This is a genomic window from Acidovorax sp. DMC1 (genome assembly GCF_056314325.1).
In genome coordinates this window covers 1-93,795 of record NZ_JBQUYO010000002.1, presented here as the reverse complement: position 1 = coordinate 93,795, position 93,795 = coordinate 1, and the positions used below count along the sequence as shown (strand labels likewise).

Sequence of the window (93,795 nt, the reverse complement as noted above, 5' to 3'; positions counted from 1 at the left end):
CTTCCAACGTGTCGTTGCCCGTCCCGCCGATCAGAGTGTCGTTGCCGTCGAGACCGATAACCCAGTCGTTTCCCGCCAGTGCATTGATGGCATCGGCATCGGGCGTACCGGTGATTTGATCTGGACCGGGGGTCGGCACGTTACCGAGGAGTTCGTTCAATGTTTTGGTGCCGTCTGTGAACTGGAAAAGTTCAGCATCGCGTGCAGTCACCGTCTGCCCGTTGCCGGTGAGAACAACTTCTGTAGCGGCAGGCAGGGAGACTGCGTAAGCGCTACCGGCGCCAGCCAGCACGATGGTGTCAGTGCCAGCACCGCCAATGACCGTGTCATTGCCAGCACCACCTTCTAAAGTGTCGTTCCCAGCACCTCCAGTTAACACATTGGCTACCGCATTTCCATAAATAACATCGGAGTAACCTGTACCGGTGGCGTTCTCGATTACCACACCGTAGGCAATGCCAAGCGTATCCCGCAAATTAAAGCTGCCATTCCAGATGGAAGCACCAATGGAAGACAAAGTGCCGGGGCGCAAATTGATGATGGCGCCTTGTGTCTGATTGGATGCGTCGATGTGGTCTATTCCACCAGCATCCCAGATGGTTTCGAATATCTGGGCACCCGCGCTCCATGAGTAGACGGTATTCGTTGCCTTGTAGGCCATATTGGCGCCGTACATGGCCTGCAACGCAGCAACGTCGTCGATCATCGGCGTTGTCGGGAAGTAGCTCAGGTTGTAACCAGAACCTAACGATTGCCCCACGTAGCCACGGTAGCTCATGATGGAGTACTGCAGCACATCGTGCCCCGGAACGGGAGTGTTCGTCGTAGAAGTATGGGGGTGATTCAGGCCCATGGCGTGGCCGAGCTCATGAATGAACGTGTGGTATCCATAACCACCCACCACAGGATTCTGATAGTCGCTATAGGCCGTACCAAACCATACGTTCCCCCCGCTACCCAATGTCGATGGAAAGTACGCGAGCGCCGTCGAAGGTAAATCCGAGTTGCCCCAGCGAATGTCGCCAGCAGAGGTAGCTGTGTCAGTTACTTGCGAAAAGTTGAGGTTGGCCACATTGGCATATTTCTGCATGGCCGACTGCGCGGCCGTTTTCTGTGCGGGATCAAAGGACGAGGTGACACCGCTGTTCCCCTCGTTCTCGTTATAGATTGAGGTACCCTGCACAAGGAAGCTGTAAGTCAGGGACACGCCGTTGCCAACCCCTTCGATACCCCACTTCTGACCCCCAGCTAGATTGCGAACTGAGAGCCCCTCAATCGAGAAGTCGCCGATTTCTGTTGACGGATCGAACTGATACACCCCCAAGACGCTGGCCCCGATACCGTTGCCGCCCCCTGAATAGCTTTGGCCAAACGCAGCTCCATCAGGCTGTGCAGCTATCAATGCATCGTTGCTGTCAGTGGGATACAGCGGAACGTAAAAAAGCGAAGGAGACGGGCTGCTCATGTCTGCACCAAAAATTCAGAATTGCTCAGATTATCGAATAGCGCCAGTGCGCTTAACTGCATTCGCCCGATTGAGCAAGAAATATCTGCGCATCCGCCAAAGGGCTTGCTGGTCCTATCGAGACAGTCTACGACCGATATTTTTGGAAGCGCATCCTCAGAGGCTGCATTCGAAACGCCGTAAGCGCCCCGCGCAGAAAAAGCCCACTCGCGGTAGAAAAATTGGCGTCAACGTGTCTGATGACGAGCAAACTCGAAAGCCTCGTGTGTACTTAGGAAAACCCGACCTTGTAGGGTTTTACCCAGTACCGTTCCGTTTAGCCGGTCCAGGACAGGGCCCTTGATTTCAGAGAAGAAAAGCAAGACACCGTGTCGCATCAGGCTTATGTTGAGATCGGTCAGTATGCCAAGCGCAGTGGTGTCGATCTGGTTGATGGCAGAGCACACTAGAAGCACATGACGCGTGCCGGGCAGTGAGGCAACAAGACTTTCTATCCTGTCCTGCAGTGCTTCGGCGTTTGCGAAATGAAGGCTTTCATCCACCCGTACAGCAATCAGGCCGGGCTCTGTTTCCACCGTGTGACGGGTCACGTTGCGAAAGTGCTCCGTGCCTGGCACGCGCCCCACCACCGCAATGTGCGGATGGCTGCTGCGCCACACCAATGTGCCGAGCGACAACGCCACTCCCATCAAAATGCCGACTTCCACGCCAAAAGCGACCACACCTCCTGCAGTGGCCAGCAAGGCCATGGCGTCGGCCTTGTCGTAGTGCCAAGCCTCGCGCAGTGTCTCGACGTCGATCAGGGACACCACTGCCACGATGATGGTGGCTGCCAGCACCGCGTGGGGCAAATAGTGAAACACCCCTGTCAACGCGGCAATCACCGCACCCATCAGCACTGCAGAAATGACACCTGCCAAGGGCGTGTTGGCCCCGGCCGCAAAATTGACGACCGAGCGCGCAAAGCCGCCCGTGACGGGAAACCCACCCGACAGCGCGCTGGCAACGTTGGCAGCCCCCAGGCCCAGGAGTTCCCGGTTGGGCTGAATGCGCTGCTGACGCTTGAGCGCCAGCGATTGCGCCACCGACACGCTTTCGACAAAGCCCACCAGTGAGATCAACAGCGCAGGCAACCACAGCGAGCCCACAGACGCCATCGAAACCGCCGGCAACCCGAGTTGCGGCAGGCCTTGGGGCACCGTGCCCACAATGCTGACCCCCGCCGTCTGGTCCCAGCGCATGGCGGCGACCAAGGCGGTGGACACCATCACGGCCAACATGGGCGCCAGCTTGGATGCGATATCCGCCAGGCGCGGACTGGCACCCAGGCGAACCAGCCATGGGGAAAAGGACTTGCGCGCCAGCACCAGAAACAACACGCTGCCCGCACCAATTCCCAGCGTGACGAGGTTGGTGCCAGGCGCCGCGTGGACCAGTTGAACCACGGTGTCAAAGACATCGGTGCCGCCAGCCTTCACGCCCAGCAGGTGCTTAATCTGCCCCACAGCAATGAGCACAGCCGAGCCAGAGATAAAACCGCTGATCACCGGATGGCTCAAAAAATGGGCCAGAAAACCCAGTCGCAACACCCCGAACAGCAGCAACATGCCCCCGGACAGCAGCGACAGCAACATGGCCAGCGCCACGTAGTCGGGCGATCCAGCGGCGGCCAGGGGCTGCAGGGCGCTCGCCGTCATGAGCGAAGCGACTGCCACCGGGCCCACGGCCAGCGTCATGCTGGACCCCAGCGCGGCATAGGCAATGATCGGCAGGATGCTGGCGTACAAGCCCACTTCGGGGGGCAAGCCCGCCAACAGCGCGTAGGCCAGGCTCTGCGGGATCAGCATCACAGTCACGATCACGCCGGCAACCATGTCGCCGGAGAGCCAGGCCTTCTGGTAGTTGCGGACCCAACCAGGAATGAAGTTCATGAGGGTTCCTGGGTGATCAGGACGCGTCGGCGTCTAGGTCCTGCGCCAGCCCGAACAACTGTGCAGACCGAGCACCTGAACGGCAAAACGCCAACAGGGGCTTGGGGGCAGCGATCAGGACCTTGTGCATGGCCTGCACCTGTTCCGGCGTGATGGAGCCACTGACCACGGGCAGATACACATAGTGCAGCCCGGCCACCGTGGCAGCGCGCTCCATTTCAGGGCTGGTGGGCTGTGCGCCACCGCCCTCCCCGTCGGGCCGGTTGTTGATGATGGTCTTGAAGCCCTGCTGGGCCAAAGCGGCAAAGTCCGTGGTGGCCAGCTGCGGCGACACAGCGAAGTCAGGGGTCAAGGCAATGATTTGCAGCGGCATATCAGCGGGCTCCGGTATGGGTGGATGGGGTGCGGTGGGACATGCGTTCGGCCAGTTCGAACAGCCACATGCCCGCCAGCATGGCGATCACAAACACGATGGCTTTGGGCTGGCCCGCACCCGCCGAAACAATGGCTGGGCCCGGGCAAAAGCCGGCGATGCCCCAGCCCGCGCCAAAGATGAGGCTTCCGACGACCAGACGGCGATCAATGTCGCGCGACGTGGGCAAGTGCATGGCGCCGCCCAGGAAACTGGTGGTCCGCTTCTTGGCCACGGCGAAGGCAAAGACGCCCACCGCAATGGCTCCGCCCATCACAAACGCCAGCGATGGGTCCCACAAGCCAGCCAGGTCCAGAAAACCCAGCACCTTGGCCGGGTCGGTCATGCCCGAGACGATCAGGCCCAATCCGAAAATCAGGCCCACCACAAACTCCGAAATACGATTTTTCATAGCGATCAATGCTCCGATGAATGGGGGTGCGTTCAAGCCAGCGCGTGCCGGATGAGGAAGACTGTGACGAACCCGGCACCCATGAAGGCCAGGGTGGCCACCAGAGACCGGGGCGACATGCGCGAGAGTCCGCACACGCCGTGGCCGCTGGTGCAGCCCGATCCGTAACGGGTGCCAACCCCCACCAGCAGGCCGGCGATCACCACCATGCTCCAGGTCGCATCAATGCGCGGCTGCGTGGGGCCAAACACCAACCAGTAAAGGCCAGGCGCCACCAACATGCCCAGCACAAAAGCCAGGCGCCAGCCCATGTCGCCCGCGCGGGGACGCAGCAGCCCGCCCACAATGCCGCTGATGCCCAGGATGCGCCCGTTGAGGAGCACAAAAAGCGCCGAGGCAAGGCCCAGCAAAACGCCACCGGCTAGGGCAGCCCAAGGGGTGAAATGGGTCCAATCGATCAGCATGGTTTGCTCTCCTGGGCAGGGCCACAAAATTGTTCAAACAGAACGTTCATCACCGCCAGGGCCTGGGGGCTGGCGATCTCGTAATAGATGTTTTTGCCTTCGCGGCGGGTGTTGACGAGGCCCTCCTCGCGCAATACGCCCAGCTGTTGGGACAAGGTGGGCTGGGAGATGCCCACCAACTCCTCCAGTTCGCCCACCCGCTTTTCGCCCTGCGTCAGCTGGCACAGCAGCAGGAGGCGGTCGGGGTTGGACAAAACCTTCATCAAGCGGCAAGCGCTGTCGGCTGACCTGCGCAAGGCTTCCAGGTCCATTTGTGCTTCTGCGTGCATGGTGGCGCGCTCCTTTTCAAATTCGATGTTGATATTCTATTGACTAACAATCTATATGTCAATAAACTATAAATATCGAAATTAAATACGGAGCCCTTCGATGAAACCCCAGATAGAAGCCTTCTTTGATGACGCCACCTGGACGGTGAGCTATGTGGTGTTCGATCAGCCTGGTGGCCACTGCGCGGTGGTGGATTCGGTGCTGGACTACGACCCGAAGTCCGGCCGCACCCGCACACGGTCTGCCGACAAGATCATCGCGTTTGTGCAAGGTCAGGGATTGACGGTGCAATGGATTCTGGAAACCCATGCCCATGCAGACCATTTGTCGGCCGCGCACTACCTTCGCGACAAGCTGGGCGGAAAAATCGCCATTGGCGCGTCCATCACGCAGGTGCAGGACGTGTTCAAGAGAGTCTTTCATCTGGAGCCCGAGTTCCGTCCGGACGGCAGCCAGTTCGACCAGCTGCTGCACGACAACGAGGTGTTCCACATCGGCCAGCTGGAGGCCCAGGCGCTGGCAGTGCCCGGCCATACCCCCGCCTGCATGGCCTACCAGGTCGGTGACGCCGTGTTTGTGGGCGACACCCTGTTCATGCCCGACGTGGGCACAGCGCGCTGCGACTTCCCCGGCGGCAATGCCCACACGCTTTACCAATCGGTGCGCAAACTGCTCAGCCTGCCGGATGAAACCCGCCTATTCATGTGCCACGACTACCCCCCTGCAGGGCGCGCCGTGGCGTGGCAAACCACCGTTGCCGACCAGCGGGCCAAGAACATCCATGTGCACGACGGGGTGAGTGAAGAGGCCTTTGTGGCGCTGCGCACCCAGCGCGACGCGACGCTGGAGATACCCGTGCTGATCCTGCCCTCGGTGCAGGTCAACATCCGTGCGGGGGAAATGCCGCCGCCGGAAGCCAATGGCGTGACCTATCTCAAGATTCCCGTCAACGCGCTGTGACACGCTGCCGCATCCGCACCACCCTACCCACCGCAGGAACGCTGACATGAAAACAGCCCACGATCTCGTCACCGCCGCCAAGGCCCTGGTACAGGAGGCCCCACTGGACCAAGCAGACGAAGCCATCCGCACCGCCGACGTGCTGATCGATGTGCGAGAGGCGGACGAATACCAGGCAGGACACATCCCGGGCGCGATTCACGCATCGCGCGGGGTGCTGGAGTTCCGCCTCAGCAGCACACCCGAACTCAGCGCGCGTGACCTCAAGGTGGTGCTGTACTGCAAGACCAGCGGCCGTGCCGCACTGGCCGCGCGCGCCATGCACGACATGGGCTATCTGCAGGTGCAATCCATCGCTGGCGGCTTTGACGCCTGGGTGGCTGCAGGCAAGCCTGTCGCGGCGCCTGCGTCCCCCTCATTCGACTGACCGGGCAGAGAGCGCATTCCGCGTTCGCTGCGCTTGTGCAAGCAGGGCCCATCCCGGGCCATAACCTCAGAGCAAGGAAATCATCATGAACATCAACGTTGGAACCGTGGACCGCGTGCTGCGCGTCTTGGCAGGCCTGGTCCTGATCGCACTGGCCGCCACCGGCACGGTGGGCTGGTGGGGATGGCTGGGCGTGGTGCCACTGGCCACCGGCCTGTTCCGCTTCTGCCCGGCTTACACGCTGCTTGGCATCAACACCTGTCCCATGAAGAAATAAACCGCCGGCAGGCGCCGGCACGCGCAGAGGCCGGTGCCCGCAAGGCCCCAGCAAGGAACCATTCCATGAGTACGTTCGACCACACCAGCCTGATCCAGGGCATCAACGAAAGCCTGGCCACCTTCCGCAAGGCTCAGCCTGACGCCATGCGGGGCTTTGCGCAGCTTGCGCAGGCCTCCATGGCGGAAGGGGCGTTGACCAGCAAGCACAAGGAGCTGATTGCCCTGGCCATCGGCGTCACCCAGCGCTGCTCCGGGTGCATCGGTTTTCATGTCAAAGCACTGCAAAAGCTCGGTGCCACCCGCGCAGAGCTGGAAGAAATGTTGGCCGTGTGCGTCTACATGGGCGGCGGCCCTGCACTCATGTACACGGCCGAGGCCCTGAAGGCCTGGGACACCATGGCCGCAGCCAGCGCACCCGCCGCAGCCTGACGCAGCGGCCCTGCCATCCGTCCGCTGCCGTCGCACGCTCGACACCCCGGCGGGTCATCCGCCAAACCGATGGTGATAAATCGGTTTACATTTTGGGCATCTATCCGCGAGACTGTTACCAAAACAGGAGGGGGTGTCCATGCAATCTCATCGTCGTTATGGGTTGGAACGGGTGTTGTCCAAGGCATGGGCCGCAGGGGTCATCTGCGCGGCATTGCTGGCCGCGAGCAACGTGCAGGCACTGGAGCCACCCACCGGCCCTGTCATCCTCACCATCGACGGCGCCATCACGCAGACCAACCGGGGCCCGCAGGCGCAGTTCGACATGAAGATGCTGGAGAAGCTGCCGCAGCATAGCTTCTCCACCCAGACCCCCTGGTACCCCAGCGCCGTCACTTTCACAGGCCCCCTGCTCCGCGATGTGCTGGCAGTGGTGGGTGCCAAGGGCACCAAGATCACCGCAGTGGCCCTCAATGACTACAAGACCGAGATCCCGGCCGACGACGCCACCAAACACGACGTGATCGTGGCGCGCCTGATGAACAACCGGCCCATGCCCATCCGCGAAAAAGGCCCGCTGTTCATCGTGTACCCGTTTGATACCAAGGCCGAGTTGCGCAGCGAGCTGTACTACAACCGAGCGGCCTGGCAGCTCAACGCACTGCACATCCGGTAGTCGCCCTCCCCGCCCCGGCCCACCCGTATGCTGCGCAGCCAACACATCCTGCGGCTCATCATTGCGGGGCTGGTGCTGGCCTATGTAGCCATTGCGGCGGTGCAATACGGCCAGTACCGCAGTGTGGAAGCCGTCATGCGGCGCGGTGATGTGAATGCGCTGTGGTCGTTCTTGCAGCTCAATGTGGAGTATGAAAAGCTGGACCACGCGCTGCACCAGTTCGAGCTGGACCCCACCAGCATCACGATGGACAAGCTGGAGCTGCGCTACGACCTGTTCCTGAGCCGGTTCAGCGCGCTGGAAAGCGGCACCTCGCGCACGCTGATGCAGGACGAGCCCATCTACAGCACTGCGCTGGCCGCCCTGCAGCGGTTTGTGGCAGCAGGCGACAGCTACTTTGGCGCCAGTGTGGACGCCACCTCCAGCCAGACCAACATGCGGCGCCTGCGCATCGAGCTGGATGGGCTGCGCGAGACGGTGCAAGAGCTGTCGCTCAGCGCTTCGCGCGTTTCGGCCCTGCTGGGCGACTCGCGCAACGCCGAGGTCAAGCACCAGACCTTGTTGACCACCGGGCTCACCGCCTTCCAGGCGCTGCTCACCTTTTTGCTCGCTTTTGCCATGGCGCGGCAGTTCTTGCAGCGCGAAAAGGCCACGGCCCAGGCCATGGCAGCGCAGAGCGAGCTGGTCGAGGCCCTCAAGCGCAATGAAGAGGTGCTGGAGGCGCGTGTGGCGGAGCGCACGGTGGAGCTGCAAAAGGTCAACGCGGCCCTGCGCGAACACGAGGACGAGCTGGAGATTGCCCGCGCCCGCGCCGAGGATGCCTCCCAGATGAAGTCGGACTTCCTGGCCAACATGAGCCACGAGATCCGCACCCCCATGAACGCGGTGATCGGGATGAGCCACCTGGCCCTGGGCACCGACCTCACGCCGCGCCAGCGCGACTATGTGGAAAAGATCCAGCGCTCTGGCCAGCACTTGCTGGGCCTGATCAACGACATCCTGGACTTCAGCAAGATCGAAGCCGGCAAGCTCGAAGTGGAGGTCGTGGACTTTGACCTGCGCGGCGTGCTGGACAACGTGGCCAACCTGGTCAGCGACAAATGCGCCCACAAGGGCCTGGAGCTGCTGTTCGATGTAGACCCTGCACTGCCCGACGACCTGCGCGGCGATCCGCTGCGCCTGGGGCAGATCCTGGTGAACTATGCCAACAACGCGGTCAAGTTCACCGACACCGGGGAAATCATCGTGCGCGTCACCGAAACAGAGCGCGACGACACCGGCGTGTTGCTGCGATTTGAGGTGCAGGACACCGGCATCGGCCTGACGACCGAGCAGCAGTCGCGGCTGTTCCGGTCGTTCGAGCAGGCCGACACCTCCACCACGCGCAAATACGGCGGTACCGGGCTGGGGTTGGCCATCTCCAAGAAGCTGGCCGGGCTGATGGGGGGCGAAGTGGGGGTACAAAGCCAGCCGGGGGCCGGCAGCACCTTCTGGTTTACCGCCCGTCTGGGGCTGGGCAACCCAAGCCATGCGCCTCTGCTACCCACGCCCGACCTGCGCGGGCGTCATGTCTTGGTGGTGGACGACAGCGAACAGGCCCGGCACATCCTGGGCGAGATGCTGGCCCGCATGAGCTTTACGGTCACCACGGCCTCTTCCGGAGAGGAGGCCGTGGCCCAGGCCCGCGCTGCCGAACAGGCCGGTCGCCCTTGTGAGATTGCATTCGTGGACTGGAAGATGCCCGGCATGGACGGGTTTGACACCCACCGCGCACTCGCCCAGCTGCCGCACCCACCCCACACGGTCATCGTGACCGCTGCTGGCCGCGACGACGTGCAAAGCGAGCTAGAACGCGCCGGGCTGCAACTGATGCTGTCCAAGCCCGTCAGCCCCTCGCAACTGTTTGACGCCGCCATGCAGGCACTGGGCGGACAGGCCTGGTCGTCCGACGGGCGTGCCGCACAGGCACCTCGGCGCGCTGCACACCTTTCTGCCATTGCGGGCGCACGGGTGCTGCTGGTGGACGACAACGACCTGAACCAGCAGGTGGGTGCCGAGCTGCTGAGCGGCGCGGGCTTGGTCGTGGATGTGGCCCAGAACGGGCAGGTGGCGCTGGACATGCTCGCCCAAACCCCTTACGACCTGGTGCTGATGGACATGCAAATGCCCGTGATGGACGGCCTGACCGCCACCCGGCACCTGCGCCAAAACCCCGCCTGGGCCCAGTTGCCCGTGCTGGCCATGACAGCCAACGCCATGAGCCGCGACCGCGACCTGTGCCTGGAGGCGGGCATGAACGGCCACTTGGCCAAACCCATCGACCCGGACGAACTGTTTGCCGCGCTGCTGCAATGGATTGCCCCAAGGGCCACCGGCGCGGCTGCGGCAGACCGCCTCAACGCCGAACTTCAAGGGCAGCCAGCGGGTGACGCAGATAACCCGCAAGCACCGCCCCACACCGCCCCCGCGCCTTCTGCCGATGACGCATTGCGCCACATCCCAGGGCTGGACGTGACCGCCGGCCTGCGGCGCGTGCTGGACAAACGCCCCGCGTACGAGGGCCTGCTGCGCAAGTTCGTGGCGGGGCAAGCACATGCCGTACAGGCCACGCGCACGGCCCTGGCCGCCGGGCAGCACGACGAAGCCCAGCGCGCCATGCACACACTCAAAGGCACAGCCGGCACCATCGGCGCCAGTGCACTCGCTGCCCTGGCGCAACGGGCGGAAGAAGCCATCGCCCAGAAGACCTCACCCGAACTGACAGAGCCATTGCTGGAGCCCGTGGAAGCAGCATGCCGGGCACTGGTCACAGCGCTGCAGCAAGCCCTGCCCGCAGAGGAAGTTGCGGACGCGGACACTGGTCCTGGCCTACAGATCGACGCACCGGCTGCGCGTGCGCTGGTGGCGCAGCTCGACGCCCTGCTGTCCGACGACGATTCCGACGCCATCGAAATCTTCAAGGACTCCGCGCCCGCCCTGCAAACCCTGCTCGGGCCCGCGTATGGCCAGATGAAACGGTCGCTGGACAGCTATGACTTTGTGGAGGCACTGGCCATACTGCGGCAGGCCCCCATCGCACACCATGATTACAAGGAGGACCCGGTTCATGAATAGCCCATTCGCACCCAGCGGCAAATGCACGGTGCTGGTCGTAGACGATACGCCCGACAACCTCTCGCTGATGAGCGACCTCCTGCGCACCGACTACAAGGTCAAACTCGCGCCCAGTGGTGAGCGTGCGCTGCAGATCGTGGCAGGCGACAGCAAGCCCGATCTGATCCTGCTGGACATCATGATGCCGGACATGGACGGCTACGAGGTACTGCGCCGCCTGCAGTTCAACCCCGACACTGAAGACATCCCCGTGATCTTCCTCACCGCCATGAGCGCGGCCGAGGACGAGAGCATTGGCCTGGAGCTGGGTGCGGTGGACTACATCACCAAGCCCATCAACCCCGCCATCGTGATGGCACGGGTGCGCAACCACCTGCAGCTCAAGCGCGCGCGCGACTTTCTGGCCCAGCACAACCATTTTCTGGAGCAAGAGGTGGCCAACCGCACGCGCGCCATGGCCGAGCTGCAGGACGCCACCATCCGCGCCATGGCCTCGCTGGCCGAAACGCGCGACAACGAAACCGGCAACCACATCCGGCGCACGCAGCATTACATGGAGACGCTGGCCCGCCACCTGCAAAACCACCCGCGCTTCAAGGATGAGCTGACCGACGCCGCCATCGAGACTATCTTCAAGTCCGCCCCGCTGCACGACATTGGCAAGGTGGGAATCCCGGACCGCATCCTGCTGAAGCCCGGCAAGCTCACGCCCGAAGAGTTCGAGATCATGAAGACGCACACCACCCTGGGGCGCGACGCCATCATCGCGGCCGAGACGGGCACCACACAGGACAACCCGTTCTTCCGGTACGCCAAGGAGATCGCCTACAGCCACCAGGAGAAATGGGACGGCTCAGGCTACCCCGAGGGCCTGGTGGGCAACACCATCCCGCTGTCTGCGCGGCTGATGGCCGTGGCCGATGTGTATGACGCACTGATCTCCGAACGCGTCTACAAGCCCGCCTACTCCCACGAGCAGGCAGTAGAGATCATCCGCGATGGCCGGGGCAGCCACTTCGACCCCGACATGGTCGATGCCTTCCTGACCTTGTCCGAGGAGTTCCGGCGCATCGCCCAGCAGTTTGCCGACGCCGAACCCGCGCGGCTGGCCGAGGTGGACCGGCTGGCCGCCGATCTGCCCATGGAACGCATCGAACTGACTTCGCGCGAAGAGCCGCTTTGAGTGGCTGTGCCCTGCGCGGGGGGCCTCAAGCGCTGTGGCTGTGCCCGTCCAGGGTGGTGGTCGTTGTGCGGTGCCCGTTCAGCCCCAGCTTGGCCAGCAGTTGCACATCGGCATCCACATCGGGGTTGCCCGTCACCAGCAGCTTGTCGCCATAAAAGATGGAATTGGCCCCGGCCATGAAGCACAGCGCCTGCACCGCTTCACCCATCTGCTGGCGCCCGGCCGACAGGCGCACGCGCGCCTTGGGCATGGTGATGCGGGCCACCGCAATCACGCGCACGAAGTCCAACGGGTCGATAGGTTCGCTGTCGGCCAACGGCGTGCCGGGCACGCGCACCAGGCTGTTGATGGGCACCGACTCGGGGTACGGCTGCAGGTTGGCCAGCTGCGCAATCAGGCCCGCACGGTGCACCGGCGCCTCGCCCATGCCCACAATGCCACCGCAGCACACGCTGATGCCCGCGTTGCGCACGTTCTGCAGCGTGTCCAGCCGGTCCTGGTAAGCGCGGGTGCTCACCACGTCGGTGTAGTACTCGGGCGCGGTGTCCAGGTTGTGGTTGTAGTAGTCCAGCCCGGCGTCTTTGAGCGCCTGCGCCTGGTGCGATTCGAGCATGCCCAGCGTGGCGCAGGTCTGCAAGCCCAGGCCTTTTACGGCACCGATCAGGGCGCTGACTTTTTCAATGTCGCGGTCCTTGGGCGCACGCCAAGCGGCGCCCATGCAAAAGCGCGTGGCGCCAGCGTCCTTGGCGGCCTGGGCGGCACGCACCACCTCCTCCACTTCCATGAGTTTTTCGGCTTTCACGCCCGTGTCGAACTCGGCCGCCTGCGGGCAGTAGCCGCAGTTTTCAGGGCAGCCACCGGTTTTCACCGACAGCAGTGTGGCTAACTCGATGTCGCCTGCCGGCCAGTGCTGGCGGTGCACGGTTTGCGCCTCAAACAGCAGGTCCATCAACGGCTTGTCGAGCAGCGCCTGGATGGCCTCGACCGACCACTCACCCTGCACGGCCGGCGCAGGGACGGGGCGATGGATCTGGATGGGCTGGGGGGCGGAGAGGGTTGCATTGGCCATGGGTGGATTCCTTTCGAGAGCCTGCTGCTGCAAGCACCAGGGATTGCATCAGTGATCACACAAAGCGCCACATCACGGTGTTCCAAAGAGCCACCCTGCGTCGCTATCGCCATGATTTTGAAGGAGATTTTGGTGCAATTGCCCTCAACATGGTCACAAAAGGTGCCACTGTTTTTAGGCCCACAACTGCCCCGATCTTTCCGGACAAAACGCAGAAAAAGGCGGCCGTTGGCCGCTGTAGAGAGCACGTTAAAACAGCGGCAAAACCCGCCCTCACAACATGCTCCCAACGGGCGGCTTTGGCTTGCATCTTGCAGCCGGGGCCCGCTTGCGCGGCCCGAAGTTAGACCAAGTTAGATGCAGGCCGGGTCCCGCTCGGACCGCAGTCTGGCCACAGCGCCTGCAACCAGGCACGCCAATGCCAGCCCGTCAGCCACCACAACGCGCTGCAAATGCAGGTTGAAGCCGCCGGTGGACCACGCCAGCAGCAGGAACGAGAGAACACTGACCGCGCCCACAGTCAGCCCCAGCCACTGGTAGGCAGGCTTGAACGCCGCCCCCATGCAGATACCACCCACAATGCCAAACAGCACGGCACGGTGGCGCAACAGGATGAGGGTGTTCGGATCAGAAGGGGTCGTGCCGTAGAGGCTGGCCAGTGGCGCAGCGCCGAATACGCCGAGCAACGGAATCAGGTGGATGGCACCTGCGAGCATCAGGGCCAGAGAAGCAATTTTTTGCATGGGCAGGCGACACCAAAGACAAGGTGCCGCTGTTGTAGCCCCCGTCGGGGCCGACGACCATGACGTGCCCGGTCATGGACACCGCGCGGTTCAGCGCCCCAGCATCTGCTCCAGCGCCTCGCGGATGGCGCGGGGCTTGTTGACCCCATCGTCGATTGCAGAGCATGTGGGGCTGCGCTCCACCTCCGGACCGCTGGTGCCGACCCGAGCGAACAAGCGTTCGCAGTCGCAACGCAGCGTGGCCAGCGTCTTGCGAGACCGCTGGTGTTTCACTTCCGCCACCCAGCAGCGGTCTGCGCAGCCGCAGGACCGGTACTGCAAGGTTTCCCCCGCCCTGCCCCAATCGAGCGGATAGGCGCCAGTGCCGCCTGCGGCTTCGGCCCCTTGCCCTGCCAGCGCCAACACGAGCGCGGCACACACCCTGGTGCCGACCCGAAGCGCACGCTGCAGTGAAAACACGGAATGCACGGGAGTTGGTGATCGCGCCGTTCAGCCCAGTGCCGCAATCACATCCGCCGGGGCCTGCACCAGCTCGATCAGCACGCCCTCACCGGCAATCGGAAACTCGTCATTGCTCTTGGGGTGCAAGAACGTGATGTCGTAGCCCGCAGCGCCCTTGCGGATGCCACCGGGGGCAAAGCGCACGCCCTTGGCAGTGAGCCATTCCACAGCCTTGGGCAGGTCGTCGATCCACAGGCCGATGTGGTTGAGCGGCGTGGTGTGCACGGCTGGCTTTTTCTCGATGTCCAGCGGCTGCATGATGTCCACCTCCACCTTGAAGGCGCCCTTGCCCATGGCCAGGATGTCTTCGTCCACGTTCTCGCGCTCGCTCTGGAAGGTGCCGGTCTGCTCCAGGCCCAGCATGTCCACCCACAGCGTCTTCATCCGCTGTTTGTCGGTGCCGCCAATGGCGACTTGCTGGATGCCCAGGACCTTGAAGGGGCGTGGGGTCGTGCTCATGATTACTCCTGATTTGATAGCTGCCAGCGCATATTCCTCTAGCGCTAGCGGCCAAAAAGACTAAAAAAGGGGCGCAAGGCCCCTCCAGATGGACTGTCGGGCCCTTGGGATCACTGGAATTCCAGGATCACCTGATCGACCGCCAGCGACTCGCCCTTGCCCGCCACGATCTTGCCCACCACGCCGTCCTGCGCGGCGAAGAGGATGTTCTCCATCTTCATGGCTTCGATCACAGCCAGCTTCTCACCCGCCTGCACCTTCTGGCCGGGCTGCACCGCCACATCCACCAGCAAACCGGGCATGGGCGAGAGCAGGAACTTGGACAGGTCTGGCGGCGCCTTGAAGGGCATCAGCTTGTGCAGGCGGGCGCCCAGCGGCGACAGCACCAGCGCGTCGATCTGCGTGCCGTTGTGCGCAATGCGCAGCGCCAGCGGGTTCTTGCCCACACCGCGCTCCACCTGGGCAGTGAAGCCCTGACCATTGCACGCGCCCTGCACGCGGATCTGGCCCAGCGTGGCATTGCTACTGATCTGATAGCTGTTGCCGCCTACAGATACTGAGCTAGAGCCCGATTTGTCTTCAAAGTCAGAGACCGTGACTTCGTGGTGCTGGTTCTGCCCTTCGGCGCCCAGCGTCACCACGACAAACTGCTCGCCCACCTTCACCTCATGCCCAGCCAATTGCCCGCTGATGCCCGAAGCGCGAGCGCGGTAGCGGCGGTTCATGTAGGCAGCCAGCGCCACCAAAAACAGCGGGTCGCTGTGCGGCACGTCTTCGGCGTGGAAGCCCTTGCCGTAGTTCTCGGCGATAAAGCCGGTGTTGAAGTCGCCCGTCACAAACTTGGGGTGCGCCAGCAGCGCGGCCTGGAACGGGATGTTGCTGCTGATGCCGCGAATCACAAAGCCGTTGAGCGCTGCGCGCATCTTGGCAATCGCGTCATTGCGGTCCGTGCCGTGCACGATGAGCTTGGCGATCATCGAGTCGTAGTACATCGGGATCTCGCCGCCCTCGTACACGCCCGTGTCCACCCGCACGCCCAGCTTCTTGCTGGTGTCGGACTGAAACATGGTTTCCTCCGGCGGCTGAAAGCGCACCAGGCGACCGGTGGATGGCAGGAAGTTGCGGAACGGGTCTTCGGCGTTGATGCGGCACTCGATGGCCCAGCCGTCGCGTTTCACATCCGCTTGGCTCAAAGGCAGCTTCTCGCCTGCGGCCACGCGGATCATCAGCTCCACCAAGTCCAGTCCGGTGATGCATTCCGTCACCGGGTGCTCCACCTGCAGGCGGGTGTTCATTTCGAGGAAGTAGAAATCCTGGTCCTTGCCGACCACAAATTCCACAGTACCTGCGGATTGGTACTTGACGGCCTTGGCCAGCGCCACCGCCTGCTCGCCCATGGCCTTGCGGGTGGCGTCGCTGATGAAGGGCGACGGCGCCTCTTCGATCACCTTCTGGTGGCGGCGCTGGATGGAGCACTCGCGCTCATTCAGATAGATCACATTGCCGTGGCTGTCGCCCAGCACCTGAATCTCGATGTGGCGCGGCTCCTGCACAAACTTCTCGATGAAGATGCGGTCGTCGCCAAAGCTGTTGCGGGCTTCGTTCTGGCAGCTGGCAAAGCCTTCAAACGCTTCCTTGTCGTTGAACGCCACACGCAGGCCCTTGCCGCCGCCGCCGGCCGAGGCCTTGATCATCACGGGGTAGCCGATGCCCTTGGCGATTTCCACCGCCTGCTCGGGGCCTGCAATCGCATCGTTGTAGCCAGGGATGGTGTTGACCTTGGCCTCGTTGGCGAGCTTCTTGGACGCGATCTTGTCGCCCATGGCCGCAATCGAATGCGCCTTGGGGCCGATGAAGGCAATGCCCTCGTCTTCGCAGCGCTTGGCGAAGGCTTCGTTCTCAGAGAGGAAGCCATAGCCGGGGTGCACCGCTTGCGCGCCGGTCTGCTTGCAGGCCGCAATGATCTTGTCGGCCAGCAGGTAGGACTCGCGCGAGGGCGCGGCGCCAATGTGCACAGCCTCGTCGGCCAGCTTGACGTGGCGGGCTTCCTTGTCGGCGTCGGAGTAGACGGCGACGGTTTTGATGCCCATCTTGCGGGCGGTGGCGATGACACGGCAGGCGATTTCGCCACGGTTGGCGATCAGGATTTTCGTAAACATAAAGAACTCCTCCATCTACGGCTTAGATGCCGCAGGCATTCAATAACGACTGAGAAGACACGGCTCTCTCCTCGACCGACGGGATGCGCTTGTGTAGCGCTTTTGGTCCACCTCGCCAGGTAGTCATGGTTTTCAATGGCTGCGCAAGCCAGCCAATGTTGAAACACACCTCATTGGAATGCTCTGGTGTTGCAAAGAATTCCAAATGACTCCATTCGGGCAGGTTGTCGTGAATCCACCAAGCGATTGCTTCGTAGGGACAGATTTCGGCAAGAACTGCTCTTGAAATACTAGGAACGCTGATGCACGCGGTCGCACCGATTCCATTGCTTTCGCTTGGATGGTCCCAAGTGTGAAATCCACGGTTGTCCGCCGCGCAGTTGTGTTTTTCAACACCTGCAGCATTCACTTCCAAGCTTCGATAGCCAGACCGAACATGAATTCGCCCAAATCGTTTTTGAAGCGGCTCGAGCAGCTGACTACAAAGCTTGGAGCCGGCTTCGACTGCAACGTCGATTCGAGCCTTTTCCGGAACATTTCGCAGGTGGTACTGCACAGCGATTTCGCTGTACAGGAATTCGCGCATGTGAAAGCTCTCGGAAAGTGCAATACGCCCAAGCCGGTCAAGGCCCGAGTAGCTTTGTGGATCAAAACGCGCGGTAACCATTGGGAGTCCTACAGCGGAATGTTGCCGTGCTTGCGCCATGGGTTTTCGAGCTTCTTGTCCCGCAGCATCACCAGACTGCGGCAGATGCGCTTGCGCGTCTCGTGCGGCAGGATCACATCGTCGATAAAGCCGCGCGCCCCGGCCACAAACGGGTTGGCAAAACGCTGCTTGTATTCGGCCTCACGCGCGGCCAGCTTCACGGGGTCGTTCTTGTCTTCGCGGAAGATGATTTCCACCGCACCCTTGGCGCCCATCACCGCGATTTCTGCGTTGGGCCAAGCCAGGTTCACGTCGCCGCGCAGGTGTTTGCTGCTCATCACGTCGTACGCACCGCCGTAGGCCTTGCGTGTGATGACGGTGATCTTGGGCACGGTGCACTCGGCATAGGCGTACAGCAGCTTGGCGCCGTGTTTGATGATGCCGCCGTATTCCTGGCTGGTGCCGGGCATGAAGCCGGGCACGTCCACAAACGTGACCACAGGGATGTTGAACGCGTCGCAAAAGCGCACAAAACGTGCGGCCTTGATGCTCGACTTGATGTCCAGGCAGCCCGCCAGCACCAGCGGCTGGTTGGCCACGATGCCCACGGTCTGGCCTTCCATGCGGGCAAAGCCGATGATGATGTTCTTGGCGTACTCGGGCTGCAACTCGAAGAAGTCGCCATCGTCCACAGTCTTGAGGATCAGCTCCTTCATGTCGTAGGGCTTGTTGGGGTTCTCGGGCACCAGGGTGTCCAGGCTCAAGTCCATGCGGTCGGCCGGGTCGTTGCTGGGGCGCACCGGTGCCTTCTCGCGGTTGTTGAGCGGCAGGTAGTTGTACAGGCGGCGCAGCATCATCAGCGCCTCCACGTCGTTCTCGAACGCCATGTCGGCCACGCCGCTCTTGGTGGTGTGCGTCACGGCGCCGCCCAGTTCCTCGGCCGTCACTTCTTCGTGCGTCACGGTCTTGACGACTTCGGGGCCTGTCACGAACATGTAGCTCGAATCCTTGACCATGAAGATGAAGTCCGTCATGGCGGGCGAGTACACGGCGCCACCGGCGCTGGGGCCCATGATCATGCTGATCTGCGGGATCACGCCGCTGGCCAGCACGTTCTTCTGAAACACGTCGGCATAGCCGCCGAGGGACGCGACACCTTCCTGGATGCGGGCGCCGCCCGAGTCGTTCAGGCCGATGACCGGAGCGCCGACCTTCATGGCCTGGTCCATCACCTTGCAGATCTTTTCGGCGTGGGTTTCGCTGAGCGCACCGCCAAACACCGTGAAGTCTTGGCTGAACACGAACACCAGGCGGCCATTGATCATGCCGTAGCCTGTCACCACACCGTCGCCGGGGATCTTGTTGTCCTCCATGCCAAAGTCGGTGCAGCGGTGTTCGACGAACATGTCCCATTCTTCGAACGTGCCGTCGTCCAGCAGCAGCTCAATGCGCTCGCGCGCCGTGAGCTTGCCCTTGGCGTGCTGCGCATCAATGCGCTTTTGCCCGCCGCCCAGGCGTGCCAGGGCACGCTTTTTCTCCAGTTGCTCCAGGATGTCTTGCATGGTCGTCCTTTGGTGAATGGGTTGGTGTCTACTATTTATTTGATAGCTGCCAGCGCATGATTGGATTGCGCTAGCAGCAGATTTCGTGCTGCAGTCGATGCCGCAATGCGTCCTGCGGCCACATCGGCCTGCATCTGGGGCAGTAGCTCACGCACCTGCGGGTGCTGGCGAAACGCGAGCTTGAGGCCTGCGTCGATGCGCTCCCACATCCAGGACAGCGCCTGCTTTTCGCGCCGCGTGGCCAGGCGTCCGTTGGCGGTTTGCAGCTGGCGGAACTGCGTGACGGCGGCCCAGAAGCTGTCTACGCCCTGCCCCAGCAGCGCGCTGATTTGCACTACCTTCGGGTGCCACAGCGTTTCGTCGTGGTGCGCGTTTTCCGGGTTGCCGTGCTGGCTCAAGAGGCGCAGGCTGGAGGTGATTTGTGCCTCGGCCCGTGTGGCGGCGTTCTTGTCGATGTCGGCCTTGTTGATGACCACCAGGTCGGCAATCTCCATCACGCCCTTCTTGATGGCCTGCAGGTCGTCGCCCGCGTTGGGCAGCTGCATCAGCACAAACATGTCCGTCATGCCCGCCACCGCGATCTCGCTCTGGCCCACGCCCACGGTTTCGACGATCACCACGTCGTAGCCTGCGGCCTCGCAGACCAGCATGGCCTCGCGCGTCTTCTCAGCCACGCCGCCCAGCGTGCCGCTGCTGGGGCTGGGGCGGATGTAGGCCTTTTCGTGCACCGACAGGTGCTCCATGCGCGTCTTGTCGCCCAGGATGGAGCCGCCCGAGACGGTGCTGGAGGGGTCGATGGTGAGCACGGCCACGCGGTGACCTTGGCCGATCAGGTAGAGGCCCAGGGCTTCGATGAAGGTGGACTTGCCCACGCCGGGCACGCCGCTGATGCCCAGGCGGAAGGCCTTTCCCGTGTGCGGGAGCAGCTGGGTCAGCAGCTCGTCGGCTTGGGCGCGGTGGTCCACCCGCGTCGATTCGAGCAGCGTGATGGCCTTGGACATAGCGCGGCGTTGAAGGGGGCCGGGTTGGCCCACGACTCCTTGGTAGAGGTTCATGGTGCAACCTCCGCCGTGCGTGCATCGAACTCCGGGCTCCACCGGTACTCCAGATCGAACTCCTGCTCTTCCACCAGCCGGAAGCCATGGCGCAAGTAGAAGCGGTTGGCGTCGCTGCCGCGCAGCGCACCCAGCGTGATGTCCTGACCCGCAGCCCGACCCTGTGCCTTGACCCATTCCAGCGCCCAGGTCCCCACACCGCGCCCCTGAGAAGCCGGGTGGATGTAGAGGTGATGCAAGCGCAGGCTGTTTGATCCTGCGTGCGGAATGAGCGTGAGGTAGCCCACACGCTCGCCGCTGATGAGGATGTGCCGCATGCACGCAGGCTCGAACGCGCTGCGCAAGCGCTCCCGCACGCGCACCGGGTCAAAACGGCCCAGGCGCTCCAGGCTTTCGCGCAGGGCTTCGGCGCGAAGATCGGCCATGGGCTCGAAGTCCCCGGCGGCGACGCTGCCCAAGCTCAACATGGACGACTCCACCAAACTCACGCAGCCACAGCCTTGCGAATCTGTTCCAGCACATCCTTGGCGCTGGCCGGAATCGGTGTTCCAGGGCCGTAGATGCCCTTCACGCCCGCTTCGTACAGGTGCTCATAGTCCTGCGCCGGGATCACGCCACCGACAAACACGATGATGTCGTCGGCGCCCTGGTCCTTGAGCGACTGGATGATGGCGGGCACCAGCGTCTTGTGGCCTGCGGCCAGCGTGCTCACGCCCACGGCGTGCACGTCGTTTTCAATCGCCTGGCGCGCGCACTCCTCGGGGGTCTGGAACAGCGGGCCCATGTCCACGTCAAAGCCCAGGTCGGCAAACGCGGTGGCCACCACCTTGGCGCCCCGGTCGTGCCCATCCTGGCCCAGCTTGGCGATCATCACCCGCGGGCGGCGGCCTTGTTCTTCGGCAAAGGCGTTGATTTCGGTCTTGAGTTTGTCCCAGCCTTCGGCCGAGTCATAGGCTGCTGCGTACACACCGGTCACCTTTTGTGTATCGGCGCGATGGCGCCCAAAAACCTTCTCCAGCGCATCGCTGATCTCGCCCACGGTGGCACGCAGACGTACAGCCTGGATGGACAAATCGAGCAGGTTGCCCTCGCCACTCTCTGCGGCGGCGGTCAACGCATCCAGCGCTGCCTGCACCTTGGCGGCATCGCGCGTTGCACGGATCTTTTGCAGGCGAGCGATCTGGCCGTCACGCACCTTCATGTTGTCGATCTGCAGGATGTCGACCGGGTCTTCCTTGGTCAGCTTGTACTTGTTGACGCCCACGATCACGTCCTTGCCACTGTCGATGCGCGCCTGCTTCTCGGCCGCGGCAGCTTCGATCTTGAGCTTGGCCCAGCCGCTGTCCACGGCCTGGGTCATGCCACCCATGGCCTCGACCTCTTCGATGATCTTCCAGGCCGCGTCGGCCATGTCCTGGGTCAGCTTCTCCATCATGTAGCTGCCGGCCCAGGGGTCGATCACGTTGGTGATGTGGGTCTCTTCCTGGATGATGAGCTGCGTGTTGCGCGCAATGCGGGCGCTGAACTCGGTGGGCAGCGCAATGGCTTCGTCAAAGCTGTTGGTGTGCAGACTCTGCGTTCCGCCAAACACGGCCGCCATGGCCTCGATGGTGGTGCGCACCACGTTGTTGTAGGGGTCCTGCTCGGTGAGGCTCCAGCCCGAGGTCTGGCAGTGCGTGCGCAGCATGAGGCTCTTGGGGTTCTTGGCCCCCGTGGCCTTCATGATGCGGCACCACAGCAGGCGCGCGGCGCGCATCTTGGCGACTTCGAGGTAAAAGTTCATGCCGATGGCCCAGAAGAAACTCAGGCGCCCGGCGAATTCGTCCACGTCCATGCCCTTGGCGATGGCGGTCTTCACATATTCTTTGCCGTCGGCCAGGGTGAAGGCCAGCTCCAGTGCCTGGTTGGCCCCGGCTTCCTGCATGTGGTAACCGCTGATCGAGATCGAGTTGAACTTCGGCATGTTCTTGGCCGTGTACTCGATGATGTCGCCAATGATCTTCATCGACGGCTTGGGCGGGTAGATGTAGGTGTTGCGCACCATGAACTCTTTCAGAATGTCGTTCTGAATGGTTCCGCTGAGCTTGTCTTGCGAGACGCCCTGCTCTTCTGCCGCCACCACATAGCCCGCCAGCACGGGCAGCACCGCGCCGTTCATGGTCATCGATACGCTGACCTTGTCCAGCGGGATCTGGTCGAACAGGATCTTCATGTCCTCGACCGAATCAATCGCCACACCGGCCTTGCCCACATCGCCCGTCACGCGGGGGTGATCGCTGTCGTAGCCCCGGTGGGTGGCCAGGTCAAACGCCACCGACACGCCCTGCCCGCCTGCGGCCAGCGCCTTGCGGTAGAAGGCGTTGGACTCTTCAGCGGTCGAAAAGCCTGCGTATTGGCGAATGGTCCACGGCCGCACCGCATACATGGTGGCCTGGGGGCCGCGCAGGTAGGGTTCAAAACCCGGCAGCGTGTTGGCATAAGGCAGGCTGGCCGTGTCTTCGGCGGTGTACAGCGGCTTGACGGTGATGCCATCGGGCGTGACCCAGTTGAGGGCGCTGACATCGCCCCCCGGTGCCGACTTGGCTGCGGCCTTGGCCCAGGCTTCCAGCGAAGACGCGGCGAACTCTGGGGCGTTGTTGGTGGGTTTGTCACTCATGGCAAAAGCTACTCCGAAGATGGCATGGGGGCGTCCAACACGGCGCACAGGCGGTGACCGCACAGGTACTGTGGTGTGGCGGCGAGTTTACATCATTCATAATTATTGATTCAAAATATTCCGTGCAGCTTACAATCCGCCCCATGTCTGCCCTCACCCTCACTCCCCGCGCGCTCTATGAAGAAGTGGCCGAGCAATTGCGCCAGCGCATCTTCCGCCGCGAGCTGGAGCCCGGCAGCTGGATCGACGAGCTCAAGATTGCCGAGGAATTCGGCATCAGCCGCACGCCACTGCGCGAAGCGCTGAAGGTGCTGGCCGCCGAAGGCCTGGTCACGATGAAGGTGCGCCGTGGCGCCTATGTGACGGAGATGAGCGAAAAAGACCTGCGCGACGTGTACCACCTGCTCAGCCTGCTGGAGAGCGACGCCGCAGGCGTGGTGGCCGAGCGCGCCACCGACGCCCAGTTAAAGACCCTGCAGGACCTGCACGCCGAGCTGGAAGCCGCCGTGGCCGACCGCGAGCAATTCTTTGCCATCAACGAGCGCTTTCACATGCACCTGCTGGAGATGGCCGACAACCGCTGGCGCAGCCAGATGGTGGCCGACCTGCGCAAGGTGATGAAGCTCAACCGCCACAACTCGCTTTTCAAACAAGGGCGCATCGAAGATTCGCTGGGCGAGCACCGCGCCATCCTGGCCGCCATGGTGGCGCGCGACGCCAAGGCCACGGTCAAGGCCATGCAGGCGCACTTTGCGCAGGGGCTGGAAGCGGCGACCTGAGGTGCTGCGGGCCGTGCAGGCATGCACCCACGCGGCCACGATCATTCCGCAAACAGGAACGCACCATTTGCAACACATGGGGTGATCGCACACGGCCCGGCCCAGGTTGCGCTCGTTATCATCCCCCGGGTTTCCACCGAGGCAGTGGCGCCGCACGCCACAGCAGCCTCCACCGCCGAGTTTGATGACCTCTACCCCCGCCGATATTGCCAGCGTGCAAACGCTGCCCCAGCTCCTGGCCTACCGCGCCGCCCGCACCCCCCAGGCCGAGGCCTACCGGGCGTTTGATTCCTCCCGCCAAGCCTGGGCCAGCCTGACCTGGGCGCAGACCGCAGAGCGCGTGAACACCTGGGCCCAAGCCCTCGCCGCCATGCAGCTGCCACCGGCCGCGCGCGTGGCCATCTTGCTGCCCAACGGCCTGCATGCCATGTGCGCCGACCAGGCCACGCTGGCCACTGGTGGCGTGCCCGTGCCGCTGCACGCCATCGACAACCCGGGCAGCATCGCCTACATCCTGGCCGACTGCGAGGCCTCGATGCTCATCGTGAGCCAGGCCGAGCAGTGGGAAAAGATCCGCGCCGTGGGCACGCCGCTCCCAGCCCTGCGCGCCGTGGTCATTACCGATGACGACGACGCCTTCAAGCCCACCCCGGCGTCTATCGACAGCCCGGCCGTGGGCTCGCTCGCGCAGTGGCTGACGGGGGCGGGGCAAACGGGCGCTCCTACAACCGGCATGGGCCCGCAGGCCGATGACCTGGCCGCCATCGTCTACACCTCTGGCACCACCGGCAAACCCAAGGGCGTGATGCTGACGCACCGCAACGTGGTGAGCGACGTGAAAGCCGTGCTGGAGCGCATTGCTCCCACGGTGGACGACGTGTTCCTGTCGTTCCTGCCGCTGTCGCACACCTTTGAACGCACGGGCGGCTACTACCTGCCGATTGCCGCAGGCAGTTGTGTGGCCTATGCGCGCTCTGTGGCCCAGCTGGCGGAAGATCTGAAAACCATACGCCCCACTGTGCTGGTGTCGGTGCCGCGCATTTACGAGCGCATCCACGCCAAGCTGATCGAAAAGCTCTCGCCCACCCCGTGGAAGATGCAGCTCTACGAAGCCGCGCAGAACAAGGGCTGGGCCCGGTTTTGTGCCGCACAGCGCCTACCGGCCCCCACGCCCGATGCCAGCAGCCAGGCTGCAGGTTGGATGGCGGCCCTGCCCTGGCCGGTGCTGCAGGCCCTGGTGGCCAAACCCTTGCTGGCCCAGTTTGGCGGCCGTGTGCGCGTGGCGGTGAGTGGCGGCGCCCCGCTGTCGCCCACCATTGCCAAGTGTTTTCTGGGCCTGGGGCTGCCGCTGATTCAGGGCTACGGCATGACCGAGACCGCACCGGTGGTGTCGGTCAACGCACTGGACGACAACGACCCCACCTGCGTGGGCAAGGCCTTGCCCGGTGTGGAGGTGCGCATTGGCGACAACCACGAGCTGCAGGTGCGCGGCCCCATTGTGATGAAGGGCTACTGGAAGCGGCCGGAAGACACCGCGCGCATCCTGAGCCCCGACGGCTGGCTAGGCACGGGCGACCAGGCCGACATCGTGAACGGCCGCATTTACATCAAGGGCCGCATCAAGGAAATCATCGTCACCTCGACAGGCGAGAAGATCCCCCCCGGCGACCTGGAACTGGCCCTGCTGGCTGACCCGTTGCTGGAACAAGCCTTTGTAGTGGGCGAAAACCGCCCATTCATTGCCTGTGTGGCTGTGCTGAACGCGGGCGAATGGCAGCGCCTGGCGGCCGACCTGGGCCTGAACCCCCAGGCGGCGGACAGCCTGAACCACCCCAGCGTGCACCGCGCCGTGCTGGCGCGCATCGAAAAGAACACCGCCAGCTTTGCCCGCTATGCCGTGCCGCGCACGGTGCACCTGACGCTGGAGCCGTGGACGATTGAAAACACCTTCATGACCCCCACGCTCAAGCTCAAGCGCAACAACCTGATGGCGCACTTTGCCGAGGCGATTGAGGGCATGTACCAAAAGCCGGGGCGCTGAGCCAGTCAAGACGGGCTCAGTGCACCAGCTCGCCCTCCCGGGCGTAGGCGGAGCCAAAACGGTTGGCCAGGAAGTCCGCAAGCGCCACGGACTCCTGCCCCACAAAGCCCTGCTGCGGCAACTTGCCTTGCGCCACCAGGTCCAGCGCCGTGCAGATGCCTGCCGCCGTGGTGAGCTGGATGGCGCTGAGCCGATGCCCCGCCACCTCGGTGCCCACGATGTGGGCGGAATACGAGTCCTGCACCAGCCGCCCGCCCTTGAGGCCTGAGGCGGTGGCAAACACCACGATCACATCCTGGTCGGTGGTGGGGATGGCGGTTTCGAGAATGTCCTTGAGCAGATCGCGCCGGTCGCGCAAGCGCAGGTCATTCAGCAGCAGCTTGAGGATGGCGTTGTGGCCCGGGTAGCGGATGGACTGGTAGTCCACCTGCCGCGCCTTGCCCGCCAAGGTTTCCGTCAGCGTGCCCAGCCCGCCCGAGGTATTGAAGGCCTCGTACTCCACACCGTCCAGCGCAAAGGTCTCCAGCCCCTCCAGCGCGGGCACCGTGGTGCGCACACCGTCAACAATGGCTTCGCAGGGGTTGCAGTATTCGTTGATGAGGCCTTCGGTGCTCCAGGTCAGGTTGTAGCGCAGGGCGCCCTGCGGATAGCGGGGCAGCGCACCCACGCGCATGCGCAGCGTGTGCAGGGTGTCAAAACGCCGGGCCAGATCGTTGCCCACGATGCCGATGAAGCCCGGCGCCAGGCCGCACTGGGGCATGAGCACGCTGCGGGCGTTGGCGGCCAGGGCGCGGATTGCCTGGGTGCTGGCCACGTCTTCGGTCAGGTCAAAGTAATGCACGCCTGCGCTGGCGCACAACGTGGCTACGGGCACAGCGCGGTGGAAGGGCAATGCGTTCAGCACGGCAAAGCGGCCATCGATGGCGGCTTGCAGACTGGCGTCGTCCACGGTCAAACGGGTGGAGATCCCCAGCGCCGCCACTTCGGCCAGGCGGGCCGGATCACGGTCCGCCACCAGGATGTCGTAGTCGCCGGACTGCTGCAGCAAGAGCGCCATCGCAAAGCCGATGTGGCCCGCCCCCAGGATGGTGATGGCGCGGCGGGCGGCGGAGTTCGAGGTAGTGGCAAAGGTGGTCATGGCAGCGCTCCCGGTAGTGCTCGCCACATGCAGCGGCGAGGTGTTGGTGATGCCTTGATGCTAGGCAGCAGCACTGTCAATGTGTAGCTCTCAAAACGTCGAAAGCAGCAGTTTGTTTTGCCATAACGGCGAATATGATGGGCGTTATGACTTTTTGGACGGAGCACCCATGACCCAGCCCCTGGATGACACCGACCGGCAACTGCTCAGCCTGTTGCAGGCCAACGCGCGCGAGGGCACGGCCCAGCTCGCCCGCAAGCTGGGGCTGGCCCGCACCACCGTGGTGGCGCGCATTGCGCGGCTGGAGCGTTCCGGGGTGGTCGCGGGCTATGGGGTGCGGCTGGGTCAGCGGCTAGACGCCACCACCGTGCGCGCCTGGTGCAGCATCAGCGTGCTGCCCAAGACAGCGCCCGCCGTGTTGCGCGCGCTGGAGGCGATGGTAGAGGTCGAAGAGGTGTCGGCCGTGAGCGGGCCGTTTGACTACCTGGTGTTCTTGCGTTGCACCAGCCACGAGCAGCTCGATACCCTGCTCGACAAGGTGGGCCAACTGGACGGCGTGCACCAGACGCAGACCAGCATCGTGCTCAGCCGCAAGATCGACAGGCGAAGCGTGGGGGCCTGAATACCGCCCACCGCTTTTACTACTTTTTTGATAGCTGCCAGCGCTTTCTAAATAAGCGCCAGCAGCCGATTTCATTCAAAAAGCCAACTAACTCAGGCCTCGAATTGCATCGGGTTCTTACCCCGGATGGGCGCATAAAACGCCTTGATGCTCGCCATGTCCCGCTCCACATCGCCCGTGGGCTCAAACACCGGGCCCAGGCCGCCGACCTTGCGGCCGTAGTCCACAAACGCCAGCACGATGGGAACACCCGCCTGCTGGGCAATGAAGTAGAAACCCGTCTTCCAGTGCCGCGTCTTGCCCCGCGTGCCTTCGGGCGGCACGATGAGCTGCATGGGGCCGTCGGCATCGCGCATGGCCTGGGCCGAGCTGGCGACGAGGTTGTTGGCCTGGCTGCGGTCCACCGGGATGCCGCCCAGCCAGCGCATCACCCCGCCAAACGGCGCCTTGAACAGGCTGTGTTTGCCCATCCAGTACACCCGCAGCCGCAGCGAAAACGCGAGCATCAGCGTGTAGGGCAGGTCCCAGTTGCTGGTGTGCGGTGCGGCAATGAGCACGCTTTTGGCGGCGTGGACAGGCAAGGCGCCTTCGACCTTCCAGCCGGTGATGCGCAGGGTGAAGCGGGAAAAAGCGCGCAGGAGCGTGTTGACAACCGGCGTGTCAAAAATGGTGTGGTGCATGGGAAACGGGTGACAGAACGGGGCCTGGAGCGCTGGAGCGGGTGAAAAACCCGGGCTGTGCAGGCATCGAAAGCGCCGCGAGTATCGCTGATCAGGGCAATGCCCCGCCTTGACGCAAGGCAAATGACCGTCGCCATCACATCCTTTCGCCCCATGCCAGGCGCTATTGTTGTGATAGCTGTTAGGGCAATAAAAATAGGCGCTAACGGGTGTTAGCGCCAAGTTTTCGGTCGCAGCGACTGCCATGCCAAATAAAGCTGGCGTTTGCACCCCACAGGTCCAGAATTCGCCTCCAGCAGGCCCGTGTTCTCACTGCCGCCCCATGCTGCAAGCCCAGCGCCCCACCACCCCGCACTACCGCGACCGCAAGCGGTATGCATGGCTGCTGTCGCTGGTGGTGCCCTGCACCGTGGGCGTAGGCCCGGCGTTGATGGCCTGGACGGGCAATCCGCTGTCGCTGTGGGCGCCGGTGGCGTTTTTCTACCTCGTCGCCCCGTTGCTGGACTGGGTGCTGGGCGTGGACCAGAGCAACCCGCCCGAATCCGCCGTGCCTGCATTGGAAAACGACCGGTACTACCGCCGCATCACCTTTTTGCTGGTGCCGGTGCTGTGGGCGGCCTTCCTCTTCCGCGCTTGGTGGGTGGCCACGCAGCCCCTGCCCTGGCACGGCGTGCTGGCGATGGTCTTGACCACCGGCACAGTGGGCGGGTTCTGCATCAACCTGGGGCATGAGCTGGGCCACAAGAACACGGCGCTGGAGCGCTGGCTGGCCAAGCTGGTGCTGGCGCCCACGGCCTATGGACACTTCTTTATCGAACACAACCGGGGCCACCACCGCGACGTGGCCACCCCGGCCGACCCGGCTTCGTCGCGCATGGGCGAGTCCATCTACCGCTTTGTGCTGCGCGAGATGCCCGGCGCCGCACGCCGCGCCTGGGCGCTGGAGAAAGACCGCCTGGCCCGCCAGCACCTGCCGCTGCTTACATGGCACAACGAGATCCTGCAGCCCGCGCTCGTCACGGCGCTGCTGTGGGCCGGGCTGGCGCTGTGGCTGGGTGTGGCGATCCTGCCGTTTTTGCTCGCGGCGTCGTTCTGGGCCAACTTTCAGCTGACCTCGGCCAACTACGTCGAGCACTACGGGCTGCTGCGCCGCAAGGACGCCAGCGGCCGCTACGAACCTTGCCGCCCCCAGCATTCGTGGAACAGCAACCATGTGTTCTCCAACTGGGCCCTGTTCCATCTGCAGCGACACTCCGACCACCATGCCCACCCGCTGCGCCGCTACCAGTCGCTGCGCCACTTTGACGATGTGCCGCAACTGCCCATCGGCTACTTCGGCATGTTCACGCTGGCCTATGTGCCGCCCCTATGGCGCCGCGTGATGGATCCGCGCCTGCTGGCCCAAGTGGGCCGCGATGCCGCCCACATCAACATCGACCCGCGCCAGCGGGCCGCGATCGCGCGGAAATACGGGTTGCGCGACCTGGGTTAGGACGGCTGGACGGGGTGGCGACCGTTCACAGGACGTCGGCTGGGCCAAACACCTCGGCCCTTGCACTTCATTATTGATAGCACGCAGCGCAATCAGCACTAGCACCTGCATCTGTTTTGACTCAAAAACCTCCTGCGACACCTATAGCGCAGCCAGTGGGATAATCCTGGGCTCGCACCTGCAGCCCCGCAGCGCCCCCGACCAGAGGGGCCGCTCTGCTGCAGAACCTTCCCTCCCCGCCTTTGCTGTTTGCCCGTGGAAACCACCCTGAGCCCCTGGCGCATGTCCGTCGCCCCCATGATGGACTGGACTGACCGCCACTGCCGTTACTTTCACCGGCTGCTGACCCGCCAGACCCTGCTGTACACCGAGATGGTGAACGCAGGCGGCATTCTGTATGGCGGCACCGAGCGCCACCTGCGCTACAACGCCGAAGAGCACCCCGTGGCCCTGCAGCTGGGCGGCAACGAGCCCGACAAACTGGCCCAGGCCGCCAGGCTGGGTGAGGAATGGGGCTACGACGAAATCAACCTGAACTGCGGTTGCCCCAGCGACCGCGTGCAGCGCGGCGCCTTTGGAGCCAGCCTGATGAAGGCCCCCCAGCTGGTGGCCGACTGCGTGAAGGCCATGAAGGACGTGGTGAGCGTGCCCGTCACCGTCAAGCACCGCATCGGTATCGACAAGGTGGAGGACTACGGCTTTGTGCGCGACTTCATCGGCACCGTGGCCGAGGCAGGCTGCACCGTGTTCATCGTGCATGCGCGCAACGCCTGGCTGCAGGGCCTGAGCCCGAAGGAAAACCGCGACATTCCGCCCTTGCGCTACGAGGTGGTGCACCGCCTGAAGGCCGAGTTTCCGCGGTTCACCATTGCCATCAACGGCGGCATCACCACCGATGACGTGGTGCAGGAGCAGTTGCAACATCTGGACGGCGTGATGATCGGCCGCGAGGCGTACCATAACCCCTGGTGGCTGGCGCGCTGGGACCAGCTTTACTACGGCGGCGCCCCATGCCCCCTGACCCGCGAGGAAGTGGAGCTGGCCATGGTCGAGTACATGGAGCGCGAAGCCGCGCAGCATGGCACCCCCTGGCCCCACATCGCCCGCCACATGCTGGGCCTGCGCCACAGCCTGCCCGGCGCCCGAATCTGGCGCCAGGTGTGGAGCAACCACCTGCTCAAGGACCGCCCCGCGCGGGAGGTGCATGCGTTAGCGATGCAGGCCTATGTAAGTGGAACGGCCGAGTCAGAAGCCGCTCACGCGCAACCGGCGTTGTCGGTCTGAACTGAATCATCGACTGGTCGGAGCTGTAACGCAGGCGGTGATGAGCAAACGTGCGAATAGTCCGTCCACAGTGCGGGTGTGTTTGCGCCCGCCCGTCGCGGCTGATGGCGCACGGTTTGTTGCACTGGCCCAGCACAGCAGCACGCTGCACGCGCCCTGGACTTCAGCCCCTTCAACCCCGGAAGCGTTTGCCAGCTATCTCGCCCAAATGAATCTGCCCACGCACCGGGCGTTGTTGGTGTGTACGCCGGAACAGCATGATGGCAGTGAGCAAATCGCAGGGGTCTTCAACCTTTCCCAGATCGTGATGGGCGACTTTTGCAGCGCCTACCTGGGCTATTACATCTTTGCAGGGTTTGAGCGCCGGGGGCTGATGAGCGTGGGTTTGCGGCATCTGTTGCGCTATGCCTTTGGCACACTGAAGTTGCACCGGCTGGAAGCCAACATCCAGCCCGGTAATGAAGCGTCCATCGCACTGGTGCGCAGCTGCGGATTTCAGCAAGAAGGGTTTTCGCCCGGCTACCTCAAGATCAATGGCCGCTGGCGCGACCACGAGCGCTGGGCCCTCGTGGCCGATTGAGTCAGAGAAGTTGTCTGCACTCTCCAGAACGCTTGTGCACGGAGTCCACGATCAAGATGACCGGGACTCCAACCGCCCCACCCACGCCGCCAGCGGCTCAGGCCGACCGAACAGGTAGCCCTGTAGGCACTCGCACTGGCTCTCAACGAGAAAATCGGCCTGGGCGCGTGTCTCCACCCCCTCGGCCACTACACGCAAGTTGAGGTGGCGGGCCACCGAGATGATGGACTGCACGATGGCTGTGTCGTTGGGGTCGTCGGGTGTGTCGTCCACAAAGCTCTTGTCGATCTTCAGCTCGTACAGCGGGAGCCGCTTGAGGTAGGCCAGGCTCGAATAGCCGGTGCCAAAGTCGTCGATGGAAAAGCGCACACCCAGCTGCACGATCTCGGTCATGCGGGCAATGGTGTCGTCCAGGTCTTCGATCAACAGGCTTTCGGTCACCTCCAGGATCAGCAGGGCCGGGTTGGCGCCGGTGTGGGCCAGGATGTGGCGCACGCGCTCGACAAAGTCGTCCTGGCGAAACTGCCGCTCGCTCACGTTGACCGAGAGCGACAGCGCATGCCCTGCCCCCTGCAGGCGAGCCAGGGTTTCGCAGGCCTGCTGGATCATCCAGTCACCCATGCGCAGGATCAGGCCCGAGGCCTCGGCAATGGGGATGAAGCGGCTGGGCGGGACGTTGCCGCGCACGGGGTGGTCCCAGCGCATCAGCAACTCGCCGCCCACCACGTTGCCGGCCGCATCCACCTGGTTTTGCACAAAGGCCGCCAGTTGGCCCAGCGCCTGCGCTTTTTTCAGGTCTTGCTCCAGCGCCAGGCGCTCCTGCACGTCGGCCTGCATGGCGGCCTCATAAAAGCGGATGCGGTTGCGCCCCAGGTCCTTGGCGCGGTACATGGCCGTGTCGGCCTCTCGCAGCAGGTCTTCCACACCCTCGCCCCGCTTGGGGAAGAGCGTGATGCCGATGCTGCCGGTGGTGCTGTAGAGGTGGGTGTCGATGGTGTACGGCGCCTCCAGCGCGGTACGCATTTCTTCGGCCACCAGCAGCGCGGCGCGCCCGGCGGACTCCATGTCCGACGCCACGTTGTGCACCAGCACCACAAACTCGTCCCCACCCAGGCGCGCCACGGTGTCGCCCGGGCGTTGCAACTGCGTGAGCCGCTGCGCCACCTGCATCAGCAGCATGTCGCCCACCGTGTGCCCCCGCGCGTCGTTGATCTGCTTGAAATTGTCCAGGTCGATGTAGAGCACGGCCCCCACCTGGGCGGCCTTTTGCGCATTGGCCAAAGCGTGTTCCATGCGGTCCAGCAGCATGCGCCGGTTGGGCAGGCCGGTAAGCGCATCAAAGTACGCTAGCTGGTGTGAGCGCGCCTCGGCCTGCTTGCGCTCGGTGATGTCGCGCGACAGCGCGATGAACCGGGGTTCGTCGCCAGGCGCAGCACTCTCCTTGCGCGCAATCGACAACTCAAACCAGTGGGTCACGCCGCCCAGCTCCAGCCGGAACTGGTGGCCTGACGAATACCCGGTGTGGTGCGCCGCTTGCAGGGCCACATGGCAGCCAGCAACGGCCTCCGGCGGCACTACATCGCGCAGCAGGCGGCCCAGAAACATCTCGGGCGGCACCGCCAGCTCTCCCGATCGGGCCGAACGGTAGTGGTGGATGCAGCCGTCCAGCCCCAGCTCAAACAACAGGTCAGGAATGGCGCTGAGCGTGCTTTCGAGGTCGTCGCGGGTGGCGCGCAGCTCGGCCGTCATGTCCCGTGCCAGGGCCACGGCACGCTCGCGCCCCGTGGCCAGCAGCCAGGTGAACCAGGCCAGGATCAGGCTCAGCACCGTGCCCAGCAGCGCCACCGGGTGGTGCCCATCGTCCTGAAAGCGCTGTACAAAGCCCGGCTGGGGCGCCATCTGCAAGGTCCAGCGCCGCCCTCCCAGCTCCAGCTCGCGCTGCGCCTGCAAAGGCTGCCCACCCGCCCCCAGGGCCGGCGCCTTGAGGTTGCTGAACAGCTGCACACCTGCGGCGGCACCGGCGTCTCCAGCGATGGCAACGGGGGACACGGCCCCCGCGCCCGGGGTGCTGTCGATGATCTGCAGGCCGATGTCGGCGTCAAATTCACGGGACATGCCGTGGATCACATCCTCCATGCGAAACGGCGCCGACACCCAGCCCGCCAGCCCTCGCCGCCTGCCCTCCACGGTGCCGTTGTCGGCATCAGCGCGGTACAGGGGCATGTACATCACCAGCCCCGGAGCCGCGTTTTGCATCAGGGTCAGCCGCCCGGACAGCGCCAGCGCTCCGGTGTCGCGGGCCCGGTCCAGCGCCTCCTTGGCGGGTGGAAGGGTCAGTACATCAAAGCCCAGGGCCTTGAGATTGGGGCCCTCCAGCGGTTCGATGTGCGTGATGGGGGCCATCAGTGCGCGCTCGCCGGGCGGGCGCACCGCATATTGGTCGAAGCCCCGCTGGCGCATGTCCTCCAGGTGGGCGGTCAGCGCATTGCCGGGGAACTGCAGGATCAGCGAGACCCCCTGCAGCCCGGGCCGGGTGGCCTGCAACTGCAGCGCACTTACATAGGCCTGGAACTCAGCGCGGTCGATGCGCTCCGAGCCTTCAAAGTAGCCTTTGACCCCGCGCAGCACCACCTCGTAGGTCGCCATGCGGTCCTTGAGGTTGTAGGCGATCTGGTCGGCCGCCACCTCAAAGTTCTGCTCGCGCTTGGCCCGCGTGTTCTTCTCTTCGCTCTGCCAGTACAGAAAGGTCAGGCCCAAGGTCAGCAGCGCAATCAGCGGGGGCAGCACCACGGGCAACCAACGGTGGTAGCTCGTGCCAGCCACCCCGTCGGGCGCCCACGCCACCGGCCCCTGCGGTGCAGGCGCATCGGTGTGCGGAGCGGGTTCTGGTGTCATGGCATCCTGGGTGGTGGAGGCGCGTCGGCGGTACACAGGCTGTGGACCCGAGGGGCTGCACCATTATCAGCATCTGTCCTGCGCCGAAAAGGGGCATTTGCGCGCAAACTGCACACTGCTTGCGAACGCTGCACGGCTATGCTCGCACCCGCTGTGCGGCAGTCCCGTGCCTGCGCACCAGCTCTCACCAATCAACCCGGCAACACTCAACCCAAAGGCCTGGCATGGCATCGCTTGATTTCGATCTGGAGGAATCCCAATTTCGCAGCTGGTATGCGGCGCAAGCCGTAGCGCTGGAAGACGCCTGCGCAGCGCTCACGGCGCGCGTGGCGACCGTGGTGACCCAGGCGGGCGGCGTGGACATCACCAAGGTCGAGGGCCGGGTGAAGGATGTGGATGAATGCGTGCGCAAGTTCGTGCGCAAGTACCGGCCTGCGCTGGAAGAAAGCAACACGCCCTACGACATTCAGGCCTACATCACCGACCTGATCGGCGTGCGCGTGGTGTGCCTGTATGAAGACGAGCTGGAAAAGATCGCCCAGATCGTGCGTGCCCATTTCGCGGTCATTGATGTGACCGACAAGGTGTCGGCGGTGGAGAGCACCGAGGCGTCGTTTGGCTACAAGGGGCTGCACCTGGACCTGCGGCTGAGTGTGGCCGAACGCGACCTGCCGGAGCATGCGGCGTATGCCCAGTGGCCCTTCGAGCTGCAGGTGCGCACCATCATCCAGGACTCGTGGAGCGTGCTGGACCACAAGATCAAGTACAAAAAATCCATCCCGGGGCAGCTCAAGCGGCGCATCAACGTGCTGTCGGCCCTGTTCGAACTGGCCGACCGGGAGTTCCGCCAGATCCGCGATGCCACAGCGGCAGAACTGCTGCAGGCCCCGGACGAAACTGCCGAACCCGCACCCGACGCGGCCGCGGATTTGCAGGCCCCAGCCCGCGCTGCAGCCCCCAGCAGCGAGCTCAACGCCTTCACCTTCCTGAAAATCGCCACGCATTTCTTCAAGGACTTCGAGTTTGAACCGTCCAAGGTGGATGGTTTTGTGGACGACATCCAGGCCTGGTCGGCGGGCATGACGCGCGCCCGATTCAACAGCCTGATGCGGGAGACGATTGGCGTGGTCAAGCGCTACAAGCAGCACTTTGAAGACCAGAACCCCCAGGCCAGCTTCAACCCCTACACGGTGATCCGGCACTGTCTGTACCTGAGTAACAAGACCGCTTTCCGCCCCGCGCTGCGCAATTCGGCCCGCGAGTCGTTCGAGGCGTGGCTGAACGACAACGCAGAGTCCAAGCTGCAGGGATAAAGCCAAAATGGGCGCAAGCGCTAGTGTGTATTGCGCTAGCTGCTATCAATTTTGATGGCTATGGAGTGAGGTATGGCAGGTCCCTGAGGCACCACTGCACTGAAACGGGGCCCAGGATGGTTTGTCGCAAAGGCGACTAGACATTGGTGGTTTTACTCCATGCGCTTGTTACCAAGTGCTGCTATATTGCACTGCAACAAAACGGAGTTTCGCCCCATGCTGTACCACCTCTACGAAACGCAGCGCTCCTTGATGGAGCCCTTCACAGATTTTGCGCAGGCGGCTTCCAAGTTATTCAGCAACCCGGTCTCGCCGCTGAGCCAGACCTCGGTGGCCCAGCGCATGGCCGCCGGCTACGACCTGCTCTACCGCCTGGGCAAGGATTACGAAAAGCCTGCTTTCGACATCCACACGGTCGATGTGGACGGCATTGGCGTCGCTATCCATGAGCGGATCGAGGTGGACAAGCCGTTTTGCGAACTGCGCCGCTTCAAGCGCTTTTCGGACGACCCCGCCACGCTGACCAAGCTCAAGGGCCAGCCCGTGGTGCTCATCGTGGCGCCGCTGTCGGGCCACTACGCCACGCTGCTGCGCGACACCGTACGCACCATGCTCAAGGACCACAAGGTCTACATCACCGACTGGAAAAACGCTCGCCTGGTGCCGCTGTCGGAGGGTGAGTTCCACCTCGACGACTACGTCAACTATGTGCAGGACTTCATCCGCCATCTGCAAGGCATCTACGGCAACTGCCACGTGATCAGCGTCTGCCAGCCCACGGTGCCGGTGCTGGCTGCTGTGTCGCTGATGGCCAGCCGCGGCGAGAAGACGCCCCTGACCATGACCATGATGGGTGGCCCCATCGACGCCCGCAAGTCGCCCACGGCGGTGAACAACCTGGCCACCAACCGCAGCTACGAATGGTTTGAGAACAACGTGATCTACCGCGTGCCGGAGAAATTCCCTGGCGCCGGCCGCCGCGTTTACCCCGGCTTTTTGCAGTACACCGGCTTTGTGGCCATGAACCCGGACCGCCATGCGTCCAGCCACTACGATTACTTCAAGAACCTGATCAAGGGCGACGACGCCAGCGCAGAGGCCCACCGCAAGTTCTACGACGAGTACAACGCCGTACTGGACATGGATGCGCACTATTACCTCGAAACCATCCAGACCGTGTTCCAGGACTACAAGCTGGTGAATGGCACTTGGGACGTGCGCTCCCCCGCCGGCAAGCTGGAACGCGTGCGCCCCCAGGACATCAAGACCACCGCCCTGTTCACGGTGGAAGGCGAGTTGGACGATATCTCCGGCTCGGGCCAGACCGAAGCCGCCCACGACCTGTGCAGCGGCATCGTGCGCAAGGAGCAGCGCCACCTGGAGGCCAAGGGCGCAGGCCATTACGGCATCTTCAGCGGCCGCCGCTGGCGTGACATCGTGTACCCCAAAGTGCGCGCTTTCATCCTGGAACACGAACTCCCCGCCAAGCCAGCGGCTTCGGCTGCAGCCCCGGCAGCGCCCAAGCTCGCTAGCCCCTCGCCCGCCCCTGCCAAGGCGGCACCGGTAGCCAAAACCACCACGGCCAAAGCACCCAAGGCAGCCGCCAAGCCTGCGCCAGCCCGCGCTGCGGCCAAGCCCGCTGGTACCGCGGCGGTGGCCACACGCTGGGTACAACCGGCCGCCACCCCCACGGGTGCCGCCCAGGAGCCCACTGCCGACCTGACCACGGCCCAGACCAACGCCACGGCGGCGCCGTCAACCCGCAGCAGCGGCAAGAGCAAGGCGCGCAAGGCTTGAGCCACCCCGCTTCCGCCAGCACCGCCCCAGCCCACGCTGCCTTCACGGACCTCGCAGCGCGGATCGATGCCGCCCTGCCCCAGACGCAGTGCACGCGCTGCGGCTACCCCGACTGTGCAAGCTATGCGCAGGCCATCGCCCAGGGCGAGGCTGCCATCAACCAGTGCCCCCCCGGGGGCGCTGAAGGTGTCGCGCGCCTCGCCGCCATCACGGGCCACGCCGTGGTGCCTTTGAGTGCTGACCACGGCGTGGAGGGACCCCGCACGGTGGCTTTCATTGACGAAGCGTGGTGCATCGGCTGCACCTTGTGCATCAAGGCCTGCCCCACCGATGCCATCGTGGGCTCCCACAAGAAAATGCACACCGTCATCGAGCCCTACTGCACAGGGTGCGAGCTGTGCATCCCCGTTTGCCCCGTGGACTGCATCCAGCTCGACAACGCTAGCGGTGGCGCGACCGGGTGGGCCGCATGGTCTGATGCATTGGCACTTCAAGCCAAGCAGCGCTACCAACAGCACCGCCAGCGGGTGCCGCTGGAAGATGCAGAGGACGATGGATTCGGTGCGCAGGCCGATTCCACAACAACCGCCTTGTCATCAACCGCCTTATCGCGCCCGGCGGCCACTGCAGTGGCTGCTGAGGGCATAGAAGCACGCAAGGCGGCCATTGCCGCCGCCATGGAGCGCGCGCGCCAGCTGCGTGAAAAAGGGTCGCGCTGAGAGCGACACCCTGAAAGCGGCACCCAGGTCGCTGGACGAGAAACTGCTTGTCTGCGGATTACCGCGCGGCCAGTGACTTGTACACGCCGCAGCCCACGTACCAATCGCCCACGCGGCTCACGTAGGACATTTTGGTTTGCACCGCGCCGGTGGCCGGGTTGGTGATGTCGTACTCCACCCACCCTGGAGCGCGATCGGCCTGGGTCACGATATCGCTCACCAGCCGGTCGCCGGCAATGCCGGGGATGTCCTGCACGCGGGTACCCACCTTGGCCTGGTTGCCGCCAAAGGCCAGGTAGGTGCCGCCAGCATCCAGCACAAACACGTACATGTCGCGGTCATGGTAGGGCTGCGTCTTGTCGGTGATGCTGCGCAGAAACTGGTCGCGCGAGGTGGTCTTGTGCAGCGCCACGGCCTTGTTCACCAGCGCAACAGCCTCATCGGCCGTGCCCTGCTGCAGCCGGAACGCCGCCACTGCCTGGGACAGGGTGGAGGCGCGGTGCTCCAGCGCCTCAGCCTGCGAAACGGCGTGGCCCACCATCTGGGCGTTGTGCTGCGTGATCTGGTCGAGCTGCTGCACGGCAGAACTGACCTCGCTCAAGCCCGTGCTTTGCTCGGCGCTGGAGCCGGAGATCTCGGTCATGCTGGCCGCCACGCTGCGAATGCCGCTGGCCATGTTGGCAATGCCCTCGCCAGCCGACCGGATCAGCCCCGCGCTGGCCTCCACCTGGTTGACCGAGGCGCCGATCAGTTCACGAATCTCGCGCGCCGCGTCGCCCGAGCGCTTGGCCAGCGTACGCACCTCACCCGCCACCACGGCAAAGCCTCGGCCCTGCTCACCGGCGCGGGCGGCCTCCACCGCAGCATTCAGGGCCAGGATGTTGGTCTGAAACGCAATGCTGTCGATGACACCGATGATTTCGGTCATGCGGCGCGCGCTTTGCTGGATGGCCTCCACCGACTGCACGGCACGCGCCATGGCCTCGGCCCCGCTGTCGGCGGCCTTGCGCACCTCGGCGGCACGGGCATCGGCGCTGCGCGCGGTCTGTGCGTTGTTCTGCACGGCCGACGAAAGCTGCTCCACGCTGGCAGCCGTCTGTTCCAGGTTGGCGGCTTGCTGTTCGGTGCGTTCAGCCAGGGAGCGGTTGCCTTGCGCCAGGCTCTGCCCCGCATGGGCCACCAGTGCCGCGTTGCTGCGAATGTCCGCCACCATGGATGAGAGCGTGAGCACCATCCGGTCGAGCGATTGGGCCATGGACCCGACCTCGTCCCGTCCGTTGGCGCCCGCACGGGCCGACAAGTCGCCCCGAGTGGTCTGCTCCATCGCATGCGCCACGCTCTGCAGGTCGGAGGCCAGCCCCATATACAAAGCGCACAGGGCATAGAGAACCACGGCACCCGCCAGCGCCACAGCCCACCACGGGGCATCCATGGCGGCCATCGCCAGGGCGCCCGCCATCAACACACCCAGCGTGATCAGTTTGCCCGGCAGGTGCCACCTGCGCATCCACCAGAGTCCGGGGCGCAGCGGTAGGAATCCAGACATCTTGTCTCCGTTATCGTTTTTGAAAGGGAGCCATGCTAGGTGTCCGCTCTTACGTCGGATTGACAACCCCATCCGGCGCGCGGGGCCCGCCTCAGCGCATTGCCCCGCCCATTGCCATGGCGTGGACGACACCTGGCACCACGCCTTGGGCGCACGCCCTTCGCCCATAATGTCGCTCCATGAATCCCCTGCTCTCCCATCTCCAGCCCTACCCCTTCGAGCGGCTGCGGCAACTCTTTGCGGGAGTCACCCCCCCGGCGGCCTACAGCCCCATCAGCCTGGGCATGGGTGAGCCACGCCATCCTACACCGCAGTTCATCAAAGATGCACTCAGTAACAACCTGGGCGGACTGGCCAGTTACCCAGCCACCGCAGGCGAACCCAAGCTGCGCGAGGCCTTCACACAATGGATACAACAGCGCTATGCGCTGACCCTGGACCCGGGCAGCCAGGTGCTGCCGGTCAACGGTTCGCGCGAGGCACTGTTTGCGTTCGCGCAGACCATCATTGATCCCTCCCAAGGCCAGCCGCTGGTCGTCTGCCCCAATCCGTTTTATCAAATCTACGAAGGCGCCGCCCTGCTGGCGGGCGCCCAGCCGTACTACGCGGCCAGCGACCCCAGCCGCAACTTTGCGGTGAACTGGGACGCCGTGCCCGAGGCAGTGTGGCAACGCACCCAGTTGCTCTTCGTCTGCTCCCCAGGCAACCCCACGGGCGCCGTGATGCCGCTCAGCGAGTGGAAGAAACTGTTTGAGCTGAGCGACCGCTACGGCTTCGTGATTGCCTCAGACGAGTGCTACAGCGAAATCTATTTCCGCGATGAGCCGCCGCTGGGTGGCCTGCAGGCTGCGGCGCAACTGGGGCGTGGCCACTTCAAGAACCTGATCTCTTTCACCAGCCTCTCCAAGCGCAGCAACGTGCCCGGCATGCGCAGCGGCTTTGTGGCTGGCGACGCCGCGCTGATCAAGTCCTTTTTGCTCTACCGCACCTACCACGGCAGTGCCATGAGCCCCATCGTGCAGGCCGCCAGCATCGCCGCCTGGAGCGATGAAAAGCATGTGGTGGAAAACCGGACGCTGTACCGCAAAAAGTTTGCCCAGGTCACGCCGCTGCTGGCTGGCGTGATGGAAGTCGCCCTGCCCGACGCCGGTTTCTACCTGTGGGCCAAGGTGCCGGAAGCTCTGGGCATGGACGATGCCGAGTTCGCGCGTGCCCTGCTGGCTCAATACAATGTGACGGTGCTGCCCGGCAGCTACCTGGCCCGCGAGGCCCAGGGGAGCAACCCCGGCGCCCAGCGCGTGCGCATGGCCCTGGTGGCCGAAGCCGAAGAATGCGTGGAAGCCGCGCTGCGCATCGTGCAATTCATCCAATCCCGTACTGCCTGATCTGATCGACAACAACATGACCCAACAACTTCAAACCCTCATCGACAACGCCTGGGAAAACCGCGCCAGTCTCTCGCCAGCCGCCGCCCCCAAGGAGATCCAGGACGCTGTCGAGCACGTGATTGCCGAGCTGAACAACGGCAAGCTGCGTGTGGCCACCCGCGAAGGCGTGGGCCAGTGGACCGTGCACCAGTGGATCAAGAAGGCCGTGCTGCTGTCCTTCCGCCTGAAGGACAACGAAGTCGTCAAGGCCGGCGACCTGGGCTTTTACGACAAGGTGCAGACCAAGTTTGCCCACCTGTCCGAAGAAGAAATGAAGGCCACCGGCGTGCGCGTGGTGCCACCTGCTGTGGCCCGCCGTGGCAGCTTCATCGCCAAGGGTGCGATCCTGATGCCCTCGTACGTGAACATCGGCGCCTACGTGGGCGAAGGCACCATGGTCGACACCTGGGCCACGGTGGGCTCGTGCGCACAGATCGGCGCGGGCGTGCATCTGTCCGGCGGCGTGGGCATTGGCGGCGTGCTGGAGCCTCTGCAGGCTGGCCCCACCATCATTGAAGACAACTGCTTCATCGGTGCCCGTTCCGAGGTCGTCGAAGGTGTGGTGGTGGAAGAGAATTCCGTGCTGGGCATGGGCGTGTACCTGGGCCAGAGTACCCCGATCTTCAACCGTGCCACCGGCGAAATCAGCTACGGCCGCGTGCCCTCGGGCTCGGTGGTGGTGAGCGGCAACCTGCCCAAGACCGCCGCCAACGGCGCACCTTACAGCATGTACGCTGCCATCATCGTCAAGCAGGTGGACGCGCAAACCCGCTCCAAGACCAGCATCAACGACCTGCTGCGCGACTGATTGCGCTGCATGAGCGCGGCCTGATGGGCCGCCTTGCCGACAGAGACTGACAACAAGAGGGAAACACCATGAGCACGATGGAACGAATTCTTCGCCTGATGGCAGAGAAAAAGGCCTCCGACGTCTATCTGTCGGCCAACGCCCCCGCGCTGATCAAGATCAACGGCGAGTGCGTGCCCATCAACAACCAGATCCTGCCGCCCGACGCGCCGCGCAACCTGCTGTCTGAAGTGGTCCCCCCGGACCGCATCGAAGAGCTGGAGGAAACCGGCGAACTCAACATGGGCGTGCCGCTCAGCGGCGTAGGGCGCTTCCGGGTCAGCGCCATGCGCCAGCGTGGCAGCTACGCGGTGGTGATCCGCTTCATCTCGCAGCAGATCCCGGAGTTCGACACTCTTGGCCTGCCGCCGGTGATGCGCGAGCTCATCATGGAAAAGCGCGGCCTCATCCTGATGGTGGGCGCCACGGGCTCGGGCAAGAGCACCTCGCTGGCGTCGATGATCGACACCCGCAACGAGGCGCTGACAGGCCACATCCTCACCATCGAGGACCCGGTCGAGTACCAGTTCAAGAACAAGAAGTCCATCGTCAACCAGCGCGAAATCGGCAGCGACACCCAGTCCCTGCAGACCGCCCTGAAGAACGCGCTGCGCCAGGCGCCCGACGTGATCCTGATCGGCGAAATCCGCGACCGCGAAACCATGTCGGCCGCCATTGCCTATGCGCAGTCGGGCCACCTGTGCCTGGCCACGCTGCACGGCAACAATAGCTACCACGCGCTCAACCGTATTCTGAGTTTCTACCCGGTCGAGGTACGCCCCACCATGCTGGGCGACCTGGCATCGGCCCTCAAGGCCGTGGTGTCGCAACGCCTGGTGCGCAAGACCGACGGCGGCCGGGTGCCTGCGGTCGAGGTCATGCTCAACACCAAGCTGGTGTCCGATCTCATCGAAAAAGGCGACTTCTCGGGCGTGCGCGAAGCCATGGAGAAATCCATGGCCGAAGGATCGCAGACCTTCGAAGAAGCGCTGGCCCGCCTGATCATGGACGCGCAGATCGACCGCAAGGAAGGCATGGCCTATGCTGACTCGCCCACCAACCTGATGTGGCGCCTGCAAAACGACTTTTCCCTGGCCGCCAATGCCGCCAAGGCCCAGAAAGAAGCACGCGATGCCCCCGACGATACGCCGTCGTTCACCGAGATCGTGCTGGACGTCAAGCCGGCGGCATGATGTGATGCCGCACGAAGCGGCCTGCGGAACCCTTCCTCAAGGGGACGCCGTGCTCGGTGCCGAGCGTCTCTCGCATGGCGGCCCTTGCCCGGGCTGCGCCGTGTCGCTCCCCGTCTCCATGATCGCAGCGCAGCTGCGTGTCTCCATTTCCTGATTCTCATCCCATGTCCCGAACCCTGCACCTGGCTGAACAGCTCATCTCACTGCCTTCCATCACACCGGAGGACGCCGGTTGCCTGAACCTGCTGGCCGAGCGGCTCGCCCCGCTCGGGTTTGTGTGCGAACGCCTGGACAGTGGCCCCGCCGACTTCCGCGTCAGCAATTTGTGGGCAAAGCGGCCGGTAGCGCAGGTGAATCATGCCTCAGCAGCTATCAAAACCGTAGTATTCGCGGGGCACACCGATGTCGTCCCCACCGGTCCATTGGCCCAATGGAGCAGCGACCCGTTCGTGCCCACCCACAAGGACGGCAAGCTCTATGGCCGGGGTGCCAGCGACATGAAGACGTCTATTGCCGCCTTCGTGGTCGCGGTGGAAGAGTTCCTGGCCGCCACACCTGCTCCGTTGATCGAGCTGGCATTTCTGCTGACCAGTGACGAGGAAGGCCCCTCCGTCGATGGCACCAAGGTCGTGGTGGAACAGCTCAAGGCGCGCGGCGAAAGACTCGATTACTGCATCGTGGGCGAACCCACCTCCGTCGAGAAAACCGGAGACATGATCAAGAACGGACGGCGCGGTACCCTGAGCGGCAAACTCAGCGTGCGTGGTATCCAAGGCCACATTGCCTATCCGCAGCTGGCCCGCAACCCCATCCACCAGGCCCTGCCCGCGCTGGCAGAACTGGCCTCCACCGTGTGGGACAACGGCAATGCGTTCTTTCCGCCCACCAGCTGGCAAATCAGCAACATGCATGGCGGCACGGGCGCAACCAATGTGATCCCCGGGGAAGTGGTGATCGACTTCAATTTCCGCTTTTCGACCGAATCGACGGCAGAGGGCTTGCAGCAGCGAGTGCACGCCGTGCTCGACCGCCATGGCCTGGAATACGACCTGCGCTGGACGCTCGGCGGCCTGCCCTTCCTTACGACGCCCGGCGAGCTGGTGGGCGCCGTGCAGCAGGCCATCGCGTCCGAGACAGGTATCACCACCGAACTGTCCACCACCGGAGGCACCAGCGACGGCCGTTTCATTGCGCAGATCTGCCCCCAGGTGATCGAACTGGGCCCCCCCAATGCCACGATCCACAAGATCGACGAGCATGTGGTGGTGGCTGACATCGAGCCGCTCAAGAACATTTACCGCCGCACGCTGGAAAACCTGCACGCTCAGGCCCTGGCAGCCCAGGCGGTGACCGCATGAGCAGCACTCAGCATCCCCTGACCGGCAACACCGTCGGTGCGCTGGTCGAATCTGGCGCCCAATGGCTGGCATCGGCCGGGGTGTTCTTTGGCCACGGCACCACCAACGCCCATGACGAAGCCGCCTGGCTGGTGCTGTGGCGCCTGGGCCTGCCGCTGGACAGTGATCTCTCAGACGCGCCAGATTCCATCAAGAATCAGGCCGTAGCGCCCGATCAGCTTGCCCTGGTAGCTACACTTTTTGAAGAACGCATCCGCACACGCAAGCCCGCCGCCTACCTCACGCGAGAGGCCTGGCTGCAGGGCGTGCCCTTCTACATTGACGAACGCTCCATCGTGCCGCGCAGTTTCATCGCAGAACTGCTGGCTGATGGCAGCGTAGACGGATTTCTGAGCGAAAACACCCGCCAGGTGCTGGACCTGTGCACCGGCAACGGCAGCCTGGCTGTGCTGGCCGCCATGGCCTGGCCCGAAGTGGAAGTGACCGGCGCCGACATCTCGGCCGATGCCCTGGCCGTGGCCCGCATCAACGTGGACAAACACGGCCTGCAGGACCGCATCCGGCTGCAGCTCTCTGATGGCCTGGCCGCCCTGCCCGGCCCCTGGGACTTGATCCTGTGCAACCCGCCCTACGTCAACGCCGACAGCATGGCCGCGCTGCCGAGCGAGTACCGGGCCGAACCCGAGCTGGCCCTGGCCGGTGGCAAGGACGGCATGGACTTTGTGCGCCAGCTGTTTACCGCAGCCCCCGCCTGCATGACCGAAGACGCCGTGATCATTCTGGAGATCGGCAACGAGCGGGCGAACTTCGAGGCGGCGTTTCCCGACATTCCCGTTTTCTGGCTTGAGACCAGTGCTGGCGAAGACCAAGTTTTGCTGCTCACCGCAGACTCGCTACGCCACAGACTGGGATTGCAAAAAAACCTATGAACCTATCAATGTCTATTGCTGTAGTCATCCCCTGTTTTCGCGTCCGCCGGCATATTCTCGATGTTATTGCCCGTATCGGGCCTGAAGTTGATGCCATCTACGTGGTAGATGATCGCTGCCCAGAAGAATCAGGACGCTTCGTATCTGCCGAGTGCACCGATCCCCGGGTGCATGTCGTCTATCACACCGAAAACCAAGGGGTGGGTGGTGCTGTGATGACCGGATACCAAGCCGCGATTGCAGACGGACACGACATTTTGGTGAAAGTGGACGGCGATGGCCAAATGGACCCGGGCCTGCTGCCAGCATTTGTCGCGCCTTTGCTGGCTGGCGAGGCAGATTACTCCAAAGGGAACCGCTTTTTCCATTTGGAAGAGATTCACAACATGCCAGCCATCCGGCTTGTCGGAAACGCTGCGCTTTCCTTCATGAGCAAACTCTCCACAGGATATTGGGGCATTTTTGACCCCACAAACGGATATACCGCAATCCATGCCAAGGTGGCCAGCCATTTGCCCATGGAGAAAATCAGCAAACGGTATTTCTTTGAAACAGATATGCTTTTTCGATTGAACACGTTGCGCGCCACGGTCATCGATATTCCCATGGATGCGGTGTATGGCGATGAAGAAAGCAATCTGCGCATCACAAAAATTCTGCCGGAGTTCCTAGCCAAACATCTTCGAAATACTCTCAAGCGCATTTTCTACAATTACTATCTTCGCGACATGTCCGTGGCATCCCTTCAGCTTCCAGCAGGGATATTTTTGATGCTTTTTGGCATGATTTTTGGAATCACCCACTGGATTCAATCTTCTGCGCTGAATGTTCCCTCCCCAGCTGGCACAGTAATGCTCGCTGCACTTCCTGTTCTTGCCGGTTTGCATCTGCTGCTGGCCTTCATAGCCAATGATGTCATGAACCAGCCCGTGCGCCCAATGCACAAGTTACTACATCTGCGGGCCAGAAAAGCTCCACAAGAAAGGATTGAAAAATAATATGAACATTGGAATCTACTTATTAGCAACTCTATGTGTTTTGGGAATTGCCACAGGCCAAATACTATTCAAATACAGCGCACTCGCAATAAATCAGGCTGGCAGCATATTTGCCATGCAGCCTTTTCTGCTCTTGACCGGAACCATGGCACTGTATGGCATCACCTCGATTGGCTGGGTGCTGATACTTAGAAATGCAGAGCTTGGAAAAATATATCCCATCATGGCGCTGGCATTTGTTTTTGTTCCACTAGCCAGCCATTTTCTCTTTGGAGAAAGATTTTCAACCGGCTATTTTTTCGGCGCAGCCTTGATTGCAACAGGCCTGATTTTTATTTTCTCAACCTCGTGAAATTTACGCGCACTGAGTAACGAACCATGTGCCATGGGACAAAGCAGGACTCCACGCACAGCAGTAAACTCAGCCAATCCCCCAGCCAATCGGTGCGACCGTAGTAGCCATTGTGGACATTGGCACCAAGGCAGACCCTTCACAATGAAAAATTGTGTATGGTCCAGTGGATAACACTGAAATGCCAGGGCAAGCAATTCAATTTGCAGCATCAACCAATGAGAAGCATGAAAAACATTCAAAAAAACACAGGGATCGCACTTTTTTTTATTCTCTCCATACTGGCTGCGATCGTAGTCACCCGGCTTATTCCTCCGATTCAATCACCAGATGAGAATGTCCACCTCATGCGGGCAGACATGATTTCGCATGGCCAATGGCTGCTACGGCCTGGCTCTGCCAGCAAGGGGCGTGAAGGGGGCTTGGTTGACTCCAACTTTGTAGTGTTTGCCGAATCCATGATGGGAATATCCGGCAATGGCGCCCCCAAGGAGAAGAGCCCCGCACTATTGACAGAACTAGGTCAAAAAAAATGGGCGCACCAAGAGCAGTTTGCAAATGCGGCCGGAACAGGATACTACCTGCCAATTATTTATGCACCCCACGCTCTTGGGCTCTTTGTAGCACGCAAGTTGGATTTGACAATGGGCGCAAGCTATGAGGTCATCAGAGTGCTGGTTGTTGCCACATCCATCATCCTTCTGGGCTGGGCTTTTTCTTTATATACCCCCAACTTGCTGTCACTCATGCTACTTGCGACGCCTATGGCGTTGTTTCAGCTCAACTCACCGACGATCGATGGCTTGTGCATGGCCATGGCCGTACTGGCGATTGGACTGTGGTTTCATATTTCAACCTCCAGACAATACCTAGAGGATGGCAAGTTTTCCTGGCACGAAGCCTTTCTCTACGGATTGATTATTGTCCTTTGTACAGCCCGTACGAACCTCCTCCCCACCCTGCTTATTCCACTGACTTTGACCGTATCACGCCCCACTAAAGAGCGAATTTTTTTAGTTGCGGGCATGTATGCCTTGACCGCCGGATGGATCGTTTTTGGGGTTTCTACGACATATGATAGTCGCGTAGTTCGTGAGCACACAACATCAACTGTATTGTTCAATTATCTCAGTCGCCCCATTGAATTTTTTGAACTTGTTCAAAGAACCGTGAGCGATTCTGAAATTCGAAAATTTTATCGCCATTCTTATTTTGGAATACTGGGTTGGCTTGATACACCGATTTCACGGGTAGCAGTTCGGATTTTTTCTGCTTTCACAGTCATTGCTGCTGTGATTTTGATAGTTACAACACCTTGGCGCAATGATTGGAAGAAACGTGTACTCTTGCTATTGATCGGCATCACCAGTACCATTCTGATTTTCTTTGCGCTGGCGGTTAGCTGGAGCAACTATCCAACCGATAAAATCACTGGAATACAGGGTCGTTATTTTTTGATTCCGACTCTCTTTATGACAGCAGCCTTGGGTCGAGCAGAAGCAGGTGGACGCATATCCAAACCCATTGAAGCGATAGCACTCGTTGTTTTCCTAACTTATTCTTTTTTTATACTAATAACTACACTGGCCAATCAATACAGACTAGGCAGCTTGTATTTCTAAGGCTAAAGACTAGGACTCTTGAGGATTCACGTGCCGTCACACACCTTTTGACGAACAACGCGCAAGAGATACCGCGACCACCACCACATCCTAGGTCTGCGGATGTCTGTTCACACTGCCCAAGTAGCAGCCACCGTGTGCTTTTGTCACGCGGGCCCATCACATGATCCAACTAAAAAACGTTACCCTGCGCCGCGGCACGAAAGTCGTGCTCGACAGCGTGTCCACCACCATCAACCCTGGCGAAAACGTCGGGCTTGTGGGGCGCAATGGCGCAGGCAAATCCAGCCTGTTTGCACTGCTCAGCGGCAAGCTGCATGAAGACGGTGGAGACTTTCACATTCCGTCGAGCTGGCGCATGGCCGAGGTCGCGCAGAACATGCCCGAGACCGATCAATCCGCCACCGACTTTGTGCTGGAAGGCGACACGCGCCTCGCCGAGGTGCAGCGCCAGCTGGCCGAGGCTGAAGCCAGCGACGATGGCATGGCCATTGCCCATGCGTATTCCGACCTGCACGACGCCGGCGCCCACGATGCCGTGGCCCGCGCCCAGGCCCTTATCCTTGGGCTGGGTTTTCGGGTGAGCGAACTCGACCAGCCCGTCAACAGCTTTTCGGGCGGCTGGCGCATGCGCCTGCAATTGGCGCGTGCGCTGATGTGCCCCAGCGATTTGCTGCTGCTGGACGAGCCCACCAACCACTTGGATCTGGATGCGCTTGTCTGGCTCGAAGCCTGGCTCAAGCGCTATGCGGGCACCATGATCGTGATCAGCCACGACCGCGAGTTTTTGGACGCGATCACCAATGTCACCCTGCAAATCCAGCAGGGCGAATTGAACCGCTACGGCGGTAACTACAGCAAGTTTGAAGAACTGCGCGCCCAGCAACTGGAGCTGCAGCAGGCCAGCTTTGCCAAACAGCAGGAAAAGATGGCGCATCTGCAGAAGTTCATCGACCGCTTCAAGGCCAAAGCCAGCAAGGCCAAACAGGCGCAAAGCCGGGTCAAGCAACTCGAACGCATGGAGAAAATCGGACCGGTGCTTGCCGAGGCCGAATTCACTTTCGAGTTCAAGGAGCCTGCCAACCTGCCCAATCCGATGCTTGCCATCAGCGATGCGTCGTTTGGCTATGTGGACGAAGAAGGTACGCCCACCACCATTCTCACGGGCGTCAACCGATCCGTGCTGGCTGGGCAGCGCATCGGTATCCTGGGCGCCAACGGACAGGGCAAGTCCACGCTGGTCAAGACCATTGCGCGCACCATGAAGCCGCTCGCGGGCAGCATCACGGAGGGCAAGGGGCTGAACATCGGGTACTTTGCGCAGCAAGAGCTCGATGTGCTGCGCCCCAGTGAAAACCCGTTGGAGCACATGATCCGTCTGGCCAAGGAACTAGGGCCGGATGCCAAGCAACCGAGCCGTGAGCAGGATCTGCGCAGCTATCTGGGCAGCTTCAACTTCACCGGCGATATGGTCAAACAGGCCGTGGGCACCATGAGCGGTGGTGAAAAGGCGCGCCTGGTCCTGGCCATGATTGTCTGGCAACGCCCCAACCTGCTGCTGCTCGACGAGCCCACCAACCACCTGGACTTGGCCACCCGCGAGGCGTTGGCCATGGCGCTCAACGACTTCGACGGCACCGTCATGCTGGTCAGCCACGACCGTGCACTGCTGCGCTCGGTGTGCGAGGACTTCTGGATGGTGGGCCGGGGCGTGGTCGGCCCGTTCGACGGAGACCTCGACGACTACCAGCGGTACCTGCTCGAAGAATCCAAGCGCCTGCGCGAAGAAGCGCGGCTTGCCGAGCAGGCACAACAACAGGCCTCACAGGCTCCTGTTGCAGCCCCAGCCGTCGCACAGCCAACGTTGGCACCTTCCGTGGCTGTGCCCCCACCTGCGCCCTCTTCCCCCCCCGCACGCGACGGACGAGAGCAACGCAAGCTGGATGCCCAGACCCGTCAACAACTGGCCGAAAAGACCCGCCCGCTCAAGAAAGAGCTGGAGCAGATCGACAAGCGCCTGGCGGCCTTGAGTGCAGAACGCACCGCATTGGAGCAAAAACTGACGGAAACCCTGCCTCCCGCAGAGATCGCCGAATGCGGCCGACGCCTGAAAGCTGGGAACGACGAAACGGAAAAACTGGAGGAGCGCTGGCTGGAAATTTCTTCTGCGCTCGAAGAAATTTCAGCGGCTTCTGTGGGGTGAAGATGTAAAGTCCTGTAAATTTTCGCCAGAATTTTCAGGAATTTACCAAGCCATATATGAATTTACAGCTATAAAAAATGTAGCTATTTTTTGGGCCAATCTACAGGCTATTGCGGTTGCATTTTTTTGCGAAAGGCTGTCAACGAACCATGGACGGGCCGCGTTGTTGGTACATCACAGGAGTTTTCCACCATGAATACCACCGCAATCTTGTCCGCTTGGCCCGAAGACGAACGCGACCGCAAGCGCGCTCCCGCCCGCTTCTGAAGGCACGGCAGCCCAGCCTCTGTTGTGCATAACGATGCCGCCGCGCAGCACATAACAAGCATAAACCGTACCAGAACAGGAAAATGCAGGTGCCTACATAGACCCCGCATTTTTTCAGACGGCCCTAGCAAGGTCAGACCCATCGATCTGCGTCCTTGCAAAGCCCAACAAAAAAACCCCGCTTTCGCGGGGTTTTTTGTTGGCTCAACAGCGATGTGCCACTCTCAGCCCATGTGCAGGCCGCCATTGACAGAGAAGTCTGCACCCGTGGCGTACCCGCCCTCTTCCGAGGCCAGCCAGGCGATGATCGAGGCAATCTCGCTCGGTTCGCCCAGGCGCTTGACCGGGACGGTAGCAACGATCTTCTCCAGCACATCCGGGCGGATCGCCTTGACCATGTCTGTGCCGATGTAGCCGGGGCTGACCGTGTTGACGGTAACGCCCTTGGTGGCCAGCTCTTGCGCCAGGGCCATCGAGAACCCATGCATGCCCGCCTTGGCTGCGGAATAGTTGGTTTGACCTGCCTGGCCTTTTTCGCCGTTGACCGAGCTGATGTTGATGATGCGGCCCCAGCCCTTTTCCACCATGTCAGACACCACTTGCTTGGTGACGTTGAACATGCTGTTGAGGTTGGTTTCGATCACTGCGTCCCAGTCTTCGCGCGACATCTTGAGGAACATGCGGTCGCGCGTGATGCCGGCGTTGTTGACCAGCACGTCGATGGTGCCGTGCTCTGCCTTTGTCTTGCCGAAAGCTTCCACCGTGGAATCCCAATCACCCACGTTACCGACCGACGCATAAAACGTGTAGCCCAGGGCCTTTTGCTCGGCCAGCCACTTGGCGTGGTCCCGTGTCGGGCCGCAACCAGCGATGACCTTGAAACCTTCCTTGTGCAGGCGCTGGCAAATGGCGGTACCGATGCCTCCCATGCCACCGGTGACATACGCGACTTTCTGGCTCATGTGATTTCTCCTTGTTAGTGATTGGCTCAGGACCCACTCTACCGAAGAAATTGGGCGCTGCCGTGAAGGAAAACACTGAAGCCCTTTCCTTTTTGACATATCCGCATGCGTCACACCATTGACGCAAGACAAGCTTAACGATGGGTCACAGGAATGGTGCCTTCAGATGCACCAAAACCAGGCAGTCACAAAGCGTCTATTGAATGTTGTGCAGAAGAAAGACGCCCCCCGGAGGGAGCCGCTAGTGAGTAGGCGACTATGCGTGCCGTGGCGCCAGCGGCAAGGATTCCCACCCTGGTTTGGCGAACAGATAGCCTTGCTGGTAGCGGACGCCCAGCGATCTCAGGTAGGCCGACTCTGCTGGGGTCTCAATGCCCTCGGCCACTATGTCGATGGACAAGCGTTGGCATACCAACACGATGCCGCACACAATCGCCTGACGCACCGGGTCCTGGTCGATGTTGCGAATCAGTTCCATGTCGATCTTGAGCACATGGGGCTGGAATTGAACCAGCATGTTCAGCCCCGCATAGCCCGCACCAAAGTCGTCGATGGCCGTGATGAGACCCTGGCGCCGGTATTCATTGAAGATGGACTTGAGGTGGGCGCCGCTGGTGACTTGCTCGCCCTCAGTCACCTCGAACATGATGCGGCTGTGCGGAAAGTCGAACTCCTCAGCCGCTTCCATGGTGGCGCGGATGCAGGTCTCGGGTCGGTACACCGCATTGGGCAGAAAATTGATGCTCAGTCGGCAGTCTGGCAAGCTCGCCAGCCCAAGGCGCGACGCGAGTTCAATTGCTTTGACGCGGCAGGCTTGGTCAAACCGGTAGCGGTTGGTGTCATCCACCCACGACAGCACCGTCCCGGCCGACTCGCCATCCACACCGCGTACCAGCGCTTCGTAGGCGAACGGACGATCCAACTCCAGATCCATGATGGGCTGGAACGCCATCGTGAAGTCGAACGGAAGCTGCGTCTTGTCACGACAGGATTGGCAGCCCATGGGTTCGAAGGGTTGGGCAAAAATGGTCACTGTCATGGGAAAAGATGGTAGCGCATCATTACAAACTTGCGGCTTTCTGGTACCCAATCAGATACAGCCTTCCGGAGTTGCGCGCCGGCCTGCATTAGAGGGTTGTGAGTCAGGGACAGCACTCCCAAACGCGATACAGCGCTTTCTCTCCTTAGGAATTCAGGGCAACCAACAAAAAAGGCCGCATGGACATGCGGCCATTTTGGGGTGGGGATAGGCAGCACCTTCGATCAACGCATCGTTGGAACTACTCAACTATCCCAAGCTGAGGCTGACGCTTAACGCTCCACCGCCAGCGACACGCCCATGCCGCCGCCGATGCACAGCGCGGCCAAGCCCTTCTTGGCGTCACGGCGCTGCATTTCGTGCAGCAGCGTGACCAGAATGCGGCAACCCGACGCGCCAATGGGGTGGCCGATGGCGATAGCTCCACCGTTCACATTGACCTTGGCAGGGTCGATTGCCAATTCCTTGTTCACCGCGCAGGCCTGGGCGGCGAAGGCCTCGTTCAGCTCGAACAGGTCCACATCGGCCGCATTCCAGCCTGCGCGCTGCAAGGCCTTGCGCGAGGCCGGCACGGGGCCCATGCCCATGGTGGCGGGGTCCAAGCCGCTCGTCCCAAACGCGGCGATGCGGGCCAGAGGCTTGAGGCCCAGGGCCGCAGCCTTCTTGGCGCTCATCACCACCACGGCGGCGGCGCCATCGTTCAGGCCCGAGGCATTGCCCGCCGTCACGCTGCCCGCCTTGTCGAAAGCGGGGCGCAGGCCGGCCAGGGCTTCGGCATTGGTCTTGCGGTTGAGGTATTCGTCGGTGTTGAAGAGGATCGGGTCGCCCTTCTTTTGCGCCAGGCTCACACCGACGATTTCATCGACGAACTTGCCGGCATCCTGCGCTGCAGCGGCCTTTTGCTGGCTGGCCAAAGCCAGTGCGTCTTGCATGTCGCGGGTGATGCCGTACTGCTTGGCCACGTTTTCTGCCGTGATGCCCATATGGTACTGGTTGTACACGTCCCACAGGCCGTCCACGATCATGGTGTCCACCAGCTTCCAGTCGCCCATGCGCTGACCGTCGCGCGAGTTGGGCAGCACGTGCGGCGCCAGGCTCATGCTTTCCTGGCCACCGGCCACGACGATCTCGCTGTCACCCCAGGCCACGGCCTGGGCGGCGAGCATCACGGCCTTGAGGCCGGAGCCGCACACCGCATTGATGGTGAGTGCGGGGGTTTCCTTGGCCACGCCTGCTTTCATCGAAGCCTGGCGCGCTGGGTTCTGGCCCACGCCCGCTGCCAGCACCTGGCCCATGATGACTTCGCCAATCTGGTCGGACGAGAGGCCTGCGCGGGCGATGGCTTCGCGGATCACGATGGCGCCGAGGTCGGCCGCGGGCGTCTTGGCCAGCGAGCCACCAAACTTGCCCACAGCGGTGCGAGTGGCCGAAACGATGACGATGTCTTCCATGGAATGTCCTTGTAGTGGTGAGTGGTGGTTCAGTGATTCTCGCAGCGACAAAAGTCAGGACTTTTGCGTATCAGGCTTTCTGCTTGACGTAGCGGCCGGGCGCGGGCTCGATGGCCTTGAATTTGGTGCCTTTGCCATAGGCCTTGGGCGCTGCAATCTGTTTGCCCGCATGGCTCTTGAGCCAGCCTGACCAGTCGGTCCACCAGCTGCCGGGGTGCTCGGTAGCGCCGTCCAGCCATTGGTCGAGCGTGCCGGGAAACTTGCCGTCGGCGCGAATCCAGTGGCTGCGCTTGCCCTTGGCGGGTGGATTGATCACGCCAGCAATGTGGCCTGACGCGCCCATCACAAAACGCTTCTTGCCTGGCAGCACCTGGGTGGATGCGTAAGCGGCCGTGGCGGGAACGATGTGGTCTTCGCGCGAGCCATAGATGTAGACCGGCAAATCGAGATTGCCCAGGTCCAGCTTTTCGCCGCACACCGTGAGCTTGCCTGGTTTGACTAGGTTGTTCTCCAGGTAAAAATTGCGCAGGTACCAGGCGTAGAACGGGCCGGGCAGGTTGGTGCTGTCGCTGTTCCAGTACAGCAGGTCAAACGGCGGCGGCGTTTCGCCCTTGAGGTAGTTGCCCACCACGTAGTTCCAGACCAGATCGTTGGGGCGCAAGAAGCTGAAGGTGGACGCCAGGTCCTGTCCCTTCATCAACCCGCCATGGCCCATCTGCATCTCGCGGAACTTGACGAAGGCCTCGTCGATGAACACATCGAGGATGCCGGTGTCGCTGAAGTCGATCAGCGTGGTAAGAAAGGTGGCACTGGCCACGGGCTCGTCGCCACGCGCCGCCAACACAGCCAGCGCGTTGCTGAGGATGGTGCCCCCCACGCAAAAACCCAGCGCGTTGATCTGCTCGGCGCCGGTGATGTTCTGCACCACGTCAATGGCGGCCATGGCGCCGTCTTCCACGTAGTCGTCCCAGGTCTTATGGGCCAGGCTGTCGTCGGGGTTGCGCCAGCTCACCACAAAGGTACGGTGGCCCTGTTCGACGGCGTAGCGGATCAGCGAGTTTTCGGGCTGCAGGTCGAGGATGTAGAACTTGTTGATGCAGGGCGGCACCAGCAAAAACGGCCGCTCGTACACCTTGGCCGTGAGGGGCTTGTATTCGAGCAGCTGAAACAGTTCGTTCTCGTACACCACCATGCCTTCGGTGGTGGCCACATTGCGGCCCACCTCGAACAGGCTTTCGTCGGTCATCGACACATGGCCCTGCGTGATGTCGTGCAGCAGGTTCTGCATGCCCTTGGCAATGCTCTCGCCCTTGGTCTCGATGGCTTTCTTCTGCGCTTCAGCATTGAAGGCGAGGAAATTGCTGGGCGCCATGGCGGCCATCCACTGCTCCACGCCAAAGCGGATGCGGGCCTTGGTCTTCTCGTCAGCCTCGACCGCCTCTGCCAGGCCCATCAGCGTGCGGGCGTTGAGCAAGTAGGCGGCGGCAGAAAACGCCGCCACGGGGTTGCTGGCCCAGCCTTCGCCGGCAAAACGCTTGTCCTTGACTTCCGGGGTGCCCTGCAGGCCCTGCGCCCACAGCTCCTGCGCTTCCTTGAGGTACTGCTGCTGCAACGCCTGCAGTTTGGTCTGCGACAGCTTCAGGGGCGCTGCGGCAGGTACCTGCGCCCCGAGGTCCAGTTTCTGAAACGATTGCAGCGCCTGCGACCAGCTTTGCCCGAAAATCTGCTGGAACTGCTGGGCGCTCTCGGCCCAGGGTGATTCAGAAGTCATGCTCATTCCTCGATGGTTGGTCGCTCGCAGCGGCTGGGGCCTGATTTTTGTTTCGCGGGTTCATTGTTGCCCACCGCCATGGTGCATGGCAACGAATTCAACGCTTTCAGTGCACACAAATCAATGTACCTCATCGTCATCGCCTGGACCTACGTCACGCTCATGATGGCGGTGGCCGAGGCCACCAGCCCACAGGGCACTGTGCTGGGAGCCATCATCACGTTCGCGTTGTATGGCCTGCTGCCCATGGGCATTCTGGTCTACATCCTGGGCACGCCGTCGCGCAAGCGCAAGATCAAGGCGCGAGAGGCGGCCGAACAGGCCGCGTATGACGCGGAGCAGGCCGCAGCCCGCATGGCCGATGCGGGCGCCGAACCCGCAACGTCAGCCGCGCCAGACGCAGGCGGCAAAACGCCCGCTGCCGCCGAGGGCAACGCTGTCGCGGCGGTGCGAAAAGAACCGTGAGGCCTGCGTGACGGTGCACCACAGCGGGGTGCTGTCATTGCCGTAGATGGCGGTGATGCCCATGGCTTGCAGGCGCAACCGGGCCAGCCCTGCCAGATCGCACAGGTACTTGCCCGGTGCATCGGGCCGCGCCACAAAACACTGAGCAGCCGCAGCACCCAGGGCACTCGGGGCATCGCAGAACGCTGCACGCACCTCCGCCCCGACCTCGAAAGCCGTGGGGCCGATGCAGGGGCCCAACCAGGCCAGCGTGTGGGCGGCAACCTCTGAAGCATACGGGAAGTCAGGCGCCAATGCTACACTTTTTATAGCTGCAGAAGCATGATTCACTAGCACTTCATGGCAAAAAAGCTTGAAAACCGATTCCAGCACGCCCTGCCCTGCGTGCCCGGCCAGCCCACGCCAGCCGGCGTGGGCCGCAGCCACCACCCGACCTGACCGGTGAGCCAGCAACACGGGCAAGCAGTCGGCCACCATGATGGTGCAGACGGCGCCGGGTGCACTGGCCACGCAGGCGTCAGCTTCTGTCCCGTCGGGCGTACCTACATCGAGCAGCGCCACGCCATCGCCATGCACCTGACTCAAGAACACTGCACGCGCGCCCGGGTTCGTGGAATGCAATGCAGACTGCAAGATCTGCCGGTTGGCAACGACCGCCAGCGGATCGTCGCCCACATGGGCGCCCAGGTTCAACTGGTCGTACGGTGCGTGACTCACCCCACCCGCGCGCGTGGTGCACAGCGCATGCACACCGGGCGGTGCAGGCCAGTCAGGCACCAGCCAGTCTGCGTGCAGGCCCGGTACCGACGATGCCACAGCCGTCACGCTTCGCTGTCCGGGCAGGCCGAGGGCTGCGCCTGCTGGAACGCGGGCAGTGCCATGCAAGCCTCAAACGCGCCCATGGTGCGCGGCAGGCCATCCAGGCTGACCTTGAAGCGCTGGGCATTGAAAATCTGCGGCACCAGGCAGCAGTCGGCCAGCGTGGGCGTATCGCCCCAGCACAGCACCGAGGGCGCCATGCCCTGCGCAGCGCGCTCTTGCGCCAGCAGGTCAAGCTGCCGCTCGAACGCCTCCAGCCCACTGCGCACCCAGTGGTGGTACCAGGCGTTCTTGGCATCCTCGTCCACCTTCAGTTCATGCACCAGGTACTTGAGCACACGCAGGTTGTTGATGGGGTGGATTTCGCACGCCACCATCTGCGCCAGTGCGCGCACCCGAGCCCGCGCCAACGGGGTGGCGGGCAGCAAGGCAGGCGTGGGGTGGGTTTCGTCCAGGTATTCGATGATGGCCATGGACTGCGACAGCGCCGTGCCGCCATCGGTCACCAGCGTGGGCACCAGCGCGTCCCCAATGCGGCCCGCGTAATCGGGGGCCTTGTGCTCGCCCTTGACCAGATGCACAGGCATGTAGTCGTACGGCAGGCCCTTGAGCTGTAGCGCGATACGCACGCGGAACGAGGCGGAGGAGCGGAAGTAGTTGTAGAGCTGCATGGCGGAGCGGTGCCTGGGGTCGATCAAACAAGGAACAAAGCCTGTGCGGCATGGCGCCGACAGGCCAGAGAAGGAGTGCGCCCGACAGCCAAGGGCATCCCCGTCAGGCGCCCGAGGTGCCCGCCGGATCCTGGTGGTTGTAGACGACTTTGGAGAGCAGCACCATCAGGTCGGCACTTTCCTGGGCAGTGAGCGGTGCCGTGAGGCGCTCCTGCACGCGCTGGGCGGCATCGCGCATCTGCAGGGCGGCCACTTCGCCTTCGGGCGTGATCCACAGCAGCTTGCGGCGGCGGTCACGGGTGTCGGGCTCGCGGCGGATCCAGCCGCGCTTTTCCAGCCGCCCGATCACCGATCCGGACGTGGCTGCATCGAACGCCACGCGGGCGGCCAGGGTGACCTGGTCCTCGCCCGGCTGGGCCAGCAGCTCGTGCAGGATGGCGAACTGCACCGGCGTCACGTCAAATCCGGCCGTCTCTTCCATGAAAAGTGCCACGGTCCGCTGGTGGGCGCGGCGCACCAGGTGGCCCGGCGTGTTGTGGAAATCGAAGCTCTTTGCCATGGGCGCGAGTGTAGCGCCCCCCAGCAGAGGGCCTGCGCCCATGGCACACTGCCACACTGCGGCGCGCACGGTACTGCGCGCGGTTTTTTGACAGCATTCCCAGAACCATTGAAAGGCAGACATGAGCTACGTGTTTCCTCCAGCCCCCGTGGTCAGCGTGCCCGTGGTGGGCAGCGGCGAACGGTTTCCGGTACACCGCATTTACTGCGTGGGCCGCAACTACGAAGAACACGCCAAGGAGATGGGCTTTACCGGCCGTGAGCCACCCTTCTTCTTCCTCAAGCCTGCGGATGCCATCGTGGTCGTCAACTCGGGCGAAACCGGGCAGCTGCCCTACCCCAGCCTCACGGCCAACCTGCACCACGAGATCGAGCTGGTGGTGGCCATTGGCAAGGGCGGCAAGAACATCCACGCTGCCGACGCTTTCAGCCACATTTACGGCTACGCCGTGGGCCTCGACATGACCCGCCGCGACCTGCAGAACGACATGAAGAAACAGGGCCGCCCCTGGTGCATCGGCAAGGGCTTTGACGCCAGCGCGCCCATCGGCCCCATCACCCCGGCAGCGCAGGCAGGTGATGTGGCCAACGCGCCCATCTGGCTGCAGGTCAACGGCGCAGACCGCCAGCGCAGCACCGTGAGCCAGCTCATCTGGAACATTGCTGAGACCATCGAGCACCTGTCGGCCGCGTGGGAGCTGCAGCCCGGCGACCTGATCTACACCGGCACCCCCGAAGGCGTGGGCGCTGTGGTGCGTGGCGATACGCTTGAAGGCGGTGTGGGCGGCCTCACGCCTTTGCGCCTGACCGTGGTCTGAGCGCTACCGGGCGGCCCTGCCGCCCGGCCAGGTGAACGAAATGCTACGATTTTCATAGCTGGTAGCGCATATTGCACTTGCGCTACCAGCCCATTTGACCCTCAAACCCCTGCATGACCTACCGCAGCCCCATCAAACATTGCCGCGCCTGTGGCACCGCCGTGGTGTACCGCCTTCCGGACGACGGCGACACCAAGCAGCGTGCCGTCTGCCCCGCCTGCAACACGGTGCACTACGAGAACCCACTCAATGTGGTGGGCACGGTGCCCGCGCTGCCCGATGGCCGCATCCTGCTGTGCAAGCGCAACATCGAACCCCGGTGGGGCAAATGGACGCTGCCCGCAGGCTTCATGGAGCTGGACGAAACCACGGCCCAAGGGGCGGCGCGTGAGACCGACGAAGAGGCTGGCGCGCAGATCGAGATTGGCCCCCTGTTCAGCCTGCTGAACGTGCGCCGTGTGGGCCAGGTGCACCTGTTCTACCGCGCCACGCTGCTGAGCGACCAGTTCAACCCGGGCTACGAAACCATCGAGGCCCGGCTGTTTGCTGAAGACGAGGTACCCTGGGACGAGTTGGCGTTCCGCACCGTCAAGGAAACGCTGGAGTGCTACTTTGCCGACCGCAAGGCGGGCACCATGGGCATGCACTTCATCGACATCGAATAGGCGCAGCCATGACGGTTGCCACCTCCACCGCATCGCCTGCATCTTCCGCCCAGGCCAGCACGCCACCCGATGGTTTGCCCGCCTACCGCCTGCTCACCGGTCCCGACGACGCCAGCTTCTGCCGCCGCGTGAGCGACGCGCTGGCGCTGGGCTATCGGCTGTATGGCTCACCGGCGGCCACCTTCAACGGGCAGACCGTGATCGTGGCCCAGGCCATCGTATGGCCCGGCGTGGTGGCCTGACCGCGCAGCCCGACCGAGAAATTCAGCGGCGCGTAAACCCCGCGCCGCGCCCGCTCATTCGCCCCCCACCCGCTCCTCTGCGGGCACCGGTGGCGACACCGAGCCCGGTGGGTCGGTAGTGACCGGCGGCAAACCGCCCGCACCCGCAGGCCGGGGGGACATGCCGGGCACTGGGGCCTGCTGCGGGTCGGTGCGGAAAAGGCCACGAATCCAGTCGCGCATGGTGCTGAGCGAGCTATCGGGCGGCGGCGGTGGGCTGGTGTCGAACTCGTCCACAAACCGGTCGTTGCCGTCGATCACCTTGTTGCGGATGGCCTGCTGCATGAACTCGCCCACCATGGGCAATGCACTGCGCGCGCCCTGCCCCCAGTAGTCGCTGCGCAGTGTGATGCGCCCATCGTTGAACCCGGCCCAGGCCCCCGCCACCACGCGGGTGTGCATCAGGATGAACCAGCCGTCGGTGTTGTCTTGCGTGGTGCCGGTCTTGCCGGCTACGTCGGCCTGGATGCCATAGCGCGTGCGGATGGCCGTGGCCGTGCCCCGGTCCACGGCACCGCGCATGGTGTTGCGCAGGGTCTGCGCCGCCCGGGGCTGGAAGACCTCTTCGGGCACGGGCTTGGCAAAAGTCTCCAGCACCTTGCCATTGCGGTCTTCGATGCTGGTGATGAGCACGGGCTCTACATAACGGCCCAGGTTCACGATGCTGCTGTAGGCCGAGATCATTTCCTTGAGCGTGACCGGGCTCGTGCCCAGCGCCAGGGACGGCACCTCTTCCAGCTTGGACTGCCGCACACCCAGGGCGCGCGCCACTTCGGCCACGCGGGCCGGGCCCACCTGCTGCATCACCTGTGCGGTAATGGTGTTCTTGGAGAACGCCAGGCCGTCGGCCAGCGTCATGGGCTGGTCGCTGGGCGGGCCGCCATCGGTGGGGCGCCAGACGCGGCCGCCGCCCAGCGGGATCTCGACGGCGGTGTCCATCAGTGTGTCCTCGGGCGTGGCGCCGTTGGCAAACGCCGCGCCATACACAAACGGCTTGAAGGTAGAGCCCGGCTGGCGGCGCGCTGCCTGCACGTGGTCAAACGGGTCTTGCGCAAAGTCGCGGCTGCCCACCCAGGCCAGTACATGGCCGGTGACCGGGTCTTGCGCCAGAAAGCCCGCTTGAACGCGCGTCTTTTCGGCGCGCAGCTTGGCCATGAAGGCAGCGTCGTCCAGCAGCGACTTCAGCGCGTCGTCGGGCGTGTCGCCCTTGTCCACGGCCGCGCGGTACTCGGCGCTCTCGCGCACCAAGGTCTGCACCAGCTCGTTCTTGGGGCCCCAGCCATTGCGCTGCGACCAGGCGGTGTCGGCCACACCTTGCAATTGCCGACCCTGCCGCGCCACCGCCTGGTTGGCATAGGCCTGCAGGCGCGAGTCGATGGTGGTGCGGATCACCAGTCCGTCCGAATACAGGCTGTAGCCCTTGCTGTCGGCCCAGTCGATGAGCTGCTTGCGCAGCTGGATCGCAAAGTGTGGCGCCGGGCCCATGACCTCGGTCTGGCGTTCAAAGTTGATGCGCAGCGGGCGTTTTTGCAGGGTCTCGAACTGCTTGGCATCGAGCTTGCCGCGCTTGACCATCTGCGACAGCACCGTGTTGCGGCGGGCCTGCGCGCGCTCGGGGTTGAGCACCGGGTTGTAGTAGGCCGTGCCCTTGAGCATGCCGATCAGCGTGGCGCTTTCCAGCACGTTGAGCTTGTCGGCCGACTTGTCAAAGTAGGTGCGCGCGGCCATCTCGATGCCGTAGGCGTTGTAGAGAAACGGCACGGTGTTGAGGTAAGTCTCCAGGATCTCGTCCTTGGAGTACGACGCCTCGATCTTGAGCGCGGTGATCGCTTCCTTGAGTTTGCGCGTGAGGGTGCGCGAGCGGCCAATTTCCTCCGGGAACAGGTTGCGCGCCAGCTGCTGGGTGATGGTGGAGCCGCCCTGCGGGTCCCCGCGCAGCGTCAGCACCACTGACGATGCCGTGCGCCGCCAGTCCAGCCCGAAGTGCTTGTAAAAGCGGTGGTCCTCGGTCGCTATCAGCGCATCAATCACGTTGGGCGAGATCTGGTTCAGCTCCACCCACTCGCGGTTGGCCCAGCGGTATTCGGCCAGCAGCTTGCCGTCGGCCGACATGAGCTGCGCCGGCAGCTCGCTCTTGGCCTTGCGGATGTCGCTGATACCGGGGGTGAAAGGCACGAGCGCCAGCGTGAACACCAGCAGCGCAGCGGGCACCGCCACCACCGTCCACAGCAGCAGGCGCCGCACGGGCCGGGGAACCCAGGCCAACAGGTCCGCCATGCGGGCCCGGAAAGAAAGCAGCCACTTGTGCATCAATGAATCGCCGGGAAATAAAGGGTCGCTTCAGGACCGCGCCACCAGGGGCCGGTCAGGAAGGAGAAAGGGGAAAGAAAACGCAAAAACAGAGTCGGGCATGGTGCACCGTGCTCCGTGCTCCGTCAGACACCCTGGCCTGACAACAGTTCCAGCATGCCGGCTTCGTCCAGCACGGGCACGCCCAGTTCCTGGGCCTTGGCCAGCTTGCTGCCAGCTTCTTCGCCCGCCACCACGTAGCTGGTCTTCTTGCTGACGGAGCCCGCAACCTTGGCGCCTGCGGCTTCGAGCATGTCCTTTGCCGCGTCGCGGCTCAGTGTGGGCAAGGTACCGGTCAACACCACCGTCTTGCCCGCCAGAATCTGCGGGGCACGCTCGGCCACCGGGCCTTCGGGCCAGGTCACGCCGCAGGCACGTAGCTGCTCGACCACTTCGCGGTTGTGCGGCTGTTCAAAGAAGGTGCGGATGGCCTTGGCCACGATGGGGCCCACGTCGTTGACGGCCAGCAGCTGCTCTTCCGTCGCATCCATGATGGCGTCGAGCACGCCAAAATGCCGCGCCAGGTCCTTGGCCGTGGCCTCGCCCACGTGGCGGATGCCCAGGGCAAACAAGAAGCGCGGCAGCGTGGTCTGCTTGGATTTTTCGAGCGCCGCCAGCACGTTCTGGGCCGATTTCTCAGCCATGCGCTCCAGCGCAATGAGCGAGGTCAGGCCCAGCCGGTACAGGTCGGGCAATGTGCGGATCACGTTGGCGTCCACCAGCTGGTCCACCAGCTTGTCGCCCAAGCCCTCGATGTCCATGGCGCGGCGCGCGGCAAAGTGCAGGATCGCCTCCTTGCGCTGCGCGGCGCAGAACAGGCCGCCGGTGCAGCGGTGGTTGGCCTCGCCCTTTTCGCGCACCACGGCGCTGCCGCATACGGGGCAGGCTGTGGGCATGCGGAAGTTGGGCACATACCTCGAACGCTGCCCTGGCATGACACCCACGACCTCGGGAATCACGTCCCCCGCACGGCGCACGATGACGGTGTCACCCACGCGCACACCCTTCTTGCGGATCTCGAACAGGTTGTGCAGCGTGGCATTGGTCACGGTGACCCCACCCACAAACACCGGCGCCAAGCGTGCGACCGGCGTGATCTTGCCGGTGCGCCCCACCTGCACGTCGATGCCTTCGATCTTGGTGGCCATCTCCTGCGCCGGGTACTTGTGCGCCACGGCCCAGCGCGGTTCGCGGGTCTTGAAGCCCAAGTCACGCTGCAGCTGCAACGAGTTGACCTTGTAAACCACACCGTCGATGTCGTACGGCAGCGCATCGCGGCTGGCACCCACCTGCTGGTGAAACGCTATCAATTCAGTAGCACCTACCGCAATCTGTACCTGCGCTGCCACCGGAAATCCCCAAGATTTCAGCGTCTGCAGCATCTCGTAGTGCGTGCGGAACACCGGCCCACCTTCGGCAGGCGGCGTGATCGCGCCCAGACCATAGGCAAAAAAGCTCAGGGGCCGCTGGGCGGTGATGTTGGAGTCGAGCTGGCGCACGGCGCCTGCGGCCGCGTTGCGCGGGTTCACAAAGGTCTTGCCGCCCTGCTCCCGCTGACGCTCGTTGAGGGCGTCAAAGTCGGCACGGCGCATGTAGACCTCGCCGCGCACTTCCAGCAGTGGCGGCACGCCTTCCGGCAAGGTCAGCGGAATCTGGCGGATGGTGCGGATGTTGTGCGTCACGTCCTCGCCCACCTCACCATCGCCACGCGTGGCGGCCTGCGACAGACGGCCGTTCTCGTAGCGCAGGCTCATGGCCAGGCCATCGAACTTGGGCTCTGCCACGTATTCGATGGCAGGGTCGGCGTCCGACAGGCCTAGCTCGCGCCGCACGCGGGCATCAAAAGCCTGCGCGCCCGTGGCCTCGGTGTCGGTTTCGGTGTGGATGCTGAGCATGGGCACCGCGTGGCGCACGGGGGCCAGGCCCTCCATCACCGCACCAATCACGCGCTGCGTGGGCGAATCGGGGGAGACCAGCTCAGGGTGCGCGGCTTCGAGCGCCTGCAGCTCGCGGAACACGCGGTCGTATTCGGCGTCGGGCACGGTGGGCTCGTCCAGCACGTAGTACTGATGGGCCCACTGGTTGAGCTGGTCGCGCAGCGCTTTGATTTTGATAGCTGGCTGCGCTTGATCCACGGGCGCTTGGGCCGAAAAAAGATCCAAACTCTCGGTCATGGCCGCACCAGCGCTCAGCTGAAAAGGCGCCGCGCCAGCACCGACCCCGCAGACAGATCCCGCCCATCGAGCTGGTCGTACAGCAGCTCCAGGTCGGCAGCGATCGGGTCCATGGCCATCGCTGGCAGCGGGGTGCCGTTCTGGTCGCAGAGCACACCGTCCATGGCCTGGCACAGGGCGGCGGCCACGTCGCGCAGGCGGGCGAAGGGCTGTTCGGTGCGGTGGACCTGGGCGACGTCCAGGCTCAGCGTGATGTCGCGGATGGCGGACTGGTCGGGGTCGTCGGCCAGAGCAGCCTGGGTGTCGTAGCCCAGCGTGAGTAGCGGCGGCAGACCCTGGGTGCTGGCGGGCAGCACCAGGCGGCCGGGCATGGCACCGGGCACAAAGCCCAGGCGGGCAGCATTTTGCTGCACGTAGCCCGGGCTCCACGCGGCCTGGCGGGCGCGCAGCATGAACATGAGCTGGGCATCGTGGTCGCTGGCGAACTGGTCCAGCTCGCGGGCGCGGGCCACTTCCTGCAGCATGTCGGGGAAGTCGGGAGCAGCGTTGATGGCGTCGGCAAAGGCCTGGGCCTTGACCACGAACTCGGAAAACTCGATCTCGTTGAGCGCGCCCATGCGGTTGGCGAGTTGCACGCCCGCCTGGAAGGACTGGTAGCGCTGACCGGGGGCGGGGGTTTCCCACTGCTGGGTGGCTTCGTTCAGGCCTTCGATGGCAAAGGGCTTGCTGCCTGCGCGGCGGGTGGGCGGCAGTGCGACCAGGGCCGCGTCGCCGGACACCACATGCTCGGGCTGTAGCGAGGCGATCACATCGATGAGCGGGTCCAGCCCCGGGCGGCGCTCGGGCGAAAACGGCGGCACGGGCAGTTGCAGGGCGTCGCCCGCGTCCACGGTGTGTTCCGACGGCTCCGGCCCCCGGTCCAAGCCGTGGAACTCGCTGGGTGGCATGGCACCTGTCGCGCCCGCATCAAAGCCGGGCTCCAGGCGCTGCGCGGGCTCCGCCGCCGGGTCGTGCTCTGTGGGCAGTGCGCGCTTGGGCGCGTTGCGGCGCGAGGTCCAGGTGTTGTAGGCCACGATCAGGGCCAGCACCAGGCCACCGATGATGGCCAGACTCAGTTGCAATGTGCTCATGTTTGATTGAATGGGTTCAAGCGTCCACCATCGAGAGGGCCGACTCCATATCGACGGCCACGATGCGCGACACGCCCTGCTCCTGCATGGTCACGCCGATCAGTTGCTCGGCCATTTCCATCGCGATCTTGTTGTGGCTGATGAACAAAAACTGCGTGCCCTTGCTCATGCTGGACACCAGCTTGGCATAACGCTCGGTGTTGGCGTCGTCCAGCGGCGCGTCCACCTCGTCCAGCAGGCAGAACGGCGCGGGGTTGAGCTGGAAGATGGCAAACACCAGCGCAATGGCCGTGAGGGCCTTTTCACCGCCCGACAGCAGGTGGATGGTCTGGTTCTTCTTGCCGGGCGGCTGCGCCATCACCTGCACGCCAGAGTCCAGGATTTCGTCACCGGTGATGATGAGCTTGGCCTGGCCGCCGCCGAACAGCTCGGGGAACATGCGGCCGAAGTGCGCGTTGACAGTGTCGAAGGTGCCCGAGAGCAGCTGGCGCGTTTCGCCATCGATCTTGCGGATCGCGTCTTCCAGCGTGTTCATGGCCTCGGTGAGGTCGGCGGTCTGCGCATCGAGGAACACCTTGCGCTCGCTGGCCAGCTTGAGTTCATCCAGCGCGGCCAGGTTGACGGCGCCCAGGGCCGTGATCTCCCGGTGCAGGCGATCAATTTCGCTCTGCAGGCCGCCGATGCGCACATTGCCCTCCTCGATGGAGCGGGCCACGGCCTCCAGGTCGGCCTGGGCGTCTTGCAGCAAGGTGGTGTATTGCTCCAGGCCCAGGCGCGCGGCCTGTTCCTTGAGCTGGAATTCGGTGATGCGCTGGCGCAGCGGGTCGAGCGCGCGTTCCAGCTGCATGCGGCGTTCGTCGCTCGCGCGCAGCTTGGTGGTCAGGTCGTCGTATTCGCTGCGCTGAGCGGCCAGGGCCTTCTCGCGCTCCATTTTGAGTTCCAACGCGGCCTGCAGGCCGCCTTGCGCTGCGGCATCCGACAGGCGGGCAAGCTCATCGCGCGCACGCTGCTCTTCGTCGGCCAGGGCCTTGGCCTGCTGGGTGGCGGTTTCGATGGAGCGGTTCAATTCAGCGCGGCGCGCCTCCAGGCTGCGCTGCGAGAACGTGGCCTCTTGCGCCTGACGCTCCAGCGTGCGCTGCTGTTCACGGCAGGCGGCCAGCTTGCGCTCCGCCTCGATGACCTTGTCGCCCAACTGGGCCTCGCGCTCCTGGCTGTCGGCCAGTTGCATGTCCAGCTCTTCAAAGCGCGCCTCAGCGGCCACACGGCGCTCCTGCAGGTCGGCCAGCTGGGCCTCGACCTCAGCCAGGTCGCCGTCGATCTGTGCGCTGCGGGCGCGGGTCTGCTCGGCCAGTTGCGTCAGGCGCAGGGTCTCCACCTGCAGCTCGTGCGCACGGCTCTGGGCCTCGGTCGCTTCGCGGCGGGCGGACACCAGGCGCTGCGAGGCATCGGCATAGGCGGCCTCGGCGCGGACCAGGGCGGTGCGCGATTCTTCGGCGATCAGGGCCTGCGCGCGCAGTTCCTTTTCAAGGTGTTCGATCTCTTGCGCGCGGGCCAACATGCCGGACTGCTCGGAGTCCTGCGCATAAAAGCTCACGCTGTGGGCGCTGACGGCATGGCCCGTGGGCACAAACACCGTCTCCCCAGGTTGCAGCTGGCTGCGGCGGGCCAGGGCTTCGTCGAGCGTGGGGGCCGTATAGCAGCCCTGTAGCCAGTCGGTGAGCACGGCGCGCAGGCCCGCGTCATTGAGGCGCAGCAGATCGGACAGGCGCTGGTGCTGGGACGGCGCCTCGGGCTGGCCGGCTGCAGGCGCGCTGTAAAAGGCCAGGCGCGCTGGGGGCGCATCGTTGCCGCCGGAGCCCAGAAAACCGCGCACCATGTCCAGGCGGCCCACTTCCAGCGCGGCCAGACGCTCGCGCAGCGCGGCTTCAAGGGCGTTTTCCCAGCCCTTTTCGATGTGGATGCGGCTCCACAGACCTTGCAGGCCATCGAGGCCGTGCTTGGCGAGCCAGGGGCGCAGCTTGCCGTCGGTCTTGACCTTTTCCTGCAGGGCCTTCAGGGCCTCCATGCGGGCCGACAGCTCGGCCTGGCGCGCACTTTCGGCGTTCACCGCCTGCTGGCGGGCGCGGCGGTCTTCGTCCAGCTGGGGCACGGACTCCTGCAGCTCGTACAACCGTGCCTCGGTGGTTTCGGCAATCTCCTGCGCTTCTTCGAGCTGCTCGCGCAGGTTGTTCAGGCGGGCTTCATCGGGCGCGGCCAGCGCGTTGCGGTCGGTACGCAGGCGTTCAAAGCGGGCGTCGAGCTGGCGGCTTTGCTCGTCAAAGCTGCGCTGCTCGGCGGCCAACACGCCAATCTGCTGCTGCACCTGCACGACGCTACTGCGCTGCTCGGCCGTGCGGGCCTGGGCCTGGCGCAGGGCTTCTTCCAGGTCGGGCAGCTGCATGGCCTGCTCTTCGACCTGGGCGGCGAGCAGTTCGGCGCGCTCTTCGGCGTCCACACCGGCACCGGCCAGGTTTTCCAGCTCCACATCGGCGTCTTCCTTGCGGGCCTGCCACTGAGCGATCTGCTCGGCCAGCTGCACCAAGCGCTGCTCCACGCGCTGGCGGCCTTCGACCACGTAGCGGATCTCGGCTTCGAGCTTGCCCACTTCGGCCGTGGCTTCGTAGAGCTTGCCCTGGGCCTGGTTGACCTGGTCGCCTGCAGCGTAGTGGGCCTGGCGGATGGTTTCGAGGTCGGACTCGACCGCGCGCAGGTCGGCCATGCGCGATTCGAGGTCGTTCACGGCCTGCAGGCCATCGAGGCGCACCTTGTTCTGCTGCTCTTCGGCCTCGGCCCGCTTCAAAAACCACAGCTGATGCTGCTTGAGCGTCGCGTCTGCATGCAGGGTGTTGTACTTGGCGGCCACCTCGGCCTGCTTTTCGAGCTTTTCGAGGTTGGCGTTCAGCTCGCGCAAGATGTCTTCGACCCGCGTGAGGTTCTCGCGCGTATCCGACAGGCGGTTTTCGGTCTCGCGACGGCGCTCTTTGTATTTGGAGACGCCCGCCGCTTCCTCCAGGAACAGCCGCAGTTCCTCGGGGCGCGATTCGATGATGCGGCTGATGGTGCCCTGGCCGATGATGGCGTAGGCGCGGGGCCCGAGGCCCGTGCCCAGGAACACGTCCTGCACGTCGCGGCGGCGCACAGGCTGGTTGTTCAGAAAGTAGCTGCTGGTGCCATCGCGGGTGAGCACGCGGCGCACCGCGATTTCGCCAAACTGGCCCCACTGGCCGCCCGCGCGGTGGTCGGAGTTGTCGAACACCAGCTCCACACTGGCGCGGCTGGCCTGCTTGCGGGTGGTGGTGCCGCTGAAGATCACGTCCTGCATGCTCTCGCCGCGCAGCTCGCTGGCCTTGCTCTCGCCCAGCACCCAGCGCACCGCGTCCATGATGTTGGACTTGCCGCAGCCGTTAGGCCCCACCACGCCGACCAGTTGCCCGGGCAGCATGAAATTGGTGGGTTCAGCGAACGACTTGAAGCCGGAGAGCTTGATCGAGGTAAGACGCACGGATCAGATGGCGGGTAGATGCAGAAGAGACGCGGCGGTCAACCAGGGCGCCGGTGCGCAGTCCCGGCGTACAACACACCGGCAGGGCCGGGTATGGGCAAGGCCGGAATGATACCGCGCCGCCTGCCTGGCCCTGGCGCTCAAGGGCCGCTGGAGGCGCCCGCAGGCCGGTTGGCACCAAAAATCCAGACAAATCGGCCTGATGCGCTAGTGCAATATGGCTTAATTGCTATCGATTTTGATAGCCAAAGGCGACGACCATCAAGGCAGCACACACACCTGGTTACGCCCGCCCGACTTGGCCTTGAACAGAGCCTCGTCCGCGCGGGCCACTGCCTGGGGCAGGTGCTGCAGGGCAGAGATCTCGCACGCGCCAATGGACACGGTGAGCTGCTCGGGCTCGGTGATGTCCTCCACCGCGCGGCGCAGCTTTTCGGCCACCTTCAGCGCGTCGGGCAGTGCGGTCTGGGGCAGGCAGACCAGAAACTCCTCGCCGCCCCAGCGAATGATCTCGTCGCCGCGCCGCAGGGCATCGGTCAGCACCCTGGCCACTGCCTGCAGGGCTTTATCGCCCGCATCGTGGCCAAAGCGGTCGTTGATGCTCTTGAAACGGTCCAGGTCCATCAGCAGAATCGACGAAGCGGGCTCGAACAGGGAGGCCCGGTACACACGCCGGTCGATCAGGTCCACAGCGTGGCGGTTCAGCAGCCCGGTCAGCGCGTCGTGGTACGCGGCGCGCTGCAGCTCCTGGCGCTCGGCGGCCACGGTCATGAGTGAGCCAAACAGCTCGGCCAGCCCCGCAAACAGGCTCTCGCCGACTTCGTCAAAGTAGCCATCACGGTCGGCATACAGCACAAAGATGCCGCTGTAGCCATTGAAGGTGGAGGCAATGGGCAAGGCCAGCACGTGGTATATGCCGTGGTGGCGTGCCGCGTCGCGCCAGGGGCCAAATGGGGACAGCTGCGACACCGTGAAAGGGCCCGCAGACTTGCCCTCCAGCGTGGTGAAGGCAGGGCCGATGCGGGTGAGCAGGTTGCGCTCGATGTTCAGCGACTCGGCATAGGCGGCGGCTGGGCCTGCGTACACCTGCGGGCGGATGGTATGTGTGTCGGTGGGGCCAAACCAGGTCCAGGCCAGGCGGATGTGGCTGGTGACATCCACGATGGCCTGGCACACCCCGCGGATGATCTCCAGCTCGCTGCGCCCCAGGATCAGCTTGGCAGAGCGCTTGAGCAGCATCTCCGCAATCACCGAGCGCTCGCGCTGTGCGTCAAAGCCTTGCGGCAATGGCACGGATGCGGGAGGTGAAGGCTTTTTGAAGAACATGGAGGCGGTGGCGATCAAGCGCCCGCATCATAGGTCGCGCAGCCAGCCCGCGAATGCAAAGGGTCTACGGCGTCGCGTTGCCACCCGCCCCCTTCTCTGGCCCCACACGCCCGGGCCCGGCGCAGGGCCCACGCCATCAATGGCCTCCATCCAGGTTGCCATCCAGTGCACCGTTCGTGCGGCGGACCAGTGCCTCGAACTCGGCCACGGCCACAGGCGGGCTGAGCAGGAAGCCCTGCCATGCATGGCAGTGATGGCGTTCCAGAAACTCGCGCTGCGCCTCGGTTTCCACGCCCTCCGCGATCACGCGCAGGCCCAGGCTGGTGCCCAGGGCCACCACCGTGCGTGCGATGGCGGCGTCGTTGGGGTCGGTGAGCACGTCGCGCACAAAGCTCTGGTCGATCTTGAGCTGATCCAACGGCAGGCGCTTGAGGTAGCTGAGCGATGAATAACCGGTGCCAAAGTCGTCCAGCGAAAAGCCCACGCCGTAGCCTCGCAGCTGGCCCATCTTGTCGATGGTGTCTTCCACGTCCTGCAGCAGCAGGCCTTCGGTCATCTCCAGCTTGAGCTGGTGGCCGTCGGCCCCCGCCCCCGCGAGTGCGGCGAGCACCTGGGCTACAAAGCCCGTCTGGTGGAACTGCCGAGGACTCACGTTGACTGCCAGGCTCAGCGTGGCCAGGTCGGGCTGCTGGGCCCACGCGGCCAGGCGGCGGCAAGCCGCCTGCAGCACCCATTCGCCCAGCGGCAGGATCAGACCGGTTTCTTCGGCCAGCGGGATGAAATGCGCGGGCGAGATGAAGCCGTCGCGCGGGTGCCGCCAGCGCAGCAGGGCCTCGGCGCCGATGATGCGGCCGTGGTCGATCTGGGGCTGGTAGTACAGCTCGAACTGGCCCTGGGCCAGGCCCACGCGCATATCCAGCTCCAGCGTGGCACGGGCGCTGACTACGGCCTGCATCTGGGGGTCGTAAAAGCGCAGGGTGTCACGGCCCGCGTTCTTGGCCTGGTACAGCGCCAGGTCGGCACGCTTGAGGAGTTCATCCACCGTCTCGCGCGTGCCGCTGTAAATAGTGACGCCCATGCTCAGCGAGCTGTGGTGCGCGTCGCCGTCGATCTGGTACGGCTCGCGCAGCACGCCCAAGATGCGCTGGCCCACGTCTTCAGCGCGGGCGGCGGCCTCTTCAGGGCTGTCGCCCAGGTCTTCCAGCACCACCACAAATTCGTCGCCGCCCTGGCGGGCAACGGTGTCGTCCTCGTGCACGCAACTGCGCAGGCGGTGCGCCACCTGCAGCAGCAAGGCATCGCCCCGGTCGTGGCCCCGGGTTTCGTTTACCGTCTTGAAGTTGTCCAGGTCCAGCATCAGCAAGGCGCCGCTGCGCTGGTGGCGAGCACTGGTGGCCAGTGCCTGCTGAAGGCGGTCCATCAGCAGCCGGCGGTTGGGCAGGCGGGTGAGCGGGTCGTAGTAGGCCAGCTGGTTGATCTCTTCCTCGGCAGCCTTGCGCTCGCTCAGGTCCTGCATGGTGATCAGGCGCCCGCCTTCGACAAAGATGCCTGAGATCTCCACCGGCTTGTATTTGCCGTCAGCGCAGCGAATGGTGTATTCGGCCAGCGGGATGATGCCCTGGTGCGAGGTATCCAGCAGCCGCTGGCGGATGGCCTCCCGCTCGGTGGCGTCGGGGTAGGCTCGCTGCCACCAGGTGTTGGTGTCGGGCACTTCCTCCTGCGTGTAGCCGCAGATCTGCACATAGCGCGCGTTGCGAAAGCTGATCAGACCGTCGTCCTGCACCAGGCACAGGCCCATGGGCAGGCGCTCCAGGATGCTGCGCAGGCGTTGCTCGTTGGCGCGCAGGTTTTCTTCCATGCGCTTGCGGCCGGTGATGTCCTGCACCACGGCAATGTGGTACCCAGGGGCAGAGCCCGAGGCCCACATGGACGACACGGTAAGGTCGCCCCAGACCTCGTGTCCATCCCTGTGAATGTAGCGTTTTTCCAGCCGGTATTCGGGGACATCCCCATTTTGTAAACGCCTGGCCTGGGCGAGGTCTGCCGCCACGTCGTCGGGATGGGTGAGGCTCTGAAAGGTCATGCCCACCAATTCCTGAGGGCCGTAGCCCAGGATGTCGGCGTAGCGCTGGTTGACGCGCACGAACTGGCCCGTGTCCGAGTCCACCTGCGCGACCCCCACCGTGGTCTGGTTGAAAAGCGCCCGAAAGCGCTCCTCGCTCTCGCGCCGCGCCTCGTCGGACAGCTGGGCACGCACCAGCGCCAACGTGCGCTGGCGCACCAGCAGGGCCACGGTGGACGCCAGCAGCAGCGACACCAGCGCCGCAGCCAGCCCGGCCAGCCAGGGCAAGCGGGTTTCAGAAGGAGTGAGGAACGAGCGGGTGGGGTAGAAGGTGAGCTGCCAGCGCCGGTCGTGCACCACCAGCATACGCACCAGGGGTCGAGCCTCCGGCAGGCCAGGGGCTGTCTGCTCCAGCAAGGGGCGCACGGTGTTGTCACCGGAGTTGGGGCGCACGGGGCCCAGGTCATCCATGGAGACCGCAATCCCGTTCAGAAACCCTTGGCTGCCCAGCCCCTGCACCAAGTCATACACCCGCAGCGTGGAGGCCACCGCCCCCACAAACCGCTGCTCGGCTGCACCAGCCGTGGGGTCGAACACCGGCACACGGATGACGATGCCCGCTCGGTGCGAGGATTCCTGCAGCAGGTCGAACGGGGCGGACACCACGGTCTGCCCGCTGTCGCGGCTGTAGCGCATCGCCGCCAAGTTGGTGGGCTGTGCGCTGATGTCCAGCCCCAGCACGCCCTCGTTGCCAAACATCGGCCAGAGGTATTCGGCCACAAAGTATTCGGGACGCTCACCGGGGGGGTGGATCTTGAACTGGGGCAAGCCTTCGGGGGACAGCGAAGTGTCGGCCCGCACCCGGGCCTCGTAGGCCTCGCGCTCGGGACCGGGCACCCAGCGTGTGAAGGACAGGTTGCGCACACCGGGGTACCGCTGGCCCACCTCCATCTCGCTGGCGGCCCGTTCAAAGTCCAGGCGCGACAGGCGCGGGTTGGCGGTGAAAAGGCCCCGCAGCCCATTGACCACCTCGGTATGGCCTGCGATGCGCTGGCTCAGTGCGTCGGAGAACGCCCGTGTTTCCTGTGTGAAGCGGGCCTCCTCAATCTGGGCCATCGACGCAGCCTGGTGCTGCGCCAGCCACAAACTGAGCACCAGGCCCAAGGCAGCCACCCCAATACCCGCCACCCAATGCCGATAACGGCTTTGGGGCGCCTGCGCAGCCAGCGGGGAGGGATGGAAAGAAGTCAGAGACGCACCTTTGCGTTACCAGCCCCCAATGGGGCCGGAGGCCATGCAAGTTGCGCAGGATAGCGGCAATCGAGCCCCTGTGGAGCCAACATTTGGTTACGACGAAAAATTTAAGAAAAAAGTGCCTCCAGCGCCACAGTGGCATGCCTGACAAGCTATGAATTGATGAGCATATTTCATAGTCCAGGCACCCACGGGTTTACCCGATGGCTGCGCCCGTGGCCACCGGGTACGGCGCAAACCGGCTGCGGTTTTCGTTCACATCCAGCGCCCGCCCGATGGGCGGAAACGCGCGCTGCGGGCAGGCGTCGCGCTCGCACACCTTGCAGCCCATGCCGATCGGTACGGCGGCCTCGGGGCGTGCCAAGTCCAGCCCGCGCGAGTACACCAGCTGCGGCGCGTGGCGGATGTCGCAGCCCAGCGCCACCGAGAACTCCTTGCCCGGCACACCCCACCCGCCCCCGCTGCGCGACACAGTGCGCGCCACCCACAGGTACGCCCGCCCGTCCGGCATGCGCGCCACCTGCGGCACGATGCGGCCTGGCTGGGCAAAGGCCTCGTACACGTTCCACAGCGGGCAGGTGCCGCCGATCTTGCTGAAGTGGAAATGTGTGGCCGACTGCCGCTTGCTGATGTTGCCCGCACGGTCCACGCGGACGAAGAAGAAGGGCACACCCCGCGCACTGGGCCGCTGCAGGGTGGACAGGCGGTGGCACACGGTCTCGAAGCCGACTCCAAACTGCTGGCCCAACCGGTCGATGTCGTAGTGGTGCCCCTCGGCCGCCTGCAAAAAGGCGGTGTAGGGCAATACCAGCGCCCCCGCAAAGTAGTTGGCCAGGCCAATGCGCGCCAGCGCGCGGGCCTGGTCGCTGGACAAACCCGCGCCAGCGGCCAGGCGTTGCAGCTCGGCGCCCTGCTCCAGAAACGCCAGCTGCGTCGCCATCTGAAACGCGCGCTGCCCCCGCTCCAGCCCGGCCGCGAGCTGCAGCACGCCGGTTTCGGACTGGAACACGCGCTGTGCCTGCCCCGGCAGGTCGGCCACGTCCACCACCCGCACGCCATGGGCGGCCAACAGGCGCTGGGCCAGCGCCTCGTCCGCACGGCCGGGCAGCAGCCCCCAGTCGGCAGCGCACTGCTCCGCAGCGTCGTCCAGCTCGGCAATGTGGTTCTGGCGCGCGAAGAAGAAGTCGCGCACTTCTTCATAGGCCATGGGCGGGTGGTGGGCCACGGCACCCTCCCCGTCCCGGTCATTGCCCAGGGCGGCCAGGCGTTCGAGCGCCTGGCGGTGCCGCTGGTGCAGCGCAAGCAGCGTGCGCGCCACGGCGGGCATACCGGCGGCCAGCTCGCGGATTTCGGCGAGCGACACGGCATCGCCCGCGCCCTCGCCGCCCACACCCGCCGGCAGGTCGGCCAGCACCTCGCGCAGGCCGGTGATGAGGCGAGCCTCGTCGTCGTCGGAGAACCGCTGCACATCCACGCCAAACACGGCGTTGATCTTGAGCAGCACCGGAACGGTGAGCGGGCGCTGGTTCTGCTCCAGCTGGTTCAGGTAGCTGGCCGACAGGTCCAGCGCACGCGCCAGCGCCACCTGGGTCATACCGCGTTCTTCGCGCAGGCGGCGCAGGCGCACGCCCATGAAGGTTTTTTTCATCGTTTCTTTCGCTCTGGGGTCGTGCCATTCGTTCGCAAAACCAACCTGTAAATAATTCGCAAACTTTGCAAATTGTAGGCACCACCTTTGCAATCATTCGCCAATTTAGACCTTACACAGGGGCGCCATTGTGCGTAAATTGCGAAGCATGACAACCCCTCAAGGCACCGTCGAGCTGACGGAAATCGTCTTCCCTGCCGAAGCCAACCATTACGGCACGCTGTTTGGCGGCAACGCCCTGCAGCTCATGGCCAAGGCGGCGTTTCTGGCGGCACGCGGTGCCGCAGCGCGCGACGTGGTGATGGCGGGCGTGACCGATGTGCGTTTTCTGGCCCCGGTGCCCGTGGGCCATGTGCTCACGCTGCGCGCCTGGGTCAGCCGTATCGGACGCAGCTCGCTCACCGTGTGTGTGAACGGCCTGGCCGCCACGCTGGGCTCGCCGCAAGAGGCCGTGCTGCAGGGGGTTTTCGACATGGTGGCCGTGGACGCCAAAGGCCGTCCTACACCCATCGCCAACGCTTATGTGAACCAGGAGGAGACCCCATGACAACCCCCACCACCGTTGAAACGCCAGGCTTCAAGCCCAAGAAATCCGTGGCCCTATCCGGCGTGACGGCGGGCAACACCGCCCTGTGCACCGTGGGCCGCACGGGCAACGACCTGCACTACCGGGGCTACGACATCCTGGACATTGCCGAGGTCTGCGAGTTTGAAGAAATCGCCCACCTGCTGGTGCACGGCAAGCTGCCCACACGTGCCGAGCTGCGCGCTTACAAGGCCAAGCTCAAGGCCCTGCGAGGCCTGCCGCTGTCGGTCAAGCAGGCGCTGGAGCAACTGCCCGCCGCCAGCCACCCCATGGACGTGATGCGCACGGGGGTCTCGGCCCTGGGCTGTGCGCTGCCCGAAAAGGACGACCACAACCTGCCCGGCGCACGCGACATTGCCGACCGGTTGATGGCATCACTGGGCTCCATGCTTCTCTACTGGTACCACTGGGCCAGCTCAGGCCGTCGCATCGAAGTAGAAACAGACGACGACTCCATCGGCGCGCACTTTTTGCACCTGCTGCATGGCACCCCGCCCAGTGCGGCCTGGGAGCGCGCCATGCACACCTCGCTCAACCTCTATGCCGAGCACGAGTTCAATGCCTCCACCTTCACAGCCCGCGTGGTGGCCGGCACGGGCAGCGACATGTATTCGGCGATCACCGGCGCCATCGGCGCGCTGCGTGGCCCCAAGCACGGCGGCGCGAACGAGGTGGCCTTCGAGATCCAGAAGCGCTACGACAGCCCCGACGAGGCCGAGGCTGACATCCGCCGTCGCGTGGAGGCCAAGGAGGTCGTGATCGGCTTCGGCCACCCGGTCTACACCGTGAGCGACCCGCGCAACGTCATCATCAAGGGCGTAGCGCGCAGCCTGTCGCACGAGGCGGGCAGCACCAAAATGTTCGATATTGCCGAGCGGCTGGAATCGGTGATGTGGGAGGTGAAAAAGATGTTCCCCAACCTCGACTGGTTTAGCGCCGTGAGCTACCACATGATGGGCGTGCCCACCGCCATGTTCACGCCGCTGTTCGTCATTGCACGCACCAGCGGCTGGGCGGCACACATCATTGAGCAGCGCATCGACAACAAGATCATCCGGCCGAGCGCGAACTACACCGGGCCCGAAGACCTGGCGTTTGTGCCCATTCAAGACCGCAAGTAAAAAACAACGCCCCCAGCCCCACGCTCATGAACACCTTGTATCGCAATCCACTGCCCGGCACGCAGCTCAACTACTTCGACGCCCGCGCCGCTGTCGAGGCCCTTCAACCCGGCGCCTGGGCCACCCTGCCCTACACCGCCCGCGTCCACGCCGAAAACATCGTGCGCCGCGCCGACCCGGCCACCGTCAACGACTGCCTGCGCCAGCTCATCGAGCGCAAACGCGACCGCGACTTCCCTTGGTACCCCGCACGCGTGGTGTGCCACGACATCCTGGGCCAGACCGCATTGGTGGACCTGGCGGGCCTGCGCGATGCGATTGCCAAGGAGGGCGGCGACCCGGCCCAGGTGAACCCCGTGGTGCCGGTGCAGCTCATCGTGGACCATTCGCTGGCCGTGGAATGTGGCGGGTTCGACCCCGAGGCATTTACCAAGAACCGCGCCATCGAAGACCGCCGCAACGAAGACCGCTTTCACTTCATCGAGTGGACGAAAAAAGCCTTTGCCAACGTGGATGTGATCCCGGCGGGGAACGGGATCATGCACCAGATCAATCTGGAAAAAATGTCGCCCGTGGTCCATGCCGACCGAGGTGTGGCCTACCCCGACACCTGCGTAGGCACCGACAGCCACACCCCGCATGTGGATGCGCTGGGCGTGATCGCCATCGGCGTGGGCGGCCTGGAGGCCGAGAACGTGATGCTGGGCCGCGCATCGATGATGCGGCTGCCCGAGATCGTGGGCGTGGAGCTGACCGGCCAGCGCCAGGACGGCATCACCGCCACCGACGTGGTGCTGGCGCTGACCGAGTTCTTGCGCAAGGCCAAGGTGGTGGGCGCGTACCTGGAGTTCTTTGGCGAAGGCGCCGCCAAGCTCACCATTGGCGACCGCGCCACCATCTCCAACATGGCGCCGGAATATGGCGCCACGGCGGCGCTGTTCAGCATCGACCAGCAGACGCTGGACTACCTGCGGCTGACCGGCCGCGAGGCCAGCCAGGTCAAGCTGGTCGAGACCTATGCCCAAGCCGCAGGTTTGTGGGCCGATGCGCTCGCGGGCGCCGTGTACGACCGCACCCTGCGCTTTGACCTGTCTACCGTTGTGCGCAACCTGGCTGGCCCCTCCAAACCGCACGCGCGCGTGGCCACCTCAGACCTGGCCGCCCGGGGCATTGCAGGCCCCTGGGCTATGCCCTCGCCGGGCGAAGGCACGATGCCCGATGGCGCCGTGGTCATCGCCGCCATCACCAGCTGCACCAACACAAGCAACCCGCGCAACGTGATCGCGGCCGCGCTGCTCGCGCGCAACGCGCATCGGCGGGGCCTCACGCGCAAGCCCTGGGTCAAGACCTCGCTCGCACCCGGCTCCAAGGCGGTGGAGCTGTATCTGAAAGAAGCCGGTCTGCTGACCGACCTGGAGGCGTTGGGCTTTGGCATCGTCGCCTTTGCCTGCACCACCTGCAACGGCATGAGCGGTGCGCTGGACCCTGCCATCCAGCAAGAGATCATCGACCGCGACCTGTACGCCACGGCAGTGCTCTCGGGCAACCGCAACTTTGACGGGCGCATCCACCCGTACGCCAAGCAGGCGTTTCTGGCCTCGCCGCCGCTGGTGGTGGCCTATGCGATTGCGGGCACGGTGCGGTTTGATATTGAAAAGGATGTGCTGGCGGTGGTGGATGGCCAGCCTATCCGGCTCAAGGACCTGTGGCCCAGCGATGCTGAAATCGACACGGTGGTGAAGGCCGCCGTACAACCCGCACACTACCGCGCCGTGTACGAGCCCATGTTTGCCCTGCGGCAAGACGATGGCCCGCGCGTGTCGCCCCAGTACGACTGGCGCCCACAGTCCACCTACATCCGCCGCCCGCCCTACTGGGACACCGAAGGCGTTGGCGCGCTGGCCGCCCACCCGCGCACCCTGCAGGGCATGCGCCCGCTGGCCATCCTGCCCGACAACATCACCACCGACCACCTCTCGCCGTCCAACGCCATCCTGCCCGGCAGCGCGGCGGGCGAATACCTGGCCCGCATGGGCGTGCCGGAGGAGGACTTCAACTCTTACGCCACCCACCGGGGCGACCACCTCACCGCCCTGCGCGCCACCTTTGCCAACCCGCAGCTGGTCAACGAGATGGCCGTGATCGATGGCAAGGTCCAGAAAGGATCGCTGGCCCGCGTGGAGCCCGAGGGCCAGGTGATGCGCATGTGGGAGGCCATCGAAACCTACCTGCGCCGCCGCCAGCCGCTCCTCATCATTGCGGGCGCCGACTACGGCCAGGGCTCCAGCCGCGACTGGGCCGCCAAGGGTGTGCGGCTGGCGGGGGTGGAGGTGGTGGTGGCCGAGGGCTTCGAGCGCATCCACCGCACCAACCTGATTGGCATGGGGGTGCTGCCGCTGGAGTTTGGGGTGGGTGTCAACCGCACCACGCTGGGGCTGGATGGGACGGAGGTGTATGGCGTGGAGGGAGACATGCAACCCCGCGCCGAACTCAGCCTGGTCATCCGCCGCAAAAATGGCGAGGTCACCCGGGTGCCCATGACATGCCGCCTGGACACGGCCGAAGAGGTCTCGATCTACCAGGCGGGCGGCGTGCTGCAGCGCTTTGCGCAAGACTTTCTTGCCAAGAACACAGAACAAAAACAGGCTCTGGAGCACGCCTAGTAAGCGCCATACGCTATCAAATTTGATATTCCCCTATGAGCATCTCCCCCGCACCACAGATCCGCATCCCCGCCACCTACCTGCGCGGCGGCACCAGCAAGGGCGTGTTCTTCTGCCTGGACGACCTGCCCGCCCCCGCCCAGCAACCTGGCCCGGCGCGCGACGCGCTGCTGCTGCGCGTGCTGGGCAGCCCCGACCCGTATGGCAAGCAGATCGACGGCATGGGCAATGCGTCGTCGAGCACCAGCAAAGGGGTGATTCTGTCGCGCAGCACGCGGCCAGGGCACGACGTGGACTACCTGTTTGGCCAGGTGTCCATCGATCAGCCCTTCGTGGACTGGAGCGGCAACTGCGGCAACCTCTCGGCGGCGGTGGGGCCCTGCGCCATCCACATGGGGCTGATCGATGCGGCGCGCCTTCCGCAAGACGGCACCTTTCCGGTTCGCGTCTGGCAGGCCAACATCGGAAAGACCATCGTGGCGCATGTGCCCATGGCCCACGGACAGGTGCAGGAGACGGGCGACTTCGAGCTGGACGGCGTGACCTTTGCTGCGGCCGAGGTGGCGCTGGAGTTCATGGACCCGGCGGACGATGGGGAAGAAGGCGGCGCGATGTTCCCCACCGGCAATGTGGTGGACACGCTCGAAGTACCCGGCGTCGGCAGCTTTGCCGCCACGCTGATCAACGCGGGCATCCCCACCATTTTTCTCAACGCCCAGGAGCTGGGCTACACCGGCACCGAGCTGCAACGCGCGATCAATGGCGATGCGGCGGCACTCGCACGCTTCGAGGCCATCCGCGCCCACGGCGCCTTGCGCATGGGGCTGATCCAGCAACTGAGCGAGGCCGCCACCCGCCAGCACACGCCCAAGATCGCGTTCGTCGCGCCGCCTGCGAGCTACATAGCCTCCAGCGGCAAACCCATCGATGCCAAAGACATCGATCTGCTGGTGCGCGCGATCTCCATGGGCCAACTGCACCACGCCATGATGGGCACGGCGGCGGTGGCCATTGGCACGGCAGCAGCCATCCCCGGCACGCTGGTCAACCTGGCGGCAGGCGGTGGCGTGCGCAGCAGCGTGCGGTTTGGCCACCCCTCGGGCATCCTGCGCGTGGGGGCCGAAGCAGCACAAATCAACGGCCAGTGGAAGGTGACCAAGGCCCTCATGAGCCGCAGCGCCCGCATCCTGATGGAAGGCTGGGTGCGTGTGCCTGCGGACACTTTTAAAGCAAAAATGGCCTGAAGCGCTCGTGATTCATTCGCCAGCAGCTATCAAATATATAGCTACTCAATTCACCAACCACAACATGAATACCAAACAACAACTCAAGACGCTGGCCCAGGCCCGCCGGGGCGTCATCGTGCCCGGCGCCTTCAACGCGCTCTCGGCCCGCGTGGTGGCCGACCTGGGCTTTAAAGCCCTTTACGTGACCGGTGCAGGCGTGACCAACATGTGGTTCGGCCTTCCCGACCAGGCCTTCATGGGCCTCACCGACATCGCCGACCACACGGCGCGCATTCGCGACGCAGTGGACCTGCCACTCATCGTCGATGCCGACACCGGCTTTGGCAACGCGCTCAACACCTACCACGCGGTGAGGGTGCTGGAGCGCGCGGGGGCGGATTGCATCCAGCTCGAAGACCAGGTCAGCCCCAAGCGCTGTGGGCATTTCAACGGCAAGGAGGTGATTGCCACCGACGAGATGCTGGGCAAGATCAAGGCGGCCGTGGACGCACGCCGCGACGCAGGCACCCTCATCCTGGCCCGCACCGACGCCTGCGCCACCCAGGGCTTCGAGGCCGCCGTGGAGCGCGCCCGGCGGTTTGAGGAGGCTGGCGCCGACATCCTGTTTGTCGAAGCTGTCACCACCCTCGACGAGATCCACGCCCTGCCCCAGCGGCTGGCAGCGCCGCAGCTGATGAACATGGTGATTGGCGGCAAGACCCCCATCACCAGCGCCGAAGAACTGGCCACCCTGGGCTATGGCCTAGTGCTGTACGCCAACGCGGCGCTGCAGGGCGCGGTGGCAGGCATGCAAAAGGCGCTGACGGTGCTGCGCGACCACCAGCGCATCAACGAAGACCCCGCCCTGGTGGCACCCTTTGCCGAACGCCAGCGGCTGGTGCGCAAGGCCGACTGGGATGCGCTGGAGGCCAAGTACGCCAGCGGCAGGCCATAGCGTCGCAAACGGTGCGAATGGCTTGGACGGATTGAACCAAGCAAACACCTGTCTCGTTTTTGCATTCGAGACAGCACAAGCGGTTGGCGCGGAGCACAATGGGTGAATCCGCCACACCGTGCACGCCGCCTGATGCAAAGCATTTCTTCACTGAACCTGGCGAACTTGTTGCTGGACGCCGTCTGCGTCGTTCAAACAGACAGCACGATCGTGTTTGTCAGTGCCGCGTTCGAACGCATCTTTGGATACAAGCCCGAGGAAGTCATTGGCAAGCGCATGCTGGACATGGTGCACCCCGATGACCTGCCCGCCACGCAACGCCAGGCCCAGAGCGTGACCCAGGGCGAGCTGCAGCTGCAGTTTGAAAACCGCTATGTGCGCAAGGACGGCTCTATCGCCCACATTCGCTGGACGGCACGCTGGTTGCCCGACAGGCAAGTCCGGCTGGCCGTGGCCCATGACATCACGGAGCGCAAGGCCGCAGAGTCGATGAAGGCGGTGATCTACGCCATCTCCGAAGCCGCGCACACCACGCACAACCTGCATGCGCTGTTCCAGCACATTCATCAGATCGTGGGCGGGCTGTTGCCTGCCACCAATTTTGCGGTGGCTCTGTATGACGCGCTGAGCGACCGACTCAGCTTTCCGTACCACGTCAACGAATACCTGCCTGCACCCGCGACCATGGCCCTGGCCGACGACGCCCGCTATGCCGAGGTGATCCGCGGCGGTGCCACCCTGCTGCTGACGCCGGATGCGCCCATGGCACACGCCCTTGGTGGCGAGCACCAACCCTTGTACTGGCTGGGCGTACCCCTGCAGACGCAGCGCGGGCCGCTGGGCGCGCTGGTGCTGCAAAGCTATACCGAGCAAGGCCGCTACACCGACAAGGACAAGGAGCTGCTGCAGTTCGTCTCCACCCAGGTGGCGGCCGCCATTGAACGCAAACAGATGTATGAGCGCCTGGAGCACATGGCGCAGTACGACCAGCTCACGCACCTGCCCAACCGCCAGCTGTTTCTGGACCGGCTCAAGACCGCCCTGGCCCGCGCGCGGCGCGAGCAGACGCTGCTGTCGCTGCTGTTCATTGACTTGGACCGCTTCAAGGAAGTGAACGACACGCTGGGCCACGCCATGGGCGACCTGCTGCTGCAGCGGGTGGCACAGCGGCTGCTCGAATGCGTGCGTGCGTCCGACACCGTGGCGCGATTGGGAGGCGACGAATTTGTGGTGCTGCTCGAAGGCGGCCAGGCCCGCGAGCATGCGAGTGCAGCGGCCCACAAGATCCTCGCGGCCTTTGGGCAGGACTTTGACCTGGAAGGCCAGCGCCTGTACATCCAGCCCAGCATCGGGGTGGCCATCTACCCCGAGCATGGCGGCGAAGAACACCGCCTGCTGGGCCATGCCGACGAGGCCATGTACCTGTCCAAGCGCAACGGCGGCAACCAGGTGCGGGTGGCGCTGGCGCCCCTTTACTCCTGATACGCCTGAAACTCCCGACGCACAGGGCCCCAACCGTGCAGCCGCCGTCCACGCCCGCGAGTAGCGCCTCTTTCAACGGGCAGCCCCAAGGTGTCAAAGCCGTCATGCTGCAGCTCGCCGTGCGCTTGGGCCTGACTGCCGTGGCCGTGCCAGTGGCGCTCGCGGTGACGCTGCTGCTCTATCCGGTGTGGTCATGGCTGGAGCGCACCACGGGCATCGAAAGCGTGGGCCACAGCGGGCCCGCCGGTTGGTGCTACCTGGCAGTCTGGGTGCCGATGGCTGCAGCCCTGCTTCTGCCTCCGCTGTGGAGGCTGGTGCTGGCACTTTGGCGTGGAGTTGAAGGCCCCGCGAACACCCCGCGCTGAGCGCCATGTGCAGGCGCCGAGGGCAACAACCAACCAGCCCCTGTCTCTGTGCATCCCTGGAACGCAGAGACTTAATCACCAGCGCCTTAGGGGTTCTTGAGCGCAGGCCGGTCGCCCCCAGCGGATCGTCGCACAATGCGGCCTTGCATCCGCAGGCCCTCGGCCGGATGCTCCGGCCCCTCTCCCGGCCCCTTCATCCCACCCGGCGCGCAGCGCCGCACACCCATGCTCTACAACGCCCTGAAGCTTGTCCATGTCTTGTCCATCATCGTGTGGGTGGGGGGCATGGTGTTCGCCCATTTCTTTTTGCGCCCCGCCGCGCAGTCGCTGGAGCCGCCGCAGCGCGTGCGGCTTATGCATGACGTGCTGCAGCGCTTTTTTGCGGTCGTCACTGCCGCCGTGGTGCTGGTGCTGGGTAGCGGCCTGTGGATGATCGGCCGCGCGGCCAAGCAGGCTGTGCAGACGGGCGGCGTGTTCTCCATGCCGCTGGACTGGACCATCATGGCCACGCTGGGCCTGGTGATGATCGCCATCTTTGGCCATATCCGCTTTGCACTGTTCCGGCGCCTGCAGCGTGCCGTAGCGGCCTCAGACTGGCCCAGCGGCGCCAAGGCCCTGGGCAGCATCCGCAGCTGGGTGGGCGTGAACCTGGCGCTGGGTGTGGTGATCGTTGTGGTCACCCTGCTGGTCTAGCACCACCTGGCCCTCGCTCGCATTTCGTATTGATTGGATGGGCACGCAGGCTGCCGCCCCGCGCGGTAGTGCATACCGCGTGGCCCCAGGAGTTTTGACGTTGTTCCGTTTTTTCGAAAGCCGACTTCCCCCCTACCCCGCTGCCGAGCCGCACTTGCCGCCCAAGGCCTTCTTGGCCTTTGTGTGGGACTGCACCCGGGGCCTGCGGGGCTACGTGGCCGCCATGGCAGGCCTGTCTGCAGCCATTGCCGTTTACGAGGCTCTGCTTTTTGCGGTGCTGGGCGTGGTGGTGGACTGGATCGCCACCTCTGCGTCTCCGGGCACGCTGTGGGCCGAACGCAAAGCGGCGCTGATCGGCATCACCACGCTGCTGCTGGCGTCGGTGGTGCTGGTCGCCTGGCAGACCAGCATCAAGCACCAGGTGCTGGCCATCAACTTTCCGCTGCGCCTGCGCTGGAACTTCCACCGCCTGATGCTGGGACAGAGCATGGCGTTCTATGCCGACGAGTTTGCGGGCCGCATCACCACCAAGATCATGCAGACCGCGCTGGCCGTGCGCGACATGATCTTCACCACCACCGACGTGGTGATCGGCATGGGCATCTACCTGGTCACCATCCTCGTGCTGCTGGCTGGATTTGACGCGCGGCTGCTGCTGCCCTTTGCCGCTTGGATGGTGGCCTATGGCCTGGCTTGCTGGTACTTTGTGCCGCGCCTGGGCCAGGTGGGCAAGCAGCAGGCCGATGCGCGCTCGGTGATGACCGGACGCATCACCGATGCCTATACCAACATTGCCACCGTCAAGCTCTTCTCGCACACGCGGCGCGAATCCGAATTTGCACGCGCGGCGATGGATGCCTTCAAGCTCACCGGCTACGCGCAAATGCGGCTGGTGAGCCTGTTCGAGATCGTCAACCAGCTGCTGGTGGTGGCCATGATTCTCGGCGCCTGCGGCACCGCCCTGTGGCTGTGGTCTGCGGGCGAGGTGGGTGCGGGCGCCGTGGCCGCCGTCACGGCCATGACGCTGCGCGTGTCGGGCCACGCCCACTGGGTGATGTGGGAGATGACCACCATGTTTGAGAGCGTGGGCACCATCCAGGACGGCATCAACACGCTGACCCGACCACGCACCGTGGTGGATGCCCCCGATGCCAAACCCCTGGTCGTGACCCGGGGCGAGGTGCGCTTTGAGGACATGAGCTTTGCCTACGGCAGCGGCCCCGATGCGCGCCCGGTCATCGACCGCCTCAACCTCACCATCCGCCCCGGCGAAAAGATTGGCCTCATTGGCCGCTCGGGCGCAGGCAAGTCCACGCTGGTCAACCTGCTGCTGCGCTTTCATGATGTGCAGTCCGGCCGCATCCTCATCGACGGACAGGACATTGCGCAGGTCACCCAGGACAGCCTGCGCCGCCACATCGGCATGGTCACGCAAGACACCTCGCTGCTGCACCGGTCCATGCGCGACAACATCCTGTACGGCCGCCCCGATGCCAGCGAGGCCGACCTGCACCAGGCCGCCGAGCGTGCCGAAGCGGCCGACTTCATCGCCACCCTCACCGACTTGCAGGGCCGCACCGGCTACGACGCCCATGTGGGCGAGCGCGGCGTGAAGCTCTCGGGCGGCCAGCGCCAGCGTGTGGCCATTGCACGCGTGATGCTGAAAGACGCGCCCATCCTGCTGCTGGACGAAGCCACCAGCGCGCTCGACTCCGAGGTGGAAGCCGCGATCCAGCAAAGCCTGGACGGCCTGATGAAAGGCAAGACCGTGATCGCCATCGCCCACCGCCTGTCCACCATCGCCGCCATGGACCGCCTCATCGTGATGGACGGGGGCCGCATTGTGGAAGAAGGCACGCACGCCCAGCTGCTGGGCCAGGGCGGCGTGTATGCCCGCCTGTGGGGGCACCAGAGCGGTGGGTTCCTGGGCGAATCTGAAGAGGACTGAGCCCGCAAAGGCAGACAGGCCACCAGCCACATGGGCGACACGCTGTCGCGCACGCGGCTGTGCCGCGGGTGTGTTGTCCCTACGGTGGCGGGTTTCAACCACCGGATGGAATCGCACCGATGATCAAAGTCACCGCCGTCTACCGCTGGCGTGAAGGCGCCACCTTCAACCACGACTACTACCACTCCGAGCACATGCGCATCGCCCGCGCGGCGCTGCAGCCACTGGGCCTCGTGCGGCTGGAAAGCGACCGCGTTCTCTACCCCGGCGAGCCGCGCCCGGGCCAGATCGTGGCGCTGACCAACGCGTTCTTCAGTGACCTGAAGCAGGCCCAGACGGCCGCCAAAGCGACGATGGCAGAGCTGTCGGCCGACATCCCCAACTACACCAACATCCAGCCCGATTCGTACTTTGCGCAGGCGTTGGAGCACTCTGTCACCACCTGACGGCCTCGTGGGTTTGCGGTGGGCGACCCACCCCTACCCACGTTCACGCAAGGCCTTGAACAGCAGGCCCAGGCACACGCCCATGCCCAGCAAGGGGATGGCCGCCAGCACCGCCACCACGGCACGCGCCAGGGGCGACCAGTCAAAGTCGCGCGCCGTGCGCCACGCGCCCAGCGCGGCGATCAGGCCCAGCACCAGCATGCCCATGCGGAAGCTGGCTCCGGGTTTGAAGAAAGCCATCAGCAATGCCCCGTTGGCCACGCCAATGCACAGTGCCGCGTGGCCCAAGTGCCATGCAAACGTGGAGGTGGAGCGTCCATAGCGGGCATCTTCATGGGCATCGCCCTCGTCGTCCTCATCGCTGCGATGCGTCGGGCCTGTGCGGCTGCGCGATGGGCTGGGCGCCGGCGAACGCGTAGTCTGTGGCTCTGGCGGCCTGGCTGTACCTGGGGACGGCGGGGCGCCATCGCCCCGCCCCCACTCGCCTGCGGACAGACCCGCCGCTGCCGCTGCGCCCCCCACCCGCGCGGCGGCCCCACCAGGAGCCTGAAGATTCGGGGCGAGTCCACGCTCTTGCAGCACGCCGCGCAGCCGCCCGGGCTCGCGCAGCGCCATCACCAGCGCCCGCACGGGCCCTTGCTCCTGCGGTTTGATGCGCAGGTCGGCCACCTGCATGGTGGTGCCCCGTGTGTTGGCCAGCATGAACAGCGCCTTGGCCACCAGCGCGTCCTTGGGGCCGCCCTTACCGCTTTCGATAAAGGTTCCCAGGTTGTAGGTGGCGTCGGCGTGGCCCGCCTCGGCCGCCTGGGCATACCAGGCGCGGGCCTGGGCCAGGTTCACGGGGCCGCCATAGCGGCCATGCTCGTCGCTGGTGCCCAGGTGGAACGCGGCGTGCGGATCGCCCTCGCGGGCGTACCAGCCCGGCAGGTCGCGCAGAGGGTTGCCAATCCACACCAGGGGTGCTGCGGCACCGGGTGCGGACGAATCCGCGGCCATGGGCGCCAGGCTGAGGCCGCCGGGCAACTCTGGCGCTTGCTGGGCCTGCTCCTTTTGCTGCGCCCGCTGCCGCTGCGTTTGCGCGGCGGCGTTCCACTTGGCGGCCTGCTGCGCGTCCGCCGGCCCGCCCCAGCCGCGCTCGAACATCACGGCCAACAGGCGTTTGGCGGGTTCATGGTCCCAGTCTGCAGCGCGCTGGCACCAGGAGCGCGCGTTCTCGTAGTTGGGCTGCTCCCATCCGATCACGGTCTCCAGCGCCTGCAGAAAGGCTGCCACCTCGTGGCCCTGGGCCGCTGCGGGCTCCAGGGCGTCGGCCGCTTCAATGCGCTTGCGCGAGTACAAGGCCAGTTGCTCGCTGCGGGCCACAGCGTCATCGACTGCCTTGCGCTCTTCGTCCACGATCTGCAGCAGTGGCTCGCCCGGCGCGGCCTTCAGCCGGGCCATCAGAGCCTGAACGCGGGCCTTGGCCTTGTCCGGAAAGCGCTCGTGGAAGGCTTGGGCGTCCTTGCGGGTCTCCGCATCGTGCGCCCCCATGAGCTGCAGTGCAGCCGCCAGGTCAAAGTGCCTGCGCTGGCCCATGGTGCCAAAACGCAGGGCCCGACCCAGCGCATACAGCGCATGGGGGTTGCCCCGCGCTGCCCAGCGCCGGTACTCGGCCCAGGCTTTGGCGTCATCGCCCGCCTGGCGCGCACGGACCGCATGGCGCACCTGCAAGTCGGGCTCCTCAGGGGCGTCGCCATTGGCCAGATAGTGCACGCCACTTTGTGGGTCATACAGATTCAGGCCCAGGCGGGCCGCCTGCTCCCAGCCATCGTCAAACGGCGGACCCCAATCCGGAAAGCGGGTGTTGATGCCCACGCCGAAGGTCGGGTCGGTGATGTCAGGACCACCGAGGTAAATGTCCCAGAACCCGGCAAAGCGCTGTTCGACGGCCCGGGCCCAAGCAGTGAATTGGGGGTTCATCGGCACCTGGGGGCCGGCCTCCACGCGCTCGTACTGCGCGTCCGCCTCGGCCTTGGTGGCTGGCCAGGGCCAATCAGCGGGCTTCTCCCAGATCTGGATGGTGTAACTCATGGCTCCCTTCCTCGGATGCCGCTCGGAATGCGGCTTGTTGTTTGTGTTGACGCTCGTCAAGTGCGAGCAAATTCTAGAAGCGCCCTCCGCCAGCCTGCATCGCGGCACCTCTCTGTTTTGTCCAGTGATGTGCCAGCACCACACCCGGATATCTGCTGCTGTTTTTGAGTAAAAATGGGCTGTAGCGCCCATACTCTATGTGCCAATAGCTCTTTTTTTTATAGCAAACCATGTCCCAGCCACCCCTTTCTGTCATGGCCCTTGCGATGCCTGTGCCCACCGGCGAGCAGCTCAAGGCCGCGCGCGTTGCAGCCGGGCTCAGCCAGGCGCAAGCTGCCGAACTCATGGGCTACCCACTGCAGACCGGCAGCCGGGGCGGCGTGCAGTCGCGCACCTGGCAGGCGCTGGAGAGCATGACCGACGAGCGCAACATGCAGGGACCCGTGTTTGCGATGTTTCTGTTGCTCACCGGACAGCATCCCGATCTCGTGCTCGCACATCGCTCGCCATCGACGGACGCCCCCGCGAGCGCGCCAGCGCCCTACCCGCAATAAAAAAGGCGGAACGGCCCAAAGGCAGTTCCGCCAAGTCTCTACAGGAAGAAAACAGGATCGGCCGGGCGATCAGTCCACCTTGATATTGGCCGCCTTGATGACCTGCGCCCATTTGTCCACTTCAGCCTTCTGGAACGTGGCGATCTGGGCCACGCTCATGTCGGCAGGCTCCATGCCAAAACCTTTGAGGCGGGTTTGCATGTCGGGCTGGGCGAGGATCTTGCGGATCTCGTCGTGCAGGCGGCTCACCACCGGGGTGGGCGTGCCCGCCGGCACAAAGATGGCCTGCCAGGACTGCACCTCAAAGTCCTTGAGTTCGGCCACGCCGGACTCCGCCACCGTGGGCACGTCGGGCATGGAGGCCAGGCGCTTGGGCGACGTGACGGCAATGGCGCGCAGCTTGCCGCTCTGGATGTGCGGTGCGGCCACCACGGTGGTATCGAACATCATGTCCACCTGGCCGCTGATCACGTCCTGGATGGCGGGGCCGCTGCCCTTGTAGGGGATGTGCGTGAACTTCACGCCCGACTTGTAGGCCAGCAGTTCCACCGCCAGATGCTGCGAGCTGCCCGTGCCAGCGGACGCAGACGACAGGCCGCCCTGCTTGCCCTTGGCGGCCGTCAGCACGTCCTTCAGGGTTTTATAAGGGCTGTTGGCCGACACCACCAGCACCACCGGGTTGGTGCCGATCAGCGTGACGGGGCTGAACGACTTGATGGGGTCGTAACCCAGCTTGGGGTACAGGCTGATGTTGATGGCATGCGAGCTGACCGTGCCACCCAGCAGAGTGAAGCCATCCGGGGCCGAGCGCGCGGCGGCCTCCGAACCGATGCTGCCTGCCGCACCGCCCTTGTTCTCCACCACCACCGTGGTGCCCAGGGCTGTGCCCAGTTGCTGGCCGATCAGACGGGCCAGGGTGTCGGTGGTGCCACCGGCGGCAAAGGGCACCACGTAGCTGATGGCTTTGCCGGTGGGCCAGGTGGTCTGGGCCATGGCGGGCAGCGCCATCAGCGCGCCTGCAGCTGCCAGCGCTGCGGATTGGACCAGGGTTCTGCGTTGCATGTGTTTGTCTCCTAGGGGTAATGCAAAAAGGGGCGCTCTCAGGGCATGTCGACGATCTCGATCCAGTTGGGGTTCTTGCCCACTGGAACGCGGGTGGGTGCGCCGGGCAGACCCGTGGCTGCGTCGATCGGGTGCAGGGCGACGTGGTGTGAATCCTGCCCCGCGGCAATCAGGAAGCGACCCGATGCGTCCACCGCAAAACCGCGCGGGGTCTTTTCGGTGGGCACCTGCCCCAGCGGTTGCAGCTGCCCCGTGGCGGCATCGACGCGAAATGCGCTCAGCGTGCTGGACGTGCGCTCCGACGCATACAGCGTGCGGCCGTCGGGCGACAGGTGAATGTCGGCGGCCCAGGGCTTGCCGGTAAAACCTGCTGGCAATGTGGTGGTGCGCTGCAGCGGGCGCAGGGTGCCGCGCTCCTTGTCGTAGGCCATCACATGCACGGCTGCATCCAGTTCGTCCAACAGGTACAGGTGGCGCTGGTCGTGGCTCCAGACAAAGTGGCGGGGGCCGGATTTTTCGGGAGCCACGGGGGTCAATGCGGGCTCGTGGGCAGCGAGCTTGCCCGTCTCGGCATCGAACTTCCAGGCCGACAGGTGGTCGCCACCCAGGCTGGTAGCAAAGACATAGCGGTTGGCTGCGTCCGCGTGGATGGCGTGCGCGTTGGGCGCGGTGGGGATGAGTTGCTGCACCGCTCCCACGACACCGTCCTTGCCAATGCTATTGACCGTGATCTTGTGTCCGGGGTAGGAGGCTGCGAACAGCCAGCGCCCGGTGGCGTCGGTGTCGATATTGGCCATGCTGTCGGCCAACGGCGCCTCGCCCAGCTTGCGCAGCTTGCCACTCACCGGGTCAATGGCCAGGCTGACCACCCGAAACGGCTGCGAGCGCAATGCCACGTAGAGCACGCGCTTGTCCGGGCTGACGGCCATGGGCATGGCCGCGCCGCCCAGTGCCGTGGTGTCCACGGGCTTGAGCGTCCCGGCGGCGCGGTCCAGCTCCAGCACCGACACATCCTGGCTGTCTGCATTGGCCACGTACACCCAGGTGGCTGCCTGTACCGCCTGTACGCCCAGCGCGGTTGCGACGGCCAGCATCACGGGCGCGACGCGGTGATGGATACGAAATGGGATGGTCATGCTCGGTCCCCTGGTAGTGCCTTCGACTGGACTGTGACTCTGAAGCGCGCCCGTCAGTGAGGTTGTTGTGGTTCTGTTGCCCCCCGGAGACGCCATTCGCAGGGCGTTCCATTGCTTCAGCATCGCGTGATTGTGATATGTCGTCATACAACAAGGAATGCATTCTGACCCATCTTCAGCGCTGACAGAGAAAGGGATTACCCGAGGTCACGCACAACCTAGAAACACCCGACAGTCAACAATATCTGGATTTTTTTGGACCAGAAATCTCAGTACAAACCCTGAAATCCACCTAAACATGCACTGAATGGTACCGGCATGGATTGCATATTTTTCGATCTAGTTGTACGATGACTAACAACACAAACACACGGAGACATTCCATGAGCCTGCAACGTCGCGCAATTCTTCTGGCCTGCACTGCCGCTCTGGCGGCAGCTTCTGCCACGGCCCAGACCGCTGAATGGCCTGCCAAGACACTGCGCATCGTGGTGCCCTACCCACCAGGCGGCAGCTCTGACATCATTGCGCGCTCGATCAGCCAGGCGCTGTCCGAATCGCTCAAGCAGAGCGTGATCGTCGAGAACAAGCCCGGCGCCAATGGCAACCTGGGTGCCGACTTTGTGGCCAAAGCCGAGCCCGATGGCTACACCATGCTGCTGTGTGATGTGGGCGCGCTGGCGATCAGCCCCTCGGTCTACACCAAGCTGTCTTTCGACCCCTCCAAAGACCTGCGCGGTGTGACCATGCTGGCCTACTCGCCCCACCTGCTGGTGGTGCACCCCTCGGTGCCGGTCAACAATCTCAAGGAGCTGATCGCCTACTCCAAGAAGAACGAGCTGAACTTTGCCGTGACGGCCACCGGCAGCGCGCCCCATCTGGCGGGCGTGGCGCTGGAGCGCGCCAGCGGCGCACGCTGGCAGTACATCCCCTACAAGGGCGGCGTCACCGCAATTCAGGACACCGTGGCGGGCCAGACCCAGGTGCTGATGAACGGCATGCTGGCCACCCTGCCCCAGGTACAAAACGGCAAGCTCAAGGTGCTGGGCGTTTCCAAGTCCACCCGCATGCCGCTGATCGGTGACGTGCCCACGATTGCCGAGCAAGGTGTGGCCGGCTACGAGTCCGGCACCTGGCAAGGCGTGCTGCTGCCACGCGGCACACCCGATGCAGTCGTGCAAAAGCTGAACAAGGCGCTCATCACTGCCATCCGCGCACCCGAGATCCGCTCGCGCCTGGCCGGCCAGGGCGCCGAAGTGGTGACCATGACCTCCACCGAACAGGACCAGTTCTTCGCCAAGGAACGCGCGCGCTGGGCCAGCGTGGTGAAGGCCGCCAACATCAAGCTCGACTGAGCGCCACAGACACCCGTTTCATTCACCATCCTCTCCCGCTGCAATGACCATGACCCCGCAAGAACTCAAAACCATCATGGGCTCCGGCCTGCTCTCGTTCCCCATCACCGACTTCGACGAGCAGGGCAACTTCCG

General features: G+C 64.1%; 78 protein-coding genes. 41 read left to right on the top strand and 37 right to left on the bottom strand.

The features are described from left to right. The 6 genes from ACT531_RS04845 to ACT531_RS04820 all read right to left on the bottom strand — a co-directional run. Window positions 1-1,465: M10 family metallopeptidase (locus ACT531_RS04845; protein ID WP_476016677.1), on the bottom strand; the 1,465-nt coding region annotated here is incomplete at its 3' end. A 227-nt stretch (window positions 1,466-1,692) separates the two neighbouring features. Beyond that, entirely contained in the window at window positions 1,693-3,396 is a 1,704-nt protein-coding gene (locus ACT531_RS04840; RefSeq protein ID WP_476016676.1) for a SulP family inorganic anion transporter, read from the bottom strand. Window positions 3,397-3,412: 16 nt separating this feature from the next. Further along, entirely contained in the window at window positions 3,413-3,769 is a 357-nt protein-coding gene (locus ACT531_RS04835) for a protein tyrosine phosphatase family protein (RefSeq protein ID WP_476016675.1), read from the bottom strand. A gap of 1 nt (window position 3,770) precedes the next feature. Then, a complete protein-coding gene (locus tag ACT531_RS04830; protein ID WP_476016674.1) occupies window positions 3,771-4,220 on the bottom strand; it encodes a DUF6691 family protein in 450 nt (149 codons plus the stop codon). 32 nt (window positions 4,221-4,252) lie between these two features. After that, entirely contained in the window at window positions 4,253-4,684 is a 432-nt protein-coding gene (locus ACT531_RS04825; RefSeq protein WP_476016673.1) for a YeeE/YedE family protein, read from the bottom strand. Next, a complete protein-coding gene (locus ACT531_RS04820; RefSeq protein WP_060984746.1) occupies window positions 4,678-5,013 on the bottom strand; it encodes an ArsR/SmtB family transcription factor in 336 nt (111 codons plus the stop codon). The genes ACT531_RS04825 and ACT531_RS04820 overlap by 7 nt, the downstream gene beginning before the upstream one ends. A gap of 100 nt (window positions 5,014-5,113) precedes the next feature. Here ACT531_RS04820 and ACT531_RS04815 point away from each other — a divergent pair, with 100 nt between their 5' ends. From ACT531_RS04815 to ACT531_RS04785, 7 genes are all read left to right on the top strand, one after another. Next, complete coding sequence (locus ACT531_RS04815; protein ID WP_476016672.1) at window positions 5,114-5,974, top strand: MBL fold metallo-hydrolase; 861 nt, start codon at window positions 5,114-5,116, stop codon at window positions 5,972-5,974. Window positions 5,975-6,020: 46 nt separating this feature from the next. Continuing rightward, window positions 6,021-6,401 carry a rhodanese-like domain-containing protein gene (locus ACT531_RS04810; RefSeq protein ID WP_476016671.1) on the top strand — a complete coding sequence of 127 codons (381 nt, stop codon included), beginning with the start codon at window positions 6,021-6,023 and terminating at the stop codon, window positions 6,399-6,401. 85 nt (window positions 6,402-6,486) lie between these two features. Continuing rightward, entirely contained in the window at window positions 6,487-6,678 is a 192-nt protein-coding gene (locus ACT531_RS04805) for a YgaP family membrane protein (RefSeq protein WP_015014124.1), read from the top strand. A 65-nt stretch (window positions 6,679-6,743) separates the two neighbouring features. Continuing rightward, a complete protein-coding gene (locus ACT531_RS04800) occupies window positions 6,744-7,109 on the top strand; it encodes a carboxymuconolactone decarboxylase family protein (RefSeq protein WP_015014125.1) in 366 nt (121 codons plus the stop codon). Between the two features lie 139 nt (window positions 7,110-7,248). Next, on the top strand, window positions 7,249-7,785 hold the full coding sequence (locus tag ACT531_RS04795) for a putative pterin-binding protein (RefSeq protein ID WP_476016670.1): 537 nt from the start codon (window positions 7,249-7,251) through the stop codon (window positions 7,783-7,785). Between the two features lie 27 nt (window positions 7,786-7,812). After that, window positions 7,813-10,899 (top strand): hybrid sensor histidine kinase/response regulator, encoded by a 3,087-nt coding sequence (locus ACT531_RS04790; protein WP_476016669.1) that lies wholly within the window; start codon window positions 7,813-7,815, stop codon window positions 10,897-10,899. Next, on the top strand, window positions 10,892-12,082 hold the full coding sequence (locus tag ACT531_RS04785; protein WP_209819665.1) for a response regulator: 1,191 nt from the start codon (window positions 10,892-10,894) through the stop codon (window positions 12,080-12,082). The genes ACT531_RS04790 and ACT531_RS04785 overlap by 8 nt, the downstream gene beginning before the upstream one ends. A 25-nt stretch (window positions 12,083-12,107) precedes the next feature. On the opposite strand, the gene bioB is transcribed toward ACT531_RS04785, so the two are convergent. The 10 genes from bioB to scpA form a co-directional block, all read right to left on the bottom strand. Next, the gene (gene bioB / locus ACT531_RS04780) at window positions 12,108-13,151 is read right to left on the bottom strand and encodes a biotin synthase BioB (RefSeq protein WP_295938656.1); all 1,044 of its coding nucleotides are present in this window, start codon (window positions 13,149-13,151) and stop codon (window positions 12,108-12,110) included. Between the two features lie 353 nt (window positions 13,152-13,504). Further along, window positions 13,505-13,894 (bottom strand): phosphopantetheine adenylyltransferase, encoded by a 390-nt coding sequence (locus ACT531_RS04775; protein ID WP_291446660.1) that lies wholly within the window; start codon window positions 13,892-13,894, stop codon window positions 13,505-13,507. 90 nt (window positions 13,895-13,984) lie between these two features. Further along, a complete protein-coding gene (locus ACT531_RS04770) occupies window positions 13,985-14,362 on the bottom strand; it encodes a hypothetical protein (protein WP_476016668.1) in 378 nt (125 codons plus the stop codon). Window positions 14,363-14,383: 21 nt separating this feature from the next. Further along, window positions 14,384-14,854, bottom strand: coding sequence for a VOC family protein (locus ACT531_RS04765; protein ID WP_060987719.1), 471 nt, complete (start codon window positions 14,852-14,854; stop codon window positions 14,384-14,386). Window positions 14,855-14,964: 110 nt separating this feature from the next. Beyond that, window positions 14,965-17,013: an acetyl-CoA carboxylase biotin carboxylase subunit gene (locus ACT531_RS04760; RefSeq protein ID WP_476016667.1), complete on the bottom strand. Its 2,049-nt coding sequence runs from the start codon at window positions 17,011-17,013 to the stop codon at window positions 14,965-14,967. A 22-nt stretch (window positions 17,014-17,035) separates the two neighbouring features. Further along, window positions 17,036-17,599, bottom strand: a complete 564-nt coding sequence (locus ACT531_RS04755) for a hypothetical protein (RefSeq protein WP_476016666.1) — start codon at window positions 17,597-17,599, stop codon at window positions 17,036-17,038. A gap of 89 nt (window positions 17,600-17,688) precedes the next feature. Beyond that, window positions 17,689-19,221, bottom strand: a complete 1,533-nt coding sequence (locus ACT531_RS04750; RefSeq protein WP_476016665.1) for an acyl-CoA carboxylase subunit beta — start codon at window positions 19,219-19,221, stop codon at window positions 17,689-17,691. Between the two features lie 35 nt (window positions 19,222-19,256). Beyond that, window positions 19,257-20,276 (bottom strand): methylmalonyl Co-A mutase-associated GTPase MeaB, encoded by a 1,020-nt coding sequence (gene meaB, locus ACT531_RS04745; RefSeq protein ID WP_476016664.1) that lies wholly within the window; start codon window positions 20,274-20,276, stop codon window positions 19,257-19,259. Beyond that, a complete protein-coding gene (locus ACT531_RS04740; RefSeq protein ID WP_476016663.1) occupies window positions 20,273-20,743 on the bottom strand; it encodes a GNAT family N-acetyltransferase in 471 nt (156 codons plus the stop codon). Before ACT531_RS04740 ends, meaB begins: the two co-directional genes overlap by 4 nt. A 17-nt stretch (window positions 20,744-20,760) precedes the next feature. Next, complete coding sequence (gene scpA, locus ACT531_RS04735) at window positions 20,761-22,932, bottom strand: methylmalonyl-CoA mutase (protein ID WP_476016662.1); 2,172 nt, start codon at window positions 22,930-22,932, stop codon at window positions 20,761-20,763. Window positions 22,933-23,075: 143 nt separating this feature from the next. Between scpA and ACT531_RS04730 the strand changes: the two genes are divergently transcribed. Next, window positions 23,076-23,711: a GntR family transcriptional regulator gene (locus ACT531_RS04730; RefSeq protein ID WP_060987715.1), complete on the top strand. Its 636-nt coding sequence runs from the start codon at window positions 23,076-23,078 to the stop codon at window positions 23,709-23,711. Between the two features lie 184 nt (window positions 23,712-23,895). Next, window positions 23,896-25,752 carry an AMP-dependent synthetase/ligase gene (locus tag ACT531_RS04725; RefSeq protein ID WP_476016661.1) on the top strand — a complete coding sequence of 619 codons (1,857 nt, stop codon included), beginning with the start codon at window positions 23,896-23,898 and terminating at the stop codon, window positions 25,750-25,752. A 16-nt stretch (window positions 25,753-25,768) separates the two neighbouring features. On the opposite strand, the gene ACT531_RS04720 is transcribed toward ACT531_RS04725, so the two are convergent. Continuing rightward, window positions 25,769-26,890, bottom strand: a complete 1,122-nt coding sequence (locus tag ACT531_RS04720) for a saccharopine dehydrogenase family protein (RefSeq protein ID WP_476016660.1) — start codon at window positions 26,888-26,890, stop codon at window positions 25,769-25,771. A 169-nt stretch (window positions 26,891-27,059) separates the two neighbouring features. On the opposite strand from ACT531_RS04720, the gene ACT531_RS04715 reads away from it, so the two are divergent. After that, on the top strand, window positions 27,060-27,512 hold the full coding sequence (locus tag ACT531_RS04715) for an Lrp/AsnC family transcriptional regulator (RefSeq protein WP_476016659.1): 453 nt from the start codon (window positions 27,060-27,062) through the stop codon (window positions 27,510-27,512). A 92-nt stretch (window positions 27,513-27,604) separates the two neighbouring features. Here ACT531_RS04715 and ACT531_RS04710 read toward each other — a convergent pair whose 3' ends face one another. Further along, window positions 27,605-28,192, bottom strand: a complete 588-nt coding sequence (locus tag ACT531_RS04710; RefSeq protein WP_476016658.1) for a lysophospholipid acyltransferase family protein — start codon at window positions 28,190-28,192, stop codon at window positions 27,605-27,607. Window positions 28,193-28,514: 322 nt separating this feature from the next. On the opposite strand from ACT531_RS04710, the gene ACT531_RS04705 reads away from it, so the two are divergent. The 3 genes from ACT531_RS04705 (at window position 28,515) to ACT531_RS04695 (ending at window position 31,548) form a co-directional block, all read left to right on the top strand. Further along, on the top strand, window positions 28,515-29,684 hold the full coding sequence (locus ACT531_RS04705) for an alkane 1-monooxygenase (protein WP_476016657.1): 1,170 nt from the start codon (window positions 28,515-28,517) through the stop codon (window positions 29,682-29,684). A 297-nt stretch (window positions 29,685-29,981) separates the two neighbouring features. Beyond that, a complete protein-coding gene (gene dusA, locus ACT531_RS04700) occupies window positions 29,982-30,968 on the top strand; it encodes a tRNA dihydrouridine(20/20a) synthase DusA (RefSeq protein ID WP_476016991.1) in 987 nt (328 codons plus the stop codon). Window positions 30,969-31,008: 40 nt separating this feature from the next. Continuing rightward, a complete protein-coding gene (locus ACT531_RS04695; protein WP_476016990.1) occupies window positions 31,009-31,548 on the top strand; it encodes a GNAT family N-acetyltransferase in 540 nt (179 codons plus the stop codon). Window positions 31,549-31,599: 51 nt separating this feature from the next. Here the strand turns inward: ACT531_RS04695 and ACT531_RS04690 are convergent, their stop codons facing one another. After that, window positions 31,600-34,443, bottom strand: coding sequence for a bifunctional diguanylate cyclase/phosphodiesterase (locus ACT531_RS04690; RefSeq protein ID WP_476016656.1), 2,844 nt, complete (start codon window positions 34,441-34,443; stop codon window positions 31,600-31,602). Window positions 34,444-34,667: 224 nt separating this feature from the next. On the opposite strand from ACT531_RS04690, the gene ACT531_RS04685 reads away from it, so the two are divergent. The 3 genes from ACT531_RS04685 to rsxB all read left to right on the top strand — a co-directional run bounded on the left by ACT531_RS04685 (window position 34,668) and on the right by rsxB (window position 38,272). Beyond that, on the top strand, window positions 34,668-35,756 hold the full coding sequence (locus tag ACT531_RS04685; RefSeq protein ID WP_476016655.1) for a GTP pyrophosphokinase: 1,089 nt from the start codon (window positions 34,668-34,670) through the stop codon (window positions 35,754-35,756). A 216-nt stretch (window positions 35,757-35,972) separates the two neighbouring features. Further along, window positions 35,973-37,553 carry a polyhydroxyalkanoate depolymerase gene (locus tag ACT531_RS04680; protein ID WP_476016654.1) on the top strand — a complete coding sequence of 527 codons (1,581 nt, stop codon included), beginning with the start codon at window positions 35,973-35,975 and terminating at the stop codon, window positions 37,551-37,553. Beyond that, window positions 37,550-38,272, top strand: coding sequence for an electron transport complex subunit RsxB (rsxB, locus tag ACT531_RS04675; RefSeq protein ID WP_476016653.1), 723 nt, complete (start codon window positions 37,550-37,552; stop codon window positions 38,270-38,272). Before ACT531_RS04680 ends, rsxB begins: the two co-directional genes overlap by 4 nt. A gap of 58 nt (window positions 38,273-38,330) precedes the next feature. On the opposite strand, the gene ACT531_RS04670 is transcribed toward rsxB, so the two are convergent. Then, a complete protein-coding gene (locus ACT531_RS04670) occupies window positions 38,331-39,635 on the bottom strand; it encodes a methyl-accepting chemotaxis protein (RefSeq protein WP_476016989.1) in 1,305 nt (434 codons plus the stop codon). 362 nt (window positions 39,636-39,997) lie between these two features. Between ACT531_RS04670 and dapC the strand changes: the two genes are divergently transcribed. From dapC to ACT531_RS04625, 9 genes are all read left to right on the top strand, one after another. Further along, entirely contained in the window at window positions 39,998-41,203 is a 1,206-nt protein-coding gene (gene dapC / locus ACT531_RS04665; RefSeq protein WP_295942075.1) for a succinyldiaminopimelate transaminase, read from the top strand. Between the two features lie 16 nt (window positions 41,204-41,219). Further along, a complete protein-coding gene (dapD, locus tag ACT531_RS04660; protein ID WP_060987303.1) occupies window positions 41,220-42,053 on the top strand; it encodes a 2,3,4,5-tetrahydropyridine-2,6-dicarboxylate N-succinyltransferase in 834 nt (277 codons plus the stop codon). A gap of 68 nt (window positions 42,054-42,121) precedes the next feature. Continuing rightward, a complete protein-coding gene (locus ACT531_RS04655) occupies window positions 42,122-43,285 on the top strand; it encodes a PilT/PilU family type 4a pilus ATPase (protein ID WP_060987304.1) in 1,164 nt (387 codons plus the stop codon). 164 nt (window positions 43,286-43,449) lie between these two features. Next, complete coding sequence (gene dapE, locus ACT531_RS04650; protein WP_476016652.1) at window positions 43,450-44,643, top strand: succinyl-diaminopimelate desuccinylase; 1,194 nt, start codon at window positions 43,450-43,452, stop codon at window positions 44,641-44,643. Next, on the top strand, window positions 44,640-45,572 hold the full coding sequence (gene prmB, locus ACT531_RS04645) for a 50S ribosomal protein L3 N(5)-glutamine methyltransferase (protein WP_476016651.1): 933 nt from the start codon (window positions 44,640-44,642) through the stop codon (window positions 45,570-45,572). The genes dapE and prmB overlap by 4 nt, the downstream gene beginning before the upstream one ends. 8 nt (window positions 45,573-45,580) lie before the next feature. Beyond that, window positions 45,581-46,570, top strand: coding sequence for a glycosyltransferase family 2 protein (locus ACT531_RS04640; protein ID WP_476016650.1), 990 nt, complete (start codon window positions 45,581-45,583; stop codon window positions 46,568-46,570). 1 nt (window position 46,571) lies between these two features. Further along, the gene (locus tag ACT531_RS04635; RefSeq protein WP_476016649.1) at window positions 46,572-46,922 is read left to right on the top strand and encodes a DMT family transporter; all 351 of its coding nucleotides are present in this window, start codon (window positions 46,572-46,574) and stop codon (window positions 46,920-46,922) included. 227 nt (window positions 46,923-47,149) lie between these two features. Next, on the top strand, window positions 47,150-48,544 hold the full coding sequence (locus ACT531_RS04630) for a DUF2142 domain-containing protein (RefSeq protein WP_476016648.1): 1,395 nt from the start codon (window positions 47,150-47,152) through the stop codon (window positions 48,542-48,544). Between the two features lie 163 nt (window positions 48,545-48,707). Next, window positions 48,708-50,747 carry an ABC-F family ATP-binding cassette domain-containing protein gene (locus ACT531_RS04625; protein ID WP_476016647.1) on the top strand — a complete coding sequence of 680 codons (2,040 nt, stop codon included), beginning with the start codon at window positions 48,708-48,710 and terminating at the stop codon, window positions 50,745-50,747. Between the two features lie 491 nt (window positions 50,748-51,238). Here the strand turns inward: ACT531_RS04625 and phbB are convergent, their stop codons facing one another. From phbB to ACT531_RS04605, 4 genes are all read right to left on the bottom strand, one after another. Continuing rightward, window positions 51,239-51,976 (bottom strand): acetoacetyl-CoA reductase, encoded by a 738-nt coding sequence (gene phbB, locus ACT531_RS04620; RefSeq protein ID WP_056062618.1) that lies wholly within the window; start codon window positions 51,974-51,976, stop codon window positions 51,239-51,241. Window positions 51,977-52,232: 256 nt separating this feature from the next. After that, window positions 52,233-53,015, bottom strand: a complete 783-nt coding sequence (locus ACT531_RS04615; RefSeq protein WP_343735922.1) for an EAL domain-containing protein — start codon at window positions 53,013-53,015, stop codon at window positions 52,233-52,235. Between the two features lie 272 nt (window positions 53,016-53,287). Then, window positions 53,288-54,466 (bottom strand): acetyl-CoA C-acetyltransferase, encoded by a 1,179-nt coding sequence (locus ACT531_RS04610; RefSeq protein WP_060985858.1) that lies wholly within the window; start codon window positions 54,464-54,466, stop codon window positions 53,288-53,290. Window positions 54,467-54,536: 70 nt separating this feature from the next. After that, complete coding sequence (locus ACT531_RS04605; protein WP_476016646.1) at window positions 54,537-56,237, bottom strand: PHA/PHB synthase family protein; 1,701 nt, start codon at window positions 56,235-56,237, stop codon at window positions 54,537-54,539. Window positions 56,238-56,360: 123 nt separating this feature from the next. Here ACT531_RS04605 and ACT531_RS04600 point away from each other — a divergent pair, with 123 nt between their 5' ends. Next, window positions 56,361-56,702, top strand: coding sequence for a hypothetical protein (locus tag ACT531_RS04600; RefSeq protein ID WP_476016645.1), 342 nt, complete (start codon window positions 56,361-56,363; stop codon window positions 56,700-56,702). Here the strand turns inward: ACT531_RS04600 and ACT531_RS04595 are convergent. From ACT531_RS04595 to ACT531_RS04585, 3 genes are all read right to left on the bottom strand, one after another. Beyond that, complete coding sequence (locus tag ACT531_RS04595) at window positions 56,622-57,527, bottom strand: purine nucleoside phosphorylase YfiH/LACC1 family protein (protein ID WP_476016644.1); 906 nt, start codon at window positions 57,525-57,527, stop codon at window positions 56,622-56,624. The genes ACT531_RS04600 and ACT531_RS04595 overlap by 81 nt on opposite strands. After that, on the bottom strand, window positions 57,524-58,192 hold the full coding sequence (maiA, locus tag ACT531_RS04590) for a maleylacetoacetate isomerase (protein ID WP_476016643.1): 669 nt from the start codon (window positions 58,190-58,192) through the stop codon (window positions 57,524-57,526). Before maiA ends, ACT531_RS04595 begins: the two co-directional genes overlap by 4 nt. 103 nt (window positions 58,193-58,295) lie before the next feature. Beyond that, a complete protein-coding gene (locus tag ACT531_RS04585) occupies window positions 58,296-58,751 on the bottom strand; it encodes a MarR family winged helix-turn-helix transcriptional regulator (RefSeq protein ID WP_043566498.1) in 456 nt (151 codons plus the stop codon). A 121-nt stretch (window positions 58,752-58,872) separates the two neighbouring features. Between ACT531_RS04585 and ACT531_RS04580 the strand changes: the two genes are divergently transcribed. The 3 genes from ACT531_RS04580 (at window position 58,873) to ACT531_RS04570 (ending at window position 60,475) form a co-directional block, all read left to right on the top strand. Beyond that, window positions 58,873-59,568: a fumarylacetoacetate hydrolase family protein gene (locus ACT531_RS04580; RefSeq protein WP_476016642.1), complete on the top strand. Its 696-nt coding sequence runs from the start codon at window positions 58,873-58,875 to the stop codon at window positions 59,566-59,568. A 113-nt stretch (window positions 59,569-59,681) separates the two neighbouring features. Beyond that, complete coding sequence (locus ACT531_RS04575; RefSeq protein WP_015014179.1) at window positions 59,682-60,233, top strand: NUDIX hydrolase; 552 nt, start codon at window positions 59,682-59,684, stop codon at window positions 60,231-60,233. 8 nt (window positions 60,234-60,241) lie between these two features. Next, on the top strand, window positions 60,242-60,475 hold the full coding sequence (locus tag ACT531_RS04570; RefSeq protein WP_476016641.1) for a DUF1737 domain-containing protein: 234 nt from the start codon (window positions 60,242-60,244) through the stop codon (window positions 60,473-60,475). Window positions 60,476-60,529: 54 nt separating this feature from the next. On the opposite strand, the gene ACT531_RS04565 is transcribed toward ACT531_RS04570, so the two are convergent. The 7 genes from ACT531_RS04565 to ACT531_RS04535 all read right to left on the bottom strand — a co-directional run bounded on the left by ACT531_RS04565 (window position 60,530) and on the right by ACT531_RS04535 (window position 75,998). Further along, entirely contained in the window at window positions 60,530-62,824 is a 2,295-nt protein-coding gene (locus ACT531_RS04565) for a penicillin-binding protein 1A (RefSeq protein WP_476016640.1), read from the bottom strand. Window positions 62,825-62,949: 125 nt separating this feature from the next. After that, window positions 62,950-65,037 (bottom strand): NAD-dependent DNA ligase LigA, encoded by a 2,088-nt coding sequence (ligA, locus tag ACT531_RS04560; protein ID WP_476016639.1) that lies wholly within the window; start codon window positions 65,035-65,037, stop codon window positions 62,950-62,952. A 14-nt stretch (window positions 65,038-65,051) separates the two neighbouring features. After that, a complete protein-coding gene (locus ACT531_RS04555) occupies window positions 65,052-66,167 on the bottom strand; it encodes a cell division protein FtsZ (RefSeq protein ID WP_343735917.1) in 1,116 nt (371 codons plus the stop codon). A 16-nt stretch (window positions 66,168-66,183) separates the two neighbouring features. Further along, window positions 66,184-69,708 (bottom strand): chromosome segregation protein SMC, encoded by a 3,525-nt coding sequence (gene smc, locus ACT531_RS04550; RefSeq protein ID WP_476016638.1) that lies wholly within the window; start codon window positions 69,706-69,708, stop codon window positions 66,184-66,186. A 261-nt stretch (window positions 69,709-69,969) separates the two neighbouring features. Beyond that, window positions 69,970-71,001: a GGDEF domain-containing protein gene (locus ACT531_RS04545; RefSeq protein ID WP_238990665.1), complete on the bottom strand. Its 1,032-nt coding sequence runs from the start codon at window positions 70,999-71,001 to the stop codon at window positions 69,970-69,972. Window positions 71,002-71,170: 169 nt separating this feature from the next. Then, window positions 71,171-74,275: a bifunctional diguanylate cyclase/phosphodiesterase gene (locus ACT531_RS04540; RefSeq protein ID WP_476016988.1), complete on the bottom strand. Its 3,105-nt coding sequence runs from the start codon at window positions 74,273-74,275 to the stop codon at window positions 71,171-71,173. A 271-nt stretch (window positions 74,276-74,546) separates the two neighbouring features. Next, window positions 74,547-75,998, bottom strand: a complete 1,452-nt coding sequence (locus ACT531_RS04535) for a short-chain fatty acyl-CoA regulator family protein (protein WP_476016637.1) — start codon at window positions 75,996-75,998, stop codon at window positions 74,547-74,549. A 148-nt stretch (window positions 75,999-76,146) separates the two neighbouring features. Between ACT531_RS04535 and ACT531_RS04530 the strand changes: the two genes are divergently transcribed. From ACT531_RS04530 to ACT531_RS04485, 10 genes are all read left to right on the top strand, one after another. After that, on the top strand, window positions 76,147-76,545 hold the full coding sequence (locus tag ACT531_RS04530; protein WP_309824075.1) for an acyl-CoA thioesterase: 399 nt from the start codon (window positions 76,147-76,149) through the stop codon (window positions 76,543-76,545). Next, window positions 76,542-77,705: a bifunctional 2-methylcitrate synthase/citrate synthase gene (prpC, locus tag ACT531_RS04525; protein ID WP_476016636.1), complete on the top strand. Its 1,164-nt coding sequence runs from the start codon at window positions 76,542-76,544 to the stop codon at window positions 77,703-77,705. Before ACT531_RS04530 ends, prpC begins: the two co-directional genes overlap by 4 nt. Before the next feature lie 26 nt (window positions 77,706-77,731). Beyond that, window positions 77,732-80,368, top strand: coding sequence for a Fe/S-dependent 2-methylisocitrate dehydratase AcnD (gene acnD / locus ACT531_RS04520; RefSeq protein WP_476016635.1), 2,637 nt, complete (start codon window positions 77,732-77,734; stop codon window positions 80,366-80,368). Between the two features lie 41 nt (window positions 80,369-80,409). Beyond that, window positions 80,410-81,612 carry a 2-methylaconitate cis-trans isomerase PrpF gene (gene prpF, locus ACT531_RS04515; protein ID WP_476016987.1) on the top strand — a complete coding sequence of 401 codons (1,203 nt, stop codon included), beginning with the start codon at window positions 80,410-80,412 and terminating at the stop codon, window positions 81,610-81,612. A gap of 64 nt (window positions 81,613-81,676) precedes the next feature. Next, on the top strand, window positions 81,677-82,549 hold the full coding sequence (locus tag ACT531_RS04510; protein WP_476016634.1) for an isocitrate lyase/PEP mutase family protein: 873 nt from the start codon (window positions 81,677-81,679) through the stop codon (window positions 82,547-82,549). 132 nt (window positions 82,550-82,681) lie between these two features. Beyond that, window positions 82,682-84,031 (top strand): sensor domain-containing protein, encoded by a 1,350-nt coding sequence (locus ACT531_RS04505; protein WP_476016633.1) that lies wholly within the window; start codon window positions 82,682-82,684, stop codon window positions 84,029-84,031. Window positions 84,032-84,135: 104 nt separating this feature from the next. Next, window positions 84,136-84,396, top strand: a complete 261-nt coding sequence (locus ACT531_RS04500; RefSeq protein ID WP_343736550.1) for a hypothetical protein — start codon at window positions 84,136-84,138, stop codon at window positions 84,394-84,396. Between the two features lie 225 nt (window positions 84,397-84,621). After that, a complete protein-coding gene (locus tag ACT531_RS04495; RefSeq protein ID WP_476016632.1) occupies window positions 84,622-85,089 on the top strand; it encodes a CopD family protein in 468 nt (155 codons plus the stop codon). Between the two features lie 100 nt (window positions 85,090-85,189). Further along, window positions 85,190-87,037 carry an ABC transporter ATP-binding protein gene (locus ACT531_RS04490; protein ID WP_476016631.1) on the top strand — a complete coding sequence of 616 codons (1,848 nt, stop codon included), beginning with the start codon at window positions 85,190-85,192 and terminating at the stop codon, window positions 87,035-87,037. A 119-nt stretch (window positions 87,038-87,156) separates the two neighbouring features. Continuing rightward, the gene (locus ACT531_RS04485; RefSeq protein WP_476016630.1) at window positions 87,157-87,483 is read left to right on the top strand and encodes an EthD family reductase; all 327 of its coding nucleotides are present in this window, start codon (window positions 87,157-87,159) and stop codon (window positions 87,481-87,483) included. A gap of 33 nt (window positions 87,484-87,516) precedes the next feature. Here the strand turns inward: ACT531_RS04485 and ACT531_RS04480 are convergent, their stop codons facing one another. Then, entirely contained in the window at window positions 87,517-89,553 is a 2,037-nt protein-coding gene (locus ACT531_RS04480) for a tetratricopeptide repeat protein (protein ID WP_476016629.1), read from the bottom strand. A gap of 230 nt (window positions 89,554-89,783) precedes the next feature. On the opposite strand from ACT531_RS04480, the gene ACT531_RS04475 reads away from it, so the two are divergent. Further along, entirely contained in the window at window positions 89,784-90,107 is a 324-nt protein-coding gene (locus ACT531_RS04475; protein WP_476016628.1) for a helix-turn-helix domain-containing protein, read from the top strand. 69 nt (window positions 90,108-90,176) lie between these two features. On the opposite strand, the gene ACT531_RS04470 is transcribed toward ACT531_RS04475, so the two are convergent. Together ACT531_RS04470 and ACT531_RS04465 are read right to left on the bottom strand one after the other, a co-directional pair. Beyond that, window positions 90,177-91,169 carry a Bug family tripartite tricarboxylate transporter substrate binding protein gene (locus ACT531_RS04470; protein ID WP_056644750.1) on the bottom strand — a complete coding sequence of 331 codons (993 nt, stop codon included), beginning with the start codon at window positions 91,167-91,169 and terminating at the stop codon, window positions 90,177-90,179. A 38-nt stretch (window positions 91,170-91,207) separates the two neighbouring features. Continuing rightward, entirely contained in the window at window positions 91,208-92,305 is a 1,098-nt protein-coding gene (locus ACT531_RS04465) for a lactonase family protein (protein WP_476016627.1), read from the bottom strand. A gap of 383 nt (window positions 92,306-92,688) precedes the next feature. Between ACT531_RS04465 and ACT531_RS04460 the strand changes: the two genes are divergently transcribed. Beyond that, complete coding sequence (locus ACT531_RS04460) at window positions 92,689-93,660, top strand: Bug family tripartite tricarboxylate transporter substrate binding protein (RefSeq protein ID WP_056062533.1); 972 nt, start codon at window positions 92,689-92,691, stop codon at window positions 93,658-93,660. The last annotated feature ends 135 nt before the right edge of the window (window positions 93,661-93,795 follow it).

What these genes read in the sequence shown, in the direction of transcription:
- ACT531_RS04840 (WP_476016676.1), bottom strand. Translation starts at nt 3,396, where the DNA reads ATGAACTTCATTCCTGGTTGGGTCCGCAACTACCAGAAGGCCTGGCTC.
- ACT531_RS04835 (WP_476016675.1), bottom strand. Translation starts at nt 3,769, where the DNA reads ATGCCGCTGCAAATCATTGCCTTGACCCCTGACTTCGCTGTGTCGCCG.
- ACT531_RS04830 (WP_476016674.1), bottom strand. Translation starts at nt 4,220, where the DNA reads ATGAAAAATCGTATTTCGGAGTTTGTGGTGGGCCTGATTTTCGGATTG.
- ACT531_RS04825 (WP_476016673.1), bottom strand. Translation starts at nt 4,684, where the DNA reads ATGCTGATCGATTGGACCCATTTCACCCCTTGGGCTGCCCTAGCCGGT.
- ACT531_RS04820 (WP_060984746.1), bottom strand. Translation starts at nt 5,013, where the DNA reads ATGCACGCAGAAGCACAAATGGACCTGGAAGCCTTGCGCAGGTCAGCC.
- ACT531_RS04815 (WP_476016672.1), top strand. Translation starts at nt 5,114, where the DNA reads ATGAAACCCCAGATAGAAGCCTTCTTTGATGACGCCACCTGGACGGTG.
- ACT531_RS04810 (WP_476016671.1), top strand. Translation starts at nt 6,021, where the DNA reads ATGAAAACAGCCCACGATCTCGTCACCGCCGCCAAGGCCCTGGTACAG.
- ACT531_RS04805 (WP_015014124.1), top strand. Translation starts at nt 6,487, where the DNA reads ATGAACATCAACGTTGGAACCGTGGACCGCGTGCTGCGCGTCTTGGCA.
- ACT531_RS04800 (WP_015014125.1), top strand. Translation starts at nt 6,744, where the DNA reads ATGAGTACGTTCGACCACACCAGCCTGATCCAGGGCATCAACGAAAGC.
- ACT531_RS04795 (WP_476016670.1), top strand. Translation starts at nt 7,249, where the DNA reads ATGCAATCTCATCGTCGTTATGGGTTGGAACGGGTGTTGTCCAAGGCA.
- ACT531_RS04790 (WP_476016669.1), top strand. Translation starts at nt 7,813, where the DNA reads ATGCTGCGCAGCCAACACATCCTGCGGCTCATCATTGCGGGGCTGGTG.
- ACT531_RS04785 (WP_209819665.1), top strand. Translation starts at nt 10,892, where the DNA reads ATGAATAGCCCATTCGCACCCAGCGGCAAATGCACGGTGCTGGTCGTA.
- bioB (WP_295938656.1), bottom strand. Translation starts at nt 13,151, where the DNA reads ATGGCCAATGCAACCCTCTCCGCCCCCCAGCCCATCCAGATCCATCGC.
- ACT531_RS04775 (WP_291446660.1), bottom strand. Translation starts at nt 13,894, where the DNA reads ATGCAAAAAATTGCTTCTCTGGCCCTGATGCTCGCAGGTGCCATCCAC.
- ACT531_RS04765 (WP_060987719.1), bottom strand. Translation starts at nt 14,854, where the DNA reads ATGAGCACGACCCCACGCCCCTTCAAGGTCCTGGGCATCCAGCAAGTC.
- ACT531_RS04760 (WP_476016667.1), bottom strand. Translation starts at nt 17,013, where the DNA reads ATGTTTACGAAAATCCTGATCGCCAACCGTGGCGAAATCGCCTGCCGT.
- ACT531_RS04755 (WP_476016666.1), bottom strand. Translation starts at nt 17,599, where the DNA reads ATGCGCGAATTCCTGTACAGCGAAATCGCTGTGCAGTACCACCTGCGA.
- ACT531_RS04750 (WP_476016665.1), bottom strand. Translation starts at nt 19,221, where the DNA reads ATGCAAGACATCCTGGAGCAACTGGAGAAAAAGCGTGCCCTGGCACGC.
- meaB (WP_476016664.1), bottom strand. Translation starts at nt 20,276, where the DNA reads ATGAACCTCTACCAAGGAGTCGTGGGCCAACCCGGCCCCCTTCAACGC.
- ACT531_RS04740 (WP_476016663.1), bottom strand. Translation starts at nt 20,743, where the DNA reads ATGTTGAGCTTGGGCAGCGTCGCCGCCGGGGACTTCGAGCCCATGGCC.
- scpA (WP_476016662.1), bottom strand. Translation starts at nt 22,932, where the DNA reads ATGAGTGACAAACCCACCAACAACGCCCCAGAGTTCGCCGCGTCTTCG.
- ACT531_RS04730 (WP_060987715.1), top strand. Translation starts at nt 23,076, where the DNA reads ATGTCTGCCCTCACCCTCACTCCCCGCGCGCTCTATGAAGAAGTGGCC.
- ACT531_RS04725 (WP_476016661.1), top strand. Translation starts at nt 23,896, where the DNA reads ATGACCTCTACCCCCGCCGATATTGCCAGCGTGCAAACGCTGCCCCAG.
- ACT531_RS04720 (WP_476016660.1), bottom strand. Translation starts at nt 26,890, where the DNA reads ATGACCACCTTTGCCACTACCTCGAACTCCGCCGCCCGCCGCGCCATC.
- ACT531_RS04715 (WP_476016659.1), top strand. Translation starts at nt 27,060, where the DNA reads ATGACCCAGCCCCTGGATGACACCGACCGGCAACTGCTCAGCCTGTTG.
- ACT531_RS04710 (WP_476016658.1), bottom strand. Translation starts at nt 28,192, where the DNA reads ATGCACCACACCATTTTTGACACGCCGGTTGTCAACACGCTCCTGCGC.
- ACT531_RS04705 (WP_476016657.1), top strand. Translation starts at nt 28,515, where the DNA reads ATGCTGCAAGCCCAGCGCCCCACCACCCCGCACTACCGCGACCGCAAG.
- dusA (WP_476016991.1), top strand. Translation starts at nt 29,982, where the DNA reads ATGATGGACTGGACTGACCGCCACTGCCGTTACTTTCACCGGCTGCTG.
- ACT531_RS04695 (WP_476016990.1), top strand. Translation starts at nt 31,009, where the DNA reads ATGAGCAAACGTGCGAATAGTCCGTCCACAGTGCGGGTGTGTTTGCGC.
- ACT531_RS04690 (WP_476016656.1), bottom strand. Translation starts at nt 34,443, where the DNA reads ATGACACCAGAACCCGCTCCGCACACCGATGCGCCTGCACCGCAGGGG.
- ACT531_RS04685 (WP_476016655.1), top strand. Translation starts at nt 34,668, where the DNA reads ATGGCATCGCTTGATTTCGATCTGGAGGAATCCCAATTTCGCAGCTGG.
- ACT531_RS04680 (WP_476016654.1), top strand. Translation starts at nt 35,973, where the DNA reads ATGCTGTACCACCTCTACGAAACGCAGCGCTCCTTGATGGAGCCCTTC.
- ACT531_RS04670 (WP_476016989.1), bottom strand. Translation starts at nt 39,635, where the DNA reads ATGGGGCTGGCCTCCGACCTGCAGAGCGTGGCGCATGCGATGGAGCAG.
- dapC (WP_295942075.1), top strand. Translation starts at nt 39,998, where the DNA reads ATGAATCCCCTGCTCTCCCATCTCCAGCCCTACCCCTTCGAGCGGCTG.
- dapD (WP_060987303.1), top strand. Translation starts at nt 41,220, where the DNA reads ATGACCCAACAACTTCAAACCCTCATCGACAACGCCTGGGAAAACCGC.
- ACT531_RS04655 (WP_060987304.1), top strand. Translation starts at nt 42,122, where the DNA reads ATGAGCACGATGGAACGAATTCTTCGCCTGATGGCAGAGAAAAAGGCC.
- dapE (WP_476016652.1), top strand. Translation starts at nt 43,450, where the DNA reads ATGTCCCGAACCCTGCACCTGGCTGAACAGCTCATCTCACTGCCTTCC.
- prmB (WP_476016651.1), top strand. Translation starts at nt 44,640, where the DNA reads ATGAGCAGCACTCAGCATCCCCTGACCGGCAACACCGTCGGTGCGCTG.
- ACT531_RS04640 (WP_476016650.1), top strand. Translation starts at nt 45,581, where the DNA reads ATGTCTATTGCTGTAGTCATCCCCTGTTTTCGCGTCCGCCGGCATATT.
- ACT531_RS04635 (WP_476016649.1), top strand. Translation starts at nt 46,572, where the DNA reads ATGAACATTGGAATCTACTTATTAGCAACTCTATGTGTTTTGGGAATT.
- ACT531_RS04630 (WP_476016648.1), top strand. Translation starts at nt 47,150, where the DNA reads ATGAAAAACATTCAAAAAAACACAGGGATCGCACTTTTTTTTATTCTC.
- ACT531_RS04625 (WP_476016647.1), top strand. Translation starts at nt 48,708, where the DNA reads ATGATCCAACTAAAAAACGTTACCCTGCGCCGCGGCACGAAAGTCGTG.
- phbB (WP_056062618.1), bottom strand. Translation starts at nt 51,976, where the DNA reads ATGAGCCAGAAAGTCGCGTATGTCACCGGTGGCATGGGAGGCATCGGT.
- ACT531_RS04615 (WP_343735922.1), bottom strand. Translation starts at nt 53,015, where the DNA reads ATGACAGTGACCATTTTTGCCCAACCCTTCGAACCCATGGGCTGCCAA.
- ACT531_RS04610 (WP_060985858.1), bottom strand. Translation starts at nt 54,466, where the DNA reads ATGGAAGACATCGTCATCGTTTCGGCCACTCGCACCGCTGTGGGCAAG.
- ACT531_RS04605 (WP_476016646.1), bottom strand. Translation starts at nt 56,237, where the DNA reads ATGACTTCTGAATCACCCTGGGCCGAGAGCGCCCAGCAGTTCCAGCAG.
- ACT531_RS04600 (WP_476016645.1), top strand. Translation starts at nt 56,361, where the DNA reads ATGTACCTCATCGTCATCGCCTGGACCTACGTCACGCTCATGATGGCG.
- maiA (WP_476016643.1), bottom strand. Translation starts at nt 58,192, where the DNA reads ATGCAGCTCTACAACTACTTCCGCTCCTCCGCCTCGTTCCGCGTGCGT.
- ACT531_RS04585 (WP_043566498.1), bottom strand. Translation starts at nt 58,751, where the DNA reads ATGGCAAAGAGCTTCGATTTCCACAACACGCCGGGCCACCTGGTGCGC.
- ACT531_RS04580 (WP_476016642.1), top strand. Translation starts at nt 58,873, where the DNA reads ATGAGCTACGTGTTTCCTCCAGCCCCCGTGGTCAGCGTGCCCGTGGTG.
- ACT531_RS04575 (WP_015014179.1), top strand. Translation starts at nt 59,682, where the DNA reads ATGACCTACCGCAGCCCCATCAAACATTGCCGCGCCTGTGGCACCGCC.
- ACT531_RS04570 (WP_476016641.1), top strand. Translation starts at nt 60,242, where the DNA reads ATGACGGTTGCCACCTCCACCGCATCGCCTGCATCTTCCGCCCAGGCC.
- ACT531_RS04565 (WP_476016640.1), bottom strand. Translation starts at nt 62,824, where the DNA reads ATGCACAAGTGGCTGCTTTCTTTCCGGGCCCGCATGGCGGACCTGTTG.
- ligA (WP_476016639.1), bottom strand. Translation starts at nt 65,037, where the DNA reads ATGACCGAGAGTTTGGATCTTTTTTCGGCCCAAGCGCCCGTGGATCAA.
- ACT531_RS04555 (WP_343735917.1), bottom strand. Translation starts at nt 66,167, where the DNA reads ATGAGCACATTGCAACTGAGTCTGGCCATCATCGGTGGCCTGGTGCTG.
- ACT531_RS04535 (WP_476016637.1), bottom strand. Translation starts at nt 75,998, where the DNA reads ATGAAAAAAACCTTCATGGGCGTGCGCCTGCGCCGCCTGCGCGAAGAA.
- ACT531_RS04530 (WP_309824075.1), top strand. Translation starts at nt 76,147, where the DNA reads ATGACAACCCCTCAAGGCACCGTCGAGCTGACGGAAATCGTCTTCCCT.
- prpC (WP_476016636.1), top strand. Translation starts at nt 76,542, where the DNA reads ATGACAACCCCCACCACCGTTGAAACGCCAGGCTTCAAGCCCAAGAAA.
- acnD (WP_476016635.1), top strand. Translation starts at nt 77,732, where the DNA reads ATGAACACCTTGTATCGCAATCCACTGCCCGGCACGCAGCTCAACTAC.
- ACT531_RS04510 (WP_476016634.1), top strand. Translation starts at nt 81,677, where the DNA reads ATGAATACCAAACAACAACTCAAGACGCTGGCCCAGGCCCGCCGGGGC.
- ACT531_RS04505 (WP_476016633.1), top strand. Translation starts at nt 82,682, where the DNA reads ATGCAAAGCATTTCTTCACTGAACCTGGCGAACTTGTTGCTGGACGCC.
- ACT531_RS04500 (WP_343736550.1), top strand. Translation starts at nt 84,136, where the DNA reads ATGCTGCAGCTCGCCGTGCGCTTGGGCCTGACTGCCGTGGCCGTGCCA.
- ACT531_RS04495 (WP_476016632.1), top strand. Translation starts at nt 84,622, where the DNA reads ATGCTCTACAACGCCCTGAAGCTTGTCCATGTCTTGTCCATCATCGTG.
- ACT531_RS04485 (WP_476016630.1), top strand. Translation starts at nt 87,157, where the DNA reads ATGATCAAAGTCACCGCCGTCTACCGCTGGCGTGAAGGCGCCACCTTC.
- ACT531_RS04480 (WP_476016629.1), bottom strand. Translation starts at nt 89,553, where the DNA reads ATGAGTTACACCATCCAGATCTGGGAGAAGCCCGCTGATTGGCCCTGG.
- ACT531_RS04475 (WP_476016628.1), top strand. Translation starts at nt 89,784, where the DNA reads ATGTCCCAGCCACCCCTTTCTGTCATGGCCCTTGCGATGCCTGTGCCC.
- ACT531_RS04470 (WP_056644750.1), bottom strand. Translation starts at nt 91,169, where the DNA reads ATGCAACGCAGAACCCTGGTCCAATCCGCAGCGCTGGCAGCTGCAGGC.
- ACT531_RS04465 (WP_476016627.1), bottom strand. Translation starts at nt 92,305, where the DNA reads ATGACCATCCCATTTCGTATCCATCACCGCGTCGCGCCCGTGATGCTG.
- ACT531_RS04460 (WP_056062533.1), top strand. Translation starts at nt 92,689, where the DNA reads ATGAGCCTGCAACGTCGCGCAATTCTTCTGGCCTGCACTGCCGCTCTG.